At 69.4% G+C, this 111587-nt stretch carries 106 protein-coding genes and 1 pseudogene (2 of these 107 running past the window's edge); 57 read left to right on the forward strand and 50 right to left on the reverse strand.

Annotation, left to right across the window (positions count from 1 at the left end; genetic code table 11):
* On the forward strand, positions 1–153 hold the final stretch of the coding sequence (locus LCY71_RS03645; RefSeq protein WP_225335010.1) for a mechanosensitive ion channel family protein. 1071 nt of this gene lie to the left of the window's left edge; only the last 153 of its 1224 coding nucleotides appear in the window; its start codon lies off the left edge, out of view; the stop codon is at positions 151–153.
* On the opposite strand, the gene LCY71_RS03650 is transcribed toward LCY71_RS03645, so the two are convergent.
* Complete coding sequence (locus LCY71_RS03650) at positions 150–449, reverse strand: hypothetical protein (RefSeq protein WP_225335011.1); 300 nt, start codon at positions 447–449, stop codon at positions 150–152. The two genes, LCY71_RS03645 and LCY71_RS03650, sit on opposite strands and share 4 nt — an antisense overlap.
* Before the next feature lie 227 nt (positions 450–676).
* Entirely contained in the window at positions 677–1552 is an 876-nt protein-coding gene (locus tag LCY71_RS03655) for a homoserine kinase (protein ID WP_225335012.1), read from the reverse strand.
* A gap of 167 nt (positions 1553–1719) precedes the next feature.
* On the opposite strand from LCY71_RS03655, the gene LCY71_RS03660 reads away from it, so the two are divergent.
* The 3 genes from LCY71_RS03660 to LCY71_RS03670 all read left to right on the forward strand — a co-directional run bounded on the left by LCY71_RS03660 (position 1720) and on the right by LCY71_RS03670 (position 6313).
* The gene (locus LCY71_RS03660; RefSeq protein ID WP_225335013.1) at positions 1720–3894 is read left to right on the forward strand and encodes a sensor histidine kinase; all 2175 of its coding nucleotides are present in this window, start codon (positions 1720–1722) and stop codon (positions 3892–3894) included.
* Between the two features lie 12 nt (positions 3895–3906).
* Positions 3907–5265, forward strand: coding sequence for an NAD(P)/FAD-dependent oxidoreductase (locus LCY71_RS03665; protein ID WP_225335014.1), 1359 nt, complete (start codon positions 3907–3909; stop codon positions 5263–5265).
* A gap of 94 nt (positions 5266–5359) precedes the next feature.
* A complete protein-coding gene (locus LCY71_RS03670) occupies positions 5360–6313 on the forward strand; it encodes a TIGR03560 family F420-dependent LLM class oxidoreductase (protein ID WP_225335015.1) in 954 nt (317 codons plus the stop codon).
* Positions 6314–6365: 52 nt separating this feature from the next.
* Here the strand turns inward: LCY71_RS03670 and LCY71_RS03675 are convergent, their stop codons facing one another.
* Positions 6366–6938, reverse strand: coding sequence for a DUF6149 family protein (locus LCY71_RS03675; protein ID WP_225335016.1), 573 nt, complete (start codon positions 6936–6938; stop codon positions 6366–6368).
* Between the two features lie 166 nt (positions 6939–7104).
* Between LCY71_RS03675 and LCY71_RS03680 the strand changes: the two genes are divergently transcribed.
* The 4 genes from LCY71_RS03680 (at position 7105) to carB (ending at position 13111) form a co-directional block, all read left to right on the forward strand.
* Positions 7105–8382 carry an NAD(P)/FAD-dependent oxidoreductase gene (locus LCY71_RS03680; protein ID WP_225335017.1) on the forward strand — a complete coding sequence of 426 codons (1278 nt, stop codon included), beginning with the start codon at positions 7105–7107 and terminating at the stop codon, positions 8380–8382.
* A 71-nt stretch (positions 8383–8453) separates the two neighbouring features.
* Positions 8454–8867 carry a DUF7124 domain-containing protein gene (locus LCY71_RS03685; RefSeq protein WP_225335018.1) on the forward strand — a complete coding sequence of 138 codons (414 nt, stop codon included), beginning with the start codon at positions 8454–8456 and terminating at the stop codon, positions 8865–8867.
* A 232-nt stretch (positions 8868–9099) separates the two neighbouring features.
* A complete protein-coding gene (locus LCY71_RS03690; RefSeq protein ID WP_225335873.1) occupies positions 9100–9639 on the forward strand; it encodes a DUF5815 family protein in 540 nt (179 codons plus the stop codon).
* Between the two features lie 226 nt (positions 9640–9865).
* Positions 9866–13111: a carbamoyl-phosphate synthase large subunit gene (carB, locus tag LCY71_RS03695; protein WP_225335019.1), complete on the forward strand. Its 3246-nt coding sequence runs from the start codon at positions 9866–9868 to the stop codon at positions 13109–13111.
* A 77-nt stretch (positions 13112–13188) separates the two neighbouring features.
* Here carB and LCY71_RS03700 read toward each other — a convergent pair whose 3' ends face one another.
* The 3 genes from LCY71_RS03700 to carA form a co-directional block, all read right to left on the reverse strand.
* The gene (locus tag LCY71_RS03700) at positions 13189–13743 is read right to left on the reverse strand and encodes a hypothetical protein (protein WP_225335020.1); all 555 of its coding nucleotides are present in this window, start codon (positions 13741–13743) and stop codon (positions 13189–13191) included.
* Between the two features lie 63 nt (positions 13744–13806).
* Positions 13807–15564, reverse strand: coding sequence for a sensor histidine kinase (locus LCY71_RS03705; RefSeq protein ID WP_225335021.1), 1758 nt, complete (start codon positions 15562–15564; stop codon positions 13807–13809).
* A 138-nt stretch (positions 15565–15702) separates the two neighbouring features.
* On the reverse strand, positions 15703–16749 hold the full coding sequence (carA, locus tag LCY71_RS03710) for a glutamine-hydrolyzing carbamoyl-phosphate synthase small subunit (protein ID WP_225335022.1): 1047 nt from the start codon (positions 16747–16749) through the stop codon (positions 15703–15705).
* 102 nt (positions 16750–16851) lie between these two features.
* On the opposite strand from carA, the gene LCY71_RS03715 reads away from it, so the two are divergent.
* The gene (locus LCY71_RS03715) at positions 16852–17271 is read left to right on the forward strand and encodes an Lrp/AsnC family transcriptional regulator (protein WP_225335023.1); all 420 of its coding nucleotides are present in this window, start codon (positions 16852–16854) and stop codon (positions 17269–17271) included.
* A gap of 117 nt (positions 17272–17388) precedes the next feature.
* Positions 17389–18306: a mechanosensitive ion channel family protein gene (locus tag LCY71_RS03720; protein ID WP_225335024.1), complete on the forward strand. Its 918-nt coding sequence runs from the start codon at positions 17389–17391 to the stop codon at positions 18304–18306.
* A 30-nt stretch (positions 18307–18336) separates the two neighbouring features.
* Here the strand turns inward: LCY71_RS03720 and LCY71_RS03725 are convergent, their stop codons facing one another.
* Positions 18337–19053 carry a PHP domain-containing protein gene (locus tag LCY71_RS03725; RefSeq protein ID WP_225335025.1) on the reverse strand — a complete coding sequence of 239 codons (717 nt, stop codon included), beginning with the start codon at positions 19051–19053 and terminating at the stop codon, positions 18337–18339.
* A 53-nt stretch (positions 19054–19106) separates the two neighbouring features.
* Between LCY71_RS03725 and LCY71_RS03730 the strand changes: the two genes are divergently transcribed.
* On the forward strand, positions 19107–20024 hold the full coding sequence (locus LCY71_RS03730) for a diacylglycerol/lipid kinase family protein (RefSeq protein WP_225335026.1): 918 nt from the start codon (positions 19107–19109) through the stop codon (positions 20022–20024).
* A 72-nt stretch (positions 20025–20096) separates the two neighbouring features.
* A complete protein-coding gene (gene idi / locus LCY71_RS03735) occupies positions 20097–20663 on the forward strand; it encodes an isopentenyl-diphosphate Delta-isomerase (protein ID WP_225335027.1) in 567 nt (188 codons plus the stop codon).
* Between the two features lie 16 nt (positions 20664–20679).
* Here idi and LCY71_RS03740 read toward each other — a convergent pair whose 3' ends face one another.
* Positions 20680–21030, reverse strand: a complete 351-nt coding sequence (locus LCY71_RS03740) for a DUF7977 family protein (RefSeq protein ID WP_225335028.1) — start codon at positions 21028–21030, stop codon at positions 20680–20682.
* A gap of 225 nt (positions 21031–21255) precedes the next feature.
* Here LCY71_RS03740 and LCY71_RS03745 point away from each other — a divergent pair, with 225 nt between their 5' ends.
* The 3 genes from LCY71_RS03745 to LCY71_RS03755 all read left to right on the forward strand — a co-directional run bounded on the left by LCY71_RS03745 (position 21256) and on the right by LCY71_RS03755 (position 23436).
* Positions 21256–21885, forward strand: a complete 630-nt coding sequence (locus LCY71_RS03745; RefSeq protein WP_225335029.1) for a MogA/MoaB family molybdenum cofactor biosynthesis protein — start codon at positions 21256–21258, stop codon at positions 21883–21885.
* 185 nt (positions 21886–22070) lie between these two features.
* On the forward strand, positions 22071–23021 hold the full coding sequence (locus LCY71_RS03750) for a WD40/YVTN/BNR-like repeat-containing protein (RefSeq protein WP_225335030.1): 951 nt from the start codon (positions 22071–22073) through the stop codon (positions 23019–23021).
* Positions 23022–23163: 142 nt separating this feature from the next.
* Positions 23164–23436 (forward strand): hypothetical protein, encoded by a 273-nt coding sequence (locus LCY71_RS03755; protein ID WP_225335031.1) that lies wholly within the window; start codon positions 23164–23166, stop codon positions 23434–23436.
* 56 nt (positions 23437–23492) lie between these two features.
* Here LCY71_RS03755 and LCY71_RS03760 read toward each other — a convergent pair whose 3' ends face one another.
* The 10 genes and pseudogenes from LCY71_RS03760 to LCY71_RS03805 all read right to left on the reverse strand — a co-directional run bounded on the left by LCY71_RS03760 (position 23493) and on the right by LCY71_RS03805 (position 33683).
* Positions 23493–23672, reverse strand: a complete 180-nt coding sequence (locus LCY71_RS03760; RefSeq protein ID WP_225335874.1) for a sensor histidine kinase — start codon at positions 23670–23672, stop codon at positions 23493–23495.
* 317 nt (positions 23673–23989) lie between these two features.
* A pseudogene (locus LCY71_RS21580) lies at positions 23990–24880 on the reverse strand (histidine kinase dimerization/phospho-acceptor domain-containing protein); the annotation flags it as partial.
* A gap of 661 nt (positions 24881–25541) precedes the next feature.
* Complete coding sequence (locus LCY71_RS03770; protein ID WP_225335032.1) at positions 25542–25856, reverse strand: DUF7126 family protein; 315 nt, start codon at positions 25854–25856, stop codon at positions 25542–25544.
* A gap of 2 nt (positions 25857–25858) precedes the next feature.
* Positions 25859–26776: a glutamine-hydrolyzing GMP synthase gene (gene guaA, locus LCY71_RS03775; protein WP_225335033.1), complete on the reverse strand. Its 918-nt coding sequence runs from the start codon at positions 26774–26776 to the stop codon at positions 25859–25861.
* Positions 26777–26954: 178 nt separating this feature from the next.
* Positions 26955–27281, reverse strand: a complete 327-nt coding sequence (locus LCY71_RS03780) for a hypothetical protein (protein WP_225335034.1) — start codon at positions 27279–27281, stop codon at positions 26955–26957.
* Positions 27282–27314: 33 nt separating this feature from the next.
* Complete coding sequence (locus tag LCY71_RS03785) at positions 27315–28058, reverse strand: glycoside hydrolase family 16 protein (protein WP_225335035.1); 744 nt, start codon at positions 28056–28058, stop codon at positions 27315–27317.
* Positions 28059–28231: 173 nt separating this feature from the next.
* Positions 28232–29935 (reverse strand): endo-1,4-beta-xylanase, encoded by a 1704-nt coding sequence (locus tag LCY71_RS03790; RefSeq protein WP_225335036.1) that lies wholly within the window; start codon positions 29933–29935, stop codon positions 28232–28234.
* A 123-nt stretch (positions 29936–30058) separates the two neighbouring features.
* On the reverse strand, positions 30059–31120 hold the full coding sequence (locus tag LCY71_RS03795) for a hypothetical protein (protein ID WP_225335037.1): 1062 nt from the start codon (positions 31118–31120) through the stop codon (positions 30059–30061).
* Between the two features lie 159 nt (positions 31121–31279).
* The gene (gene pyrG / locus LCY71_RS03800; RefSeq protein ID WP_225335038.1) at positions 31280–32941 is read right to left on the reverse strand and encodes a glutamine hydrolyzing CTP synthase; all 1662 of its coding nucleotides are present in this window, start codon (positions 32939–32941) and stop codon (positions 31280–31282) included.
* Between the two features lie 145 nt (positions 32942–33086).
* Positions 33087–33683 (reverse strand): dienelactone hydrolase family protein, encoded by a 597-nt coding sequence (locus LCY71_RS03805; RefSeq protein WP_225335039.1) that lies wholly within the window; start codon positions 33681–33683, stop codon positions 33087–33089.
* Between the two features lie 61 nt (positions 33684–33744).
* Here LCY71_RS03805 and LCY71_RS03810 point away from each other — a divergent pair, with 61 nt between their 5' ends.
* Together LCY71_RS03810 and LCY71_RS03815 are read left to right on the forward strand one after the other, a co-directional pair.
* Positions 33745–34614 (forward strand): PspA/IM30 family protein, encoded by an 870-nt coding sequence (locus tag LCY71_RS03810; RefSeq protein ID WP_225335040.1) that lies wholly within the window; start codon positions 33745–33747, stop codon positions 34612–34614.
* Between the two features lie 123 nt (positions 34615–34737).
* Complete coding sequence (locus LCY71_RS03815) at positions 34738–35769, forward strand: DUF7972 family membrane protein (protein WP_225335041.1); 1032 nt, start codon at positions 34738–34740, stop codon at positions 35767–35769.
* Positions 35770–35784: 15 nt separating this feature from the next.
* On the opposite strand, the gene LCY71_RS03820 is transcribed toward LCY71_RS03815, so the two are convergent.
* The 5 genes from LCY71_RS03820 to LCY71_RS03840 all read right to left on the reverse strand — a co-directional run bounded on the left by LCY71_RS03820 (position 35785) and on the right by LCY71_RS03840 (position 42196).
* Positions 35785–37719 carry a COG1361 S-layer family protein gene (locus LCY71_RS03820; RefSeq protein ID WP_225335042.1) on the reverse strand — a complete coding sequence of 645 codons (1935 nt, stop codon included), beginning with the start codon at positions 37717–37719 and terminating at the stop codon, positions 35785–35787.
* Positions 37720–37792: 73 nt separating this feature from the next.
* Positions 37793–38581, reverse strand: coding sequence for an ABC transporter permease subunit (locus LCY71_RS03825; RefSeq protein ID WP_225335043.1), 789 nt, complete (start codon positions 38579–38581; stop codon positions 37793–37795).
* Entirely contained in the window at positions 38574–39557 is a 984-nt protein-coding gene (locus tag LCY71_RS03830; protein WP_225335044.1) for an ABC transporter ATP-binding protein, read from the reverse strand. The genes LCY71_RS03825 and LCY71_RS03830 overlap by 8 nt, the downstream gene beginning before the upstream one ends.
* Positions 39558–39642: 85 nt before the next feature.
* Positions 39643–41568, reverse strand: coding sequence for a threonine--tRNA ligase (gene thrS, locus LCY71_RS03835; RefSeq protein WP_225335045.1), 1926 nt, complete (start codon positions 41566–41568; stop codon positions 39643–39645).
* 106 nt (positions 41569–41674) lie between these two features.
* A complete protein-coding gene (locus LCY71_RS03840) occupies positions 41675–42196 on the reverse strand; it encodes an HTH domain-containing protein (protein ID WP_225335046.1) in 522 nt (173 codons plus the stop codon).
* Positions 42197–42418: 222 nt separating this feature from the next.
* On the opposite strand from LCY71_RS03840, the gene LCY71_RS03845 reads away from it, so the two are divergent.
* A complete protein-coding gene (locus LCY71_RS03845) occupies positions 42419–42856 on the forward strand; it encodes a universal stress protein (RefSeq protein WP_225335047.1) in 438 nt (145 codons plus the stop codon).
* An 11-nt stretch (positions 42857–42867) separates the two neighbouring features.
* On the opposite strand, the gene LCY71_RS03850 is transcribed toward LCY71_RS03845, so the two are convergent.
* Positions 42868–44568, reverse strand: a complete 1701-nt coding sequence (locus tag LCY71_RS03850; RefSeq protein WP_225335048.1) for a DUF5305 domain-containing protein — start codon at positions 44566–44568, stop codon at positions 42868–42870.
* 271 nt (positions 44569–44839) lie between these two features.
* Between LCY71_RS03850 and LCY71_RS03855 the strand changes: the two genes are divergently transcribed.
* The 4 genes from LCY71_RS03855 to LCY71_RS03870 all read left to right on the forward strand — a co-directional run bounded on the left by LCY71_RS03855 (position 44840) and on the right by LCY71_RS03870 (position 48698).
* The gene (locus LCY71_RS03855; RefSeq protein ID WP_225335049.1) at positions 44840–45322 is read left to right on the forward strand and encodes a hypothetical protein; all 483 of its coding nucleotides are present in this window, start codon (positions 44840–44842) and stop codon (positions 45320–45322) included.
* A gap of 109 nt (positions 45323–45431) precedes the next feature.
* Entirely contained in the window at positions 45432–46946 is a 1515-nt protein-coding gene (locus LCY71_RS03860) for a hypothetical protein (RefSeq protein ID WP_225335050.1), read from the forward strand.
* A 166-nt stretch (positions 46947–47112) separates the two neighbouring features.
* Positions 47113–48102: a S26 family signal peptidase gene (locus LCY71_RS03865; protein WP_225335051.1), complete on the forward strand. Its 990-nt coding sequence runs from the start codon at positions 47113–47115 to the stop codon at positions 48100–48102.
* 83 nt (positions 48103–48185) lie between these two features.
* On the forward strand, positions 48186–48698 hold the full coding sequence (locus tag LCY71_RS03870; protein WP_225335052.1) for a gamma carbonic anhydrase family protein: 513 nt from the start codon (positions 48186–48188) through the stop codon (positions 48696–48698).
* Between the two features lie 52 nt (positions 48699–48750).
* Here the strand turns inward: LCY71_RS03870 and LCY71_RS03875 are convergent, their stop codons facing one another.
* Positions 48751–50097: an RNA-guided endonuclease InsQ/TnpB family protein gene (locus tag LCY71_RS03875; RefSeq protein WP_225335053.1), complete on the reverse strand. Its 1347-nt coding sequence runs from the start codon at positions 50095–50097 to the stop codon at positions 48751–48753.
* Between the two features lie 711 nt (positions 50098–50808).
* Between LCY71_RS03875 and LCY71_RS03880 the strand changes: the two genes are divergently transcribed.
* Positions 50809–52368, forward strand: a complete 1560-nt coding sequence (locus LCY71_RS03880; protein WP_225335054.1) for a glutamate-cysteine ligase family protein — start codon at positions 50809–50811, stop codon at positions 52366–52368.
* A gap of 13 nt (positions 52369–52381) precedes the next feature.
* Here LCY71_RS03880 and LCY71_RS03885 read toward each other — a convergent pair whose 3' ends face one another.
* Genes LCY71_RS03885 through LCY71_RS03895 form a run of 3 tightly spaced genes read right to left on the reverse strand, consistent with a single transcriptional unit; the run spans position 52382 to position 55151 of the window.
* The gene (locus LCY71_RS03885) at positions 52382–53413 is read right to left on the reverse strand and encodes a dipeptide epimerase (RefSeq protein WP_225335055.1); all 1032 of its coding nucleotides are present in this window, start codon (positions 53411–53413) and stop codon (positions 52382–52384) included.
* The gene (locus tag LCY71_RS03890) at positions 53410–54417 is read right to left on the reverse strand and encodes an N-acetyltransferase DgcN family protein (RefSeq protein ID WP_225335056.1); all 1008 of its coding nucleotides are present in this window, start codon (positions 54415–54417) and stop codon (positions 53410–53412) included. Before LCY71_RS03890 ends, LCY71_RS03885 begins: the two co-directional genes overlap by 4 nt.
* 56 nt (positions 54418–54473) lie before the next feature.
* A complete protein-coding gene (locus LCY71_RS03895) occupies positions 54474–55151 on the reverse strand; it encodes a hypothetical protein (RefSeq protein ID WP_225335057.1) in 678 nt (225 codons plus the stop codon).
* A 145-nt stretch (positions 55152–55296) separates the two neighbouring features.
* Between LCY71_RS03895 and LCY71_RS03900 the strand changes: the two genes are divergently transcribed.
* Entirely contained in the window at positions 55297–55884 is a 588-nt protein-coding gene (locus LCY71_RS03900; protein ID WP_225335058.1) for a helix-turn-helix transcriptional regulator, read from the forward strand.
* 186 nt (positions 55885–56070) lie between these two features.
* On the forward strand, positions 56071–56664 hold the full coding sequence (locus LCY71_RS03905; protein ID WP_225335059.1) for a hypothetical protein: 594 nt from the start codon (positions 56071–56073) through the stop codon (positions 56662–56664).
* A gap of 93 nt (positions 56665–56757) precedes the next feature.
* Here LCY71_RS03905 and LCY71_RS03910 read toward each other — a convergent pair whose 3' ends face one another.
* Together LCY71_RS03910 and LCY71_RS03915 are read right to left on the reverse strand one after the other, a co-directional pair.
* Positions 56758–57651: a Vms1/Ankzf1 family peptidyl-tRNA hydrolase gene (locus tag LCY71_RS03910; RefSeq protein WP_225335060.1), complete on the reverse strand. Its 894-nt coding sequence runs from the start codon at positions 57649–57651 to the stop codon at positions 56758–56760.
* Positions 57652–57723: 72 nt separating this feature from the next.
* Complete coding sequence (locus LCY71_RS03915; protein WP_225335061.1) at positions 57724–58071, reverse strand: DUF5802 family protein; 348 nt, start codon at positions 58069–58071, stop codon at positions 57724–57726.
* Positions 58072–58338: 267 nt separating this feature from the next.
* Between LCY71_RS03915 and LCY71_RS03920 the strand changes: the two genes are divergently transcribed.
* A complete protein-coding gene (locus LCY71_RS03920; RefSeq protein WP_225335062.1) occupies positions 58339–59469 on the forward strand; it encodes an ICP22 family protein in 1131 nt (376 codons plus the stop codon).
* A gap of 51 nt (positions 59470–59520) precedes the next feature.
* Positions 59521–60177: an ArsR/SmtB family transcription factor gene (locus tag LCY71_RS03925; protein WP_225335063.1), complete on the forward strand. Its 657-nt coding sequence runs from the start codon at positions 59521–59523 to the stop codon at positions 60175–60177.
* A 136-nt stretch (positions 60178–60313) separates the two neighbouring features.
* Here LCY71_RS03925 and LCY71_RS03930 read toward each other — a convergent pair whose 3' ends face one another.
* Entirely contained in the window at positions 60314–60865 is a 552-nt protein-coding gene (locus LCY71_RS03930; protein WP_225335064.1) for a DUF8526 domain-containing protein, read from the reverse strand.
* A 199-nt stretch (positions 60866–61064) separates the two neighbouring features.
* Here LCY71_RS03930 and LCY71_RS03935 point away from each other — a divergent pair, with 199 nt between their 5' ends.
* Both LCY71_RS03935 and gatD read left to right on the forward strand, forming a co-directional pair.
* The gene (locus LCY71_RS03935; protein ID WP_225335065.1) at positions 61065–62408 is read left to right on the forward strand and encodes a S8 family serine peptidase; all 1344 of its coding nucleotides are present in this window, start codon (positions 61065–61067) and stop codon (positions 62406–62408) included.
* A 124-nt stretch (positions 62409–62532) separates the two neighbouring features.
* Entirely contained in the window at positions 62533–63780 is a 1248-nt protein-coding gene (gene gatD, locus LCY71_RS03940) for a Glu-tRNA(Gln) amidotransferase subunit GatD (RefSeq protein ID WP_225335066.1), read from the forward strand.
* Between the two features lie 143 nt (positions 63781–63923).
* Here gatD and LCY71_RS03945 read toward each other — a convergent pair whose 3' ends face one another.
* The 3 genes from LCY71_RS03945 to LCY71_RS03955 all read right to left on the reverse strand — a co-directional run bounded on the left by LCY71_RS03945 (position 63924) and on the right by LCY71_RS03955 (position 67505).
* The gene (locus tag LCY71_RS03945) at positions 63924–64196 is read right to left on the reverse strand and encodes a ubiquitin-like small modifier protein 1 (protein ID WP_225335067.1); all 273 of its coding nucleotides are present in this window, start codon (positions 64194–64196) and stop codon (positions 63924–63926) included.
* An 82-nt stretch (positions 64197–64278) separates the two neighbouring features.
* Positions 64279–66267, reverse strand: coding sequence for a DUF8167 domain-containing protein (locus LCY71_RS03950; RefSeq protein WP_225335068.1), 1989 nt, complete (start codon positions 66265–66267; stop codon positions 64279–64281).
* Positions 66267–67505 carry a potassium channel family protein gene (locus tag LCY71_RS03955; protein WP_225335069.1) on the reverse strand — a complete coding sequence of 413 codons (1239 nt, stop codon included), beginning with the start codon at positions 67503–67505 and terminating at the stop codon, positions 66267–66269. Before LCY71_RS03955 ends, LCY71_RS03950 begins: the two co-directional genes overlap by 1 nt.
* Before the next feature lie 353 nt (positions 67506–67858).
* Here LCY71_RS03955 and LCY71_RS03960 point away from each other — a divergent pair, with 353 nt between their 5' ends.
* The 4 genes from LCY71_RS03960 to LCY71_RS03975 all read left to right on the forward strand — a co-directional run bounded on the left by LCY71_RS03960 (position 67859) and on the right by LCY71_RS03975 (position 70780).
* A complete protein-coding gene (locus tag LCY71_RS03960) occupies positions 67859–68116 on the forward strand; it encodes a hypothetical protein (RefSeq protein ID WP_225335070.1) in 258 nt (85 codons plus the stop codon).
* Positions 68117–68203: 87 nt separating this feature from the next.
* Complete coding sequence (locus LCY71_RS03965; protein WP_225335071.1) at positions 68204–69304, forward strand: DUF4330 family protein; 1101 nt, start codon at positions 68204–68206, stop codon at positions 69302–69304.
* 775 nt (positions 69305–70079) lie between these two features.
* Positions 70080–70409: a MarR family transcriptional regulator gene (locus tag LCY71_RS03970; RefSeq protein WP_225335072.1), complete on the forward strand. Its 330-nt coding sequence runs from the start codon at positions 70080–70082 to the stop codon at positions 70407–70409.
* Positions 70406–70780, forward strand: coding sequence for a type II toxin-antitoxin system PemK/MazF family toxin (locus tag LCY71_RS03975; RefSeq protein ID WP_225335073.1), 375 nt, complete (start codon positions 70406–70408; stop codon positions 70778–70780). Before LCY71_RS03970 ends, LCY71_RS03975 begins: the two co-directional genes overlap by 4 nt.
* A gap of 49 nt (positions 70781–70829) precedes the next feature.
* On the opposite strand, the gene glmS is transcribed toward LCY71_RS03975, so the two are convergent.
* The 5 genes from glmS to LCY71_RS04000 form a co-directional block, all read right to left on the reverse strand.
* Positions 70830–72620 (reverse strand): glutamine--fructose-6-phosphate transaminase (isomerizing), encoded by a 1791-nt coding sequence (gene glmS / locus LCY71_RS03980; protein ID WP_225335074.1) that lies wholly within the window; start codon positions 72618–72620, stop codon positions 70830–70832.
* The gene (gene glmU / locus LCY71_RS03985) at positions 72620–73813 is read right to left on the reverse strand and encodes a bifunctional sugar-1-phosphate nucleotidylyltransferase/acetyltransferase (RefSeq protein ID WP_225335075.1); all 1194 of its coding nucleotides are present in this window, start codon (positions 73811–73813) and stop codon (positions 72620–72622) included. The genes glmS and glmU overlap by 1 nt, the downstream gene beginning before the upstream one ends.
* Positions 73814–74026: 213 nt before the next feature.
* Positions 74027–74887 carry a CheF family chemotaxis protein gene (locus LCY71_RS03990; protein ID WP_225335076.1) on the reverse strand — a complete coding sequence of 287 codons (861 nt, stop codon included), beginning with the start codon at positions 74885–74887 and terminating at the stop codon, positions 74027–74029.
* A gap of 401 nt (positions 74888–75288) precedes the next feature.
* Entirely contained in the window at positions 75289–76149 is an 861-nt protein-coding gene (locus LCY71_RS03995) for a CheF family chemotaxis protein (RefSeq protein WP_225335077.1), read from the reverse strand.
* Between the two features lie 68 nt (positions 76150–76217).
* Positions 76218–77030, reverse strand: coding sequence for an undecaprenyl-diphosphate phosphatase (locus tag LCY71_RS04000; protein ID WP_225335078.1), 813 nt, complete (start codon positions 77028–77030; stop codon positions 76218–76220).
* Positions 77031–77151: 121 nt separating this feature from the next.
* Here LCY71_RS04000 and LCY71_RS04005 point away from each other — a divergent pair, with 121 nt between their 5' ends.
* The gene (locus tag LCY71_RS04005; RefSeq protein ID WP_225335079.1) at positions 77152–78468 is read left to right on the forward strand and encodes a tRNA pseudouridine(54/55) synthase Pus10; all 1317 of its coding nucleotides are present in this window, start codon (positions 77152–77154) and stop codon (positions 78466–78468) included.
* A gap of 253 nt (positions 78469–78721) precedes the next feature.
* Here LCY71_RS04005 and LCY71_RS04010 read toward each other — a convergent pair whose 3' ends face one another.
* Positions 78722–79936: a BMP family lipoprotein gene (locus LCY71_RS04010; RefSeq protein ID WP_225335080.1), complete on the reverse strand. Its 1215-nt coding sequence runs from the start codon at positions 79934–79936 to the stop codon at positions 78722–78724.
* A 132-nt stretch (positions 79937–80068) separates the two neighbouring features.
* Here LCY71_RS04010 and LCY71_RS04015 point away from each other — a divergent pair, with 132 nt between their 5' ends.
* The 5 genes from LCY71_RS04015 to LCY71_RS04035 all read left to right on the forward strand — a co-directional run bounded on the left by LCY71_RS04015 (position 80069) and on the right by LCY71_RS04035 (position 86627).
* Positions 80069–80977, forward strand: coding sequence for an aldo/keto reductase (locus LCY71_RS04015; RefSeq protein ID WP_225335081.1), 909 nt, complete (start codon positions 80069–80071; stop codon positions 80975–80977).
* 208 nt (positions 80978–81185) lie between these two features.
* A complete protein-coding gene (locus tag LCY71_RS04020; protein WP_225335082.1) occupies positions 81186–82607 on the forward strand; it encodes a sulfatase in 1422 nt (473 codons plus the stop codon).
* A complete protein-coding gene (locus LCY71_RS04025) occupies positions 82608–83030 on the forward strand; it encodes a GtrA family protein (protein WP_225335083.1) in 423 nt (140 codons plus the stop codon).
* Between the two features lie 186 nt (positions 83031–83216).
* Positions 83217–84434 carry an RNA-guided endonuclease InsQ/TnpB family protein gene (locus tag LCY71_RS04030; RefSeq protein WP_225335084.1) on the forward strand — a complete coding sequence of 406 codons (1218 nt, stop codon included), beginning with the start codon at positions 83217–83219 and terminating at the stop codon, positions 84432–84434.
* 87 nt (positions 84435–84521) lie between these two features.
* Positions 84522–86627, forward strand: a complete 2106-nt coding sequence (locus tag LCY71_RS04035; RefSeq protein ID WP_225335085.1) for a PAS domain-containing sensor histidine kinase — start codon at positions 84522–84524, stop codon at positions 86625–86627.
* Between the two features lie 150 nt (positions 86628–86777).
* Here LCY71_RS04035 and LCY71_RS04040 read toward each other — a convergent pair whose 3' ends face one another.
* Positions 86778–88070 (reverse strand): MFS transporter, encoded by a 1293-nt coding sequence (locus tag LCY71_RS04040; RefSeq protein WP_225335086.1) that lies wholly within the window; start codon positions 88068–88070, stop codon positions 86778–86780.
* A gap of 170 nt (positions 88071–88240) precedes the next feature.
* Between LCY71_RS04040 and LCY71_RS04045 the strand changes: the two genes are divergently transcribed.
* The 3 genes from LCY71_RS04045 to LCY71_RS04055 all read left to right on the forward strand — a co-directional run bounded on the left by LCY71_RS04045 (position 88241) and on the right by LCY71_RS04055 (position 90262).
* Complete coding sequence (locus LCY71_RS04045; RefSeq protein WP_225335087.1) at positions 88241–89500, forward strand: MFS transporter; 1260 nt, start codon at positions 88241–88243, stop codon at positions 89498–89500.
* Between the two features lie 58 nt (positions 89501–89558).
* Positions 89559–89714, forward strand: coding sequence for a hypothetical protein (locus tag LCY71_RS04050; RefSeq protein ID WP_225335088.1), 156 nt, complete (start codon positions 89559–89561; stop codon positions 89712–89714).
* Between the two features lie 62 nt (positions 89715–89776).
* Positions 89777–90262: a hypothetical protein gene (locus LCY71_RS04055; protein ID WP_225335089.1), complete on the forward strand. Its 486-nt coding sequence runs from the start codon at positions 89777–89779 to the stop codon at positions 90260–90262.
* A gap of 18 nt (positions 90263–90280) precedes the next feature.
* On the opposite strand, the gene LCY71_RS04060 is transcribed toward LCY71_RS04055, so the two are convergent.
* Positions 90281–90685 carry a hypothetical protein gene (locus tag LCY71_RS04060; RefSeq protein WP_225335090.1) on the reverse strand — a complete coding sequence of 135 codons (405 nt, stop codon included), beginning with the start codon at positions 90683–90685 and terminating at the stop codon, positions 90281–90283.
* 125 nt (positions 90686–90810) lie between these two features.
* On the opposite strand from LCY71_RS04060, the gene LCY71_RS04065 reads away from it, so the two are divergent.
* Together LCY71_RS04065 and LCY71_RS04070 are read left to right on the forward strand one after the other, a co-directional pair.
* The gene (locus tag LCY71_RS04065; RefSeq protein WP_225335091.1) at positions 90811–91236 is read left to right on the forward strand and encodes a DUF488 domain-containing protein; all 426 of its coding nucleotides are present in this window, start codon (positions 90811–90813) and stop codon (positions 91234–91236) included.
* 92 nt (positions 91237–91328) lie between these two features.
* The gene (locus LCY71_RS04070) at positions 91329–92336 is read left to right on the forward strand and encodes an aldo/keto reductase (RefSeq protein WP_225335092.1); all 1008 of its coding nucleotides are present in this window, start codon (positions 91329–91331) and stop codon (positions 92334–92336) included.
* An 11-nt stretch (positions 92337–92347) separates the two neighbouring features.
* On the opposite strand, the gene LCY71_RS04075 is transcribed toward LCY71_RS04070, so the two are convergent.
* Entirely contained in the window at positions 92348–93679 is a 1332-nt protein-coding gene (locus tag LCY71_RS04075) for an RNA-guided endonuclease InsQ/TnpB family protein (protein ID WP_225335093.1), read from the reverse strand.
* Positions 93680–94067: 388 nt separating this feature from the next.
* On the opposite strand from LCY71_RS04075, the gene LCY71_RS04080 reads away from it, so the two are divergent.
* Together LCY71_RS04080 and LCY71_RS04085 are read left to right on the forward strand one after the other, a co-directional pair.
* The gene (locus LCY71_RS04080; protein ID WP_225335094.1) at positions 94068–95573 is read left to right on the forward strand and encodes a phosphoenolpyruvate carboxykinase (ATP); all 1506 of its coding nucleotides are present in this window, start codon (positions 94068–94070) and stop codon (positions 95571–95573) included.
* Positions 95574–95635: 62 nt separating this feature from the next.
* Positions 95636–96085, forward strand: coding sequence for a VanZ family protein (locus LCY71_RS04085; RefSeq protein WP_225335095.1), 450 nt, complete (start codon positions 95636–95638; stop codon positions 96083–96085).
* Here LCY71_RS04085 and LCY71_RS04090 read toward each other — a convergent pair whose 3' ends face one another.
* Both LCY71_RS04090 and LCY71_RS04095 read right to left on the reverse strand, forming a co-directional pair.
* Positions 96086–97096: an NAD-dependent epimerase/dehydratase family protein gene (locus LCY71_RS04090; RefSeq protein ID WP_225335096.1), complete on the reverse strand. Its 1011-nt coding sequence runs from the start codon at positions 97094–97096 to the stop codon at positions 96086–96088.
* 40 nt (positions 97097–97136) lie between these two features.
* Complete coding sequence (locus LCY71_RS04095; protein ID WP_225335097.1) at positions 97137–97670, reverse strand: hypothetical protein; 534 nt, start codon at positions 97668–97670, stop codon at positions 97137–97139.
* 134 nt (positions 97671–97804) lie between these two features.
* On the opposite strand from LCY71_RS04095, the gene LCY71_RS04100 reads away from it, so the two are divergent.
* Entirely contained in the window at positions 97805–98554 is a 750-nt protein-coding gene (locus LCY71_RS04100; protein ID WP_225335098.1) for a sugar phosphate isomerase/epimerase family protein, read from the forward strand.
* A 22-nt stretch (positions 98555–98576) separates the two neighbouring features.
* Here LCY71_RS04100 and LCY71_RS04105 read toward each other — a convergent pair whose 3' ends face one another.
* The 3 genes from LCY71_RS04105 to LCY71_RS04115 all read right to left on the reverse strand — a co-directional run bounded on the left by LCY71_RS04105 (position 98577) and on the right by LCY71_RS04115 (position 100540).
* A complete protein-coding gene (locus LCY71_RS04105; protein WP_225335099.1) occupies positions 98577–98789 on the reverse strand; it encodes a hypothetical protein in 213 nt (70 codons plus the stop codon).
* Positions 98790–98855: 66 nt separating this feature from the next.
* Positions 98856–99491 (reverse strand): metallophosphoesterase family protein, encoded by a 636-nt coding sequence (locus LCY71_RS04110; protein WP_225335100.1) that lies wholly within the window; start codon positions 99489–99491, stop codon positions 98856–98858.
* A 35-nt stretch (positions 99492–99526) separates the two neighbouring features.
* A complete protein-coding gene (locus tag LCY71_RS04115) occupies positions 99527–100540 on the reverse strand; it encodes an AI-2E family transporter (RefSeq protein WP_225335101.1) in 1014 nt (337 codons plus the stop codon).
* A gap of 153 nt (positions 100541–100693) precedes the next feature.
* Between LCY71_RS04115 and LCY71_RS04120 the strand changes: the two genes are divergently transcribed.
* Entirely contained in the window at positions 100694–101791 is a 1098-nt protein-coding gene (locus LCY71_RS04120) for an NAD(P)/FAD-dependent oxidoreductase (RefSeq protein WP_225335102.1), read from the forward strand.
* A gap of 24 nt (positions 101792–101815) precedes the next feature.
* On the opposite strand, the gene LCY71_RS04125 is transcribed toward LCY71_RS04120, so the two are convergent.
* Together LCY71_RS04125 and LCY71_RS04130 are read right to left on the reverse strand one after the other, a co-directional pair.
* Positions 101816–102643 (reverse strand): endonuclease/exonuclease/phosphatase family protein, encoded by an 828-nt coding sequence (locus LCY71_RS04125; protein ID WP_225335103.1) that lies wholly within the window; start codon positions 102641–102643, stop codon positions 101816–101818.
* A 3-nt stretch (positions 102644–102646) separates the two neighbouring features.
* A complete protein-coding gene (locus LCY71_RS04130; RefSeq protein WP_225335104.1) occupies positions 102647–102934 on the reverse strand; it encodes a hypothetical protein in 288 nt (95 codons plus the stop codon).
* Positions 102935–103233: 299 nt separating this feature from the next.
* Between LCY71_RS04130 and LCY71_RS04135 the strand changes: the two genes are divergently transcribed.
* From LCY71_RS04135 to LCY71_RS04175, 9 genes are all read left to right on the forward strand, one after another.
* Positions 103234–104235 (forward strand): CDP-glycerol glycerophosphotransferase family protein, encoded by a 1002-nt coding sequence (locus LCY71_RS04135; protein WP_225335105.1) that lies wholly within the window; start codon positions 103234–103236, stop codon positions 104233–104235.
* Complete coding sequence (locus LCY71_RS04140; RefSeq protein ID WP_225335106.1) at positions 104223–104927, forward strand: NTP transferase domain-containing protein; 705 nt, start codon at positions 104223–104225, stop codon at positions 104925–104927. Before LCY71_RS04135 ends, LCY71_RS04140 begins: the two co-directional genes overlap by 13 nt.
* A 202-nt stretch (positions 104928–105129) precedes the next feature.
* On the forward strand, positions 105130–105825 hold the full coding sequence (locus LCY71_RS04145) for a glycerophosphodiester phosphodiesterase (RefSeq protein ID WP_225335107.1): 696 nt from the start codon (positions 105130–105132) through the stop codon (positions 105823–105825).
* Positions 105826–105955: 130 nt separating this feature from the next.
* Positions 105956–106135, forward strand: coding sequence for a DUF7501 family protein (locus LCY71_RS04150; protein ID WP_225335108.1), 180 nt, complete (start codon positions 105956–105958; stop codon positions 106133–106135).
* 250 nt (positions 106136–106385) lie between these two features.
* A complete protein-coding gene (locus LCY71_RS04155) occupies positions 106386–109112 on the forward strand; it encodes an oligosaccharyl transferase, archaeosortase A system-associated (RefSeq protein WP_225335109.1) in 2727 nt (908 codons plus the stop codon).
* A gap of 94 nt (positions 109113–109206) precedes the next feature.
* The gene (locus LCY71_RS04160; RefSeq protein WP_225335110.1) at positions 109207–109986 is read left to right on the forward strand and encodes a basic amino acid ABC transporter substrate-binding protein; all 780 of its coding nucleotides are present in this window, start codon (positions 109207–109209) and stop codon (positions 109984–109986) included.
* Positions 109987–109989: 3 nt separating this feature from the next.
* Positions 109990–110706 carry an amino acid ABC transporter permease gene (locus LCY71_RS04165; protein WP_225335111.1) on the forward strand — a complete coding sequence of 239 codons (717 nt, stop codon included), beginning with the start codon at positions 109990–109992 and terminating at the stop codon, positions 110704–110706.
* Positions 110703–111437, forward strand: a complete 735-nt coding sequence (locus LCY71_RS04170; RefSeq protein WP_225335112.1) for an amino acid ABC transporter ATP-binding protein — start codon at positions 110703–110705, stop codon at positions 111435–111437. The genes LCY71_RS04165 and LCY71_RS04170 overlap by 4 nt, the downstream gene beginning before the upstream one ends.
* Positions 111434–111587, forward strand: the beginning of a protein-coding gene (locus LCY71_RS04175) for an amino acid ABC transporter permease (RefSeq protein ID WP_225335113.1). Its footprint extends 869 nt past the window's final position; 154 of the gene's 1023 nt are visible here — the first part of the coding sequence; the start codon lies at positions 111434–111436; its stop codon lies beyond the right edge, outside the window. The genes LCY71_RS04170 and LCY71_RS04175 overlap by 4 nt, the downstream gene beginning before the upstream one ends.

Genomic DNA, 111587 nt, shown 5'->3' on the forward strand with positions numbered 1-111587 from the left:
GGCGCCGTCTCCGCCGTCGTCCGCGAGGTCAAGGACGCCTTCGACCGGGAGGGCATCGCCATCCCCTTCCCGCAGCGGACCGTCGGCGCGCGCGAGGACGGTGCCGACGCGGACCTCGGCGTCGGTGGGGTCGAGGCGGACAGCCTCGACTAGTCGAGGCCGTCGATGATCAGGCCGAGTCCGAGCAGCCAGGAGCCGATCAGGACCCCGAGGACGCCGACGTGGAACAGCCACGTGACGCCGCTGCCCGAGAGCGGGCCCGTTCCGGCGGCGACGGCGGCGTCGATCCCGGCGGCCACCGTCGGGGCGCGGGCCAGGAGGACGCCGAACGTCACGGCGGCGAGCAGCAGCGCCGCCGTCACCGTGGCGTATCCCACCTGCACCGCGAGCGTCCCGACCTGCTCCGGTCGGACCCCGGACAGACGGCGCCCGCCAGTTCGCCGTGACATGACAACTCGTACCAATTGTAGCGACATAAACACCTGCAATACTGCGGGCGACCTGGCAACTATAGTAGAAATTGAAACTATTTACACATCGAAGGGCGCCCGAGGTGCCCCTCAAGTGTGTCATTGCGTTCGATTTCTACAGGCTGAGCAGGCCGAGTGCCGCGGGGTCGTCCGAGACGGCAGAGCCGTCTCGTGATGACGAGAGAGCTTCGCTCTCTCGAACGCGGTTACCGGACCGTCGCGCCGTCGCCGATGTGAGTCTGGTAGACGGTGGCGTCGACGCCGGCGTCCGCGAAGGCGTCGAGCATCGCGGATCCGATGGAGCGCTGGTCGGACTCGTGACAGGCGGCGATGACGGCCGGGCCGGCGCCGCTGATCGTGACGCCGGTCGCGCCCGCCTCGATGGCGGCCTCGCGGACGGCGTCGTAGCCGTCGATCAGCTTCGCGCGGGCCGGCGTCACGACGGAGTCGTACATGCCCCGCCCCACCAGTTCGGGGTCGGACCGGTGCATCCCGGTCGTCAGCGTGGCGGCGTTGCCGACGGTCTCGACGAGCTTCGAGACGTCGGTGCGCTCGGGGACCACCTCGCGCGCGTCGCGCGTCGAGACGACGATGTCGGGGAGGCAGGCAACCAGCGGGACGTCGGCCGACACCTTCGTGACGCCGTCGTCGGTGGCGATGGTAAAGCCGCCCATGATGGCCGGGGCGACGTTGTCGTCGTGCGCGTCGCCGGAGACCACCGCCTCGCCCTCGGCGGCGACGGGGACCAGTTCCTCCCGGGAGAGGCCGCGGTCGTACAGGCGGTTGAGCGCGACGGCGGCGGCCGCGGCGCTGGCGGCGGAGGAACCCAGCCCCGAAGCGGGTCGGATTCCCTTGTCGATGTGGATGTGCGCCGGGGCGTCCAGCGCCTCCGCGACGGCGCCGACCGTGTTCTTGTCGGGGTCCTCCGGGATGTACTGGCTGCCGGCGCCGGTCACCTCGATGGTGACCTCGTCGGCCTTCTCGACCCTGACGACGTCGGCCGGGCGTTCCAGGGCGACGCCGAAGACGTCGAAGCCGCTGCCGAGGTTGGCGCTGGTCGCCGGCGCCCGGACGGTCACCATGCGACCGAATTTCCGTAGTGCGGGCAAAAAGGTAGCGGACTGGTGCGGACTGTCGGCGTACTCGCCCGGTGGACCGCCCGCACTCGGGCGGTGGGACCGGTGCGGAACGAGGGCGATCCAAGCCACAAGCAATAAGCCAGCGACTGGTCATTCAGTGATACGCTTCGATGGGGACCTTCGCGTGGCCGGTGGCGGGAAGCCTGTTCGGCGGCCTCGTGGCCGTGGCCCTCGCTGCGGTCGCCTGGCGGCACCGCGAGGAGCCGGCCACAGTCCCGTTCGGGACGCTGATGGTCGCCCTCGGCGCCTGGGGGCTCTCGCAGGCGGCCCTGCTGTCGACTCGAAGCCTGGCCGCCGGCTACGCGCTGGAGGTGTTCACCGCCGTCGCGTCCGCGCAGGTCCCGCCGCTGCTGCTCGTGTTCGTGCTCGCGTACACCGGCCGCGACCAGTGGCTGCGGCCGCGATACCTCGCCGTCCTGTGGTCGGTCCCCGCCGGGTTCGCGATCGTCCGCTCGACGGCGCCGCTCCACGGGCTGGCGAGCGTGCCGGCCGACGCGACGCTCGTGACCGCCCACGGGACTACCGCCCCGTCCGTTCCGGCGGGACTGATCGCCGACGCGGAGCTGGTCTACGGCTACGTCGCGATCGGGCTGGCCTACGCGGTCCTGCTTCAGTTCGCGATGACCGCCAGAACGGTCCATCGCCGCCAGACGGCCGCCATCGCCGTCGCCGCGACCGTCGGCCTGTCGGCCGACGTGGCCACCCGGGTCGGCCATCACCTCCATCCGGAGGCCTCCCTGACTCCGCTATCGATCCCGGTCGTCGGCGTCGCCATCGGCTGGGCGCTGTTCCGCTACGACTTCCTGCGCGTCTCGCCGCTGGCGGGCGACCTGCTCGTCGACCAGCTCCCGGACCCGGTGCTCGTCGTCGACGACGGGGACCGCGTCGTCGACCACAACCGGACGGCCGAGGACCGGTTCGGACCCGCCGTCCGGGGTGACTCGCTGGGCGCGGTGGCTCCGGGCCTCTGTGACGCTCTCAGCGGCGACGAGGCGTACACCGTCCGCGGGGACGGCGGGATCACCTACTACGACCCGCAGGTGACCGCCATCGAGGACCAGCACGGGAACCAGCGCGGCCGCCTGATCGTCCTCCGGGACGTGACCGGCCAGCAGCGCCGCCAGGACCGGCTGGAGGCGCTCCAGTCCGCGACGCGGGAGTTCATCACCGCGGAGTCCGAGCGGGAGATCGCCCAGCTTGCCGTCTCCTTCGCGGACCGGGTGCTCGACGGGGACGCGGCCGCCATCTACCTGGCCGAGGGCGACGAGCTCCGCCCGGCCGCCGTCAGCGAGCGCCTCGAGCGGGAGTACGACGCGGCCGAGCTGGTCGTCGACGATCCGTCCGATCCCGTGTTCCGCGCGTACGAGACGGGGACGGCGACGACGGAGCGGCGCGCCGGCGACGCCGCGGCGAGACGCCAGCGGCTGGCGGTCCCCCTCGAGGGCCACGGCGCCCTGACGGTCGAGCGGCGCGAGGGGGCCGTCTTTCCCGCCGAAGACGAGCAGTTCGCCGAGATCCTCGCCCGGACGACGCAGGTGGCGCTCACTCAGATCGAGCGCGAGCAGGAGCTCCGCGAGAGCCGGGCGACCGTCGAGCGGCGCAGCGAGCAACTGGAGTTCTTCAACGGCGTGCTGCGCCACACGCTGCGCAACGCCCTGCTGGTGATCCGCGGGCGGGCCGAGCACCTCCGGGCGGACGTCGACGGCGGGTCCGAGGCCCACCTCGACCGCATCGTCGGGTGGTGCGACGAGCTGACCGAGCTGAGCGAGAAGATCCGGGCGATCAACGAGACCGTCACCGCGTCGGAGGCCGAGCGCCTGGAGACGATCGACCTGAGCGACCTCCTGCAGGAGCGGACCGCGACGGTGGCGGCCGGCCACGAGGGGGTGACCGTCGACTGCGACGTCGAGGACGACCTGCGGGTGCTGGCGAACGAGCTCGCCCGCGACGTGATCGAGAGCGTCGTCCGCAACGCCGTCCGCCACAACGACGCCGACCGGCCCCGCGTCTCGATCACGGCCCGCCGGGTCGCCGACCGCGTCCGGGTCGAGGTCGCCGACAACGGCCCGGGGATGACCGACGAGATGAAGGAGACGGTGTTCGAGCGCGACGTCGCCACCAGCCAGACCGCCCACGGCTTCGGGCTGTACTTCGTCTCCGTGATGATGAACCTCTACGGCGGGACGGTGTGGTTCGAGGACAATGAGCCCCGCGGCACCGTCGCGGTCGTGGAGTTCCGCTACGCCGACCGGATCGAGACGAAAGGAACATCCGGGCCGGCCTGAAACCTAGACGGCATGATAGGCGTCGTCGGCGGCGGGATCGCGGGACTGGCCGCGGCCTACCGCCTCCAGCAGCGCGGTCGCGATGTCCGGGTCTTCGAGGCCGGCGGCCAGGTCGGCGGCCTCGCGGCGACCTACGAGACGGCCGGCGACCCGATCGAGAAGTTCTACCACCACCTCTCGAAGTCCGAGCAGACCATCGTCGACCTCGCCGAGGATCTGGGCGTCGGAGACGCCGTCGAGTGGCGCGTCGGCGAGAACGCCTACTACGTCGACGGGACGGTCCACCCCATGGACACCCCCTGGGAGATACTGGCCTTCCCGCACCTCTCGATGTACGACAAGTTCCGGCTGGCGATGCTGACGCTGGACGTCGACGTCCGCGGCGGCGTCCCCTCCTTCGACACCTACGAGCGACTGGAGGACTTCGAGGACGTCCGGGCCGTCGACTTCATCCGCGAGCACACGACCGAGCGCGTCTACCGGAACTTCTTCGAGCCCCTGCTGGACGCCAAGTTCGGCGAGCGCAAGGACGAGGTCAGCGCCGCGTGGCTGCTCGGCCGGATCAAGTTCCGCGGCGAGCGGGACGTCCTCAGGGGGGAGATCCTCGGCTACTTCGAGGGCGGCTTCGGCCGCCTGCTGGACGCCCTCCTCGAAGCCGTGGGTCGGGAGACCGTCACCACCGGCGCGCGCGTGCAGGACCTCGACGTCTCCGGCGGGGCCGTCTCCTCGATGACCGTCGAGACGGCCGACGGCACCGAGACCCACGACGTGGACGGCGTCGTCGTCGCGACGATGCCCCACGTGCTGGAGGGACTGACGGGCTACGCCTGCGACATCGATTTCCAGGGGACCGTCTGCTCGGTGATCAGCATGGACGAGCCGCTGACCGACACCTACTGGCTCAACGTCGCCGACGACGCGCCGTTCGGCGCGCTCATCGAGCACACCAACTTCGTCCCGCCGGAGCGCTACGGCGGCGAGCACCTCCTGTACGCCGTCAGCTACGTCCAGGACACCGACGACCCGCTCTGGCAGCGGGACGACGACGCCGTCGAGGAGACGTGGCTGGCGGGCATCGAGGACCTCTTCCCCGGCTTCGACCGCGGGAGCGTCAACTGGATCGAGACGGCCCGAAACCCCCGGACAGCGCCCGTCTACGAGCGGGGCTACCTCGACATGGTCGTCCCCTACGACCTCTCGGCGGAGGTGGCCGACGGCGTCTACTACGCCGGGATGGCCTCCCGCGCCCAGTACCCCGAGCGCAGCCTCAACGGCGGCGTCGTCGCCGGCTTCGAGTGTGCGGATCGGATCGCCGGAGCCGGTGCGTTCGATCCCGAGGCGGACCGCGCGGCCAGCCCGTCGGACGACTGACGACGGCGAGTGCCCGTCACAGGGACTGTCGTCGCCGCGTTCTCAGCCGACCGCCGCGGCCGAACCTTTAGTCACCGCCGGTAGAATGGCCGCCATGAGGTTCGGCTACCACCACGCGAGCTTCCGCGACGACGGCGACACCGACGGGGACCTGTTCGAGGCGACCGTCGAGCGGGCACAGTGGATCGAGGACGAGGGATTCGACTTCCTCTCCCTGATGGATCACGTCTGGCAGCTGCCCGGCGTCGGCCGCCGCGACGAGCCGTTCTTCGACTGCTACACGGCGTTGCCGGCCATCGCGCGCGAGACCGACGAGGTCGAACTGAGCGCGCTGGTCACCTGTCCCCACTACCGGAACCCGGCGTACCTGGGGCGGGTACTGGCGTCCCTGGACGAACTCTCGGACGGACGGGCCGTCCTGGGTATCGGCGCCGGCTGGTACGAGGACGAGTACGAGGCGATGGACGTCGGGTACCCCGACGTCTCGACGCGCAACCGGCAGATGCGCGAGACGATCGAACTGTGCCGGACGATGTGGAACCAGGACCCGCCGGCGTCCTACCAGGGCGAGTTCTACGAACTGAACGACTTCTACTGCGTGCCCGCGCCGGACCGGGAGATTCCCGTCCTCGTCGGCGGCGGCGGCGAGCAGTTGACTCTCCGGGCGACCGCGGAGTACGCCGACCGCTGGAACATCCCGTCCGGGAATCCGGAGACGTACGCGGGGAAACTGGACGTCCTGCGAGAGCACTGCGTGGACCTCGGCCGCGACTACGAGGAAATTACCAAGACGATCGCCAACAGGACGGTCCTCCGGGAGTCGACCGAGGCGGCCCACGACGCCTACGAATCGCTGATCGCGGAGACCGAGGAGGGGGCGACGCCTCGCGACGAGTACCGCGGCGTCGTCGGGACGCCGGCCGAGGCCCGCGACCTGCTGGCCGAGTTCGCGGACGTCGGGCTGGACACCTTCGTCGCGATGCCGCCGCTGAACGATCGGCGGACCTGCGAGCTGTTCGTCGACGAGGTGATGCCGGCGTTCGAATGAGAACTGCCGCGGCCGCGGTCATCGGTCCCCAGTCGCGGCGGCTCAGTCGGCCTCAGACGCCCGGCGCGTCGCTCGCGTCCACGTCCTCGGGCTCCTCGCCGCCGCCGACGACCAGGTCGCCGTCGTCGGTCTCGACGTAGACGTCGTCGGCGAACCCGCCCTCCGCGTGGGGGTGTTCGGGGTCCGCCAGCTTTTCGGGGGTCGAAGGCGCCTCCGTGATGCCGGTCGGCGGGCGGAACTCGCCTAGCGGGTCGTCGATGGTGATGCCGTAGCGCTCGAAGAAGTCGCGGTGGCGATCGTAGTGGGGCTCGACCTCGTCGACCGGGAACTCCATCATCTCGGTCCAGCCGTGGTTGTAGAAGTCGAAGTTGGCCTGGACGTGGGTGATCTCCCGGGCCTCCGCCTCGCTCAGCCCCTCCTCCAGCGCCCGGACGTAGCTGTCCATGGTCACCTCGAAGAACTCGTGGAGGTGCTCGCGCCGTTCCTCGCGGTGGGCCTCGTCGGCCTTGTCCAGGAAGACGTTCGTGTGGAGGTCCACCAGTCGGTCGTTGACGCGCTCCCCGACCACCGGCATCGTCAGCGCCTGTTTCGCGGCCCAGTGGCGGACGTTCTGGCGGAGTTTCATGGCCGACGGTTAGCGACCGATCGCCTTCAACCTTCCCTAAGGGCGTTCCCCGTAATCGTTCACGCTCGTCAGTGAACGTCTCTGTCCGCCGCGTCCGCCCTGCAAGAATTGCCACGCGTTACGGAGATAGCAATCCACATTAGGCCCGGTCACCAAGCCTCCGTCCATGAGCACGTCGCACGTGATAATCGGGGACGGCATCGCGGGCTCCTCCGCGGCAGAGACGATTCGCGAAGCCGATCCGGACGCCGACGTCACGGTCATCACCGACGAGGGCGAGGCCCTCTACAACCGGATTCTCATCAAGGAGTTCGCGAAGGGCAAGCTGCCCGAGGCTCCTATCTCCATCCACGAGCCCGAGTGGTACGACGAGCGGGACATCGACCTCCAGCTGAACACCCACGTGACCGGCGTGGACACCGACGCTCACGAGGTCCACACGCACACGGGCGACGTCTACGAGTACGACAAGCTGCTCGTGGCAACGGGCGGAACGCCCGCCCAGCTCCCGGTCGACAACGCGGACGCCGACGGCGTCCACCACTTCTGGACGTTCCAGGACGCCCGGAACATCAAGGAACACGCCGAGCAGACCGACCAGGGCATCATCGTCGGCGCGGGCCTGCTCGGGCTGGACCTCGCGGCGATCTGCGGCGCGCAGGAGATCGACGCCCACTACCTGATGCGCGGCAACCGCTGGTGGCGCTACGCGCTCTCGCTGGACGGCGCCGAGATCCTCCACGACGCCATGCGCGAGAAGGGCGTCGAGCCCGTCTTCGAGTCCGGCGTCGACCGCTTCGAGGTCGACGACGAGGGCCACGTCGAGGCCGCCGTCGACCCCGACGGCAACCGCTACGAGGGCGACTGGGCCGGCGTCGCCATCGGCCTCGACTTCAACACCGAGTTCCTTGAGGACACCCCAGTCGAGACGGACGACGGTATCGTCGTCGACGAGTACATGCGGACCGGCGTCGAGGACGTCTACGCCGCGGGCGACATCACGCAGTTCTACGACGTCATCCTCGGCGAGCGCGCGCAGAACGGCGCCTGGGGCTCCGCCAAGGAGCAGGGCAGCGTCGCCGGCACCAACATGGTCGCCGACAGCGACGCCGAGGTCGACGGCAGCGTCGAGGAGGAGGAGGAGTTCCGCTGGGTCTCCACCTACTCGGTCACCCACTTCGACTTCCCTTTCCTCTCCTTCGGCCACCCCACCCTGGGCGACGAGGACGCCGAGCGCAAGTACGGCGAACGGGAGTGGCGTCGCCTCGCCTTCAAGGACGGCAAGCTCATCGGCGGCGTGCTCATCGGCGACCTCTCCCAGCAGTCGAAGTTCAAGAAGCTCATCCGCGAGGAGCGCCCCGTCGCGGACCAGAAGGAGATGCTGCTCGAGCAGGACGTCGACATGGACGAGCTGACCGAGGCCACGGCCGCGCAGGCCGAGTGAGCCTGATCGGACACCGGGACCGATAGCGACGGACCGACGCCCTTTTTTCCGCGCCTGACGGACGCTCTCGCATGGACGGCGGCAGCGGCGACATGACCCTCGCGTTCGAGCTGGCCGCGCTGAAGGAACTGGCGTACCCGGACGCCGTGTTCACGGACGCGCGCCAGTGGTCGGAGTACGTCGGCGTCATCTCCGAGAAGCCCACCTACGTGGTGACCAACTTCTGCCGGAAGCACCGCATCCGGCAGGACTTCTTCTCCGGCCCGCGCGGGCGCGAGGAGAGCCTGGAGAACGTCAAGGCACAGTTCGACACCGACCGGCACGTCTTCGTCGGCACGAGCGACGAGGACGCCGACCTCGCCGAGGCGGCCGGCTGGGAGTACCTCTCGGTCGAGGACGCGGCCGAGGCGGCCGACTGGGACCTGGGCGAGCCGGAACCGCCGGAGACGACTCAGGGCGGCGACCAGCGCGACGACTGGCCCTGACGGCCGGCGACGACCAGCGACGAGCGGCCCGGCCCCACGCGGGAGCGGCGCGGCAACGATCGCTCTTTTTAAACGGCACAGTCGCCTATGACCGGTAATGCCAGAACCGGGTGTCCCTGACGACGGCGACGGGGGACGCGCCTCTGAGGAAGCGCTCGGCGCGGAGGGCGAGCCAGCGGACGGCCGGGACGCCCACTCGCACGACCACGACCACGGTCACGACGACCCGGACGTGAGCGACGAGGAGCAGTCCGACGCGTCCGACTCCGACGGCGTGCTCGACCTGCCCTGCGGCGAGCGAAAGGACGTCCACGAGCTGGACATGGGCCAGCGCGAGTTCGAGTGCGCCTGCGGGGCGACCCACGCCGTGGTGATGGACGTCCACCCCCTCGCGCGGTTCGTCCCCGAATTTCTCGTCGAGATCCTCACAGAGACCATCGAGACGGACGACGACTTCGACGAGTTCACCACCGCGCACGCGATGGCCATCGTGATGGAGGAGTTCCCCGACCAGGTCGAAAGCGTCGACGTGGCCGAGGACGGCACCGTCGGCTACGCGCTGGCGTGGGCCGCCGACTTCGACTCCCGGCGACTCCACGAGGTCGTCGTCGAGCTGATCGTCGAGCTGATGGAACACGCCGTCAGCCACGCCGACGACGACGAGGTCGCCCGGCAGTTCGAGGCGGAGATGCTGGAGTTCGACGTCTCGGCGTTCGTCGAGCAGTACCGCCGCGAACGCGACCTGGAGAGCGAGCACGACACGCCGATCTGACGCCGTCCCGTACCGACACACCCCCGGACACCGAGGACACCGACCAGGGGTCTCTCAGCAATCGACGCGTGACGCGCTCTCGACCGTAGAAAGCGGGTAATCGATCGTCCGATAGGCGTGCCATCTCTCCCCGTGGTAGTGACGCACATTACGAAATCCGAAATCACTCTACGATCTTCGTACCTTTTCGCCGGGCTTATTACGATGTACGGACTCCGTTCGGATAATGACAGAGGGAGAGGACCGTACGATCCTGCTGATCGGGAGCGGCCCGATCAAGATCGGACAGGCCGCCGAGTTCGACTACTCCGGAGCGCAGGCGTGTCGCGCGCTCCAGGAGGAGGGCGCGCGGGTCGTCCTCGTGAACTCGAACCCGGCGACGATCATGACCGACCCGGAGATGGCCGACAAGGTGTACCTCGAACCCATCAACACCGAGGCCATCGCCGAGATCATCCGGAAGGAACAGCCCGACGGCGTCATCGCCGGGCTGGGCGGCCAGACCGGGCTGAACGTCACGGCCGAACTGGCCGAGGAGGGCGTCCTCGAGGAGCACGACGTGGAGATCATGGGGACGCCGCTTGACACCATCTACGCGACCGAGGACCGCGACCTCTTCCGCCAGCGGATGCGCGAACTGGGCGAGCCGGTCGCCAAGTCCACCTCCGTCACGATGGAGGAGGGCGAGGTCGTCTCCGAACTGGGCGAGGACGACCTCCGGGAGCGCGTCGACGCGGCCGTCGAGGAGGTCGGCGGCCTGCCGGTCATCGCCCGCACCACCTACACGCTGGGCGGCTCCGGCTCCGGCGTCGTCCACGAGATGGACGAGCTCCTCGAGCGCGTCCGCAAGGGCCTGCGCCTCTCCCGGAACGACGAGGTCCTCGTCACCGAGTCCATCGAGGGCTGGGTCGAGCTCGAGTACGAGGTCATGCGGGACGCCGACGACTCCTGTATCATCATCTGCAACATGGAGAACCTGGACCCGATGGGGATCCACACCGGGGAGTCGACGGTCGTCACGCCCTCCCAGGTCATCCCCGACGAGGGCCACCAGGACATGCGCGACGTCGCGCTGAAGGTCATCCGCGACCTGGGCATCCAGGGCGGCTGTAACATCCAGTTCGCCTGGCGCGACGACGGCACGCCCGGCGGCGAGTACCGCGTCGTCGAGGTCAACCCGCGCGTCTCCCGCTCCTCCGCGCTGGCCTCCAAGGCGACCGGGTACCCGATCGCCCGCGTGACCGCGAAGGTCGCGCTGGGCAAGCGCCTCCACGAGATCGACAACGAGATCACCGGCGAGACTACCGCCGCCTTCGAGCCGGCGATCGACTACGTGGTCACCAAGGTGCCGCGGTGGCCCAAGGACAAGTTCCCGGACACGGAGTTCGAGCTGACCACCGCGATGAAGTCGACGGGGGAGGCGATGGCCATCGGCCGGACCTTCCCCGAGTCGCTCCTGAAGGCGCTGCGGTCCTCCGAGTACGACCCCGCCGTCGACTGGGAGGACGTCGACGACGACGAACTCGAGTCGGAGTACCTCGAACGCCCCACGCCCGACCGCCCGTACGCCGTCTTCGAGGCGTTCGCCCGCGGCTACACCGTCGACGAGATCAACGAGCTGACCGACATCCGCGAGTGGTACCTCGAACGGTTCGAGCAGATCGCCGACGCCGCTGAGGCCGCTCAGGACGGCGACTTCCCGACCGCGGCCGAGGCCGGCTTCACCGATCAGGAGATCAGCGCCATCGGCGGCGGCGAGTTCGCGGACACCCACGCCTCCTGGCTGCCCGAGGAGGACCTCTCCGAGAAGGGCGAGGCCGAGACGCCCGCCGCCGACGGCGGGGCCGTGAGCGTCGAGGACGTCGAGACCGAGACCACCGACCGCGACTTCAAGCTGGTCGACACCTGCGCGGGCGAGTTCGAGGCGACGACGCCGTACTACTACTCCTCGCGCGACCCCCACTCGGAGCTGGACCGCGACGAGCTGCAGGTCGACCGCGACGTCGAGAGCGTCGTGGTGGTCGGCGGCGGCCCGATCCGCATCGGGCAGGGCGTCGAGTTCGACTACTGTTCCGTCCACGCGGTCCGCGCGCTGGAGGAGCAGGGCATCGAGGCCCACGTCGTCAACAACAACCCCGAGACCGTCTCGACCGACTACGACACCTCCGACGGGCTGTTCTTCGAGCCGATCACGGCCGAGGAGGTCGCCGACGTGATCGAGGCGACCGACGCCGACGGCGTGATGGTCCAGTTCGGCGGCCAGACCTCCGTCGACATCGGCCACCCGCTCGAGCAGGAACTGCAGCGCCGCGATCTCGACTGCGACATCCTGGGCACCTCCGTCGACGCGATGGACCTCGCCGAGGACCGCGACCGGTTCAACCGCCTGATGGACGACCTGGGCATCGCCCAGGCCGAGGGCGGCTCCGCGACCAGCGAGGAAGAGGCGCTCGAACTGGCCCACGACATCGGCTACCCCGTGCTGGTCCGCCCGAGCTACGTGCTCGGCGGCCGCGCGATGGACGTCGTCTACAACGACGACGACCTGAAGACCTACATCGAGGAGGCCATCCGGGTCTCGCCGGACAACCCCATCCTCGTCGACGAGTTCCTCGCCGACGCGGTGGAGCTGGACGTCGACGCCGTGGCCGACGAGGACGACGTCCTCATCGGCGGCGTGATGGAGCACGTCGAGACCGCCGGCGTCCACTCCGGTGACTCGGCCTGCATGATCCCGCCCCGCTCTCCGGAGATCAAGGAGGTCATGCCGCGCATCCGCGAAGTCGTCGAGGACATCGCCGACGCGCTGGACACGGTCGGCCTGCTGAACGTCCAGCTCGCCGTCCGCGACGGCGAGGTGTACGTGCTCGAGGCCAACCCGCGCTCCTCGCGCACGGTGCCGTTCATCGCGAAGACCACTGGCGTCCCGCTGGCCAAGATCGCCGCCAAAGTGATGGCCGGCGCCGACCTCGCCGACCTCGACTACGAGGAGCACATTCCCGAGCAGGTCTCCGTCAAGGAGGTCGTCCTGCCGTTCGACCGCCTGCCGAACTCGGACCCGCGCCTGGGCCCCGAGATGAAGTCCACCGGCGAGGTCATGGGCACCGCCGGCTCGTTCGGCAAGGCCTACCAGAAGGCCCAGCAGTCCGTCGGCAAGCCGATCCCCCTCGAGGGCACGGCCATCGTCGACCTGCCGGTGCTCGGCTTCGAGGAGCACCTCGACGTCAAGGACTTCGACGACTTCGAGGACGCCGACGCCATCGTCCAGGCCATCCAGGACGGCGAGATCGACCTGGTCGTCTCCCGCGACCGCGACGTCCTCGAGGCCTGCGTCGAGGAGGAGGTCACCTACTTCTCGACGCTGGAGTCCGCCGAGGCCGCGCTCGAGGCGATCAACTCCGCCGACGAGCCCCTGTCCGTTCAGGACATCGCCTCGCGCCCCAAGTCCCAGCGCGAGTGGGGCGACGAGTGACGCGGTAGTCCCGTAGCGCGTTCGGGTTCTCGATCCCTCGCTTCGATTTTCGTAATCCCGACCGACGAGAGGCGTCGCTACTCCGAGGGCTCGCTCTCGTCGTCTCGGACGGACTCGCTTTCGTCGTCAGAACCGCTCTCGTCGTCGACGGCGTTCTCCACGTTCGATCCGGCCTCGGAGAATTCCTCGGCGGCGTCCGTCCCCTGGTCCTCCGAGTCGAGCCCCGACGACACGTCCTCGACGTCCGGGCCCGTGCCGACGACCTCTTCGGCCGCGTCGCCGCCGGCGTGCTCGCGGTCCCCGGGATCGACGCCCGAGGAGACGTCCTCGACGTCCGGCGAGGTGTTCACGACGTCGCTCTCGTCGACGCCGCCGCTGCCGGAGCGCCGCCGCGCGACGGCGATCAGGGACCCGCCAACGGCGAGGCGGACGAGGCCCCGGAGGGGCGACCCGCTGCGGAGCCCGCGGAGGCCGCGGAGGACGAAGAGTCCTCCCACTCCCGCGGCCGCCCGCTTCGGTCCGATCCTGTCGAGGTACCGCTTCGCAGTCGCGGCGGCACCGCGACTGCCGGTCGATCCCTGTCGAGCGTCGCCGGCGACGGAGCCGCCGGAGGCGTCGTTCGTTTGACTCATTCGCGTGACTAGTTCGGTCGCGACACTCAAATCCGTGTGGGTCGCTGTGCCGGTCCGGTCGGGTCAGACCGGCTCCGCCCGGTCGGACGGGTCCGTGCCGGGGTCGTCCGGCCGGCGCTTGCGCTCGCGGCGATTCCGCCCCGACGCCGTCGGCAGGCAGAACTCGACCGTCGTCCCGTCGTCGCCGGTGTCGAAGGCGACGTCGCCGTCGGAGCACTCGACGACGGCGGTCATCAGCCAGAGCCCGACGCCGCTGGCGTGCGACAGCGGGGCCTCCTCGCGCCGCTCCAGGACTTCGAGTTCCTCGTGGGGGATGCCCGGCCCGTCGTCGGCGACCGTCACGACGACGCGCTCGCCCTCCCGGCGGCTGCGGATCCTGACGGTCGGGTCGGGGCCGGCGTTGTGCGCGACGGCGTTCTCGACGGCGTTCCTGAACGCCGCCTCTAGGTCGGTCGAGGCGCGCACCCACAGCTCCGACGGCAGGTCGACGTCGTAGGTCGCGTCGGGGTGGCACGTGCGGACCGACTCGACGCTGCTCTCCAGTAGCGAGGTCACCTCGAGGTCGATGGCCTCGGTCGGCCTCTCGAGCGTGCGCTCGATGCGGCGGGCCTTGTTGGCGGTCGTCGCCAGTTCGTCCGTCGTCTCGCTGATCGTCCGCGCCATGCGAGCCGTCTCGCCCGCCGTCCGCTCGGCGATCAGCTCGGCGTAGCCCCGGATGACCGTCAGGTCGTTGCGGATGTCGTGGCGGAACACGCGACTGAGCACCTGCTTGGCCGTCGCGAGCTCCTTCTCCCGGTGGATCAGCTCGGTCACGTCGCGGATGACGACGAGCCGACCGCGGGTGACCCCGCCGGCGGTGACGGGCGATACGGTCACCTGGAAGTGCCGTCTGTCGCCGTCGACGACGAGCGAGAGCGGGTTCTCGACCGGGCGGTCGTCGATCACGAGCTCGTCGAGCGGCTCGAACTCGGCGAACAGTCGGCGCGCCGGCCGGCCGACCGGGTCGCCGTCGGTGGGGAACAGCTCCGACGCGGCGCTGTTGACGTCGACGACCACGTCGTCGTTGTCGAGGGCCACGACGGCGTCGCACATCTCGTCGAGGGTGGCCTCCCGGAGGATGGGCGCCAGCTCCACCGTCCCGTACCGGAACAGAGCCGCCCCCCAGACGACGCTGCCGAGGAAGAACCCGACCGGACTCAGGTCGACGTGCGGCGCCGGCGGAAACGCGGCGAACGTGTCGTAGGCGAACGGGACGGTGACGAGGTGGCCGATCAGCAGCGCGATCCCCTGTCGCCGAGAGGCGCCCTCGGCCCGTAGCGCGTCCCGGGCGAGCCAGACCGCCGCTCCCTCGGAGACCAGAAACCAGTAGACGGCTGCGACGGTGAACGCGGGCCCGTGAGCGACGTCGATCGTCCCGTGGGGGGCCGTTCGAGTCGCCTCGCCCCAGATCAACGAGTGCGCGGGGTTGGTGAACGCCACGACCGAGAGCCCGACGGGGATCGCCAGCCAGACGACCAGGCGGCGCCAGGTCAGTTCGATCCACCGGCCCCGTACGTGCTCGGCGACGAGAAACGCCCATCCCAGGACCGTGACGCTGACGAAGACGACGGCGAAGCTGTTGAGCGCCCGCGCCAGGGCCGCGCTTTCGACGATCAGTCGGAGACCCACGACGATCGACCACCCGGTCCACCCGGCGACGGTGACGACGAACCCGCGCGCCCCGGGCCGCGTGAGGTTGTTCCGCGCCAGCACGAGCAGCGCGGCCGCTGGAACCGAGAGAGAGGCCAGCGCACCCCCGATGAGTTCCGGTGGTACTGCCATCCGGGCGTCCTGCTCCGTGAATACATATCGATCGACAAGTAAACACCGATAATTTCACGGAAGAAAACACAGAACGAACTCGGCTGACGGGGACGGGTGGCGAGTCGCCCGGTCGTCGGGACTGACCGCGGGCGCTCCTTACTCGTCCGCCATCGCCAGCACGTCGTCGAAGAAGCTCTTCGAGTCGTTGGGGCCGGGGTTGGCCTCGGGGTGGTACTGGCGGGTGATGACGTCCAGGTCGTCGTTCTCGAGGCCCTCCGGAGTGTCGTCGTTGACGTTGATCTGGGTGACCTCGAGCTTGTCGCCGGGGTCGGCGACGGTGTAGCCGTGGTTCTGCGTGGTCATGACCACCCGGTCGGTCCGGAGGTCGCGGACGGGCTGGTTGACGCCGCGGTGACCGAACTCCATCTTCTCGGTGTCGCCGCCGAGCGCGTTGGCGACGACCTGCTGGCCGAGACAGATGCCCGCCAGCGGCACGTCGCCGACCTTCTCCTCGACGAGTTCGCCGGTCTGCTCGAAGTTGACAGGGTCGCCGGGGCCGTTGGAGATGAACAGGACGTCGGGGTCGAGGTCCTCGACCTCCCCGGGCGTGGCGTCGTAGGGCAGGACGTGGACGATGGCGTCGCGCTCGACGAGGGACTCGACGATCGAGCCCTTGGCGCCGCAGTCGATCAGCGCGACGGACGGGCCGGTACCGTCCTCGTTGTGGACTTCGTGCTCGTCGACGCTGACCTGAGCGCCGATGTCGGTGTGGTCGGACATGTGCTTGCACTGGGCCAGCTGCTCCAGCGCGTCCTCCTCGGTCGCGTCGGGGCCGGCGGCGATGCCGCACTTCATCGCGCCCTCGTCGCGGATCTCGGTGACGATGTCGCGAGTGTCGACGTGGTCGACCGCGGGGACGTCCTCGCTCTCGAGCCACTCGGCGACGTCGTCGGTGAACTCGCGGGCGACGGACGCCCGCGGGTGGACGCGGTCAGACTCGAAGCGCTCCTCCCGGACGCCGTAGTTGCCGATCAGCGGGTACGAGAAGGTCAGGATCTGCTCCTCGTAGCTGGGGTCGGTGAGGCTCTCCTCGTAGCCTGTGTAGGCCGTCGTGAACACGATCTCGCCGCGAGCGGTGCCCGGGGCGCGAGAGCGGCCCTCGATCACGCGCTCGCCCTCCAGTGCGACGTATGCGTCCGTCATTACGAGATACGTATATTCTTCCCGCTGATAAGGATTGCTTTCGAAGTCGAGTTACGAATTTCGCAATCCTCAAGTGCGGACCGACAGAACTGTCTCACCTCCATGGACGACCTCGACCGAGAGATCCTGGGCATCCTCCGGCGGGACTCCCGAACTCCCTACACGGAGATCGCGGACAGGGTGGGCACCTCAGAGGGGACCGTCCGCAACCGGGTGGAACGGCTGATCGACGATGGCGTCATCGAGCGGTTCACTATCGCTACGCAGACGGGTAACGTCAAAGCGATGATCGAGGTCAGCGTCGACGTCGACGTCGACACCCACGCCGTCAGCGGACAGATCGCCGAGTGGCCGGAGGTCGACTTCGTCTGGCAGGTCTCCGGCGAGGAGGACATCGTCTTCGTCGCCGACTGCGCCGACACCCAGGGCGTCAACGACCTGATCACCCAGGCCCGGGAGCTCGAAGAGGTCGTGAGCACGAAGACGAGGCTGATCCTGAACGAGCAGCTGGGCGGGCAGTAGGGGCGCTACCTGTCGGTTCGCTGGCTCCGCATCTGACACTGTGTCTCTTCCGCACGCCTACCAGCTACCGTTTTCCACGAAGCCGCAACTCTTGATGTTCCAGCGACAATTTCGCCCATGCAGATTCTGCCCGACTTCCTCGCTCGGCTGCTCGGGACCTACGCGGACCTCATCTCGAACATCGGCGAGTTTCTCGTCATCGCCGTGACGCTGTACCTGACCGGGCGCCTGCTCGTCGAGACGTTCGGTCGGTGGGCGCTCGACCACTGGAACTTCGACGCCACGATGGCCGACGGGCTGATGAGCTTCTTCCGGCTGGCCGTCGTGCTACTGGCGGTGGTCGTCGGCGCCAGCGCGGCCGACTTCCGCGGGGCGCTGGCCGGGTCGGCGCTGATCGCCGGCGGCGTGACGCTCGCGATCGGTCTGGGCGCACAGGACGTGCTGTCGAACTTCGTTGCGGGCGCGTTCCTGGTGCAGGACCCCGACGTCAACATCGGCGACCGGATCCAGTGGGAGGACCAGGAGGGCATCATCGACGGAATCGACCTCCGGGTCACGCGGATCAAGACGCTCAACAACGAGGTCATCATCGTTCCGAACAGCGAGCTGTCGACGACCGTCCTGACCAACCTCACCGCGCACGACCCGGTGGGGTTCTCCTACGACTTCGCGATGCAGCACGACGAACTGCAGGAGTCGATGACGCTGATCCGCCGGGTCGCCGAGGAGCAGGAGGAACTGCTGGACACGCCGGGGCCGGTGGTCCGCGTCACGGACCTGCTGGAGTCGGAGGTGGTCGTGACCGTCCGCGCGTTCTTCCCGCAGGAGCTGCGCTCCCAGCGCGCCCGCATCCGGACGAAGTTCTTCCAGCGCGTCGTGGAGCGCTGTCACGAGGAAGGCATCGAACTGAACCAGTCGAGCATCCGGGAGCTGACCGGCGCCATCGCAGTCGGTCCGGCGGACGACGCCGACCGGATCGGCGTGGAGTCAGACGGGGGCCGGGCGGGAGCGGACGACCGGCGAGAGAGGGACTGACGGCGGGTCGGCGTCGCCGAAGCGGCGATCTCAGCGCTCGCGCTTCGCCTCGGCGGTCTCGACGTCGACGCGCGGGTCCTCCTCCAGTTCCCGCGGCGGCATGTACCCCTTCCAGCGGTGGATCGCCGCGTACAGCGGCCGCGTGACCCGATCGAGCGCCGTCTCCTTCACCACGGGTTCGACGCGGGACTCGCGGACAGCCTCGACGACGCTCTCAGGGGTCAGTTCGTCCGCGTACAGGCGGGTGAACGCCCGGCCGACCTCGACGGGGTAGTGGGCGTCGCTGCCGGCGACCATCGGGAGGTCCCGTTGCGCCGCGAGCGCGCGCACGTCGTCGTGGTTCTCCAGGTGCTTGCCGTTGATCTCGACGGCGTCGAAGTCGGCGTTGCTCCCCGGGAGCGTGCCGTTGCGATAGGGGTGAGCCATGATCGCAACGCAGTCCCGCTCGTGGGCCAGCGCGACGGTCTCCTCCGGCGTCAGCTGTCCCTGGGCCGTGGCGACCGGCGGGTCGGGCCCGACGATCAGGACGTGCCCCCGGGTCGTCGAGACCTCGATTCCCGGGATCGGCGTCACGTCGACCGTCTCGTCGTACCAGCAGTAGTCGTGGTTCGTCGTCGCGACGCCGTCGAGGCCGCGCCGGCGGGCGACCAGCGCGTGCAGGCGCGCGCCTACCGGGTCGTACGGCGTCGGCCGGCCCGGGAAGCCGTGGAAGAACCGCGTGTGGGTGTGGAGATCGACCTCGTACACGACACAACTATAGGCGCAGCTACACTTTTACCTTCGGCTCCCGTACCACGGCCATGGTAGCTCCGGCCGAGCCACCGCCCACAGACGGTTTTCGAGTCCTCGTCTACAACCCGACCTCCGGCAGCGGCGACCACGGCGACCGGGTGCAGTCGCTGGCCGCCGACCACGGGTTCGAGGTCCGCGAGACCGAGTCCGCCCAGGACATCGTCGACAAGGCCGCCGCAGCGGCCGAGGAGGCGGACGTCGTCGCGGCGGGCGGCGGCGACGGGACGCTCACCCGCGTCGTCCGCGGCATCGACCGCGCCGACGCCTTCGAGGACGTGTGCTTCGCCGTCGTTCCGCTGGGGACCGGGAACAACTTCGCAGGCAACGTCGGCGTCGGCGGCGTCGAGGCGGCCTTCGACCTCGTCGAGTCGGGGGAGCGCCGGCGCATCGACGTGGGCACCGTCGACGGGACCCCCTTCCTGAACTCCGTCGTCGCCGGGCTGACCGCCGAGTCCAGCGCAGCGACCGACTCCGATTCCAAGGAGCGGTGGGGCGTGCTCGCGTACGCGATGGAGACCGCGCGCACGGCCAGGGAGTTCGACGGCCTGACGCTGACGATCGAACCGGAGGGCGAGGATCCGCGGGAGGTGACGGCCTCGATCGTCCTCGTCGGGAACGGCCGACGCGTCCCGCAGGGCGGCCGGAGCCAGGCGGACATGGAGGACGGCGACCTCGACGTGACCATCTTCGAGGACGTCGGCGTCTTCGATCTGGTCGAGGACTCGGTCCACGAGGCCCTGGGCGACCAGCCCGAGGGCGTCGAGCAGTTCACGACCCACCGGCTGGACGTGGACATCGCCGGAGACCACGACACCGTCAGCGTCGACGGCGAGGTCCTGACCGCCGAGCACCTCTCGCTGGGCGTCCGCGAGCGCGTCCTCGAGTTGCCCGTCGGGGGGTCTTACGACCCGGATCCGGACGCGTGACCGATTACTTCGATCGGCCGTCCGGCGTCCGCAGTCGAAGGGAGTAAGACGGGGCTGTACGTCCGTGCCCGTATGGCCGACGACCAGGTCGAGCACGAGAACGCGCTGCAGGACGTCATCGCCGTCGACGAGGACGACGAGCCGCAGGGGACCGTCAACCGGCTGGACGCCCACACCGGGGACGGCATCCGCCACCGCGCCTTCACCGTGCTGCTGTTCGACGGGGAGGGGAACGTCCTGCTGGCCCAGCGCGCCCACGACAAGCGCCTCTGGGACACCCACTGGGACGGGACCGTCGCCTCCCACCCGGTCGAGGGACAGACCCAGGAGGAGGCCGCCCGCGAGCGCCTCGAGGAGGAACTGGGGATCACGTCCGACCAGTACACCGACCTGCGGGTGACCGACCGATTCGAGTACAAGCGCTACTACGAGAACAGCGGCGTCGAGTGGGAGGTCTGCGCCGTCCTCCAGGCGACCCTGCACGACACGGCGCTCGACCCCGACCCCGAGGAAGTCGCGGGCATCATGTGGGTCCCCTACGAGCGCCTCCACGAGAACCCGAAGTTCTACCGACAGCTCCGGCTGTGTCCCTGGTTCGAGATCGCGATGCGCCGGGACACCGACGCCGGCGGCGAGTAGTCGAGGCGGCGATCAATCACCCGCTCCGTGAGCGGACGGCCGACCAGACGGCCACGGCACCCAGGGCGAAGGCGGGAACCAGCGGGAGGACGAGGTAGGCGTCCCGCAGCGAGAGTCCGAGGGAGCCGACGAACTCCTGAGCGGTCGGCAGGGCCACCAGCGCCGTCGGGATCACGAGGAAGGCCACGACGACGGTGCCGACCAGCACCCAGCCCCGCCAGTCGAACTCGCGCTCGCCCGTGGTCGGCGGCTCGCCGCTCGGCCGGTGGACGTACCCGCCGTCGCCGTCGGTCGCCGCGTCCCCGTCGTCGGCCGCGGACCCGTCGCCGTCGGCCCGGGTCCGGCGGGCGCCGTCCGCGTCGGTCACGCTCCCCTCCGCTCGCGGTCGGGGGCGGCGTCGGTCCCGCCGTGATCGGTGCGCTCGACGCTCTCCATACGCACCCGTCGGGCGAGCGCGCGGTTAAGCGTTGGCGTCGGCGGCGAGCGTCTGCCGCGGCGTAGCGGTCCCCACGTCGCGACGGGCCGGTCACCCCGAATTCGGATGCCCGAAGGCTCCAGTAGCCTCTTTACCCGCGGGACCCCGAAAGGGAGTATGATCGACTTCCAGTCCCGGGGCAGCCGCGGTCGGGGCGCGGACGAGAACGAGGAAGCGGAGGACGACGACGGGTCCGGGGCCGACGACGAGCCCGCAGGTGACGAGAAGACGCCGCCGGCCACGGCGGACGCCGGTCAGGTGCCCGAGAGCCACGACGACCGCGTGGGCGTGGCCGTCGTCACCGTCGCCGTGGACGCGGACCAGTCGGTCGGCGACGCGGTCGTCGAGGAACTCGACGGGACGGGGCTGGGCGTCGCGACCCGGGAGCACCTTGCCGGGGACCACGACGGCGTCCAGCAGATCGTCAACCGGCTGGTCGGGCGCGACGACGTCGACGTGGTGGTCACCTGCGGCGGCGTCAGCGCCCTGCCCGACGCCCAGACCGTCGAGGCCGTCCACCCCCTGTTCGACAAGGCACTGCCCGGGTTCGGCGAGCTGTTCCGCCTGCTGTACCACGAGGAGGTCGGTACCGACGTCGTCGCGACGCGCGCGACGGCGGGCATCGCCGACAGCACGCCGGTCTTCTGCCTGCCCGGCGACGAGGCGGGCGCCCGGTTAGGGGTGCGAGAGATCGTCACCGAACAGGCGGCGTCGCTCCGCACGGCCGCTCGCGGGTCGCCCGAGTGATCGTCGGCCGACGAGACGGCCGCTCCGGCCGCGTTTCCGGCGAGTGAAATCGGCTAAATCGTCGTGAAACGAACGCCTTCGAGGTTCAAAGGCGCGTCCGAGTGCGTCGAACAGGGTTAAATCGCCCAAATGCAGTGAAACGACGACCCCAGTTGAAGTGGCATCCGTCGCAAGCGTCGGGTGCAATGTCCGACACTGCCCTGACGCGACGCAGCGTACTGCGAGCGACCGGTGCGGCCGTCGCGGCCGCGGCCGTCCCCGCGAGCGCACAGGCCGGCAGCGAGTGGACCGCCGTGGAGTCGCCCACCGGCAACGCCCTCCACGACGTCGAATACACGTCAGCGGGCGCGTACACCGTCGGCGGCGGCGGCGTCGTCCTCGAGCGGACCGAGACGGGCTGGCAGAAGGTCCTCGACGGCGGTCCGACCGGCAACGGCAACGACGTCTACGGCGCGGACGTGACCGACGACGGCCGGCGCCTGTGGTTCGTCGGCGCTTCGGGCGCGATCGGCGAGTACGACGTCGTGACGGGGAACCTGAACGACCACTCCGCGCCCATGGACGTGACGAACAACTTCAACGACGTCGCTGTCACCGGCGAGGCCGGCGAGGCCGACGTCTACGTGGCCGGCGACTCGGGCAAGCTGTACTACAGCTTCGAGAACGGCACCGAGGGGACCTGGGAGTACGTTACCCCGGCCTCTGGCTCGGCGATCAACGCCGTCGACTTCTACGACGACCGGAAGGGTCACGTCGTCGACGGCAACCAGACGGTCCTGCACACGCGGGACGGCGCGACCTGGGACGAGATCGGCCTCTCCGACGCGAACTACAACCTCTACGGCGTCGACTCCGACGGCGCGGACGACGTGTGGGTCTCCGGCGGCGGCGGGTCGATCTACCGCTGGGACGGCAGCCAGTGGCGTCGCGAGGACAACGGCGACCCCGGCCTCCGCGACGTCGAAGTCGAGGGCGGCGACGGCCTGACCGTCGGCAGCGGCGGGAGCGTCTTCGACCGCGACGCCGGCGATGGCTGGGCACGGGAGCAGACGCCGACCGGCGCGAACCTGAAGGCGGTCGTCCGCGGCGATACGGACGTCGCGGTCGGCGCGGGCGGTGCGATCATCGAGCGGTAGGCTCGCCGTAGCCTCCGAGCAGTAGGCCCGCTGTAGATTTCGGATTCGCCGGTGCTGGCCAATACGGAGAGCTCCCGAATGTCAACGCCTACCAAAGCACTTTGGTGTGACACTTACGATAGTGTGGTACATGGTGACAGCCATGCAGCACGACTCCGCGGCTCCCGACGGCTGGCGCCGGGGCACCGCCACGCACCTGGATCGGAAGTACACGCCCGCGACCCCGCTGGCCTTCGAGCAGGAGCGGACCGGCCGGCGCGTCGAGGTGATCCCGACGCTGATGTCCGCGCCCGGCGACGACGTGACCTGGCACGTCCGCGCGGTGGACGACCAGGTGCGCGTCGTCGAGGACGAGATCGAGGACAGAGAGACGGCGCTGGACAGGGCGCGGGACGCGATGGAAGAGCGGCCGTAGGCGGGCGGCTACCGGAGGGCCCGCAGTCGCGCTTCGACGGCCGTAGAGTCCGACGATTAGAGCTGCTGTACGTTCCGAAATTCGAACCGCGCGCCGCCCTCGGACGACTCCGTCACGTCGACGCTCCAGTCGTGGCCCCGAGCGATCGCACGGACGATGTCGAGGCCGAGACCAGTGCCAGTCGACTTCGAGGAGTACCCGGGCTCGAAGACGCTCTCGTGTTCGTCGGCGGGGATGCCCGGCCCATCGTCGGAAAGGAAAACCCGGCCTCGTCGTCGAGAGCGCCGACGGTGACCGTGGCGTCGTCACCGGCGTGTTCGTGGGCGTTCCGGAAGAGGTTCTCGAACAGCTGCTGGAGCCGGTCTCCGTCCGCCAGTACGGTCGCGTCGGTGTCCACTACGAGTTCCATGTCACCCTCGTCGACGGTGCTCCACGCCCGGTTGACAGCCGAAGCGAGGTCGACCGGGTAGAGGTCCCCGACGGACTTCCCCTCCTGGGCGAGCGTGAGAAGATCGCTGATCAGGTTCTCGATCCGATCGAGCGCGTTAGCGACTTTCTCCAGATGCTGTTCGTCGCCGGAGGCGTCCACGAGTTCGAGGTACCCGGTCGCGACGTTCAGCGGGTTTCGGAGGTCGTGACTGACGACGCTCGCGAACTGTTCGAGCCGGTCGTTCTTCTTCGAGAGTTCGGAGACGGTCTCTTGGAGTTCCTGCTCGGTCTTCTTCAGGCTGGTCCCGTCAGTGATGATCGCAAACGCGTGTTGCGCGCCGTCGTACCGGTACGGTATCAGCCGGAGCCGGTAGTACCTGGTGTCGTCGGGCAACGACATGGAGAACTCATTCGTGACTGCCGTCCCCGCCTCGACGGCGCTGTGAAGGTCCTCGTCGACGTCGTCGAGATCGATCACGGACTGGAACCGCTGTCCCTCGTACGTCCCATCGACTGGGAAGCTATCGCGGAACTCGTCGTTGACGGTAACGATGGAGAACTCGTTCTCGCGCACGGAGAGATCCGCGACCGCAATCGGTGCCTTCGCGAACAGCGACCGCCACCGGCGTCGATCGCGGTCACTGATCGCCTGTGTCCGTCTGGCCCGACTGATCTTCGTACCGGCGAACCCGCCTCCCACCGCACCGCCGATAGCCGCCTGTGCTACTGCGACGGACAGGTCAGTGCCGTCGCCTGCGATCCACAGCCCCAACGCGGCACCTCCGAGCGCCCCTCCAGCGCTCCACGCCGCCGCTGTGGCCCAGTCCACGCGATCGACGCGACGACGTAGATATCCAACCAACAACAGGGGAGAACCACCGAGCAGAACCACGATCAGCGCTCGCAATGGTGAAGCGGTCACGTCCCATCGAACTAGCCACTGGCTCACGATTTCGGCTTCAGTAAACAGGACTTTTACTGCTCCGATCATATATAGCGCGAGAGAAAGGCGCATTCCGTAGTCTGCCTGTGAGTATTCGGCAGCTATTGTTAGCGTTGTGCAGGCATCCTCTGTATTGTTGACATCCCCCTCCGCCTGAAGGCGGAGGAATCCCGAGCGGTGGGAGTGTCAGGTCTGCAACCACGGACGCCGCCACTTCACGGGAGTCCGCCGCTAACCCAGCCATCGTGATCGGTGGCTGTCTAGCCGTGCCAAGCGGCTGTTACTCCTATCCTCGGTGTCGTTGACTCTCACCTGTTGTTTTTGCCAACAGAGAGCCTCCGACACGTCGCCAGACTCGGAGTTATCGTCGGGCTTGCTCAGGCCGACGGGCACAAGGACGAACCCTTCGAGGATTCGCGTTCACCGCGTCGGCGTTTCGGATACTGCCTCGTTATGTGGGCGGGCTGGCCGCCTCCGAGGGTCGTTCGGAATCCGCTCCGTTCCGACCTGACCTTACTGCTGTATAGCAGTTCTTGGCACTTGACAGTATAGAATGGAAACTCAGCAATGCAATTGGCGGTGGAATGTATCACTAAGTCACCGCGCGTATCCACGGCGTGAACGCCGTGGTATTGCGCCTGTTCAGCGTATAACGACTCCGGTCTGCCCAGTCGAATCCACGGACGGCAGTGGGAAAGACACCTGCGGTCCGCGAGTCGCCGATCGAGCGCCGCTACTCCAGTTCCTCGGCCACCGCTTCGGGGCCGAGCAGATCCGGATCGACCCTGAGGTCGGCCTGTCGGCTGGCGAAGTCCGGCAGCGAGCCCTCGGCGTAGACGACGACCCGCAGGTCGCCGTTGATGTCCTTCGCGACGGCGATGGAGGTGGCCTGGTCCATGTCCGTCAGGACGTACACGTCGGCCTCGTGGATGCCGGCCTCCTCCAGTCCGGGGCGGTTCCCCAGCGGGGCCGTGGTGACCTCGTGGCCCTCGTCGGCGATGGCGTCGGCGATCCTGTCCGTGTCGGAGCCGGAGACGACGACCTTCATCGTCACTCGTACTCGATGGTCGCGGGCGGCTTGTGGGTCACGTCGTACAGCACCCGCGAGACGGTGTCGTTCTCGCCGGTGATGCGGCTCTGGATGCGCTGGAGGGTCTCCCAGTCGATTTCCTGGGCGCGGGCGGTCATGCCGTCCCGGCTCTCGACGGAGCGAACGGCGACGACCCAGCCGTGGACGCGGTTGTCGCCCTTGACGCCCGTGGCCTTGCCGATGACCGCCGCGAGCGCCTGCCAGGGGTCGTGTTCCTCGAGTTCCTCCTCGACGACGTGGTTGGCCTCGCGGGCGACCTCGAGCTTCTCCTCGGTGACCTCGCCGAGGATGCGGACGGCCAGCCCGGGGCCGGGGAACGGCATCCGCTCGGCGATGATCTCCTCCAGGTCGAGCGCGCGGGCGACCTCGCGGACCTCGTCCTTGTAGAGGTCCCGCATGGGTTCGACGATGCCGTCGAAGTCGACGACCTCGGGGAGTCCCCCGACGTTGTGGTGGGACTTGATCGTCCCCTCGCTCTCGATCCGGTCGGGATAGATGGTCCCCTGGACGAGGTAGTCCGCGTCGACCTCCGTCGCGACCGTCTCGAACTCCCGGATGAACTGCTCGCCGATGGCGTGACGCTTCTCCTCGGGGTCGGTGACGCCCTCGAGGACGTCGAGGAAGCGCTCCTTCGCGTCGACGATCCGCAGCGAGTCCATGTAGTCGAAGGTCTCGCGGATCTGCTCGGTCTCGCCCTTGCGCATCAGGCCGGTGTCGACGTAGACCGGGGTGAGCTGGTCGCCGACGGCCTCGTAGGCCAGCGCGGCGGCCGTCGAGGAGTCGACACCGCCGGAGAGCGCGATGACGGCGTTGGCGTCGCCGATCGCGTCGGCGATCTCCTCCTTGGCCTCCGGGATGAACGAGTCGACGTCGACCATCAGCGAGCCACCTCCCCGTGAGCGCCGGCTGTACCGGACGTGGGACCGTCGGGGCGTCGAGCGCGACTACACCGCAGAATAGCTGTCGGAGTCGGCATACGGAACCTCTGCGAGGGCGGGGCAAAACGGTTACGAATCGACCACTTGACCGCCCGGCGACCGGCCGCGGGGCGGCCGCCTACACCTGCTCGAACAGGTCGACGAGGTCCGCGAAGTCCGCCTCGCCGTTGCCGTTGTAGTCGTAGTAGTCGACGTGGTCGGTCATCGCCGGGTCGTCCATGTTGTCGAAGTAGGTGACGACGTCCTCGAAGTCGGTCTCGCCGTTGCCGTTGAGGTCCTCGTAGAGTCCGTCGCCGTCCGGGTCGGTCGGTGCCGGCCCGTCGCCGACCGCCGGTGGCCCGGATCCCTCGACGGCCTCGTAGTGGCGGACGTACTCGACGCGCATCTGCTGGGGGAACTCGGTCGTCTCGTCGGGGTAGCCCGGCCACTGGCCGCCCACCGCCACGTTCAGCAGGAGGAAGAAGCCGTGGTCGAAGACTCACTCGTCGCCGGCGTCCTCGACGGTCGCCTGGGTCACCTCGTGGTACTGGGTCCCGTCGACGAACCACCGGATCCGGTCGGGCCGCCAGACGATCGAGAAGGTGTGCGCGCTCTCGGAGAACGTCCCCGAGTCGAGCGCGTAGCTCCCGCTGATCCCGTCAGCACCGGAGTAGTCGGGCCCGTGGACGGTCCCGTGGACCGTGTCCCGCTCGTGGCCGAGGAACTCCATGACGTCGATCTCGCCGCAGTTCGGCCACCCGCGGGTCCCGATGTCGTCCCCGAGCAGCCAGATCGCCGGCCAGATGCCCTGGCCCTTGGGCAGCGTCGCCCGAACGTCGATCCGCCCGTGGCGGACCTCGCGTTTCCCCTGCGTCTTCAGCCGTGCGGAGGTGTACTCGTTGACGCCGTTGGGCGCCGCCTCCTCGCGCGCCTCGACGACGAGGCCGCCGTCCTCGACCCACGCGTTGTCGCCGTCCGTATAGTACTGGGCCTCCTCGTTGCCCCAGTTGCAGGTCGTTCCCAGCTCGCCGTTCTCCCCGCACCCGGGCCTGGTCTTGAACGTCCAGGTGCTCTCGTCGATCGAGTCCCCGTCGAACTCGTCGCTCCAGATCAGTTTCCAGGTCGCTCCCTCGGGCGCCGGCGGAGCGGACGCCTCGTCGCTCTGTCTGCTCGCGACCCCGGTCCCGACCGTCGTCGCTGCTCCCAGTGCGCCGACGCGGCACAGCAGTGTGCGTCTGTCCATAGTTCCCCCGTCGCCGCCAGCGTCGTCGCGCGCTCGCGCCCGACCGACGGCCACTCGAAAATTCAGTCGGATGTGGGCGACAAAAAATCACTGCCGGACTGCCACAGTCCCGCGCCTCGGGGTATCGGTCGAGTCGCCGACGCCGCGACACCGCCCGATATCGACCGTCCCGGTCAGACCTGCTCGAACAGCTCGACGAGGTCGGCGTAGTCGACCCCGCCGTTGCCGTTGTAGTCGAAGGCGTCGGCGTTGCCGGTCATCGCGTCGCTCTCCACGTTCTCGAAGTAGGTGACCACGTCGTCGTAGTCGACCTCGCCGTTGCCGTTGAGGTCCTCGTACAGGCCGTCGCCGTCGGGATCCGTCGGCCGATTCTCGTTGTCGCCGACGGCGGGCGGACGGTCGTCTCGCCCGTTCGGCGGCCCCTCTCCGCCCTCGACGGTCACGGTGACCCGCCGGCCGGCGTCCGAATCCGTCACCGACACCGTCCGCGTCACCGAGCCTTGGTCGGTCGAGACCGTCACCTCGTGCTCGCCGATGAAGGCGTCGACGCTGTAGGTGCCCGAGCCGTCGGTCGTTCCGGACTCGTCGGTCCACCACTCGTCGAAGACGAGGTCGCGATACACCTCCATGGCGGGCTTGGGCTCCCAGCCCTCGTAGTAGAACGGCCCGTCGTCGCGCCAGTGGTGCTCGTCGCTCCCGCCCGCCGTCAGGAAGGCGTCGGTGGCCGGGTGGCTGAAGACCGTCTTGAGGTACTCGCGGAACCAGTCGGCCTTGTCCTCGTCGGGCCAGTCACCGGTGACGTCGAACTCCGTCACGTGCAGGCGGACGTCGTGCTGGGCGTACCTGTCGAGGACGTCCATGGTCTCCTGCGACGAGACGGTCGAACTCCGATCCGTGAAGTGACTCTGCAGTCCGACGTAGTCCAGCGAACTGTTCTCGTCGAGGAACTCGATCTGGCGCTCGTAGTCGTCGCGGGCGTAGTCGTAGGAGCCTTCGATCGTGTTGTAGTCGTTGGTCGCCAGCCCCACGTCGTCTGGCGCCGCGTCGCGTGCGTGGTCGTAGTAGTCCGCGAGGAGGGGCGCGGTGACCGGGTCGAGGTCGTCGGCCTCCTCGTTCGCGGGCACCCCGTTGACGGCGCGGATGAAGCCCGGCTCGTGGACCACCTCGTTCATCACCTCCCACTCCTCGATGACCGAGCCGTAGGACGTCCCCTCGTACTCGAAGTCGGCGTAGTGGTCGATGATCGTCTGGACGTGCTCGAAGCTCCGGTCTTCGACGTACTGGGGGTCGAGGTCGGGTCCGTCCTGACCGCTATCGTGGTCGACGCCCATCGCGTCGACGACGTCTCCCGGGACCGCCCAGGCGTCGATGTTCGCCCACAGGCAGACGTGGCCGCGCACGTCCAGCCCGTTGTCCTTCGCCCAGGCCGTGGCCTCGTCGGCGTCGTCCTGGTTGTCCTCGAAGAAGCGCCACTTGTGGTAGTTCCCGAACCACACGACGTTGAAGTCCTCTTTCAGCGTCTCGCGGTACGGGTGTCCCGGCTCGGTCTGGTTCACGAGGAGGTCGGCCGAGAGCGCGTAGCCGAACCAGTAGTCGTGGGACTGCATCTCGACGGAGACGTCGGCGTCCGGAACCGGCTCCCCGTTCTCGTCGACCACTTCCACCTCCAGCGGCCCGGTGCGGTGCTCCTGGATGCGCTGGTCGGCGGCAGTCTCCCAGTCGTCGCTCTGGGCGGCCGCCGCGCCCGCGCCGGTCCCGCCGAGGACCCCAATCGCCGCGCCGACGCCGACCGTGCGAAGGTAGTCGCGACGCCCGATGCCACCGCGGCGCTTCTCGTCCGGTACGCCCCCCTGACGTGCGTTCGTGTCGTTCGTCATGGGCTTCGAACTCCCCGTCCGCCTGCGTCTGATCGCCGTCCCCCCTGGGATCGGCGTACACAGTGCGGAACGTTTCATCGGTCGGACGGCAATATATTAAGAATTTTGCATAGTGTACAAAGGTCACCGAACCTGCCCGAACAGGTCGACGAGGTCAGCGTAATCGACCTCGCCGTTGCCGTTGTAGTCGTAGGCGTCGACGTGGTCGGTCATCGCCGGGTCGTCCATGTTGTCGAAGTACCGGACCACGTCCGAGTAGTCGGTCTCGCCGTTGCCGTTGAGATCCTCGTACAGTCCGTCGCCGTCCGGATCCGTCGGCTGCGCGTCGCTGTCGCCGACGGCCGGCGGCCGGTCGTCCCCGTCGTCACCTTGCTCGGCGATGGCCGCGGCGAGGTCCTGGCCCACCTCCGAACTGCTCATGTACCCGCCGTGGCCCGAGACGGTGTCGGTGACGTCGACGTCCGCGTACCCATCGGGCGTCGCGGACGCGTCCGGTGCGCCCTGAGCGCCGAGCGCGGTGTCGCCCGAGCTGCCGAACCGCGAGTCGGGACCGAAGTCCCCCATGACGACGCCGTCGTTCCGGGAGTGGTAGTTCCGGACCGCCGCGGCGTGGTCCGCGATGGCGTCGTACCAGCGCCCGCCCTCGGTGACGGTCGAGCCGACGGCGGGGATGCCCATCGGCGCGACGGTGTCGACGACGTAGCCCGCCTCGAGAGCGTCGAGCGCGTCGAAGAGGACCCGGCCCCCCAGCGAGTGGCTGGCGAGCCGGATCGAACCGACGCCCTCGTCGAGGGCGCTCTGGACGAGCGGCGCGAGCCCGGCGGCGGCCTCGCTCGCCTGCTCCAGCGCGCCTTCGGGGTTCTGAGCGTCCGCCCGGTAGACGAAGGCGACGGTCCGGTCGGGCTCGTACCCGGCAGCCGCGAGGGTGTCCGCGAAGGTCGCAGCCTGACCGAGTCCGGCGCTGCTTCGGTGCCACCCGTGTGCGAAGACGAGTAGCTCGTCGACGGCTGGGAGCGACAGGTCCCCGGACTCGCGCAGGTCCAGCACTGTGACCTCGGATCCGCTGGACTGCGTGGCGGCCGTACCACTCGTGGCGATCCCCGAGGCGGCGAGGCCCGCACCGAGACGGCGGAGGACCCCTCGGCGCCGGACGGGAGCCCGTGACGACGCCCTGTGTCGAGACATATTTGCGGTATGGGGGCAATTAATATTATTGTTTGAGATCCGTTCGGTCCCGGCGCCGTCGCGGAGCTCCCGGGTCGCGATTCGATGTAGCCGATAGAGGCCGTCGACCGGATCGACCGACGACGGGCTGTCGCCCGGTGCCGACCGGCAAAAACAGTATCAGAGACGGGCGTCTGACGCGGTCGCCTCGGCGCCGCGGTCCGAGTCTTCGAGCACGGCCTCGACGAGACCGACGAACGGCGGGCTGGCCCGGGTCGGGCGCGAGCGGAACTCGGGGTGGAACTGCGTCCCGATGAAGTAGGGGTGGTCGGGCAGCTCCAGGATCTCCATGCGGTTGTTCTCGTAGCCGGAGAACACCATGCCGGCGTCCTCGAGGTCGTCGATGTACTCGGGGTTCACCTCGTACCGGTGACGGTGGCGCTCGGTGCAGGAGGTCCCGCCGTAGAGGTCCGCGGCGAGCGTGTCGGGTTCGATCTCCGTCTCGTGGGCGCCCAGCCGCATCGTTCCGCCCATGTCCTCGACCTCGTACTGCTCGGGGAGGATGTCGATGACGGGGTGGGGCGCGTCCTCGTCGAGCTCCGTGGAGTTGGCGCCCTCGAACCCGCAGACGTTGCGGGCGTACTCGACGATGGCCATCTGGAAGCCCAGGCAGAGCCCGAGGAAGGGCACGTCGTTCTCGCGGGCGTGGCGGATGGCCTCGACCTTGCCCTCCGTGCCGCGGGAGCCGAACCCACCGGGCACGACGATGGCGTCGGCCTCGCGCATCCGCTGGGCGTGGTGCTCGGGCATGTCGTCGGAGTTGACCCAGCGGACGTTGACGTCGACGTTGGTCTCCAGGCCGGCGTGTTTCAGCGCCTCGTTGACGGAGATGTAGGCGTCCTCGAGGTCGTACTTGCCCACGAGGGCCACGTCGACCTCGCCGGTGGTCTCCTGGGTGACGAGGTCGCGCCAGCGGTTCTCGCGCTCGTTCTCGGGCAGGGCCTCCTCCTTCAGGTTCAGCCGCTCCATGACGTACTCGTCGAGGCCCTCCTCTTCGACCATCAGCGGGACGTGGTAGATGTCCTCGACGTCGGGGTTCGAGAAGACCGCCTCCGTGGGCACGTCGCAGAACAGCGCGATCTTCTCCTTGGTCTCGATGTCGAGTTTGTCCTCGCAGCGGCCGACGAGGATGTCCGGCTGGAGGCCGATCGAACGCAGCTCCTTGACGCTGTGCTGGGTGGGCTTGGTCTTCTGCTCGCCGTTCTTCGAGTAGGGGACGAGCGTGACGTGGGTGAAGAGGATGTCCTCCTCGTCTTCCTCGTGGGCGAACTGGCGCAGGGCTTCGAGGAAGGGCATGCCCTCGATGTCGCCCACCGTGCCGCCCACCTCGATGATGCAGACGTCGTTGCCCTTGGCCGCCTCGCGGATGCGGCGCTTGATGTCGTCGGTGATGTGGGGGATGATCTGGACGGTCTTGCCCAGGTAGTCGCCGGCGCGCTCCTTCTCGATGACGTGCTGGTAGGTCTTGCCGGTCGTGACGTTGTGGTCGAAGGTCATGTCCTCGTCGAGGAACCGCTCGTAGTTCCCCAGGTCGAGGTCGACCTCGCCGCCGTCCTTCAGCACGTACACCTCGCCGTGCTGGAAGGGGTTCATCGTCCCCGCGTCGACGTTCAGGTAGGGATCGATCTTGACGGCGGTGACGTCGAACCCGGCGTTCTTGAGAAGGCGGCCCGTGCTCGCGGCGGTGATGCCCTTGCCCAGCCCCGACATCACGCCGCCGGTCACGAAGATGAATTTCCGACCCAGCTCCGGGTCGTAGTCTGTTTCGGGTTCCGTCGGCATACCGACGGTCGGGTTGGGTCGGTCAAAACCGTTTCGGGTACCGTAGCGTTCGCTACGGTGTGTCACGAGCAGGGCCGCGGAGCGCCCCACAGTCGGCGGTGAACCCGCCGATCTGGCGGGAGATTCCGAGGGACCTCTCCCGCCGTCACTCGTCGGCGAGTCGGCCCGCGAGGAAGGCCCCGACGGCCTCACCGACCCGCCCCGACTGACCGGCGAAGAAGTGGTCGGCGGGCATCGCCTCGACTGCGGCGCCCCGCTCGCGGGCCAGGTCGACGAGGGGCTCCCAGTCGGCGGTTTCGTCGCGCTCTCCGTAGACGACCTGGAGCGGTGCCGACAGGGCCGTCAGGGCCGCCTCGGCGTCGATACCGGCCGCGCGAGGTGCGGGCGCGAGGACGCTGACGGCGTCGGGCTCCGGGTCGGCCCTCTCCGCCGCGGCCAGCGCGACGGCGCCGCCGAAGCTGTAGCCGAACAGCCCGACGCGGTCGAACCGGTTTCGGGCCCACGCGAGAGCGTTCTCCGCGTCCGCCGCTTCGCCGCGACCCTCGTCCCAGGGCCCGTAGTCGAACCGCAGGCAGGCCACGGCCCGCCCGACGAGGGCGTCGCTCACCGCCCGTAGCCGCTCGTCGGAGCGGCTCCCGCCGTGCTGCGGGTGGGGCGGACAGGCCACGACGACGGCGTCGGCGTCCTCGTCGCCGTCGAGCGTCCCGCGCACGTCCCGACCGCCGGGAATAGCCACTGGCATAGCCGGAGTGACGTGTTCGGTCCATGTAAGGATTTTAAGTTAGCACGCCCCAAGGGCGGGTATGGGCATCCTCTCACGCGCGTCCTACGTCCTCCGATCGAAGTTCAACGCGGTGCTCAACCGCGCCGAGGACCCCAACGAGACGCTGGACTACTCCTACGAGCAATTGCGCGACGAACTCCAGGACGTCAAGCAAGGCATCGCCGACCTGACGACCCAGAAGAAGCGCCTGGAGATCCAGAAGCGGCGCCTCGAGGAGAACGTCGAGAAGCACAACCAGCAGGCCCGCGAGGCCGTCCAGCAGGACCGCGAGGACCTCGCCAAGCGCGCCCTGGAGAAGAAAAAACAGAAGATGCAACAGATCGAGGACCTGGAGGGCCAGATCAGCCAGCTCCAGTCTCAGCAGGACAGCCTCGTCGAGCAGAAAGACGAACTCCAGAGCCGCATCGAGCAGTTCCGGACCAAGAAGGAGACGATAAAGGCCCGCCACGAGGCCGCCGAGGCCTCCAAGCGCGTCTCCGAGGCCATGACCGGCGCCGGCGACGAGATGGCCGACGTGGGCCGCGCCATCGAGCGCGCCGAGGAGCGCACCGAGGAGATGGAGGCCCGCTCGCAGGCGATGGACGAGCTTCAGGATCAGGGCGTCTTCGAGGACGCCCTCAGCGATCAGGACCAGCTGGACCGCGAACTCGAGGAGATGCGCACGTCCGGCGAGGTCGACGCCGAACTGGAGACGCTGAAGGCGGAGATGGGGAAGTCGGACGCGTCCGAGGCCGAGAGCGCCGGCGACGAGGAGGCCACCGAGGAGGACCTGGAGGCCGAACTGACCGACGAGGCCGGCAACGGCGCCGGAGACGTCGAGACTCCCGACGTGTCAGACGAGGAAGTGGAGAGCGAACTCGAGGACCTGAAGGAAGACGAGCAGTCCTAGTGCGGCCGAGCGTCCGCCGCCGGCCGACGCGACCGTCGACTGGGGGCCGGCGCACCACACGCGACCGCCGACTGGGGGGTCGGCGCACAACCTTTCTTTGCCCGTCCGCGCGTACGCCGCCCCATGGACGACGGCGCGGCCGAGTCCGTCAGCGAGCGCGCGGACTGGAGCCGGTGGAAGCGATGGATACTGCTCGACGGGGACCGCCACGTCGTCGCTGGGCTCCTGGTCGGTCTCGTCTTCCTGTCGCTCGTGACGGTCGCCTGGTACCGGCCGGGGGCGCTCCCGTCGGCGATGGGCTCGGCCGATCCGGTCGAGACGACGTTCCAGGCGCTGACGACCGGCGTGATCACGGGCGTGACGCTCGTGGTCACGATCAGCCAGCTGGTGCTCTCCGAGGAGTTCGGACCCGTCGGCGACCAGCGCGAGCGCATGGACGAGTCCGTGTCGTTCTACGACCACGTCGGCGATCTGATCGAGGACCCCGTCGCGCCGGCGGATCCCGCCGGCCTCCTCGAGTCAATCGTCGTGGCCGCCGGCGACCGGGCCGACGACCTGGCGGCCGCCGCGGACGACGTGGACGACGACGGGTCGCGGGAGCAACTGCGCGAGTACGCCCGACAGGTGGAGGACGACGCGGCCGTCGCGGCCGCCGACCTCTCCGGGACCGAGTTCGGCACGTTCGAGACGATGCTCGCGGCGCTGGGCTTCGAGTACTCGACGAAGGTGTACGAGGGCCGACGCCTGCGCGAGAGCGAACCGCTACCGACTCCCGTGGCCGATGCGCTGGACGAACTGCTGGAGGCACTGAACGCCTACGCGCCGGCCAGAGAGCACGTCAAGACGCTGTACTTCCGGTCGGAGCTGGCGGCGCTGTCCCGGACCGTCGTCTACAGCGCGGTGCCCGCACTGGTGGTCTCGCTGGTGATGATCACCTACGGCTCCGATCCGTCGATCGTCGCCGGGCGGCCGCTGGGCGTCGACGCCATCGCGTGGGTCGTCGCCGCCGCGATGGCCGTCGCGGTCGTCCCCTTCGCGCTCCTGCTGTCGTACGTCCTCAGGGTCATCACGGTCGCGCGGCGGACGCTGGCGATCGGTCCGATAGTCCTCCGAGAGACCGCGCATCCGGGTCGCGGCGAGAGCGACGGGGAGTGACTGGCCGCCGCTCCGTCACTGGTTGAGCCATCGCCAGCCGATCGCCAGCGCGACGGCGACGATCACGGCGCCGACGGCGAGCACGGCGGTGTCGCCGCCGGTCGGTCCCGCGTCGCTCTCGACCACTGCCACGGCGACCCGCTCCCGGTCGGTGAGGGTCCGGCCGTCGGTCGTCTCGGCCGTCACGTTGACCGGCAGCGACTGCCGGCTCGGGACCGCGTCCTCCGAGACCGACAGCTGAACGCTCAGGTTGGCCGTCTCGTCGGGCGCGAGGGCGTCGGCGAACGCGGACGGCGACGCGCTCTCGAACGGTGGGCGGGCCGCGACCGTCGCCTCGACGTCCCGCAGCGGGCGGTCCCAGACGTTCTCGACGGCGATTCGGACGCGTCCGTCGGAGTCCGGTTCCAGGGCCGCGCCGGGCGACGACAGGCGGACGAACGGTTCGTCGGTGACGTTCACCACGACCGTCCGGGCGTCGCTGACCGCGCGCTCGCCGTCGCCCCCGGCGTCGTACTCGACACGGACGGACGCAGTGCGCGTCCCGGCCCGCACCGACGACGCGACGGTCGCCGGGAGCCGGAACTCGGTCGACTCGTTCGGGCCGAGGTCGCCGAGCGGGACCCGCGACGCGGCCGGTGTCACCCCCTCGGGCGCGGATTCCACGACCAGCACTGCGTCGCGCGCGGCGGTCTGCCCGCGGTTGGCGACGGTTCCGGCGACGGTCCCCTCGGCGCCGACCCGGAGCCGCTCGCCGGTCGACTCGACCGCGAACGCCGGCGCCGCGGCCGGGCGGAACGGCGCGGACAGCCCCGTCGCCGTCCGGGCGTCGCCGGCGGCGTCCTCGTACTCGACCGCGGCGCTCATCGCGTACTTCTGGGCCGCCGCGTCGACCGCGGCGACGTCGAACCGGATCGTCCGCTCCGCGCCGGCCGGCCACTGCCCGACGTAGCGCGAACTCGACTCGCCCCCGCCGACCGTCACCGCCCCGTCCGGCGACGAGAGGGCGACGTGCGCGTCCCCGACGGCCGCCGGACCGTCGTTGCGAACCGTGACCGCGTACGTCCCCCGCGAGCCGACGGTCACGTCCGTCTCGGTCGCGACGACGGAGAACTGCTGGCGGGGACCGACCGCGACCGGGACCGACAGCGGGCTGGCGTTGCGCCGGACGCCGTCGTCGTCGTACCGGGTCGACAGCGTCGCGGCGATCGTCCCCGGCTCGGCCCCCTCGCTCGCTGCGATCGGGAACCGGAGCGTCCGCGTCTCGTCCGGCCGCCAGTCGTCGACGTAGCGCGTGGCTGCACCGCTCTCCGCCACCGCGAGGTCGCCGCTGTCCGACGACAGCGTCAGGGCCGCGTCGCTGGCCGGCGCGGACCCGACGTTCTCGAGAGTGACGGCGACGGCCCCGCGCTCGCCCGCGCCGACCGTCGTCGTGACGTTCCGCACCTCGAATCGCGGCGCCGCCGCGACGGTCAGGGGGACGCGCGTCGTGGTCCGCACCGACTCCTCCTGCTGGGTGCCGTCGCCCTCCGAGACGTAACTGGTGTACTCGTAGCTGAGGGTCACCGGTACGTCGACGGTCCCCGGATCGGCGTCCTCGGCGACTGTGGCGGTGAACGGGAGCGGTTCGGTCCGGCCGACGCCGAGCGTGCCGACGGTCGCGGCGTCGGACCGCACGCTGATCGGAGCCCGGTCGCCGAGGCGAACGACCAGTCCGCGGGCCGTGGTCACCCGGTCGGCCAGCGCCGGGTTCGCGAGCGAGCCGGAATCGACCGTGCCCGAGTTGACCACGACGACCTCCAGCGTCGCCGTCTCGCCCGGCCGGACGGTGCCGTCGACGAATCGGACGTCGAGGTCGGGGCTCCCGAGGACGGCGGCGGTCCCCGCGCCCGACAGGCACAGGAGGGCGACCGCACCGAGAGCCAGCGCAAACCGCGGACGAGCGTCTCCCACGGGTAGGCGCGGAGAGACGCACGCCGATCAGATAAACGTTCGTCGCGGACGAGCGCGTCGGTCGCCGTCGCGGTCAGACGTCCCGCCGGAGAAACCGGGCGCGGCCGACGGCGAACAGGAGGAACGCGGCGGCGAACAGCACGATCGCGCCCCCGACGTCGAACGTCTCGCGGACCAGTATCTCGGTGGGGTCGTAGTACCGCGTCGGACTCACCGCGCCGAGCCACTCGACGTCTGTCTCGGTCGTGACCGAATCGACGACGAACAGGAGGAAGACGCCGGCCAGGGCGCCGCGCTCGGCGAGGTCGCCCCGGGAGACCAGCACCGACAGCAAGAGGCCGGCCGCGGCGCAGGCCAGAAGGTAGGGCACCGACAGGACGTGGACGGCGATCAACAGCCCGAAGTCGATCGACTCCTCCACCGCCAGGAGGCCGGCGTAGACGACCAGCGGCATCACGAGGTTCAGCGCGACAACGGGCGTGAGGACCGCGAGAAACTTCTCGACGAGCAGTCGCGACCGCGAGATCGGCGTCGCCAGGACCAGGTCGAGCCGACCGTCCTCGACGTCGCCCGCGACGCTCCCGCCCGCCTGGTAGGCGACGTAGAGACCGAGCAGCAGCACCCAGACGAACTGGTAGAACTCCGCGGCGAGAAAGCCCTCGACCGTGTTGAACGCCTCGACGCCGAACCCGCTCCGGAAGGCCTCGGGGAGGTTCTCGACGTACGCCTCGAAATCCACGCCGGAGGTCGCTATCGAGGGGTAGACGCCGACGATGAGCAGCGCGAAGGCGCTCAGCCCGACCGTCAGCGCGGCCGTCCCGCGGACCCGGCGGCGCGCGTCGTACCGGGTTACTTCAAACATCGCCGCCCTCCGCGGGGGGACCGCCGGCGCTTCGCTCGCCGTCGCGTCCCTCGGTCCGTTCGCGACCGACCGCGCCGTCCTCGGTCGCGCCGTCTGCCGCTCGCTCGCCGTAGAAGTGCATGAACACGTCCTCAAGCGGGGGCTCCTCGACGTCGAGGTCCACGACGTCGAACGCCGCGAGGTGGTCGAGCAGGTCATTGTAGTCCCCGGTAAAGGTGAACTGCGCCCGCTGACCGACGCGTTCGAGGTCGACCACGCCGGGCAGGTCGAGCGCCGCCGCGTCGAGCGAGTCGGCCGTCCGGACGCGGACGCGCTTGCCGCCCCGCCGCAGCAGGCTGTCGACGTCCTCGAGGGCGGCGAGGCTCCCGCCGCGGATGATCCCGACGCGGTCGCAGACCCGCCGAACCTCGCCCAGCACGTGCGAGGAGAAGAAGACGGTGACGCCGTCGTCGCGCTCCCGGCGGACGAACTCGTGGAACCGTTCCTGCTTCAGCGGGTCCAGGCCGGACGTGGGCTCGTCCAGTATCACGAGGTCCGGGTCGTGCATGAACGCCTGGACGATGGCGAGCATCTGTGCGTTCCCGCTCGAGTACCCCCGTATCGTCCGTTCCAGCGGGGGATCGAACAGTTCGAGGAGTTCGGAACGCCGCTGGTCGCCCTTGAGCGCGGTCTGGTAGTCGAGGAAGGCCTCGCCGGTGACGTCCTCGTCGAAACTGGGACGGGCGGGGAGGTAGCCCACGTCCGCCCGCGCCTGGCGGAGCGCTTCGGCGTCGCGGACGTCGGCCCCGAGCACCGTCGCGGTCCCGGCGGTCGGCGACTGGAACCCCAGTAGCGTCCTGATGCAGGTCGTCTTGCCGGCGCCGTTGGGCCCCAGGAAGCCGAACACCTCGCCCGCCTCGACGCTGAACGACAGCCCGTCGTTGGCGACGACGTCGCCGTACCGCTTCGTGAGGTCCCGCACCTCGATGGCGGCCATGCCGGCACGTCGCACCGGGAAACAATAGCGCTGTCCCCGCCCTGCTCCGGCCGCGGCGGGCGCCGCTCGGAACGGGCGGACGCTCTCAGACCAGGAAGGTGACGTCGGTGCGCTTCTGCTCGATCTCGGTCTCGAGGTGCTCGCGGAAGTCGGCGAGCTGGACGTCCTTCCGCTCGCGCTCCTTGCGGTCGCGGACGGAGACGACCTCCGCGTCCTCCTCGTCGTCGCCGATGATCAGCATGTAGGGGACGCGGTCGTCGTGGGCCTGCTGGATCTTCTTGCCGACCGTCCAGGAGCGCTCCTCGATCTCGACGCGGAAGTCGGACAGCTCCTCCCGCAGCTGCTCGCAGTAGGGGATGTTGTCGTCGGAGACGGGGAGGATGCGGACCTGCTCGGGCGCGAGCCACGGCGGGAAATTGCCGTTGAAGTGCTCGATGAGGACGCCCATGAACCGCTCGAACGAGCCCAGCAGGGCGCGGTGGACCATGACCGGGCGGTGCTCCTCGTTGTCCTCGCCGACGTAGGTCAGGTCCAGGCGCTCGGGGATGTTGAAGTCCAGCTGGACGGTGCCGATGGTCCACTCGCGGCCGAGCGCGTCCTTGGCGTTCAGGCCGATCTTCGGCCCGTAGAAGGCGGCCTCGCCCTCCTCGACCTCGTACTCCAGGCCCTCGGACTCCAGCGCCGACCGCAGCGCGTCGGTGGCCTCGTCCCAGATCTCGTCGCTCCCGACGGCGTCGTCGCCCTGGGTCTCCAGCTTGTAGATGACCTCGAGGCCGAAGTGGCCGTAGATGTCCTGGACGACCGAGAGGGTGTTCACGATCTCGTCCTCGATCTGGTCGGGGCGGACGAAGGCGTGGCCGTCGTCCTGAGTGAACCCGCGCACGCGCAGGAGGCCCGATAGCTCGCCGGACTGCTCGTTGCGGTAGACGGTGCCGAACTCGGAGAAGCGCACCGGCAGGTCCCGGTAGGAGCGGGTCTCGTCGCCGTAGATGTACGCGTGGTTGGCGCAGTTCATGGGCTTGAGCCCGTACTCGGTCTCGTCCTGCTCCCAGGCGAACATCTCGCCGTCCTCCTTGAACGCGTCGTAGTGGCCGGTGGGCTTCCACAGCTCGGCCTTGTTGAGTTCGGGCGTCCAGACCTCCTCGTAGCCGAGCTCGTCGTTCTTGGCGCGGACGTACTCCTCCAGTTCCCGGCGGATCCGCATCCCGTTGGGGTGGAAGTGCGCGCAGCCCGGCGAGTGGTCGGGAACGGAGAAGAGGTCCATCTCCCGGCCGATCTTCCGGTGGTCCCGTTCCTTGGCCTTCCGGCGGCGCTCGAGGTACTCTTCGAGGTCGTCCTCGCTGGGGAAGGCGGTGCCGTAGACGCGGGTCAGCGTGTCGTTGTCCTCGTCGCCGCGCCAGTAGGAGGCGGAGATCTCCAGCAGCGCGAACCCGCCGATCTCGCCGGTCGACTCGACGTGGGGCCCCTGACAGAGGTCGTAGAACTCGCCCTGCTCGTAGAAGGAGACGGGGTCCTCGCCGGCGGCCTCGGTGTCGAGGATCTCCTGCTTGTAGGGATTGTCCTCGTAGCGCTCGAAGGCCTCATCGCGGTCCAGCAGGACGCGCTCGATCTCCAGGTCCGCCTCGATGATGGACTCGGCCTCCTGCTCGATTGCCTCGAGGTCGTCCTCGTCGAGGTCGACGCCGGTCACGTCGTAGTAGAAGCCGTCGTCGGTCCACGGCCCCAGCGTCAGCTCCGCCTCGGGGTGGAGCCGCTGGAGGGCCTGCGCGAAGACGTGGGCCGCCGAGTGCCGGAGGACGTCGAGGTACTTGTCGGCGCTCGGTGTCACGATCTCGATCTCCACGTCCTCGCGGAGGGGCGTATGCTTGTCGACGAGTTCCCCGTCGACGACGCCGGCGACCGTGTCGCTCCCGAGGCCGGGACCGATCTCGTACGCGACGTCCTCGACGGTGGCTCCCGCCTCGACCTCGAGGGTGGAGCCGTCCGGCAGCGTGACCGTGACCGTGCTCATGGACGGCACAAGTCGGCACGACCGGATAAGTGTATTGAGACGAACTGCCCCCGTGTCGCGGCGGTGCCGTCCCCCGACGCGACGGGCCGCTATCGGGCGGTCGGCGTCACTCGCCCGCGCCGGGAACGGGTTCCCGGAGCGCGCCCGGTTCGGGGTACTCGACCGCGGCGTAGGATCCCCGGCGGCCGTCGCCGATGCGCTCGATCCGCTCGGGGACCGTCCGCACCGTCCCCCCGTCGGCGTGAGGCGTCACGCAGGTCAGGTCGCCGTCGTCGTACTCCGCCAGTAGGGCGGCGGGCAGTTCGACGGAGCGGGACCGGTCGCCGACCAGCGAATCCACCGCGCGCTCGTCGACGGCGGGCGCCAGCGAGAGGTCGTTGTCGTCTGCCCACTCGCGGAAGGCGGCCAGTCGCTCGTGGACGGCCGCTCCGGGCGTGGTCCGTGCGGCCTCGCGCGAGGCCGGCGCCCGCCGTCCCCACACGCGGACCTCGAACTCGTCGATCCGGCCCTCGGCCTCCAGGGCGCCGAGGCGCTTGACGAGGCCGCTGCGGCCGCCGCGCGGCCCAGTTGCTGACAGCGACCTGACGTACAGTTCGACCCGAGTCCCCGCGCCGTCGCTCCCGGACATGGACGGGTCGACACGACGCGTCGCCCGATATTAGTTATTTCGTTGACAATATGGCCCAACAGTGGTAGCGGCTGGGCGACGGTCCACTAACGCATCACGTCCGACGCCGGGTGTGATCAGGGTCCAGAAGGGTCTCGACGGGGACGGCCTTCCAGCGCTTCCGGGCCGGCGCGGCCGCCGTCGGGGTGACCCTATATAGGGGACGAATCCCAACGGGCCCCCATGGTAGAGTACGACGACGTCCTCCTCCCGACGGACGGCAGCACCGGCACCTACGAGACGATCGACCACGCCGTGACGCTGGCGGGGACCCACGACGCCACGCTGCACGCGCTGTACGTGATCGACCGCAGGCGCTACCGCGCCGCCGACAAGGACACGCAGGACGAGGTGATCCAGTCCCTCGAAGAGGAAGGCGAACGCGCGCTTGACGACGTGGCAGTCAGGGCCAGGGACGCCGGCGTCGACGTCGTCACCGAGCAGCGGGACGGCATCCCCTACCGCGAGATCCAGGAGTACGCGGCCGAGGCCGACATCGACGTCCTGACGATGGGCACCCACGGACAGACCGGGCGCGACCGCGTCGCCACGCTCGGGAGCGTGACCGAGCGCGTACTCAAGGGGGTCGAGGTTCCCGTGCTGGTCGTCAACATCGACTAGCGACGCCGCGGTCACTCGGCCGCGGGGTCGCCGCCGTCGCGCTCCGCGTCGGCGCTCCCGGCCTCGTCTCCGGTTTCTCCGTCAGTCCCATCGCCAGTCGCGTCGATGCCGTCACCCGCCGGATCGCTCTCGCTGGCGTCGCCTTCCTCGCGGGTCTCGCCGTTCACGCCGCTCGCGGCGTCGGCGTCGTCAGGGGCACCGTCCGCGCTCTCCTCGCCCGACGCGCCGTTCTCGCTCCCCGTCGGGGCGTCGTCAGCCCGCTTCGTCGTCGCCGCCAGGTCCGCCTCGAGCGCCCGGAGATCGGCCGCCAGGACGTCGAACTCCGGGTCACCGTCCTCGCCGCCCCCGTTCTGACCGCTGTCGGTCGACGCCACGACCGGCGAGGGGACGTCGCCCGCGGCCGCCGTCAGCCGCGGGTCCAGCGACGGGATCGGGTGGACGGCGGGGTCGACGGGGCTCCCGTCGAGGTCGGTGGCGGTCCCCGCGTCCGCTGGGTCGGTGGCCTCGTCTTGGTCGGCGTCCGCGTCGGCACGGTCGGCTTCGTCGGTGCCCAGCGACGCGCCCGAGGCCACGTCTGACGCCGAGACCGCGTCGGTCGCGTCCCCGTCGTCGGGTTCCGCCGCGGACTCCGGTTCCGCGGCGTGGTCCGGGTCCCCCGGGTCGTAGACGTACCGCGTGTCGCCGTCGAGGACGACGAACGGTCCGTCGTCGTCCTCGATCACGCGCCGATCCGAGTCGATGGCCACGTCGACCAGGTCCGCCAGCGAGTCCAGTTCGACCACCCGCTCGTCGGACGCGGGCGGCACGCGGCCGCGGGAGACCCACTCGTCGAACTCCGCGCGCTCCTCCCTGCGCTCGACGGCCGCCCGGACCGCCGGCGAGACGGTCAGCTGGTCACGGCGCTCCAGCGCCGCGAACCCGCCGGCGCCAGCCAGGCCGACCAGCGCCAGCAGGAGCCCGCCCCAGGCCCGCAGCGGGTCGGGATCGACGGGGACCGTCACCGCCTCCCGCGCCGTCTGCTCGAGGGGCGACTGGCGGTCGGTGGAGACCTCGTAGGTGTTGCGCCGGGGGCGGATCGACAGCCGGTCCGTTCGCTTGTCGACGACGGGCTCGTCCGCGAGGGTCGTCTCCGCCCGCGTCTCGGCGACGACGAGGACCTGCGTCCGCCCCACGGAGGCCTCCAGCTCCCGGTCGACGCGGGCCGTGCGGTTGGCGAGGTCCGTGACGTCGACCGAGAACGACACCGGGAGTGTCGCCCGGGAGGCGACGCGGCGCTCGGTGCTGGCCAGCGGCTCCTCAACGCGCCAGTACTCCGTGGTCTCCTCCTCCGTCGCGTCGACGGCGCGCAGTACCAGCCGCAGGTCGATCGTCACGTTCGCGGGCGGGACGTCCCCGGCGTGAGTGTAGTTGTACGTCCCGTTCAGAACGGGCGTGACGCTCGTGAAGTACAGCGACCGGTTCCGCAGGACTTCTCCCTCCTCGAAGGCCACGGCGTCTCGCTGCGCCGTCGCCCGGTGGTCGAACTCGCCTTCCGCGGTCCACTCGCCGACGACGCGCTCCTCCGTGGTCGTGTCCGGGCCCGCGTGCGCCTGATAGGCCGCGACGCCGCCGAGCGCCGCGACCACGAGACAGGCGGCGAGAACGACCCCGTAGTACGACGAGAGGCGGTAGCGAACGCGCGTCTCGGTCGGGAGGTCCTCACCGTCCGGCATCGTGCTCACTGTCCCGCCCCTGCTACGTAAATTATTGCACGGTAGTTGCTACGAACTAACAGGATAGTCGTACGAGGTCGTGCCGTCGCTGGGGCTACCACTGACAGGAGCGCAGTCATCCACTAAACAGTAGTACACATTATAATTATATTATTATAGTGTCGAAAACAACGGACTGACCCGACTCACGCTTCGAAACGACCCGGCAGTTAATATGTGCGTATTAGCATACGTTTCGGTAACCGCCTTGGTGGGTGGTTCAGGGATACGCATGCAGCGACACAACGTACTCGTACTCGTCGGTATCGTCGCGATCGGACTCGGGGCAATCGTCGGCAGCGGCGCGCTGACGCAGGTCAGTGCGGACCGTACGGCGACTGTCAGCGTCACCGGTGACGGCGCGGCGCTGGTCGGCTTCGGGGCGAACACCACGTCGGGAATCGTATCGAACACCAGCGACGCGAAGGCGATCAGGCTCGGCGTCGACGGTCTCAACGACGACGCGACGACGACGCTCCCGGTGCTGGACGTGAGTAACAACGCCGACACGTCGCTCCGGGTCAACGCCTCGACCGACGTCGATTACGTCGACGCCAGGATGTCGGGCGGGTCCGCCGTCGACCTCGCCAGCGGGGACACCGCCGTCGTGCACTTCGAGATCGACGCCACGCACTCGAACTTCACCGACGGCGGCGACATCGGCGTGACGATCCAGGCCGACTCGTCGCGGACCGGGACGTCGACCGCGCAGTGATCGCCCCGCCCGCAGTTCCGGCCGGGATCGAGTGCGGTGACGGACCACCCGTCTAGCGAGGCGCGAACACAGCCACAGACCCGATTCTACAGCCACCACTCGAACCAGAATGTACCGTCTCGCCGGACTCGCGGTCCTGGCCGTCGCGCTCGGAGCGGCCGCCGCGACCGGCGCGTTCGCCGGCGGCGACGAGGCGGTGCGGGGCGTCTCCGTCGCGCCGGCCGACGGCGGAGAGCGCTACGCCGAGATCGGTCCCGACGGCGAGGTGTCGATCGAGTTGCGGGACCTGAACCCGCGGGCGCGGACGGACGTCGGGGCCGTCCTCATCGTCGGTGCGGACGAGGGGCCGGCGCAGGTGTGGTTCGACGACGGACGGTCGTCGGTCACGTTCTACCGGACGGACGCGGGCGCGGCCGTCGAGTCCCGGGCGAGCGCGGCGAGGCTGGCGTCGGGAGAGGCGATCGACGTCGGCCTCCGCGTCGAGAGCGGCGCCGAGCGACTCCTCCTCGAAAGCGTGACCGTCCGGGCGCTGGTCCCCGAGCGTCGCGACGGCGGGGGCGGGAGCGGAGACGGGGACGGGGCCGCACCGACAGCGACGCCAGCGTCCACCGGACCGAACGACGGCGGTGGCGCGTCGGGACCGGATCGCCCCGGCGAGGCCGGTGGCGACGGTCCCCGCGGGACGCCCACTCCGACGCCGACCGTTGACGTCGGGGTCCCGCTGCCGGAGCCGTCGGTGTCCGTCTCGGCGGACGGGAACCTGATCGACGTGACCGTCGCGAACGCGCCGGCCTACTCCCCGGTGACGGCCGCGCTGAACGGGACGCCGGCGACGCGCGCTGCGGGCGTCGACCTGGCGTCGGTCGCGCTGACGTCGTCCTGCCGGGGCGACACCGGCCTGCGCGTGCGGACGTGGACCGCGCCGTCGAGCCCGACGCCGGCGGGAACGCGGGGGCTGTTCGCCTACGACCTGACCCCGGCGAACGGCTCCTGCGGGTTCGACGCCGTGACGACCCGAGTGAGGGTAGACAGGGCGCACCTCGACGACGGACCGGCGACGCCGGACGCGGTGAGGGCACTCCGCCGGGACGGAGGCGAGTGGGCGCAGGCGAACGCGACGCTCGTCGCGACGACGCCCGAACACTACGTCTACGAGGTCCGCACGGCGGGCACCGCGGACGTCGCCGTCGTCGTCGGGGAACCGGCCTTCGAGACGACGGCTCTGACGGCGACGCCGGTCGAGGCGCGCCCCGGAGAACCGATCACGGCGAACGGCACCGTCGCGAACGTCGGCGCCGGGCAGGGCGAAGTGACGGCCCGGATAACAGTCGACGGGGCGGTCGTCGCGGAACGGACGGCCGTCCTCGATCCGGGCGAGTCGCTGCGCGTCGCCGGGACCGCGGCGCTGTCCGAGCCCGGCACCCGCGAGGTGCGACTGGGGGACGCGACCCAGACGGTGACCGTCACCGAGGCCACGTCCGGGACGCCGTCAGACGACGGCACTCCCGGGGTCGGCGGCCTCTCGCTGCTGGGGTCGATCGCGCTACTCGTCGCGCTGGCGCTGCTCGCCGCACTGTACTGGTACCGTCGCCGTCGGTCTGAGAACGCACGGTGGTCGACGTGAACGCGATGGACGCGTCGCTACGGACCTGCGCCGCGGTCGCGCTACAGGTGCTGGGCGCGGTGGCCGTCGTCGCGCTCGCGCTGGGTGTGGTCCTCGGCCAGCCGGTCCTGCTCGGCTACGTGGAGACCGGGAGCATGGCGCCCGCGCTGTCCCGGGCGACGGGTTCGTGGCCGTCCCGGCGGCGGTGGCCGGACCGGCCGAACCGGGCGACGTCGTCGTCTTCCGCGCCGAGCGGCTCCACGGCGGCGGGCTCACGACCCACCGGATCGTCGCGGAGACCGACGCCGGCTACGTCACGAAGGGGGACGCGAACCCGTTCACCGACCAGGACGGCGGCGAGCCACCGGTGACGGACGGACAGATCGTCGCGCACGCGCTCCGGTCCGGGGGGTCGGTGGTCGCCGTCCCGCACCTCGGCACCGCAGCCGCGGCGATCCGGGAGACCCTGTACGCGCTCCAGTCGGGCCTCGCGGCGATGCTGGGGACGCGCGCCGTCCTCGGCACCAGAGGGATGGGCCTGCTGCTGTTCGGCGCCGGGGCCCTGCTGCTGGTCGGGACGCTCGCCACGGAGGCGCGCGGCGGCCGGCGCCGCGGCCGGACCCGGTCGCCGCGCCGCACCGGCGTCGTCGACACGCGAGCGGTGGCCGTCGTGCTGGTGGCGGCCGTCGTGGTCCCGGCCACGGCGGCCATGCTCGTCCCCGGCGGCGTCCACGAGACGACGCTCGACGGCGACGCCGTGGCCGCCAGCGACGCGGTCGGCGACGGCGGGACCGTCAGCTGGGAGTACGAACTGCGCAACCGCGGGTACGTGCCGCTCGCGTTCGTCCTCGAACCGACAGCGGAGGGCACCACCGTCGACCGGGAGGTGGTCGTGGTCCCGCCGGGGGGCGAACGGTCCGTGACTGTCGCGGTAGACGCGCCGCCGCCCGGCCAGCGACGGGTCGCAGGCGTCGTCGAGCACCGGTACCTGCTGGTCCTCCCGCGGTCTTCGCTGCTCTCGCTCCACGAGGTCCACCCGCTCGCCGCGGTGGCCGCCGTCGACGCCGTCCTCGGCGGGGCCGTCCTCGCCGTCCTCGCGCGGTTCGTCGGCCTGGGACTCGTGCGCGTCCGCGACGAGACGTCCATCGGAGCGCGCGTCCGCCAGTGGCTCTGGTGAACGGGCGTACCCGAACTGCACGATCCGCCGGACCGGAACGTCGCCGAGCCAACATATATCGGGGACGCGTGCGACGTACTCACATGGACAGCCGCGAGTACGCGTTCGAGGGGACGGAACCGGACCTGCACGGCTACGCCCACGTGAGCCGGGAGGCGACGCTCGTGGGCGACGTCAGCGTCGGCGCCAACGCGAACGTCTGGCCGGGCGTCGTCCTCCGCGGCGACGTCGGGCCGGTCGAGATCGGTCGCGAGAGCGCGATCGGCGACAACGCCGTCCTGCACGCCTCGACCGTCGGCGAGCGGGCGCTGGTCGGCCACGGCGCGATCCTCAACGACGCGACCGTCGAGGACGGCGCCCTGGTGGGCTTCAACTCGACGGTCAGCGACGCGACCATCGGTGCCGGCTCCATCGTCGCGATGGGAACCGTCGTCCCGCCCGGGTACGAGGTCCCGCCGGAGTCGTTCGTCCGGGGGACGCCGGCCGCGGTGACGCCGCTCGCCGAGACCGACATCGACGCCGAAGCCGTCTTCGAGGCGTTCTCGTCGGGCGACTACGCCAACCTGGCCGACCGCCACGAGGACCTGTTCGAATGACATCCTCCGCGCCCCGAAAGGCGCGGTTTCCTCCACGGGAGTCTTAGCTGGTCTACGACTCCCCAGAGGCAATATTCCCGTCGTGGTGAACGGTACTAAGGTCTGTGCGCTGTTCTTTGGGACAGTGAGAGCGTGGTGACGCCGACCAGGTGTGGTCGTCCCACTCGAACCGCACGGGCCGTGCCATCGGCCTGACTGGTTCGTCCGTCTGCCGATCTAGAAACGTCTCCGACGCCGTTAGGTCGGCGTGTCCTTCGAATCCGCACGGACAGGTGAGCGTCTCCTGATGCCGTGTCGTTCGCTCTGTCGAGCCACAATGCGGGCACTCCTGACTTGTCCACGCTTCTGACCGAACTTCGACAGAGATGCCGTATTCTTCGGCGGTACAGACCAGTCGCTCTGTGAACTGCTTGAACGCCCAGAAGTTGTGGGTCTTGGCGTTGGTCTCGACTGACCAGTGCCTCTCCAACACGTCGGTCAGACCACCAACGTACACGGTATCAACACCGACCTCGTGTAGTCGTTCTAGAATGTCACGACACAGTGCTTCTTGGGCGTGATCGCGGCGACGTGTCCGTTTCCGATATAGTCGTCGAATACGCTCGCTACTGCACCGAGCGTCTTCTAGCGCGGACTGTAAGTCGGCAATGTGGCGTGTCGTGTTGCGGAATCGCTCGAACAACTCGCGGCCTACGTACAGGTATTGCTGGCCGGTCGTGGTGGTACAGGCGACGATGTTGTTCGCACCGATGTCCAGAGCGGCTTTCTCGGAAGCCAGTGGAGTCTCCCGCGCATCATCAGAAACAGTCACGGGTTGTGAAGCTCTGAAGGTGCCGTCGACGTCGTCGTACCACAGGTCTAACCGGCCCTGATCCTCGTACTCGGGCCAGTTGGGATCGCCACAGATTTCTAGCCGTAGTCGTTCTCGACGGCCGAGTCCGTACTTCTCTTTCAGTTCTTTGCCGACCAGCATCTCAAGCCGAGAACGCTCACCCCAGTCGACGGTGTATGCATCGTTGCGAATGACGGTACGGAGTTGCCGGCCATCGTCCTGATTACCACGGAAGCCTGGCGGGTCCGGGTGCTCCGTGACAGACGTGTTCCCGGGGTCGTGGTATTGCTCTTTCAACCGGAAGAACCCACGCCACGCTTCGGTGTTTGTCCGAATCACCTGTTGAGCGGTGGAGGTACCGAGAACGGCCTTATATTTGCCTTCCAGACGGCCGGTATCAGCGTCCCACACGTCCTCACCCTCGTAGCCGTCTTCGCCGTTGTACCGCATGAGGCGCTCGTAGTTGACTTCGTTCCAGAGAGCGGCGGAAGCGTCCAACAAGTCCCCCAGCAGTTGCTTTCCGGACTCGGAGAGCGGTCGGACGACGAACGTGTTGGTACGCTTCATCAACCAGTTCATGATTCCTTCCATATATAAGTAAACTTCAGACATCCTGAGTGAAAGTGAAATAGATGTCGGGCCTTGAGACTCGCACTGAATACTACCGCGGTGGATTCTCGCCGGAGCGGGCGCAATTTATATGCGGAGCAGGCGCAATACCACGCCGTTCACGGGGTGGATACGCGCCGTCACTCCTCGAAAGAGACCACCGTTCGAACGCCTCCCCGAGTTTCCCACAGTGATGTTTAAGTGACAGGCCGCCTTCCAGTGCTGTAGGAATCGGTCGGAACGGAGCGGATTCTGAACCGTCCTTCGGAGGCGGCCTGTCCGTCCACGTAACGAGGTAGTATCCGAAAGAACAGTCGGTGAACGCCACATCCTCGACGGGTGTGCCAACGTGCCGACTGCTCAAAGCGAGCAAGACGATACCCCCAACTCTGCTGACGCTTGCTGGCATCCCGTGGCAAAAACAACACTGGGACGCCGTACACGGTCGAGGTGAGGGGTAACGGCCAGTTGGCATGGCCAGCAGTCCACCAGTCCGACGCTGTGGGACGACCCGCGCCCGAAAGGGCTGGTAGTCCGATGATTGGACTACAAACCTGAAACTCCCACCGCTCGGGATTCCTCCGCGTGAACGCGGAGGAGGATGTCAAGCTCTCCCTGTTGGCTCCCCGGTCCCAAAGTGTAAACCGCTCGCTCGCGCTACGGACGAGCATGGACGACCTCGTCGACCTGGTACACCGGTCGCTGAGCGAGGCGGCCGCCGAGGAGTTCGCCGCGCGGGTCGACGAACAGGCCGAGCGCCTCCGTCGGGACGTCGCCGCCGGCGAGTACGACACCGACGACTTCGCGATCGGGCTGGAGGTCGAGGTGTACGGCGTCGACCCGGGGGGCGAGGGCGGACGAAACGACGGCGGCGACGGACGGGCGGGCCGCCTGACCGCCCTCCCCGAGTCGGTCTTCGAGGGATCGCTCGCCGGGGAGCTGGGCGTTCACAACGCCGAGATCAACACCGATCCGGACGTTTTCGATGGGGCCGGACTGGAATCGCAGGCCGACGCCTTCCGGCGACGGTTCCGTGACGGGCGGGACGCCGCAGCGGCTGCGGGGCGGGGCCTCGTCCTCGACGCGATGTGGACCGTCCCTCCGGACGAGGGCAGCGAGGCGTACCTCTCGGCCGTGGAGGAGCGGTCGGACGTCGTCGTCGCGGCGAACATGCACCGGGACGCCCGGTACGTCGCGCTGGACAACGACACGCTCCGGCACGCCGGCGGCGAGATCGAGTTCTCGGTCCCCGGCGCCGACCACGGGTTCCCGACGATCCTCTTCGAGTCGCTGGCCACCTCGGTCCAGCCCCACCTCCAGATCCCGACGGCCGAGCGGTTCCCCGCCTACTACAACGCCGCGATCCGGACGCTCGGGCCGGTGCTCGCGCTGACGGCCAACTCCCCGTTCCTGCCGCCGGACCTGTACAACCGCGTGGATGACCCCCGGAACCTGCTGTCCGAGACGCACCGCGAACTGCGCATCGCCGCCTTCGAGCAGTCGGTCAACACCAGCGCGAACCCGAAGGTCCGGGTCCCGGACGACGTCGAGACCGCCGCCGACGTCGTCGACTACGTCGTCGCCGACGACACCTTCGCTCCCTTCCTGCGGGAGTGGGTCGACGACGACCCCGACGGCGTTCAGGGCGAACACTGGGAGTTCGACCACAAGCGCGGCACCTACTGGCGGTGGCTGCGCTGCGTCATCGGCGGCGACCCCGTCGACGGCGCCGGCGACGAGCGCTCGCTGCGCATCGAGTACCGCCCCGTCCCGACCCAGCCGACGGCCCGCGACGTCGCCGCCGTCCAGGCGCTCGTGGCCGGCCTGATCCGCGGCGTCGTCGCCCGGGACCACCCGCTCGCGGACCTCCCCTGGAGCGAGGCCGAACGGAGCTTCTACGCCGCCGCCCGCGACGGCCTCGACGCCGACCTCGCCTGGGTGACCGCCGACGGCGAGCGGACGGCCGATTCCGAAACCGTCTTCGACGAACTGTTCGACCTCGCCCGCGCGGGCCTCGACGAGGCCGGGGTGTCCGGGGACCGCACCGACGAACTCCTCCGCCCGCTGGAGCGCCGGTGGGAAGCGCGGACGACGCCCGCAGCCTGGAAGGTCGGGCGCGCTCGCGACTATCTCGACGACGGGCTGAACCTGGCGAACGCGATTCACGCGATGCAGCGCGACTACTTCGACCTGAGCCGCGAGCGCGAGACCTTCGCCGACTGGCTCTGAGAACGCCTCTCTCTCACGTTGTCTGTCGCGCTCCGCTGCCCCGGTCGACGGCGCGCAGGTCGATCCGGCCCTCGGACATCGGAACGCCGCGGTAGGGATCCTCGGCCAGCAGGAGGGCGCCGTCGAGGTCCGCGTACTCGGCCAGCGGCGCGAGGTGGCAGGCGGGCGCGATGGAGACGTTCGACTCCAGCATACACCCGACCATCACGTCCAGTTCGCAGGCGTGGGCGGCGGCGATGGCCTCGCGGGCGGCCCGCAGCCCGCCGGTCTTGATCAGCTTGACCGTCACGAGGTCGCAGGCGTCGGCGACGCGGGGAGCGTCCGCGGCGGTGACGAACGATTCGTCGGCGCAGATCGGGATGGGTGCGTCCTCGTGGACCCGCCGGAGCCCCTCTAGATCCTCTCTGGGGACGGGCTGTTCGAGGAACTGGACGCCTTCGTCGGCCAGCCAGCGGGCGTTCTCGACGGCCTCGGTGGCGTCCCAGGCGCCGTTGGCGTCCACCCGGAGGGTCGCGACGGGTGCGGCCTCGCGCACGGCGCGGACGCGCGCCCGGTCGTCGTCGGTCCCGACCTTGACCTTCAGGATCGGATACCCCTCGTCGACGGCCGCGGCGGCCTTCTCACGCATTCGGTCGGGGTCGTCGATGCCGACGGTGAAGGAGGTGGGCGGCGCGGCGTCGGGGTCGAGCCCCCACTGGCGGTAGCAGGGGACGCCCAGGTCACGGGCGGCGAGGTCCGCCAGCGCCGTCGAGACGGCCGAGCGGGCGACGGGGTCGCCGGGGGCTCGCTCGGCCAGTTCGACGGCGAGGCGCTGGTCGGCGTGGGGGTCGTCGCAGGCCTCGATGGTGGGGCGGAGGTCCTCGATGGTCGCTTCGACCGCGTCCCCGCTGCCGCCGTAGTAGCTCGTGGGCGCGACCCCGCCGACGCCGGTGGTGCCTTCGCGGCTCAGTTCGACCGCGACCACGTCGGCGGCGTCGGTGGTCCCGCGGGCGATGCCGAACGGGTCCGCCGCGGCGAGGGAGTGGCGCTCGACGGCGAGGTTCACGGCAGCGCCTCCAGAAGCGCGTCGGCGTCGAACCGGATCGGGTCGGTCGCCGGGAGGCCCAGCGCGTCGCCGTACTCCGCCACGGCCTCGCGAGCGCCGTCCTCGTCCAGCCGACGGGTGTTGAGCGCGCCGGCGACGACGTCGGCCCCGCTGACGGGCGCGGCCATCCGCTCGTAGAGGTCGGCGTACTCCTCGACCGCGGGCAGCGGGAACGACTCGTAGCCGTGGACGACCTCCCGGCCGGCGACGTGACACAGCACCAGCGCGTCGGGCTGGGCGCCGTGGAGGATGCTCGTCGTCACGCCGGAGTAGGCGGGGTGGACCAGCGCCCCCTGCCCCTCGACGATCAGCAGGTCGCGGTCGCCCTCCTCCAGGACGAGTCGCTCGACGGCGCCCGCCGCGAAGTCGGCGATCACCCGGTCGACGGCGATACCGCGGTCCGCGATGGCGATGCCGGTCTGACCGGTCGGGACGACGGCGGCGTCGACCCCCCGCTCCCGGGCCGCGTCCCGGAGCTCGAAGCTCGTGGTCATCTTCCCCGTCGAGCAGTCCGTCCCCACCGTCACCACCACGTCGGCGTCCACGGCACCGGCGGTGCCGTCGGCGACGCTCAGGTCCTCGGGCGGCCGGCGCAGGTCACGCAGCTTTGCGCCGTGGTCCGCCGCGAGCGCGGCGAGCTCCTCGTCCTCCGAGAGCATGTAGTGGAGTCCGGCGATCACGTCGCAGCCCCGCTCCAGCGCCGCCCGCACGTCCGGCCGCCAGTCATCCTCGAACCCCCCGCCGATGGGGGCGATGCCGATCAGCAGGGCGTCGACTTCGGGCACCTCGTCCATCGACGCGACGATTGGCGCGTCCTGCACGTCCGGCAGGTGGTCGCGCACGCGCTCGCCCGCGGTCGACCGGTCCAGCACCGCGCGCACGTCGTGGTCGCCGTAGCGCAACACGCCCACGGCCGTCTTCGCGTCGTCCGGGAACCTGTCGTGAGCGAGAATGGCGACGTCCATGCCGCTAGACTCGGCGCCACAGCGGTAAAAACCTCACCTCGGCCCTGTTTCGGGCATCAGTCCGTTCGCCGGCGGATCGCGTCCCAGTCCGTGACGTCCGCGACGGTTCCGTCGGCCAGATCGACCGTGACGGTGTATTTGAGGGCGGTCCGATCGTCCGTCTCTGGCTGGCGGACTCTCACCGACGCCAGGTCCTCGACGTATTCGGGATCCCGCTCGACGGCGACGGTGGCATCGCTCTCTCCCCCATCGCCCTCGTCGCCGTCGCCGTTCTCGAACCGGTATACGGTCCCGTTCGACGCCTCGACCGTCGTCGTATTTCCGCTGACGTTCGTCACGGACGTCGTCTCGAGCTTCCGGATCGGCTCGACGGTGAAACTATAGTCGCTCACGTCCCGGAGGTGCCGCCGGACCGTCTCGTTGCCCGTCGCGATATCGATCGCGCGCTCGCGCTCGGCGGCGGTCAGCGGCCGCTCGGTCTCGGTCCCGACGGCGAAGCGCCCGCGCCCTCGTTTCTCGATCTCGATCCGTCGGGCGTCCGACGCGTTCGCTACCACCGTCACGTCGCCGTCGGCGTCCGAGAACGTCACGTTCTCCCCGGACACGACGAACTCCGGGCCGCTCGCGCCGAGCGGTCCGGCGACTCCGAGAGCGGTCCCCGCACCGGCCAGAACTACGCCGAGCGCGGTCAGGCCGATCAGCGTCCGGAGCCGGGAGCGGATGTCGCGCGTCATGGTTCCCCCCTTGGGTGAAAGACCCGATCAACGCTGCGGTGCACCCGTTTGAAACCAGTTGGAAACAGGTTCCGAAGCCGCGAAACGGACGAAATCCGGGGAGAAACAGGTAACCGTTAAGACCGGCTGTTAGGTAGTCGAGCGCATGGATGTGCGGGCCCTCCAGGACGGACGCGTCGCGCCGGCGGTCGTGTTCCTCGCCGCCGTCCTCGTCCTCTCCGTTCAGTTGATCAACCCCTCTCCGGTCGTCGTCTCGCTCGGTGAGAACGGGGCCGAGACCACGCGCGTCGGACAGTACTTCACGTACACCGACGTCGCCGTCGCCGTCCTCGCGTCGATCGTCTGCGGTGCGAGCGGGACGTACCTCCTCTTCGACGGGTCGCGGAGTTCTCCGGATCCGAACCAGTCGCCCGCGCGCGGCAGCGACGAACGCCGACCGGGGCGGGAACCGGCCGGTGCAAACGGTCCGAGAACCGGTGGCGGGGAGGCGGTCGCGGACGGAATGTCCGGCCAGCGGGACGACCGGGAGTCGGCGCTGGATCGACTCGCGAACAACGAGGCGACGGTCTACTCGCTGCTCGTCGACGCCGACGGGACGCTCCCGCAGCGGCGGATCGTCGAGGAGACCGACCTCTCGAAGGCGACCGTCAGCCGGACGCTGGATAAACTCGAACGCAGGGGCCTCGTCGAGCGCAAGCGCAACGGGATGGGGAACACGGTGCACCTCCTGTAACTCGTCGAAACGGCTCTGAAACGCGTTTTCATCCGGTTTCGTACCGCTCTCCAATCAACTGTTATCAGGTCTTTCAGCCAAGGGGTTAGCGGGGCGACCTGGGACGGCGACGGGCCACACTGGGCGCGGCGTCCGGTGACCGGACCCTGCCGACCCGGAATCGCCTCGACACAGAGAGAGCAAACGATGCACGACAAAGCAGTTACACTGGCGGTCGTGGCGGTGCTCGCAGTCGGTGCGAGCGGCGTCGTGGCCGCGTCGACGATCAGTCCCGCAACGGCCGCCGCACAGCCGTCGGGAGACGAGGTACAGCCAGCGAACTACACGACGAACGTCGTCGATCCGGACGACCGACTGAGCGATGGGGACCTCGCGACCGTTCGGGGACTCGCGTGGGCGAACGAGAGCGTCAGGAGCGACATCGAGACCGGAAGTGCCGACGACGGCGCTCCGGTCCACTTCCACGTCGAGGCCCTCGACGGCGAGGTCCAGGTCTACGTCGCTCCCCACGAGGGCGCGCCCCCGACCGTCCGCGCCGACGTCGACCTCGCCTCCGAGACGATCACGGACGTCGAGCGGGTGAACGACGCTCGAACGGCCGACGACAGGGTGTCGATCGTCCTCCCGTCCGACGAGGTGGCCGCGGTCGAAGACGGCGAGACGGTTCGGGTCGCGACAGGCGGGGCGACGATCGTCCCGGACGACGCTGGGAACGGGTCCGTCAGCATGCATCCCTCGCCAACGAACCTGACTGTCGTCGAGAGCGAGCCTGCCGAGTAAGGCCCGGACGGGCACCGATCGCCGCGACGCACTGGGACTCCTTCTGGCAGTCGTCGACGCGGCGGCCCCCGCCGCGTCGAACGCCTTCCCCGTTCACGGCACTCGCAGTCGGACGGTCCAGAACTCGCGGACGGCGTCTTCCAGGGCGGCCTCCGGGTCGCCCGTGGCGTCGACGGACGCGGTGACGTCGGCCACCTCGGAGAACCGAGAGAGGACGCTGCGCTCGCCGAGGACGTAGAGGCGGTCGGCCGACCGCTCCTCGATGGCGGCGCGGCACCGCTCCAGGTGGGAGTCGATCTGTTCCTCGCGGAGGCGCTCGAAGCGGGCCTGGGAGAAGCCGCCCTTGGAGTGCTGGCTCTTGAGGTCGGAGTCGAAGCCGTGGAAGGCGACGCGCTCGTCGCCGTCGTACTCGGCGAGGGCGAACAGGTCCGAGCGGACGAGCGCGACGGCGTGCTCGCCAGTGGGGCGGAACCACCCCCGCTCGACGGCGACGCGGTCGTCCCAGCGGGCGAAGGGCTCGGGCGCGACGGGGACGGAGAGGCAGGCCGACAGCAGGCCGGCGTCGTCGGCGACGACGAGGCAGGGAGCAGCGCGGCCGACCAGCCCGGCCCGGTCGCCCAGCGCCGTCCGAACCGCGTCGGGCACCTCGTGGCCGTCGGCGACGTAGGCGGTCAGGACGCCCTCGGGTCCGGTCTCGACGGCGGCGAGGCGGTCGAGGACCTCGTCGAGGCGGCCGCCCCGCAGCGTCTCCTCGGCGCGGAACTCGCGGTCCGCGTCGCCGTCCTGGAGGCGCTCGACGCGGTCCTCCAGTTCGGTCACGCGGTCCTGCAGGCGGTTGACCCGCTCCTCGGCGTCCTGGCGCTCGCTGGCGGCGTCCGCACGGCGCTCCTCCTCAGCCTCGAGCTGGCGTTCGAGGTGGTGGTTCTCCTCCTCCAGTTCCTCGATGCGCTCCTTCAGCGATCCCCGCCCGAGCAGCTCGTCCAGCATCGAGTGATGGGGAGGTCTGCTGGGGTAAAAACGTTCAGCCCCGACGGTCGGAGTTCGGAACCCGGTCCGTCCTCAGACGGCCGCGCCCGAGGTGAGTGAGAGCAGTTGCTGGGCGCGGTCGGCCTTGGCCAGCAGGACCTCCTTCAGCGTCGGCGGGTTCCGGACGCGAGCGTCGTCGAGGAACGACTCGGGGACGGCCAGCGTGTCCGCCGGGACCTCCTCGTCGCCCCGGACGGGGAAGTGACGCTCTTCCAGCTTCATCACGAGGGGGAGGTCCGTCCGCTCGATGCCCTCGCCCGTCGCGTAGAGCTCCCGATTGACGCGCTCGTGTTGCTCGCGGCACATCGCCGCGGTCTCCGCGTCCCTCGGTTCGACGTAGAGGCGCCCCACGTAGTAGCCTCCCGAGAACCGTTCGAACATGTGATCGGATCGTGGTAAGAGATAGCATGGTATAAATCCTCGCCGGCACGCTTTTCACGACGAGCAAACAGAGCGGCTGCGAGCGCCGTCGGACGCGCACGCGACTTCTGTGAACCGACCGGCGGGAGAGTGCCCGTACGGTGCGTAGACGCCGTCTGGGACGGTTTCGTGCCCTGATAAACGATTCAAACGGACGTGGGCCGGGCGCTGAACGGTCAGAACGGTACGCGTCGTTTTTTAAGTATCCGGACGTACGAAGTGACGAGTATGACCACGCGGCAGGCGGCGGTCGTCGCACTGGCGGTGCTGTGTGCCCTGGGAGCGGCGCTCCCGGCGGCGACCGCTCAGGAGACGACGACGCCGAGCGAGGTGGGTGAGTCGGCGGGACTCGGGGACGAACTGACCGCCTTCATGCAGAGCAGCGCGGCGGAGGCGAACGACTCCGTCGAGTCGGGCATGTGGCGGTCGGCCTTCGAGTCGGCCGACGAGTCCGAGCGGGCGCGGCTGGCGACCAACCGGACCGAGCGGCTGGCGGACCGCCTCGAGCGGCTCCGCGAGCGCAACCGGACGCTGACCGCCCGCTACGAGAACGGATCGATCGATCGGTCGGCGTACCTGGCACAGGTGAGCCAGCTGTCGGGGCGCATGGCCGCGCTCCGGTCGAGCGTCAACGACACCGATCAGGCCGCAGAGGCTGCGGGCGTCGACCCGCCCGGCCTCGAACGGCTCCGGTCTGACGCGCGCAACGCGACCGGTCCCGAAGTGAACGGCGTCGCCCGCGGCCTGACGGCCGGCGGCGGCCCGCCGGCCGACGCGCCGGCCCGGGGCGGCCCGCCGAACGCGATCGACCGCCCGGAAACAGCGGGAAACGCGACGCCGGGAACGGGTCCGCCACGGAACGCCGGACCGAACGGGACGGGGGTTCCAGCGAGCGGATCGGTGGGTCCGGCGAACGGGACGGGCGGACCGCCGGATGACGTCCGCGGTGCCGGAAACGAGACGCGCGGCCCGTCGGACGGCGAGGCGTCCGACGGGGACAGCGGACCGGCGGGGGACGCGGCCGGCGAGGGAAAGCCCGCCTCCGACGGTGACAACCCGGGAAATGAACAGGGGGGATCGGCGTCCGGTGACGGCGCGAACGGTGCCAGCAGCGACGGACCCGGAGTCGACGACGGACCCGGTGAGGACGCCGGCGACGAGGGAGCTGGTACGGGAAACGGGCAGTCCGGTACCGGTAACGACGGTTCTGGCGGAGGTTCGGATCCCGCCGGGGACGGGGGTACCGGTCCGGCCGATCCGTCTGACGCCGCTGATGGCAGTGAGCGGGGCAACGACGGCGGCTCGGGAACCGGCGGTCCGGGGAACGGCCCCGGCGGCGCGTACGTCGTCCCTCGCTGAGGCACGGCGAGGAGACATGCTTATCTGGCGCGGTACACTACCGGGCGATGAATGGATTCCGCCGAGTTGCTCGATTTACTCGGGAACGCCAACCGCAGGCGCATTCTCCGGTTGCTGGCCCACAAGCCCTGTTACGTGACCGAGATCAGCGAGTACATCGGCGTCAGTCCCAAGGCTGTCATCGACCACCTCTCGAAGCTGGAAGAGGCCGGGCTGGTCGAGAGTCGGACTGACGATCAGCGGCGGAAGTACTTCTCGATCGCGCGGAACCTCCGGCTGGAGGTCCAGGTCTCGCCCTACCGGTTCGGTACCAAGAGCGCCTACCCGGCCAGCCGCGGCCTCGACATCAGCACCTGTCGCCACCTCACCATCGACGTCAGTCCAGACGAGGGCGACGATCTGACCGACGTCACGCGGGAGCTCAAGCGGCTGGAACAGCTGGAGAACGAGCTCTCGATGGCCCAGCGGTGGGTCCAGGGCCGGCTCACCGAGGTCCGGGAGCGACTCAGCGAGCGCGTTGAGGACGGCGACGGCGACGGTCGCCTGTACGCCGAGGTGATCAGCGCGCTGGCCAACGGGTCCCGCGACGTCGACGCCGTCAGCCGCGAGGTAGAGGCACCGCCGGAACTAGTCGAGGAGTCGCTGAGCTGGCTCGCCGAGCGCGGCGTCGCCGAGCAGGACGGCGACGAGTGGCGACTGGCGGAGTGAGCGGCGGGCGTCCTCGGGAATCGGGGAAGACGAGTCTGCCGGCGTCCTCGGGAGCGAAGCGACCGAGGGCTCGGGAGTCGAGCGAAGGCGAGTCTCCCGGTGGTCGACGGGTCGTCCTCGGTCGACAGCGGGGTTCTCAGTCGAGGTCCCTGGTCAGTCCGTCCCGCAGGTCCCGGCCGGCGTAGAAACTGACGAGCGCGACGGCCGCACCGACCGCGGCGCCGACTGCGACCGGCAGCCCGCCGGTCACGAACGTCAGCGTGATCGATCCGACGGCAAGCGCGAGGGCGCCGCTGGCCGCGCCGGCGACGCCCGCCTCCAGGTACCGCGGCGTCGAGGCGACCAGTCCCCCGCCGAACATCACCAGGAACAGCCCGACGAAGCCCGTGAACGGGACGACGGGGACCAGGTTCCCGAGGGCGAACACGCCGACCAGCGCCGCGCCCAGCGCCAGCAGGAAGGCCCGCGGCGAGAACAGCGACGTCGCGCGGGACTTCGCCCGTCCGGTGAGTCCGGCGTCCGTCCGGGCCTCGGCGTCCGCCGTCCGCTCGTCCGGACCGCCTGCGAGGCCGAAGTCGCCGTCACCGACCCCCTGATCGACCCCGAGGTCGCTGCCGTCCGCCCCGAGGTCGCCGACGTCCCCGAGGTCGGATTCCTCGACCTCGCGGTCCCTGGTCCGCTCTGACATGTCCGGAACTGCGCGACCCAGCCCTAAGGCCCTTTCTCTGCGCGGACCGTCCGACGGTGAACCGGTTGCGCCTCTCAGGCCCGCGACGGGGGGATCGCCTGCCGCCGGACGGGTCCCGCCTGGTAGGAGTTGTATTACAACCCCTTCCCGGACACCTCCCAGTACTATGCCGCGTCAGACACGGCGTTCCGTTCTCAGAGTGAGCGGAGTCCTCCTCGGTGGGATAGCTGTCGGGACGACGGTCACCGCCGCGGCCTCGGGCGACCGGTTCCTCGTGGACACGGCCGCTCTCGACCAGACGGCCGTCGACCGGCCGGACATCGAGGTCGTCCACGACCTCCCGGCGATCGACTTGATCGTCGTCCGCGGGTCCGAGTCCGATGTAGAGTCGCTCGGCGCCGACTACGCCCCGGACACCCGGTACTCGCTCGACCTGCCGCTGGACGACCGGATGCCCGTCGCCGACGCCGAAGCGACCGACGAACCGCTCTACGACCTCCAGTGGGACAAGCAGGTCCAGAACGTCCCCGCTGCCCACGAGCGCACCCGCGGCGAAGGCACGCGCGTCGCCGTCATCGACACGGGCGTCGCGGCCGACCACCCCGACCTCCGGCACGCCGTCGACGAGGACCTCTCCAGGAACTTTACGGACGACGACTACGGCGCGGGCGGCCCCTACGGCGGCTACCACGGCACACACGTCGCCGGAATCGTCGCGGCCAACGACGAGAACGACAGGGGGATCGTCGGAACCGCGCCCGCCACGGAGGTCGTCGACTGTCGCGTGTTCTCGCCGGAGGCGTTGGCCGCGTTCGCCGACATCGTCGCCGCGATCGTCTACAGCGCCGAGATCGGGGCCGACGCCGCGAACATGAGCCTCGGGGCGTATCCGGTCTCGCGCGAGGGGTACGGCGATTTCTACGGTCGGGTGCTCAACCGCGCGACGACCTACGCGAACAGCTGCGGCACGCTGCTGGTCGCTGCCGCGGGCAACGACGCGGCGGACCTGCAACACGACGGTCGCGTCTGCGGCGACTTCGACGACGACGGCTCCGGCGAATGCATCCCGGCCGTCAGCCTGCCGAACGAGGCCGCCAACACGATGTCCGTCGGCGCGACGGGTCCGATCGGATTCGAGTGGGGCGAGGAGAGTCTCGAGGAGTCGTTCGAGAGCCCCGCGTTCTACACCAACTACGGGACGAACGCGATCGACGTCGGTGCGCCCGGCGGGGACGCCGACCTCGGCGCTGTCGGGACTGGCGTTCCCTGGCACCGTGACCTCGTGTTGAGCACGGTCGCTGAACCGAGTTTCAGCGACGACGGGACCTACGAGAGCGCTGAGTACGGCTACGAGTGGGCAGCCGGCACGTCGATGGCCGCTCCGCAGGTCGCGGGCGCCGTCGCACTCGTCGCGAGTCTGGACGACGCGGACCCGAACCGGGTCCGGGCGACGCTGGAACAGACCGCCGACGACGTCGAGGAGTACGACGACGCTTACTACGGCGCCGGATTCCTGAATCCACTCGCGGCCGTCGACCAGTAGCGCTCCACGGACGGCATCGACCGAGCGCACCTCGGGTCCCATCGCCGGCGGGCTGGCGACTGTCGCCCACCGCCCGCCGCCTCGAACGAGTGGCTTCAAGTCCGCGCGGGCGGAACGGACGCGCATGAACGCAGGCGATCGGGTCCGCGTCGACCGCGCGGACCAGACCTTCGAGGGCGTCGTGTTGCCCTTCAGCTCGCCGGAGACGGTGGTCGTGAAGCTCGACAGCGGGTACAACGTCGGCGTCGACCGCGACGAGGCGTCGGTCGAAGTGCTCGAGTCGAACGCCTTCGAGGTCGAGGAGACCGAGGACGCCGAGGGCGAGTCGAAGGTGGAGTTCGACGAGGACCTGCCGACCGTCTCGCTGATCTCGACCGGCGGGACCATCGCGTCGACCGTCGACTACCGCACCGGCGCGGTCACGGCGCAGTTCGACGCCGAGGACGTCCTCCGCGCGGTGCCTGACCTGGCCGGTCTGGCCAACTACCGCGGCCGGGTCGTCGCCAACATCCTCTCGGAGAACATGACGCCGGACGTCTGGCAGCAACTGGCCCGCTGCGTCCGCGAGGAGATCGAGGCGGGCGCCGACGGCGTCGTCGTCATGCACGGCACGGACACGATGCAGTTCACCGCTAGCGCGCTGGCCTTCATGCTGGACACGCCGGTGCCCGTCGTCTTCACCGGCAGCCAGCGCTCCGCGGACCGACCCTCCTCGGACAACGTGATGAACGCCGTCTGCTCGGTCGAGGCCGCCAAGAGCGACTGCGCGGAGGTGCTGGTCTGCATGCACGCCACGGAGTCCGACGACGCCTGCGCGCTCCACCGGGGCACCCGCGTCCGGAAGAATCACACCTCCCGCCGGGACGCCTTCGAGACCGTCGGCCGGGAGCCGCTGGGCCGGATCGACTACGAGAGCCGCGAGATCGAGTGGCACCGGGACCACGCCGAGCGGGGAGACGCCGACCTCGCGCTCCACGACGACCTCGAGACCGACGTCGAACTCGTGAAGTTCACGCCGGGCACCCCCGCCGAGCGGCTGGAGCGCGTCGGCGAACGGGCCGAGGGCGTCGTCGTCGAGGGCACGGGACTCGGCCACGTCAACACCGACTGGATCGACGTCGTCGACGACCTCACGGATCAGGGGACGCCCGTCGTCATGACCAGCCAGTGCCTCGAAGGGCGGGTCTGCGACCGCGTGTACGACACCGGTCGCGACCTGCTCGACGCCGGGATCATCGAGGGCGAGGACATGCTCCCCGGCACGGCCAAGGTCAAGCTCATGTGGGCGCTGGCCAACGCCGAGGACGTCGCCGACGCGATGCAGGAGTCACTCGCCGGCGAGATCACCGATCGGTCGGTCCCCTGGCTGTAAGACGGCGTATCAGAACGTACACGCTCGTCGCTTTCTCGCAGTTGCCTCCGGACGGAGAGCTGCCAGTGAGCTACACGATTCGGCGCTGACTACAGGGGGGCGGGATGGCAGCGCCAGGTACCGCAGGCCCTGGTGCGATCCTCTTACCCGCCGCTGACGGGCGGCATCAGCGCGAGTTCGTCGTCCTCCTCGACCGCCGTCGCCAGCCCCTCCCTCTCGGCGAAGGGGTCCCGGCCCTCGTGGAGCAGGCGGAGGTGGTCCCGCAGGTCGCCGTCCTCGTCGAGCACTTCCGTCTCCAGGTCGGGGTGCTCGGCCAGCAGTGCGTCGAGCGCGTCGCCGACCGTCTCTTCCTCCCGGACGGTCACTTCGGAGTCGCCGGCGGCCTCGGCCAGCGTGGCGAACAGCTTCCACTTCATGTGTCAATCGCTGTCGCGGGACGGGAAAGACGTTGTGCACTCTCCCGGCGGGTGGGAATCGAGAGCCTGGCTCGCTCGCCGTTCACCCGCGCCGCTCGTCGCCGTCTCGGTCGTTCTCGTCGCCGTCAGCGATCTCGGAGTCAGCGCCGTCGGCCGGTGCGTCGTCGCCGTCCTCGCCGAGCAGACCGTCGAGGTCGTTCAGGTTCTCGCCCGCGCCGCCCTCGCCGACGAGCGGTTCCAGGTCGTCCCAGGCCTGGTCGATGACCGACGTCTCGTCGCGCTCGTGGCCGTCGGCGATCTCGGAGTCAGCGCCGTCGCCCGGCGCGTCGTCGCCGTCCGCCGGTTCCCGGTCGTCCGCGTCGGTCGACGGCGACGGGTCGTCAGCGCCGTCGGTCGTCTCGTCGCCGCCGTCCTCCGCCGGCGCATCTTCGCCGTTCTCCGGCGTCGCGCCGCCGTCACCGGGGAGCGTCGGCGTTTCGAGGTCGGATCCCGGCAGGTCGTCCGTATCCGGGAACGCGTCCCCCGTCAGGTCCGCGGCGTCGTCGGTCTCGGCGGCTGGCTCCGGGTCGGGGGCGGTCCCCTCCGCCGGTTCCCCGCCGTCGTCTGTCGCCTCGTCGGCCGCCGTTCCGTCGGCACCCGTCGGCGCTTCGCCCTCCGATCCTCCGCTCGGTGCTTCGGTCGCCGTCTCCCCGCCGTCGGACGTCTCTCCGTCGTCTCCCCTCGTGGCGTCCGCCGCCTCGCCGGCGCTCGCCCCGTCGCTGTCCGGCCCTGCTTCTGACTGCGCCGCCGCCCGCGTCCGGCCGCCTCCGTCGTCGGACTCGGCGTCGCCCACGGGCGTCGGGTCGCCGGGCGATTCGTCGTCCCCGGGCACTTCCGCGACGGCCGGTTCGTCGCCCGCGGATCTCTCTCCGACGGACGACGCTCCGGCGTCAGTGCCTCCGGACCACTCGGCGGCCTCCGAGAGCCGGCGCAGCAGGTCGGGCGTCGCGATGGCGTAGAGCACGTCGCCGGGTTCGAGCGTCCGGTCGGCCGCGGGCAGCGGCTCCGGCCGGACGTCCTCGCGGGTGATCGCGGCGACTGTCACCTCGACGTCGCCGACGCGGGCCCCGTCGAGGCGGCTCCCCGACTCGACCGTGACCGTGGCCATCGTCTCGTCGGCGGCCCGCAGCAGCGACGCGAACTCCCGGTCCGGGCGGTCCTGAACGGGCAGGGTCACCAGCCGGTACCGCTCGGTCGGGTCGAGCTTCGACGTGTCGGCGGCGTCGATTGCGACGGTCACCACGTCGCCGGCGACGCCGCGCAGTTCGCCCGTGAGGACGCGGCGTACGGGGTCGGTCTCCCACACCTGGACCAGATCGCCCGCGCTGGCGGCGTGGGCCGGATCGGCTCTGATCGCGACGGCGTTGGTCGCGGGCGGCAGCGTCGGCCCGATACCGGCGGCCCGGGAGCCGACCGCGAGGTACTCGACGGACCCGTCCTCGGCGAGCTCGACGTCGACGTGGCCGACGCCGTAGTCGGATTTGAGCCGCGAGACCAGCCGCTCGCGCAGCTCCACGCGGGTCAGCCGGCGCGGGAACAGGAAGCGGCGGCCGGACAGCGTCTCCGTCGTGGCCTCGGGAACGGGGTCGTAGCCGACGACGTCGTCGATCTCCTCGGGTAGCGCGACCGTCGTGACGCGCCCGACCGACTGGACGATTTCGCTGACGTCGGCGTCGACGTCGCGCCCGGTCGCGGCGAACAGGTCGGTCGCGAGGGCGTCGCCCAGCCGCGTCCCGGCGGTCGCGCCGAGGCCGCCGACGACGAAGAGGGTCACGTTCGTCAGCGCCGCGAGCACCTCGACGTCGCCGTCGACGTTGCCGATCTCCTGGGCCAGGAGCGGCGTCGTGTTCACGACGACGGCGACGCCGGCCAGCCCGACCAGCAGGGCCAGCCCCCGCGGGACCCGCTCGCGCACGTACCACCGGTACAGCAGCGCGACGACGCCGGCGAGCAGTCCGGCCAGCGCCGCCGTCCCGGCGATTTGGGCGACGGCGGTGACGACCCGCTCGGCCGTGAGCTGGAGGAGCTGCATCACGCGACCGCCTCCTCGAAGGCGTCGAGGGCGTCGCGCGCCCCGACGGCGTAGACCTCCTCGCCGGCCTCGACGACGTCGTCGTCGCCGGGCGCGACGACCCAGCCGCCGGACTTCCGGACGGCGAAGGCGCCGACGCCGTAGGTCTCCCGCAGGGACGCCTCGCCCAGTCGCTCGCCGGCGACGGGCGCGTTCGCTCCGACCGTCACCTTCCGGAAGCGAACGTCGGCGCGCCGCAGGAGGGAGACGAGCTCGTACTCGCGACGAGTGCCGCGCGACTCGACGACCACCTTCGCCTGCGCCGCCCGGACGAGCGGCTGGGCGTCGGTCCGGTGGACGGCGGCAGTCAGTCGCCCCTCGCCGCCGTCGGTCGTGGGCGCCCGCACCGGCGCCGGGGGCTTCTCGGCCCCGTCGACGTCGGGGCCGTCGAGCGTCTCGGCGGGCTCGGCGTCGACCGGCTTCGCGGAGCCGTCGCCCGACCGGGCGCTGACGACGGTCCCCCGGACCTGCGCGTCCGCCGTGATGAGCGTCACCTCGTCGCCGCGGGCCAGCCCCGTCGGGAGGACGGCGTCGACGGAGACGGCGTGGCGGTCGTCCTCGATGCGCTTCGAGAGCCCGGAAAAGGGCGGCGCGGCGACGACGGTCGCGCGGCCGCGCTCGTCGACGGTCACGGACGCGTCGCCGAGGTCGTACTCCGTCAGCAACCGGTCGGCCAGCCGCTCCTCCAGCTCGGCGATGCGCAGGTCCGCGGGGAAGGGCCACTCGCTGCCGCGGATCTCCGCCCGCAGGTCCTCGGGCAGCGGCGGGTACCCCTCCATGTCGGCCACCTCTCCGACGACGCGGACGGTCGCCTCGCGCCGGCCGCCGACGAGGTCGATCACGTCCGTCGAGAGCGTCCGCGAGCGGAGCTTCTCTAGGGAGAGCCGCCGCGGGAACTCGGCGCCCATCTGGTCGCCCTTGCTGTGGGCGTACATCGACGCCATCGTGACGACGATGATCGCGGTGACGACCCGCTCGGCGTTGGGCGCCTGCGTGATCGACTTGTCCGCCAGCGCTAGCAGGCCGCCGTTGACCCCCGCCAGCGCGATGGCGAGGACGGCCATACCGAACCCGGGCAGCGTGACGTCGGTGAAGTACTTGAAGGCGAACGCCAGCCCCCAGGAGACCAGCGCCGGGATGATCCCGACGAGGAGACCGAGATAGATACCGAGGAGAATCTCGACCGGAAGGGAAGCCATACACCACGCCTTATGCTCCGGTAGTAAATCGCTTCCGGCAGTTCACGGTGGACGGAGGTTGTCAGCTACCCACGAGTACACTCGTGGGCTTGTCGGTGGACTCCCACACTTCGCGCTCCCGCACGAAAGCCCCACGCTCCGTCCTTTCCAAGAAGGGGCTTTCTCAGGTGGCTTTCGGGCGGGAGTCGGAGCGGTGCGTTCATTATTCCCGACTTCGGGGCTGGCTGACGGACGGCCCGTCCCACCGACGGCTTCTGCGCCTGCGGGATATATAGATTATATTACACGAAGTCACTTCAAGTTTACGCGCTTCCTCCCACCCCTAAAGGGGTGGGCTTCCGCGCTGTCCCGCTGTGAGCGACGAGGCGCATCCGTTCGCAGGGGAACAGTACATTGCCGTTGGGATATCAACGAAGGAATACGACGAATCGATACCGCTCACTGGTGCGATCGTGGAAGGAGCACTCGACCGCGAGTCGGTCGTCGCTCCGTGGGCAGTCGTGTCGCTGCGCGAAGCCAACATCGAACGGGCAGTCGCTCGGGTCGAGGAGTCCGTCATCGACCTAGCGGTCCGTCGGATGACGAGCTTCGTTGGCGATAGAGACCAGTAGTACTCGCTGCCGACTGTAACGTGGCTCACCCGGCTGCCAACTGACGGAAGGAAAGAGCTATCCGAGAAGACGGACAGTCGCAACCCAATGCAACTGATCGACGATTCCGGGAACCTCTTCGGACTCGTCAACGTGGTGGACGCGCTCGTCGTCCTGCTGGCGCTGGCGGTGGGGGTCGCCGGCGTCGCACTGGTGACCGCGGACGACGGCGCCGACGACGAGCCCCCTGCACCGGAGCTGGCGACGACGAACGTGACGCTCGACCTGGGGGCCCAGCCCGAGGCCGTCGCCGCGGCGATCGAGGCGGGCGACACCTACTCGCCCGGCGGGAACGCCGAGCTGACGGTCACCGACGTCCAGGTCGCGCCGCAGGACGGGGGTGCCCGGGTCTATGTCCGCGCCCAACTGCGCGGCGAAGCCCGGAACGACACCATCGCCTACGGGAACGTACCGCCGCGGTTAGGACGCTCACTGGATATCAAGACCGACAGCTACGCCGTCTCCGGGTCGATCCAGTCGATCGGCGGGGGCGACGAACTACCGACCCGGACCACGCCTGTCCTCCTGCAGACGACGGTTTCCGAGACGACGGCTGCGGAGATCGAACCCGGCCAGTCGATGACCGTCGCCGGCCGCGAGGTGGCGACCGTCGAGTCGGTGACGGCCTACGGTAGCGACGGGAACGATCGGCGCCGACTCGCGGTCGGCGTCGAACTGGCGACGATCGGTGCCGACCGACCGCAGTTCGGCGGCCGCACGGTCCGCGAGGGCGTGACGATCCCGGTAGAGACGGCCGACTACCGTCTGGCCGGGACCGTCGACCGCGTCGGTGCGACCGAGCCCCGCGGCGAGGCGACCACCCGCGAGGTGACGCTGGTCGTCGACCGCGCGTCGCCAGAACTGGCGGCCGCAATCGAGGAGGGTGACACAGAGCAGGTCGGCGATCAGACCGTCGCCGAGATCACCGGCGTCGAGCGGACGAACGCGACGATGGTGCTCACAAGCGACGACGGGAACGTCTATCTCCGCGAGCACCCCGTCGACGAGGAGGTCACGATGACGGCGGAGCTGACTGTCCGGGAGACCGCGGACGGCGTGCGGTTCAAGGGCGCGGCGATCAGGCGCGGCAGCGTCGTCACGCTCAACCTGGGAGACCTGACGATCGAGGCGACGGTTCAGTCGCTATAGGGGCGGCAACAGCATTCATTACGGGAGTGCAAGGAGAAAGCCCCATGCTTCAGCGCGGGGATGAATCCGACAAACCCTCTATAACCGACATTATCAAGTAACCCGGCATCGTACCGTAGTCCAAGCCAATCGCGTAAAGTATCAATTGGAAGACTCGGGGTCGCTTCCCGCCGACACGGACGGTTCCACGCCCACCACTTCGGTTCACAACGAGGTGGGGAGTACGTGGTTGAGACTCGTTCGCCGTCCTCACAGAACCCGTAGCCCCGCTGGAATCGGGCGGTAACGCTCGTGTACGGGAGGGGGTGACGGCTTAACCAAAACACGCTCCATTCGCGGTTGCACTTCGCCACGATTCGGCGTGGCGGAGTACGGTCGATGGCACGGCCCGTGTCGCGCCCCTCGAAACGAGGGACGTGAATCCCCGCGTTCGCACAGTCCGCGTGGACTGGGCGTGGGGAGCGCCACAAGCAGGGCGACTCGCTACGAGTCGGTGTCACCACGCGCTCACCGTCCTGACGTGGAGTCGCACGAACCCGGTACTCCCTTCGTGGGAGGAAGTTGCCCTCGGGGGCTTGGGAACGGCCCGATGCCCCACGCGGGAATCCTCGCCCTTCAGGGCGGGGAGGATGTCAATGGAGGTAGCGGTCGCCTCGGCTCGCCCATTCGGCAGTAAATTCGACCCGACTACCGCAAAAGAAATACTGGTTCACTACGTACCGTTACAATAGTCATCTCGAAGGACGACTTCAAAAGGCTCCAGGACGCCGATGACGTGACCGTGTACGAAGAGGGAACGAACCCACATACGGTCATCCAGTTCCTCGCGGACAACCAGGACAAGGCCTTTCGACCGAAGGAAATCGCCGAGGCCACGGACATTCCACCGTCGAGCGTTCGCGTGACGCTCGCCCGACTGAAAGAGAAGGGATTCGTCGAACATACCGACGGGTACTGGGCAGTCGACGAGTACGAACTCGGGACGCAACGAGCCGCCCTCGTTAGCCGTCAGTCGATCGACTCGGACCGCTACGAGGGGTACGACCGCGACGAGGCGCTCGAACACGCCGAGTTCCCGCCGGACCGGCAGCCACGCGATCGATGAGCCGCGGACAGCTTCCAAACCGGATTCAGCGCGGTGATGTCGTCTGGGTCGAGGATCCGTTCGATTTCGAGAGGCGAGACGGCGATGAGGCAGAGGCCCACCCCTACGTCGTGATCAACACGGATCAGCACCCGTTTCACGGCGACGAGTACCTCGCGATGCTCATCACGACGACAGAGCGCAGCGAAGCGATCGCGATTCCCGAGCGGCGGTGGGAGTTCGGCAAGTTTCCGGGAGAGTCGTTCGTCAGTCCGTGGACCGTCGTCACCCTGAAAGACGACGATCTGGCCGACTACCAGGGCGTTCTGAAAAGCGAGGTCGTCGACGAGACCGTCGAGCAGTTCCCGGAGTACGTCGGTCTGAAGGTGTGAACTCGCCGGCGAAGGGCGACAGCGTAATACGGAATCGATCGAGTTTTGCTTACTCCACGGTGACGCTCTTCGCGAGGTTCCGCGGCTTGTCGATCGACCGGTCCAGCAGCTTGGCCGTGTAGTAGGACACCAGTTGCAGCTGGACGTTCGCCAGCACGGCGCCGGCCCGCGGGTGGGTCTCCGGGACTTCGAGGACGTGGTCGGCGTAGCGCTCCACGTCGCTCTGGCCGTCGGTGACGGCGACGACGGGGGCGTCGCGGGCCTCGACTTCCTTGACGTTGCCGACGGTCTTCTGGGCGCGCTCGCCGTCGCCGAGCACGACGGCGAAGACGGGCGTGTCCCCGGTGACCAGCGCCAGCGGGCCGTGCTTGAGTTCGCCGGCGGCGAAGCCCTCGGCGTGCTTGTAGGTGATCTCCTTCATCTTGAGGGCGCCCTCCAGGGCGACGGGGTACTGGAGGCCGCGGCCGATGAAGAAGTACGCGCCGGCGTCCTGGTAGGCCTCGGCGACGGCGCGTGCGTCGTTCTGGTCGAGCAGGGCCTGGACCTGCCCGGGGAGGTCCCGCAGCGCGGCGATGGCGTCGCGGGCGCCGTCGGTCTGGGTCGTGCCCAGCGCCAGGAGGTTCAGCGCGCCGAGCTGGGAGGCGAAGGTCTTGGAGGCGGCGACGCCGATCTCGGGGCCGGCGCGGATGTACAGGGCGTGGTCGCACTCGCGGGCGGCCGTCGAGCCGACGGTGTTCGTGACGGCGAGCGTGCGGGCGCCCCGAGCGCGGGCCTCGCGCAGGGCCGAGAGGGTGTCGGCCGTCTCACCGCTCTGGGTGACGCCCACCACGAGGGAGTCGCCGATGGGTGGCGGCGAGGTGGTGTACTCGCTGGCGAGGTAGGTCTCGGCGGGGACGCCCGCGCGCTGGAACAGCTGGGCGCCGTACATCGCGGCGTGGTAGGACGTCCCGCAGGCGACGAACTGGACGCGCCGCGGCGAGAGGTCGCCCAGGTCCTCGATGTCGACGGTGCCGGCCATCTCGTCGACGCGGCCGCGCAGGCACTGCCGCAGGGCGCGGGGCTGCTCGTGGATCTCCTTGAGCATGAAGTGGTCGTAGCCGCTCTTGCCCGTCTCCTCGGCGTCCCAGGTGACCGTGTCGACGGTCTTCTCGACGCGCTCGCCAGCGAGGTTCCGCACTTCCCAGCCGTCGGCGTCCAGCCGGGCGAATTCGCCGTCGTCGAGGTAGACGACCTCGTCCGTGTGGTCGCGGAAGGCGGGGACGTCGCTGGCGAGGTAGGTGGCGTCGTCGCCCAGCCCCAGCACGAGCGGCGAGTCGTTCCGCGCGACGAAGACGGCCTCGTGGCCGGCGACGACCGCCGCGATGGCGTAGCTGCCGTCGAGGCGCTCGACGACGTAGCGGATCGCGTCCTCCGGGGAGTCGCCGTCGGCCAGCGCGTTCTCGATGAGGTGCGGGACGACCTCCGTGTCCGTGTCCGACTTGAACTCGTGACCCTCGGCGACGAGCTCGTCGCGGATCTCCTGGTAGTTCTCGATGATGCCGTTGTGGACGACGGCGACGTCGCCGGTGCAGTCCTGGTGGGGGTGGGCGTTCTCGTCGGTCGGCGGGCCGTGCGTGCTCCAGCGGGTGTGGCCGATGCCGACCTTTCCGGAGATGGACGTCTCCTCCAGTTCGTCCCGGAGGTCGTCGATCTCGCCGGCGCGCTTGCAGACGCTCACGCCGCCGTTGGCCAGCGCGACGCCGGCGGAGTCGTAGCCGCGGTACTCCAGCTTGGCGAGGCCGTGGACGAGCACGTCGAGCGTGTCCTCGCCGCGGCCGACGCAGCCGATGATCCCGCACATCAGCGCACCACCTCCGCTCCCTCGGCGATCTGTCCGCTGGCGTGGACCCCCGCGTGCAGCGTGACGGACGGACCGACCAGCGTGCCCGGCGAGAAGGAGACGTTCCCGCGGGCGGTCGCGCGGTCGGCGAGGACCGCGCCCAGTCGGCGGTCCTCGAACACCTGCGTGTTGACCTGGACGTCGGCCGGACCGCCGGGGACGACGGTGCCGGCGCCCAGATCCACGTCCTGGCCGGTCACCGTGTCGATCAGCGTCGACCCGGCGTCGACGCGCGTGTCCGCGTCGAGGACGCTGTTCTCGACGGTCGCGTTCGGGCCGACGGTGACGTTCCCGCCCAGCGCGGCGTCCGGGCCGACGACGGCGCCGGCCGCGACCTCGCAGTCGGGGCCGACGACGACGGGCGCCTGGAGGGTGGCGTCGTCGTGGACCCGGGCCGACTCGTCGACCCAGACCCCGTCCTCGCGCTCGGACTGGACGACGCGCCCGCGGGCCAGTACCTCGCGCGCCACGGCCAGCAGGTCCCAGGGGTAGGTCGCGTCGACCCACATACCCTCCGTGGTCACGCCGCGGACCTCGTCGCGCTCGACCAGCCGCGAGATGGTGTCCGTCAGTGCGAGCTCGCCCTCGGTCCGGGGCGTCGCCTCGATGGCGCCGAAGACGTCCTCCGGGAAGGCGTAGATGCCGCCGTTGATCATGCGGTACTCGTCGGAGTCGGGCTTCTCCACGATGGAGACGAGGGTACCGTCCCGGAGGTCGACCGCGCCGTACTGGCTGGCGTCGGGCCGTTCCAGCACCGCCAGCGCCGGCGTGGTCGGATCGGCTTCGAACCGGTCGGCGACCGCCGCGACCGAGTTGCCGTCGATGACCCGGTCCCCGTTGACCACGAGGACGGGCCCGTCGACCGCAGAGCGGGCCTGGAGGAGGGCGTGCCCGCTGCCGAGCTGTTTCTCCTGGGTGACGTACGTCAGCGTCACGTCGCGGTAGGTCGGACCGAAGTGGTCCTGCACGCGGTCGCGCTTGTACCCGACCACGACGACGATGCGGGAGACGCCGGCGTCGATCAGGGCGTCGAAGACGTACTCGAGGATGGGGCGGTTTGCCGCTGGCAGCATGGGTTTGGGACGATTGCGCGTCAGCGGGCGCAACCGCGTCCCCTCGCCGGCCGCCAACACCACTGCCGTGCTGACGCTCATACCTCCAACTGACCCAGGAGTCGCTTCAACATTGTGTTCATAGGAACCGTCAGCCGCCGACTAACGCTGACGGAGGTTGAGAAATGCGGACCCTTATCGGATATCAGTGAACGATCGATCACCAGATTCCGGCTGCCGCCGTTCGTTGTACGCGGTCGCGACGTCGCGCTCCCGCTCGCTCTAACGAGGTCGCTCGTTTCACTCGCAACCTCGCTACCGCTCCCCGACGCTCTGTCCAGCGACGCTGCGGCCCTTCGAGGTCAACTGAACCTCGGTGCGCTCGCGGACCACGCTGATGGCGTCGAGTTCGATCAGCCGGTCGAAGATCTCCTCGGTCCGGTCGACGTCGATCCCGACGAACTCGGGGACGTCGAACGGCGAGACGCCCGAGTGCAGCGCCATGATCACGCGCTGCTCCGTGTTCGAGAGGTCCAGGTCCGCCCGGTTGCGCTCGGCGCTCTCGGCCAGCATCACCTCCAGGACGGTCGCGTGGAACCCCTCGCCGGCGAGGTGCGTCTCGACGCTGACGCCGTCCTCGCTGTGTTCGACCTCGACGACGGTCCGTTCCGCGCCGCTGACGGTCCGCTCCTCGACCGCCAGACTGCCGATGTCGGCCCGTTCGACGGTCACCGCCTGCCCGTCGGCCAGGGCCAGCCGCAGCGCCCTGTCGGTCACCTTCACCCGCCCTTTCGTCCACTCGGTGTCCTGCACGACGCCGCCCTCGATGGCCGGATGTCTGACGAAGATGACCGCCTCGTCCAGCGCCGCCCGGTAGAGGTCCGTCTCGAAACTGTCCTGATCCGCCGCGCTGACCAGCAGGACGTCCTCGCCGACGTGGAAAGCGAGGTAGTCGGCCACGCTGGCGCTCTCCTGGTTGACGTCGAAGCGGTCGGCGATGCGGTCGATCCCCGACAGCGGGATCTGGCGCTTCTCGTCGGCGATCAGCGCGATCCGCTGGTTCGTCAGGACGACCCTACAGTCCCGCCAGTCGGCATCGGTCAACCGCTGGCCGCCCTGCACCGCCAGCAGGTACTGGCCCCGCGTGTCCGCGATCTTCCGCTCGGTGTCGCTCATGCTGACCCCCGGAGTGTGGAGTGGTTTCCCGCTCCCCGGAATATACCTTCCGCCCCAGTTTTTGGGAGCGAGAATTGGCCCCACTTCCGACAGATGGCGGTGCCGTGTGACCGCGTAGGCACCTCTTAACGGACGCCGCTGCTGGATCCGGTCGCACGTTACGTTGGTAACTGGCTACTCGCGAGGTGTCGCCGCCCGCGTGTCGTTCGCTCCGCTCACGACCTCGCGCCTTTTCTGCGGTCGCTCATTTCATTCGCGGTCTCGCTACCTCACGGGTCGCTATGCTCCCCCGTTCGGTTTCTCCGAGGGCCCTCCCTTCGGTCGGCCTCCCTGCTCGCGTGTCGCCTCACTTCGTTCGGCTCCCGCTCGCTTCGAAGTCGCTCCCCGCAGTCGCGACTTCGCTATTCCTCGTTCATCGCTTCGCTCGCCATGTTCCGGCCCTGGGCGTTCAGCGTCACCTCGGTCCGGGTGCGAACTTCGTCGACGGCACCGACCTCGAGCAGTTTCCGATAGATCTCCTCGACCTCGTCGACGGGGATGCCGACGAAGTCGGACATCTCGAAGGGGGAGACGCCGGAGTACAGCGCCATCAACACCTGACTCTCCGTCTCGGAGAGCTCGTAGTCGCCCCCGCGGTCCTCGACGACGCGGTCCAGCAGCATCTCCAGCGCCGCGGTGTGGCGGTCCAGCCCGGAGAAGTGCGTCTCGACGCTGCGGTCGTCGGCGTCGGTGTGCTCGACCTCCAGGACGGTGCGGACCGCGTCCATCACCGATCGCTGCCCGGTCTCGACGGTCCCGACGTCGTCGACGGCGAACCGGGTCGACTCGCCGCCGGAGAACGCCAGCGCGACGTCGCCGTCGTCCAGTCGGAAGCGGGCCTTGCGCCACCCGGTCTCGTCCTGGACGACGCCGCCGACGACCGCCGGATGCCTGACGAGGATGACCTCGCCGTGCAGCGCCGCGCGGCAGTACTCACGCGCGAAGTCGTCGACGTCGGCGTCGACCGCGACGACGGCGTCGCCGACCCGCAGCGGCGTCGCGCCGGCGACGTCGACCCCGTTCGGCAGGTCCCCGTCGTCGACGAGCACGACGTTCGAGTGCGGGATGGCCTGCTTGCCGCCGTCGGTGGCGAGCACGAGACGTGCGTCGGTCACCACGACGCGACAGGAGCGCCAGCGCGGCTCGGCCACGGGCTCGCCGTCCCGCACGGCGTACCGGAAGTCGCCGGCGGCGTCCACCAGGGTCCGTTCGTCGCCGCTCATGGCGCGTGGTACGTCAGTGATTGGCGGTTCCCGGTAAATAAGTTCTCACCGGCCGCGGGTAGCGGCGTTCAAACGACGAGCAGCCCGCCGACCACGCCCAGCGCGCCGAAGCCGACGCAGACCGCCCAGAAGGGGACCCGGCGGACCAGCCTCACGAGCGCGTCGACGGTCAGGTAGCCGACGACGGCGCTGACCGCCAGCGCGAGGACGGCCGGAGCGGGGTCGATGGCGGGGACGCCGTCGTCGACGACCACGAGGACGTTGGCGGCCAGCGCGGCGGGGATCGACAGCAGGAAGGAGAGCCGCAGCGTCGACTCGCCCTCGTGGCCGCGCAGCAGCAGCGCGCTGACGGTGGTCCCCGAGCGGGAGACGCCCGGCAGGACGGCCAGCCCCTGGAGCGCGCCCACGAGAACGGCGTCGACCCAGTCCGGCGTGGCCCGCTGTTCGAGCGAGACGGCGGCGGCGAACCGCTGGAGCAGGCCCGTCAGGACCAGCAGGCCGCCGATGACGGCCAGGAAGGTGCCCGTCTCCAGTCCGGAGACGGCCTCCTCAAGCACGATCAGAGCGGGGATCCCCGTCGCGCCGGTCGCCAGCGTCGCCAGCGCGAGGAAGGAGAGGTCGGCGGTGTCGTCGGCGAAGGCCGTCCGCGGGCGCCACTCGGCGGCCGAGCGAAGCACCTCGGCGACGGACTCGCGGTAGTACGCCAGCGCCGAGAGGGCGGTCCCGGCGTGCAGGAACAGGCCGAACTGGGTGGCCACTGCGGGGGAGGCCCCCGACAGCGCGCTGACGGCCACGGCCGTGGCCCCCTCGCTGGAGACCGGCAGCCACTCGAGCGCCCCCTGAATCGCGCCAAGGATCACCGCGACGACGGCGTCGTCCATGGGATGGGAAGGCGGGAACTCCGACTTATGCGGTTCGGTCGCGGCCGGCCCCGCGGGGAAGCGATTGGGCGTCGCCCCCGCTCCGAAACTGAATTACGGGCCGCTCCCCTCGAGTCTCGCCATGACGGTACTCGAGGACGCCCGGGCGGCGCTGTCGACCGGGCCGCTCTGCGACTCCTGTCTGGGGCGGCTGTTCGCCGACCGGAGCTTCGGGCTGGCCAACGCCGAGCGGGGCCGATCGCTCAGGATCTCGGTCGCGCTCGAGGACGACGAGCCCTTCGAGCCCGACGAGGACTGCTGGGTCTGCGAGGGCGAGAGCGCCCGCTTCGAGGAGTGGGCCGACCGCGCCGCCGCGGCGGTGCGGGGCTACGAGTTCGACACCTACCAGCTCGGCACGAAGGTCCCGCCGCTGCTGGAGGAGAACGACCGCCTGCTGCGGGAGGACCTGGGCCTGCCCGTCGGCGACGGCGAGGACGACGACCGCACCGACTTCGCCGGCGAGCGCCTGAAGACGGAGTTCAACCGCGAGGTGGGCAAGCGCGTCGGCGGACGGGTCGACGCCGAGGTCGACTTCGAGCGTCCGGACGTCCAGCTGACGCTGGACCTGGCGACCGACGAGGTCGAGGTCCAGGTCAACTCCGCGTTCGTCTACGGCCGCTACCGGAAGCTGGAGCGTGACATCCCCCAGACGGAGTGGCCGTGCAAGGAGTGCCACGAGACGGGGATCAAGGCCGGCGAGGAGTGCCCCGGCTGCGGCGGCACGGGGTACCGCTACGACGAGAGCGTCGAGGAGCTGACCGCGCCCGTCGTGCTGGAGGCCATGGACGGCGCGGAGGCGGTCTTCCACGGCGCCGGCCGCGAGGACGTCGACGCCCTGATGCTGGGCACGGGCCGGCCGTTCGTGATCGAGGTCAAGGAGCCCCGCCGCCGGGACGTCGACGTCGAGTCGCTCGAGGCGGAGATCAACGAGTTTGCCGACGGCGAGGCCGAGGTCGAGGGGCTCCGGCAGGCCACCCACGACATGGTCGAGCGAGTCAAGGAACACGACGCCTCGAAGACCTACCGCATGGACGTCGAGTTCGGCGCGCCCGTCGACGAGGACGCCCTCGCGGACGCGCTCGACGCGCTGGAAGGGGCGACGATCGAGCAGGAGACGCCCCAGCGGGTCGACCACCGCCGGGCCAGCCTCGTGCGGACGCGCGAAGTGTACGCGATCGACGGGGAACTCGTCGACGACCGCCACGCCGACCTCGAGGTCCACGGCGCGGGCGGGCTCTACGTGAAGGAACTGGTCTCCGGCGACGAGGGACGGACGGAGCCGAGCCTCGCCGGGGAACTGGGCGTCGACGCCGAGGTGACCGCGCTGGACGTCCTCGCCGTCGAGGGCGAGGACGAGCCCTTCGAGCGGCCCGAGTTCTTCCGGGACGGCGACGAGTGACGCGTCCGAGCGCCGCGGAAACGCGGGTGTACCCGACCAGCGTCAAATCGCCAGCGTCGTCGCGAACCCGACGACGACGAACTGTCCCAGGACACCGACGCCGACCAGTGCGTGGACCTCGCCACGTTCCAGTGTGAAGTCGACGCCGTCGTCGGCGGCGACGTCCCCGAACCGTGATCCCGTCCAGTTCGACGGCTGGCGCGCCGGTGCCGCTCATGGCGGTGAACTCGCCGGTAGCATCTGGGGGAGCAGGTCAGTCCTGGCAGCCCGACGCCGAGCAGGGCACCGTCACGTCGCCGTCGACGATGGCCTGCTTGGCTTCGCTGAGGTTCTCCTCCACGGCGTCGGGGAGCTTCGGCCCGACCGCCTGGCCCAGCACCATGGCGACGGCGTCCTCCTCGAGGCCGAGCACGTTGCGGCCCTGGACGCTCTCCCAGTTGTCCTGGACCACGGCCTCGGCGACCTGGCGGGTGCCCTCGTTGATCCGCTTGACCGCCGAGCCCATGACGACGTCCTGGTAGTCCGGTAGCGTCTTCGACTGGTCGGCGTCGACGCCGATGGCGAACCGGTCGGCCTCCTGTGCGGCCTGGAAGACGCCCTGGCCCGCAGCGGCCGCGGCGTGATAGACGATGTCCGCGCCGGCGTCGTACTGCGAGGAGGCGATGTTCGCCGCGGTCTGGGTGTCGTTGTAGTTTCCGATGTAGCCGACCCGGACGTCCACGTCCTCGTCGACCCACTCGACGCCGGCCACGTAGGCGCGCTCGAAGGCGTTGATGAGCGCGCCGTCGACGCCGCCCACGAAGCCCACGACGCCGCTGTCCGGGTTGAGCGAGTTGCCCTCGTGGGACAGTTCGCGGGTCGTCATCGTGCCGGCGAGCACGCCCGCCTGGAACGACATCTCGTGGTTGGCCCAGATGTAGCCCGCCACGTTGTCCCGGTCGAGGGAGTCGTTGATCAGCATCCACCGCTGGTCGGGGTACTCATCGGCGTTGGTCTCCAGGGCCTGGGTGTGCTGGTAGCCGACCAGCACGATCAGGTCGTAATCGGGGTTCCCGCTCTCGGCGAGGCGGGACTGCACCGTCCCGTAGTTGGACTGGTTGGTCTCCTCGACCTGCTGGAGTTCGATGTCGTACTCGTCGGCCGCGTTCTGGAGGCCCTCCCACGCCAGGTCGTTGAACGCCTGGTCGCCGAAGCCGGCCGAACTGGAGACAATAGCGACGTTTGCCGTCTCGCCGTCGCCGCCGCTCTCGGTGCCCTCGGTCTGAGTGCCGTCGGTTTCGGTGTCGTCACCGTCGTCACCGCCGTCACCGCCGTCGCCACCGGGTTCGCCGAGACACCCGGCGAGGACGCCGCTGAGAGCGACCGCCGCTCCGGACCGGAGCACGTCGCGCCGGTCGACGTCGCGCGCCCTGAGCTGCCGCCCGGACGCTGGTTCCGATCCGTCGTCTGGTGTGGTATTATCTGCCATATTCGTTCACGTTGATTTGTACGGATATGCATAAAAATACTTGTACTGTAAATGCCAGCTACAAGTGTGGTTTCAGCCGGTCAGGTATCGCCGGTCGGGTGCATTTATTGACAGCGCCACCGATCTTGCGATATGGAAACCCGACCGCTCGGCGAGACCGGACACGACTCGAGCGTCCTCACCTTCGGCTCGGTCGCACTGAACTTCATCGACCAGGAGGCGGCCGACGAGATGGTCGAAGACGCCGTCCAGGCGGGCGTCAACCACTTCGACGTGGCGCCGACCTACGGCGACGCGGAGCTGAAGCTGGCCCCCAAGCTCGACGAGCACCGCGATGAGATCTTCCTCGGGTGCAAGACTCAGGAGCGGACGTACTACGGCGCCTGGGGCGAGCTCCAGAAGTCGCTCGACAGGCTGGGCGTCGACAAGATCGACCTCTACCAGTTCCACGCGGTGACGGAGTACCGGGAGCTGCGGGCGATCCAGGGCGAGTACGACCCCGAGCTCGCGCAGGGCGATCACGACCCCGGCGCGCTTCAGGCCTTCATCGAGGCGAAGGAGGAGGGGCTGATCGATCACATCGGCCTGACCAGCCACGGCGATCCGAGCCTGATCCGGCAGGCGATCCACGACGTCGACGAGCTGGAGACGGTGATGTTCCCGTTCAACTACATCCTCGAAGCGAAGGAGGGGCCGGAGTACGACTACCGCTCCGTGCTGGAACTGGCCGAGGAGGAGGGGCTCGGCACGCTCTGTATCAAGGGCTTCGCGAAGGGGCCCTGGCCCGACGACCTGCCCGAGGACGAGCGCCCGTATAACACGTGGTACGAGCCGTACGACACCGAAGAGGAGATCGTCGAGTGCCTCCGCTTCGCCCTCTCGCACGGCATGACCTCCATCCCGAACGCGGGCGACCCCGACCTCGTGCCGACGATTCTGGAGGCCGCGGAGAACTACGAGCCGATGAGCGAGGCCGAGCAGGCGGAACTCCGCGAGCGGGCCAGCGACGCCGAGTCGCCGGTGCCCGCGCGGCTGGACTGACGCTGGCGGATCTGACTCTCGGACGACGCGTCTCATCCGGGCGACCGAAACGCTGAAGGTCGAAACTGACTGTTCAGGAAGTATCGCTGCGGAACTGCCGGACGGACGGGCCCGAACGCCTTCGTCCACGCCCCGGTGACCGGACGCCGGGGCCACCGCGACCGCGGGGCACCGCGCCGGCAGCGAGCAACTGACGATACCGACGAACATGGGACCTGATACATCGAACGTCGTCCTCGTCACGGTCGACTCGCTGCGGGCAGACGCGATCGGCGCCTACGACGCGGACCGGCACACGCCCGTGATGGACTCGCTGGCCGCGGACGGCACCGTCTTCGAGCGGGCGTTCGCGACGGGCAACTGGACGCCGTTCTCGTTCCCGTCCATCCTCGCCTCGCGGCCGGTGTTCGCCGACTCCGGCGGGATCGGCGTCGAGGCGTCGCCGACGCTGGCCGAGACGCTGTCGGCCGCCGACGTCGCGACCGGCGGGTTCAACGCCGCCAACGGCTTTCTCACCTCGCACTGGGGCTACGACGACGGGTTCGACGAGTTCGAGCCGTTCGTCGCCAGCGTCGGCTCCAGCATCTACAGCCGCTACCTCGCGACGCACCCCACCGTCGAGGCGTGGGTCCAGCTGGCGACCTCGCCGCTCCGGCGCGCGAAGTCGTGGCTCCGCGGGGAGACCGACGATCGGCCGTTCCTCGACGCCTCTCGGATGTTCGACGTGGAACACGCCGCGACCGAGTTCGTCGAGGAGACCGACGAGCCGTTCTTCCTGTGGGTCCACTACATGGACGCCCACACCCCCTACGTCCCCGCGCCGCGGTACATCCGTGAAGTCTCCGACGACCTGGTCGGGACCCACCGGATGCTGCACGCGCACACGCGGACGGGGCTGGGCTGGGAGGTCGGCGAGCGGACGCTGGGGGACCTCCGGACGCTCTACCAGGCCGCGGTCCGACAGGTCGACGCCAGCGTCGGGCGCCTGCTGGACGCACTCGAAGCGAACGGCGTCGCCGACGAGACGGCCGTCGTCGTGGCCGGCGACCACGGCGAGGAGTTCCAGGAACACGGTCACCTCGCGCACTACCCCAAGCTGTACGACGAGCTGATCCGCGTGCCGTTGATCGTCGACCTCCCCGGCGCGGAGGGGCGGCGGGTCGACCGCCAGGTCGGCCTCGACGACGTCCCGCCGACCGTGACCGACCTCATGGACGTCGACCCCGCCGAGGAGTGGACCGGCCAGTCGCTCGCGCCGACCGTCGAGGCGGGTACGGCCCCGCCCGACGAGTCCGTCGTCTCGGTCACCGTCCGCGGCGAGGAGGTCACCGCCCAGCCCATCCCGCGGTCGCTTGACGACGGCGACCTCCTCGTGAGCGTCCGCGACCGCGACTGGACCTACGTGGAGAACGTCGATTCCGGCGAGGTAGAGCTGTACGACCGGTCCGACGATCCGACCGAGCAGACGGACCTGTCGCCCGATCCGGGCCCGGACCAGCGCGACGCGATCGAGCGGTTCGGACCGATCGTCGACGCCCACGCCGAGCGCCTCCGCGACGGATCGACGGCGGGCGAGGGCGACGTCGACGACGAGCTCGCGGCCCGCCTCGAGGCGCTGGGGTACCGCTAGATGTTCCGTGCCTTCCTCCGGAACGTCATCGACGGGCCCTTCGCGCCACAGCTTCGTCGGTTCGTCGCCGTCGGCACCTTCGCCGCGGGCGTCCAGATGATCCTGCTGTGGCTGTTCGTCGACGCGGCGAACCTGAACTACCTGCTCGGTGCCGCGATCGCCATCGAGTTCACCATCGTGCTCTCGTACGTCCTCAACAACGCCTGGACGTTCCGGGCCTCGCGCAACACCGGGACGATCGAGTACCTCGTCGGCCTCGCCAAGACGAACGTGGTCCGCGGGACGGCCATCCCGATCCAGCTGGCCGTCCTCTTCGTCCTCGTCGACTGGCGGAGCATCCCGTATCTGGCGGCCAACGCCGTCGCCATCGTCCTCAGCGGCCTCTACCGATACGTGCTGGACGCGCGCTGGACCTGGGGGTGACGGCGCTCCTCGCGAGCGGCGGGCGGGCCGGTCCTCCGACCGCGTCGATTTCACAGGCAGTACGAGGCGGATGCCCCGACCCTTGAGGTCGGGGAGGAAGCCGACACCAGATGACACAAACCATGTCACTACGGCAGGCCGACTCCCAAACGTATAAGTAACGCCGTCCGTATATGTGAAAACACGGTGGAATACCGTCGTACCGCCGTCATCAAACTCGACACTCCCGAAGGAGCCGACGATTCGCTTCGAGAGACTGTCGAGCAGTTCAAACACTGCGCCAACACCGCGAGCGAATGGTGCTGGCACGGCGACGATGGCTACCACGTCACCTCGAAAGCCAAAGCCGAACGCGCCCTCTACGACCGACTCCGCGACGAAACCGACCTTACCGCGAATCTCGTCCAGAAAGGGATTCGCAGGGCGGTCGAAGCCGTCAAAAGCGGAGTCTCGCGTCTCGAACGCGGTGAGAACACGTCACAACCGCACTTTTCTGCCGATAGCGCGGTCTACGACAAGCGGAGTGCGACGTTCCACCGCGACCACGTTTCCCTCTCGACCGTGGATGGGCGCGTCGAGTGCGACTACATTCTCCCCGACGACTCGGAGACACCGCCAACCAAGTACGTCTCCGACGAGGATTTCGAGTTTCGGATGGCGCACTTACAATACCGAGACGGTGACTGGTATCTCCACGCCTCAATGCGGAAAGTCGAAGCAGACGAGGACCCGCCTGAATCCGAGTCCAAGCACAGAACAGTCCTTGGTGTGGATTTGGGCGTGAACAACCTCGCCGTTGCTTCGACGGGACGATTCTGGTCGGCAGACGAGTTCAACCATTGGCGACGAGAGTACGAGAAACGCCGTGGCTCGCTTCAGCAGTGTGGCTCTCGCCACGCCCACGAAAACATCGAGTCAGTCGGGCAGAAAGAGTACGGACGCTTCGAGATACACCTGCACACGGTGGCGAACGAACTTATCGAGGAGGCCGTCGAGAACGACTGTTCGCACATCGTGTTCGAGGACTTGACCCACATTCGGGAGAATATCCCCGAGGCGACGTGGCAACACGTCTGGGCGTTCCGACGCCTCTACGAGTACGTCGAATACAAAGCCAAAGAACACGGTATCGAAGCCGTACAAGTTGACCCGCGCAATACGTCGAAACGTTGTTCGACGTGTGGGTTTACCCACGACGATAACCGTAACGGAGAGTCGTTCGAGTGTCAGCAGTGCGGATATGAGAACCACGCCGACTACAACGCCTCAAAAAACATCGGTTTGCAGTATCTCTGTCGTCGGCAAAACGCAGACGATGGAGGCGCACCCGTAGATGTGCGCTTGAATCGCGGGACGCTGAACGTGAGCGGGGAGTACGTGCCCCCTGCCTCGGTTGAGGCATAGAACGGGAGTCCACGCGAAAGCCTCGGGGCTTGACCCCGAGGCGATTTACCGTTAGCCGTATACGGATCGGCGGCGATACCTCTCGCAATGGGACCGTCCGACTCGGCGCCGGTGGGCCGGGACGACGTCCGGCACCTCTTCTCGCGGGTAGAGGAACCCGGCACGCCGTACACGACGACCGAAGTGGCGGAGCGGCTGCGATGTCGGCCGGAGGCGGCCGATCGGACCCTGTCGGCGCTCGCGGACCGCGGCGAGCTGCGGAGCAGAGAGACCGACGACGGCAACCGCCTCTGGTGGCAGCCGATCGAGGACCCGGACGTGGCCGAGGGGGAGCCCCGGCTTCGGGAGTTCGGCGCCTTCGTGAGCGCCGTCGAGGACTACGCCATCTTCATGCTCGATCCCGACGGCACCGTCGCCAGCTGGAACCAGGGCGCCAGGCGGATCAAGGGGTACGAAGAGGAGGACATCGTCGGCCAGCACTTCTCGACGTTCTACACCGAGGAGGACAGAGCCGAAGACGTGCCGGAGGCGAACATCAAAAAGGCCGCCGAGCGGGGCCGCGTCGAGGACGAGGGGTGGCGCGTCCGCGCCGACGGGTCGCGGTTCTGGGCGAACGTCGTCATCACCGCCATCTACGACGTCGACGGCACGCTCCAGGGGTTTACCAAGGTCACCCGCGACATGACCGAGCAGCGGGAGTACGAGCTCCAGCTCCGCAAGGAGCGGGATCTGACCGAGCAGATCTTCGAGACCGTCCCCGTCAGCGTCTGCGTGATCGACGCCGACGGAACCTTCCTGCGGGCCAACCAGCGGGCGCTCGACCTCCTCGACGTCGATCAGGCCGGCCTGGGGGAGCAGTCGATCGACGACTGGGGCCTGTACGACGGCGAGGGCGAGCGGGTGCCGGTCGAGCAGCGGCCGTGGTCGCGGGTCGCGGAGACGGGACGGCCCGTCTACGACGTCCAGTGTCGGTCCACCCGCGAGCCCGGCGGTCAGTGGTACTCGGTCAACGCGGCGCCGCTGGAGGGCGACCTCTCCGGGGACGCCGACATCGTGGTCGTCATCGAGGACATCACCGACCAGAAGGAGCGCGAACAGCAGCTCGAACAGCGGAAGACGGAACTGGAGACCGAACTGAGCGGCATCCTGGGGCGCATCTCCGACGCCTTCTTCGCGCTCGACGAGGAGTGGCAGTTCACCCACCTCAACGAACACGCGGCGGAGCTGTTCCGGCACTCCGAGGACGACCTCACCGGGCGGTCCTTCTGGGAGGTGTTTCCGGAGTGGTCCGACGGGCAGCTCTGGGAGCGGTTCCACGAGGCGATGGACACGCAGGAGCCCGCCAGCTTCGAGCTGTACGACGAGGAGCTGGACGTGTGGCTCGAGTACAACGTCTACCCCTCCGAGACGGGGCTGTCCATCTACGCCCACGACATCACCGACCGCCGGGAGTACCAGCGCCGGCTCGAGGAGTCCAACGAGCGACTCGAACAGTTCGCGTACGCCGCCTCCCACGACCTCCAGGAGCCCCTTCGAATGGTCTCCAGCTACCTCCAGCTGATCGAGCGCCGCTACGCGGCGGAACTGGGCGACGAGGGCCGGGAGTTCATCGAGTTCGCGGTCGACGGCGCCGACCGCATGCGCGACATGATCGACGGCCTCCTCGCGTACTCCCGGGTCGAGACGCGCGGCGAGCCGTTCGAGCCAGTGGACCTCGACGACGTCCTCGCGGACGTGCGCGAGGACCTTCAGATGAAGGTCGCCGAGAGCGACGCCGAGATCACCGTCGGGACGCTGCCGACCGTCGAGGGCGACCGCGGCCAGCTGCGGCAGGTGCTCCAGAACCTGATCGACAACGCCATCGAGTACAGCGGCGACGCGCCGCCACGCGTCCACGTCGACGCGGAGCGCGTGGCGCGAGGCGCCTCGAATCGGAGCGGCGACGCCGCGGAGAGCGGCGGTGAGTGGGTCGTCTCGATCAGCGACGAGGGGATCGGCATCGACTCCGACAACGCCAACCGCGTCTTCGAGGTGTTCCAGCGCCTCCACACCCACGAGGAGCACGACGGGACCGGCATCGGGCTGGCGCTGTGCGAGCGCATCGTCGAGCGCCACGGCGGCGAGATCTGGGTCGACTCCGAGCGCGGCGAGGGCTCGACGTTCTCGTTCACGCTGCCAGCCGTCGGCGAGTGACGGGGCCGGCTTCACGTCCCCGTCCGTCCCCTATTCGAGAGTACGACGACGGTCGCGCGCTGCAGCGTCTCTAGTAGAAAGTGAACGCACTGACACACTCGAAGGGTACTCGGGGTATCCTTCGAGGTGTCGGTAGTTTCGATTTCTGCTCTAGTCCCCGGGCGTCGGCGCGGTGTCGCCGCGGCGCTGGGCTCTGATCGTCGTGACGGCGAAGACGCTCGTCGCGAAGGCGATGAAGCCGGCGGCGGCGAGGAAGGAGGCCTCCGGGGAGACGAAGTCCTTGATCAGACCGATCAGCACCGGGCCCGTGACCTGCCCGACCTTCCACGAGATAGAGCGCAGCGACATGCTGGAGGCGACGGCGTCGTGCGCCTCGCCCTCGCCGACGAACAGGGCCATGCTCGCCGGGAGGCGGACGCTGTCGGCCAGCCCGAGGATCGAGAACGCGCCGAACAGGGCGAAGAAGGCGCCGCCCAGAGCCTGCGTGCGCCCGAACGCCTGGAACTCGATCGGCGTCACCGTCCCCTCGAAGTAGGCCGCCAGCGGGATCAGCGCCGTCCCGACGCCGTAGAGGCCGGCCCCGACGATCACGAACCAGTGGCGCCGGCCCACCCGGTCGGTCAGGTCGCCGACGTAGCCCTGCGTCAGCGCCTTCGTCAGCTTTCCGCCGGCCATGATCCACCCGATGGCGAAGGCGTTGATCCCGAACGTCGTCCGGGCGTAGATGGGCAGGAAGATGATCACCGCCATCTTGCCCACGCTGAAGGTCAGCCGGAAGGTCACCAGCGCGCGCAGCATCGGCCGGCCCAGCAGGGCCCGGAACGTCTCGACGCCCCCGGCGTCCTCGGGGTCCTTCTGCCCGCCGGGGTCGTCCCGGAGGAAGGCCCACACCAGCGCGAACGCGACGAGCGTCACCCCGCTCAGGACGGCGTAAGTGGTCGTGAACCCGTGGGCGTACAGCAGGTACCCGCCGACGACGTCGCCGGCGAGCGAGGAGATGGAGCCGAACTGGTTGTACGAGCCCAGCCACTGGCCGCGCCGGCCGTCCGGGCTGATCTCGCCGACGACGGTCGATCCGGTGACCCACAGGAGCGACGCGCCGAGGCCCTGGAGCATCCGCACGACGACGACGTGGACGGCGCTGTCGACGAGCAGGAAGCCGGCGAACACGCAGACGTTGACCAGGAAGCCCACCAGGAGGTACCGCTTCGAGTTGCCCACGTCGATCCGGCGGCCCAGCGGCAGGACCACGACGAGCTGGACGACGGCGAAGGCCGTCCCGAACAGCCCCTCGACGAAGCCGGTCGTGCCGAACAGGTCGGCGTACAGCGCCAGCGCGATGATGATAGTCGAGTACGCCTGGCTACGGGCGAAGGCAGTGCCGGCGAGGGCCGCGAACTCGCGGTCGCGCAGGAGGCCGATGGAGCCGCCGACGCGGGCCACTCAGCGCATCACCACGCCTAGAGAGGAGCGCAACGCCGCAAAAACCGCTCGGTCCCGGCATCCTTCGTTGGGGAACGGGGCGGCTACTTTTATTACTGGTAGCAATTCGGGCCCCCGAACTATCCGCCGGTACCCAAACCGACTGGTTGCCCCCACCCATGTACCCGACGATGCCCGGGACGAGAGCGTCGCTGGCCGCCGTCAGGGAGGCGCCGCGTTCGACAGTGGTGGTCGTCGGCGCGATCAGCGGCTCGCAGTTCGTCAACCACGCCTACCTCACGCTCTTCCCGCCGATCCTCGCCGTCCTCGAGGGGGACTTCGGCGTCGGTCTGGGTCTGCTCGGCGTGGCGCTGGGCGTCCAGGGGGCGACGAACACGCTCTTCCAGCTGCCCTTCGGCCACCTCGCCGACCGCTACGACCGGACGCTCGCGCTGGGACTGTCGTCGCTGCTCGGTGCCGTGGGCGTCCTCGCGACCGCCGTCGCTCCGGACTACGCCTGGTTCCTCGTCGGCCAGGCCGTCGTGGGAATCGGCGTCGCCGGCCACCACCCCGCCCACTACCCGCTCATCTCCGACGCGACCCCGGAGGACCTGCTCGGGCGCGCGTTCAGCGTCTACGGCTTCGGCGGGTCGCTGGGCTTCGCGGCCCCGCCCGTCATCCTGGGAAGCCTCGTCGCGACCGGCCGCTCCTGGCGACTCGGCGTCGGCGCCATCGGCGTCGTCGGCCTCCTGTACGCGGCGGGGATCACGCTGCTGTTCGCCCGCGGCGTGACCGACGACGTGACCGCGCCGAACGTCGATCCGGCCGCCAACGGCGGCGGTGAGGCCCCGTGGATCGAGCGCGCCCGGTCCTACGTCCGCGACCTCCTCGCGTCGCCGGGGATCCTCGCGCTCGCGCTGCTCGCGCTCGTGGGCTCGACGGCCAACTGGGGGTTCACCTCGTACGTCGTCGTCTTCCTCACCGACGGCTACGGCCTCTCGCTGTCGCTGGCGAACTACGCGCTGACGGGCGCGTTCGTCGCGGGCGCGCTCGCCGTCTTCCTCGGCGGCCACTTCACCGACCGGCGGGCGCCCGGTCCCGTCATCCTCTGGAGCTTCGGGCTCCTCACCGTTCTGTTCGCCCTGCTCGCGACGGGCCTGCTCCCGCCGCTGGCCGCGGCCGGTCTGGTCCTCGCCATCGGCGGCACGCGCGCCGTCGCCGGCCCCGCCCGGTCGAAGCTCACCGACGCCCTCTCCGAGAGCGGCGCGACGGGGACGAACTTCGCCGTCATCACCGTCGGGACGATGCTCGGCAACGCCGTCGCGCCCCCGGTCTTCGGGACCGTCATCGAGCGGTTCGGTCCCAGCGTCGCCTTCGCCGGCATCGCCGGGGTCTCCGTGCTGGCAGTCGCCGTCACGGTCTGGCTCGTCCGCCGGTTCGACGAGGCCTGAGGGCGGTCGCCGGGCCCCGCGCACGAACGCATTTGTGTTAGCGATTCAAAATGTTCGTATGGACTACGCCGACTACGTGGACGAGGTCAGCCCGACGGCGATGATCGTCTTCGGACTCATCCTGTTCCTGATCCCCGAACCCGCAAGCTCCGCGCTCGGTGCGGGTCTGATGGTGCTCGGCGGCGCGTGGCTGTTCTACGAGTGGAACAGGTAGCCGCTGACCGTCGGTCGCGCGTCTGACGTAGGCCTTTGTGGCCGTAGTTCCAGGGCAGGGGTATGAGCAGCGACGCGCGGACGGGCTCGCGGGAGGGGGACGCCCGAGGAGACGCGCCAGCGAACGGAGACGGCGACGGGGTGCCGGCACGGTCGTGTTCGTTCTGCGGAACCGCGACGCGGTCTCCGCTCGCGCTCCAGTGGTACGACCGCCCGGACGTCGACCGGCCCGCTGGCGTCCCAGACCACGGCGGGCTGGACCTCTGCCGGGACTGCGCCGACGAGGTGGTCGAACTGCTGTCGACCTGGACCGCGCTCGGGGCACCGCCCGTCAACGCCGACGCGCCCATCGCCGACGGCTACCGCCGCGTCGCCGACGCGTGTAGCTTCTGCGACGACCCGCTCGACGAGGGCGCGGCCGGCGTCGAGTGGTACGGGGTGGCCCGCGACGCCGACGCCGCGCCCGAGTACGCCAACTACGCGCTGTGCGAGGGATGCCGGACCGTCACCGGTCGGTTTCTGCAACACGTCCGCGACGACTGTCAGTGAGCGGCGACGGCCGCGTCGTCACCGGTCGGCGGTGACGTCGAGGTGCTCCTCGTACGCGTCCGCCACGGGTTCCGGGACCCGGTAGCTCTGCCACTCCGCCAGCGCCGTCGCCGCGAGGAAGCACAGGACGAACCCCGCCGCGACGGTCTTCGAATCGCCCGGGTCGAGCGTATCGAGCGTCCGGTGGAACCAGAACAGGTCCGTCAGGGGCGACGTCTGGTGGATGTCGCGTAATCGATCCGCGGCGACCGGGCTCACCCAGTGGAAGTCCGGCACCATCGCCCACCCGCCGCCAGCGAGGACCAGCGTCCGGGGAAACCGGACGTTCGGGATCAGGAAGGCGACCGCGAGGGTCGTCAGCCCCGCCCCGAGCGCGAAGTGCGCGATGGCCATCGACATGCTTCGATGCTCCGCCCACTGCATCTTAGTCGTACTCACTGCCCCGCCATCGAGACGCCGGAGCTCCCCGGGCTCCGTGCGGGATGCCGAGTGGTCTCCGAAGCGGATCGTCCGCAGTACTATGGTAGGGGCCCCCGTACCGTCGGGTAATGACGGGAGCGGTCCACGACACGTACGTCGCCGCCCTGCAGCACGGCAGCGCGGCCCTGCCGGAGGGGACGCGGAAGGTCGGCGTCGTCCGCAAGCCGACCTCGTGGTTCCACGGGGTCGTTGACGAGAACCGGCCGGAACTGGGGCCGCCGGCGGACCTGCTGGCGGAGTTCCAGAGTCGGGAGGAGGCGTTCAAGGCACAGGGAATGTGCGACGAGGGGGCGCACAACGCCACCTGGGAGGTGGTGGCCTTCGAGGAACGCTACCGGGAGCACCTGGAGAGCGAGGCGGCGCGGGCGGCGGTCGAGGACCTGCTGGACCTGCTGGAGGCGGGGACTGACGTGGCGCTGGTCTGCTACGAGAACACGGACCAGAAGCGGTGTCACCGGACGGCGTTGCGCGAGCATCTCGAAGCGCGCCTGTAGCGCGCGGTCACACGGTTTCCTCTCGCGCTCCGTCCCGAGCCTGTCCCTGACCCTGAAAAACCGTTATACACCTGCCGGGCGCAGTCGCCAGTATGGAGTACCGACGACTCGGCGAGACGGGACTGCAGGTCTCCCCGATCTGCTTCGGGACGTGGCGCTTCGGCAAGGAACAGGACGGCGTCGTCGAGACGGGCCGCGAGGAGGCCCACGAGCTACTGGACGCCTTCGCCGACCGGGGCGGCAACTTCATCGACACGGCCAACGGCTACGGTGGAGGCGACAGCGAGCGCTGGATCGGCGACTGGCTCGAGGACCAGGATCGCGAGGACTTCGTGATCGCCTCGAAGTGCTACTGGTCGCAGGTCTCGCGCTTCCAGGAGAACCTCTCGCGGAAGAACGTCCGCGCCGAGGTCGAGGGGTCGCTGGACCGCCTCGGCACGGACTACCTGGACGTTCTGTACCTGCATCGCTTCGACGACGAGACGCCGATCGAGCGGACGCTTCGGACGCTCGACGACCTCGTCAGCGAGGGGAAGGTCCACCACGTCGGCATCTCGACGTGCGACGCCTGGAAGCTCACCAAGGGCCTCTGGCAGGCCGACGTGAACAACTACGAGGCCTTCACCGTGACCCAGCCGCTGTTCCACGCGGCCTACTACGAGGACGTGAAGGAGTACCTCGACGTCTGCGCGGACCAGAACATCGCGGTCTGCCCGTACTCGCCGCTGGCCGGCGGCTTCCTCACGGGCAAGTACGAGCGCGCAGGCGACGGCACCTACGACCTCGACGCCCCGGAGGGCACGCGGGCCGAACTCGACGACCGCTTCCTAGACTTCTACGTCTCCGAGCGCGGCTGGCACGTCCTCGACGCCGTCCGCGAGGTGGCCGACGAGGTCGACGCCACGCCCGCTCAGGTCGCACTGCGCTGGCTGATGGACCAGCCCGACTTCGACTGCGTGCCGATCGTCGGCGCCCGCACCGTCGACCAGCTCGACGAGAACCTCGGTGCGCTGGACGTCGAGATCTCCGACGAGCAGTTCGACCGCATCTTCGAGGCGCGCTACGACGAGGACGGCTCGCTCTACCAGACGAACGCGTAAACTACCCCTCCCTACTCGCTCACAGCGTCGCCGTTCGCTTCGGTGCGGGTTCCGTCAGACGAGGTCTGACGACGTGCAGACTGTGAGTCTGCACTGGGGCTTTCGCGTGGACTCCCGTTCTGGCCGCCGTTGGCGGCAGGCTCGTAATTGCCATTCACGTTCACCGTCCCGCGATTCAAGCGCACGTTTACGGGTGCGCCTCCGCCCGACGACTTTTGCGCCGAGCGGAGATGCTTCAGACCAACGTTCTTCGCCGCGTTGTAGTCCGCATGGGGCGAGTAGCCGCACTTCAAACACTCAAACACGTCCTGTCCGTCCACAGTCGGGCGGTTGTCTTCGTGGGTGAATCCACACCTAGAGCATCGCTGGCTCGTGTATGCAGGACTCACCTGTTCGACTGAAATTCCGACCACCTCGGCTTTGTACTCGACGTACTCGAACAGGCGGCGGAACGCCCATGCGTGAAGCTTCTTGGCGCGAGGCATCCGCTCACGAGTCCCTGTCAGGTCTTCAAATGCAATCACATCACAGCCGGTTTCGGCGGCTTCCGCAACAAGTTCCTTTGAGACGGTGTGTAAGAAGTGATCGTAGCGTCCTGTCTCGGTGCGTCCAATCGACTGGATCGTTTCGTGGGCGGCTCGGGTCCCGCGCTGTTGGAGCGACCCGCGTCGCTTCTCGAACTCGCGGTGCCAGTGATTCAACTCCGATCCGTTCCAGAATGTGCCTGTCGAAGTGACGGCGACATTTTCGATGCCGAGGTCAACGCCGAGGACTGTCCTGTGCTCGTCGTTGCCTTTGTCGGCTGTCTCGAACTCCACATCCGCCTTTGTTCGGACGTGAAGGTAGAACTCGCCGTCGCGGTAGTGGAGTTCTGCGCCCGTCACTTCGTAGTCATCATCAAACAAGTACTCCGAGTGGGGAGTCTCGTGGTCCTCGTCAGGAAGGATGTACTCGGCGGTGATGCGTCCTTCGACGGTCGAGAGCGTGGCGTGGTCGTCGTTGAACGTCGCACACCGCTTGTCGTAGACCAGCGTCGGTGCGGAGAAGTGTGGTTTCCCCGCGTATTCGCCTTGTTTCCACCGAGTGACGACGCTCTGTACGGCGTCGGCAGCCTTGTTGCGGGCGTTCCGAACGAGATTTGCGTGGAGTCGCGTCTCGGCCCGCACGTCGTCGTAGGTTTCGCGCTGGAGATCGGCTTTGCTCGTCGTCTTGTACTTGCCTTGCCATGCGTAATCGACGACGTAGTTGGCGGCCCACAAGAATTCGGAGATGGTTTCGTGGAGGAGGTCGGTGTCGCTGTCGGCCACATCGAGTTTGACGGGCACGGTGCGACGTACCTCCATCCGTACTTTAGATGTGGAAATATGTTTTTATATTAATAACGATCCGATTGGGAACTGGCCAGCTAGTGGGGGTGGGTAGCGTCATGCCACGTCGGTTTCTTCTCCGGCCTACTCGCTTGCTTCGATCGTTCCTTAAGACCAGAGGCCTACCTTGGAGTACGCTGAGAGGCGCTCACTGCCGGCCGGCCTTGACAGTCGATTTCTCGCCGAAGGGCCATCAGAGCGCCGCGTATCGCGTCTCGTCTCGCAACGTCTCCCTGAGGAATGGTACCGATTGATATACGCCCGTTTACTCGCCTCAGAATAATATTTCAGATACGCCATCGATACGGGCAATAATTGAAAATTGTAAAGGTATAAGCGTGAGTGGGCCGCAGTGACTGATACGATGTCAGATCTCGGGATGACGGTCCAATCCCCGGCCGAGCGTCTGCCCGACCCCGCCGAGACGGATACCGTCGAGTACGATCCGTCGTTCGAGCGCCTGCGCGAGCACTCGCGCGACCTGGAGACCGAGACGGAGTTCGGCTCCCCCGCGTACGTGAGCGAGCACCGGTCGCGCAACGCCGACGCCACGAAGAACGCGGTCGACGACGAGTTCACCGCGAGCGACTACCAGTACGTCGAGACGGCCTACGACGCCGCCCACGAGCGGGAGATGGTCTGTCTCGACCGCCGGATCGGCCGCCACCCCGAGAACTCGTACGTCTGTCGCCTGTTCGTCCCGAAGCGGTACGCGCGCATCGCGCTGGCGTGGGGGAAGCTGCTGGAGCCCGTCGACGGGGACCCGGAGCCGGACTTCTACACCGTCCAGCTCCCCGACCACGACGAGGTCGCCGTCCGCGTGGTGCCCGACGCGGGCGTCACCGCCGTCCTCGGGAGCGACTACACCGGTGAGGCCAAGAAGTCGTTCCTGCGGCTGTTCATGTACTACGCGAAGCAGCAGGGCGGTCTGGGTCTCCACGCCGGGACCAAGCGCGTCGACCTGGAGACCGACGACGGGACGGAGACCGTCGGGCAGGTCTTCCTCGGCCTCTCCGGCACCGGCAAGTCGACGCTGACGGCCCACGGACTCGACCTCGAGGAACCGGAGGAGGCGACGATGCTACAGGACGACGTCTGCGCGCTCCGCCCCGACGGCTCCGTCGCCGGCAGCGAGGGGCAGGGCCTCTACGTCAAGACCGTCGGCCTCGACGCCGACGAACAGCCCGCTCTCTACGACGCGGTCACCCACGAGTCGGCCGTCCTGGAGAACGTCCACGCCGACGAGGACGGCGCCGTCGACTTCGACAGCGACGAGCACACGGCTAACGCGCGCGCCGTCATCGAACGCGACCACCTCGCCTCGGCCGACGACGAGATCGATCTGCCCGGGATCGACCAGGTGTTCTTCATCACCCGGAACCCCGCGATGCCGCCCATCGCGAAGCTCACGCCCGAGCAGGCCGCCGCCGCGTTCATGCTCGGCGAGTCGGTCCAGACGAGCGCCGGCGACCCGTCGAAGGCCGGCCAGTCCATCCGCGTCGTCGGCACGAACCCCTTCATCGTCGGCTCGAAGGGCGAGGAAGGCAACCGGTTCCGCGACCTCGTCGCCGACCTCGGCGCGGAGTGTTTCGTCCTCAACACCGGCAGCGTCGGCGACCGCGACGTCGGCGTCGACGACACGGTCGCCCTCCTTCGAGCAGTCTCCCGCGGCTCGATCGAGTGGCGCGACGACGACGCCACCGGCCTCACCGTGCCGGCGTCGGTGCCCGACATGGACGTGAGCCGCTTCGGCGTCGCGGACGCGCTCGACGATCACGAGGACTGCATCGAGCGCCTCCGGACCGAGCGCCGGTCGCACCTCGCGCGCTTCGACGACCTGGACGACGAGATCGAGGACGCCGTCTACTGACGGGCGGCGCTCCCGGCGCGCCGAGCGAACGATTTATTGACCGCCGTCCGACCACTGGAGCCATGCGCGAGGTTTGTCTCCCGCTGTTGCCGACGTGGGTCCGCTGGCTCGGCGTCGCCGTCGTCGCGGGCGTGATCTTCTACCTGTCGGTGCTGACCACGCCACCGGCGGAGCCCATCGCCAGACCGTTCTCGTTCATCCCGCTGGACAAGTGGCGTCACTTCCTCGCCTACGCCGCGTTCGGCGGGAGCCTCGGCTACGCGACGGCGGACTGGGACTGGTCGACGCGGCACCTCGCGGCGCTCGTGCTCGGTGCGACCGTGCTCTACGGCGTCGGGATCGAGGTCTGGCAGTCGTTCGTCCCGCGGCGGTACATGTCGCTCGGTGACGCCTACGCCAACGCGCTCGGAGCCGTCGTCGCCAGCCCGTGGTTCATCGTCCGGGAACGGGCCGAGTTCGTCGAACTCCGGGCGTGGCTCGGATCGCTGACCGGCGACGGAGAACCGGCCTGACTACTCCCTGACCGCGTCCAGAAAGTCGCCGGTGGCGTCGCGCCACGCAGCGATCAGTTCGTCGTCGTCCTCGCTGTCCCAGGGGTCGATCTCGTCCTCGTCCTCCAGCCACTCGATCGTGCGCTCGACGCCCTCGCGGAAGGAGATCGTGTACTCGAAGTCGAGGTCGCGGCGGGCCTTGCCGTTGTCGAATACCGTGGAGAACTGGAAGTGGTCGAGCAGCATTCCGGTCCGGTCGGGCACCGCCTCCGCGAGGACGTCCGTCGGGATGGAGACGAGTTCGGGTTCGGGCGCGCCCAGGGCGTCGGCGACCGCCTCGTGGTACTGTCGCCACGTGATCACCTCCTCGCTGGTGACGTGGTAGGCCTCGCCGTAGGCGACGTCGTTGCCGACGGCGTTCACGAAGGCGGCGGCCACGTCGTCGCGGTGACACGGGCCCCACAGGCCCTGGCCGTCGCCGTGGACGATTACGGGCTCGCCCTCGCGGAGGCGGTCCAGGTAGTACGTGCCGGTCCCCAGCGAGTGCAGGACGGGGCCGCCCTCGCCGTAGGTGCTCCACGGGCGGATCACGGTGGCGGCGAAGTCGCCGCGCTCGTGAGCGGCGAAGAACAGGTCCTCGCACTCGGCCTTGTCCGCGCCGTACTGGCTGACCGGTGGTTCCCGGGGAGCGTCCTCCTGCACGGGATTGGTCTCCAGCGGCCGGTGGTAGACGTCGACGGTCGAGCAGAAGACGTACTGCTCGATTTCGCCGGCGAACACCTCGATTGCCGCCTCGGCCTTGTCCGGCGAGAAGCACACCATGTCGATCACGCAGTCCGGGTCGACCTCGTCCCGGGCAGCGCGGAGGTCCTCGTCCTCGTCGCGGTCGCCGCGGGCGAAGTCGACCTCGTCGGGCACGTCCGCCTCGCTCTCGCCGCGGGTGAAGCAGGTCACGTCGTGGCCCGCCGCGACTGCCTGACGCGTGATGCCCGTGCTGATCAGGCCGGTGCCGCCGATGATGAGTACGTCCATGGCCGATGCGGGACCCGGAGGGTCTTAGCCTTCGGGGTGCCTACAGCAGGTACCAGGCCAGTAGCGCGACGATCAGCAGCTTCTTGAAGAGAACGACGGCGATGATCGTCTGCTGGAGCGACAGCGACCGGACCCGCTGGACGACGCCCCGGAGGAGCGCCGGCGACCGCGCGAGTTCGCGCGCGAGGAGTCGGAGTTCGGTACGGAACGTCTCGACCGGCGACCCCTGCCCCTCGACGTAGGACTCGTGGGCAGTGGGCACCCAGCGGTTCCCGGTGTAGACGACCTCGACCTGCGTCGATTCGAGGTGGCCGACCTGCTCGAAGTCGAATCCCTCGGACTCGGCCAGCGCCTCGAGCTGGCAGACGTCGCGGTCGTCGTCCAGGTCGTAGGTCAGCCGGACCGCCTCCGTCGTCCACTCGAAGCCCAGGCGCAGGACGACCTGGTCCTCGCCGACCCAGACGTCCCTGACGGTGGCGCGCTCGACGGTCCCCCGGCACTGCTTGCGCTTCCGGCGGAGGTGCTCGTAGTCAGAGGAGGGCGGACGCTCGGTCGTGGTGGTCGAGCGGGACATCTGACTGATTGACCTTCAGGACGCGATAGTTTAATACTCTGACGACCGGAAATATCTGGCAACCGGACTCGCCCCGCCGCCGGCGTCGCGCCGACCGGCGCAACCCTTTTCGAGGACTCCGCCGAGGTAGGGGTATGGCCACCTTCGACGTCGGCGTCCAGAGCGTCGTGTACAAGGAGTACTCGCTCTACGAACTGCTCGACGAACTCGGCGAGACGGGCATCGACCAACTGGAACTGTGGGGCCGCCACCTCGACGCCGAGGACGACGAGGAGACGGTCGCCGCGGCCGAGGACGCGATCGCCGACGCCGGCGTGTCCGTCTGCGGCCACGGCGTCGTCGACCTCGACGACACCGGGCAGGCCCGCGAGCACGTGGCCTTCGCCGACCGCATCGGCGCCGACTACGTCACCGTGAACTACCCGCCCGCGCGGGACGACGTCACGGAGGAGCTGATCGACCTGGCCGAGGAGTTCGATATCGACGTCGGGATTCACAACTACTCCTCGGTCCACCACGACGACCTCTCGAAAGTGTTCTCCTCCATCGACGACGCTCGCGACGTCCTCGACGAGTACGACCACCCCCGGCTCGGCCTCTGCGCCGACACCGGCCACTTCCTCGTCGAGGACGTCGACCCCGTGGAGGTGATCCGGGAGCTGGGCGACCGGATCAACAGCGTCCACCTGAAGGACACCTCCGAGGCGGAGGAGGAGGACGTCCCCGGCGCCGGACGGCTCGACCTCCCCTTCCTCGTCGACCTGCTCGACGAGCACGCGGACCTGGATGCGCCGCTGGTCATCGAGTACGAACTCCCCGCTGAGCGGGCGACGGAGGCGCTGATCGAGGCCGAGCGGAACGTCCGGGCGGCCCTGGACGACTGATCCTCCGCGCGGCGATCGACGGCTAGTCGTCTGCGACCCGGTACTCCGCCGGCGTCCCCCCGACGGCCTCGACGTCGCCGGCCTCGGCGAGGTCCTCGCAGGCGTCGCGGACGGCCGAGGTCGCGACGTCGCGGCTCCGCCGGGCGATGCGACGCTGGATCTGTCCGACGCGCAGCGGCTGGTCGGTGTCGGCCAGCAGCTCGCGCACGCGCCCGGCGGTCTCGTCGTCGGCCACGTGCGACCGTCGGGGCGTCGGCGACCGAAAGTGTGTCTCACTGGCCCGTCAGGCGCTCCGGCGCACTCAAGCGGGCGTCTCGCGAACCGTCAGCTCCAGGGTCTCGGGATCGAGCCGGTAGTAGCACTGCCAGACGGGCGCGAGGCTGACGGCACGCACGCCGTGAACGGTCGCCTCCGCGTGGCGCTCGTGGTGGCCGACGAGACAGAGGTCCGGCTCCAGCTCTTCGACCAGGCGCGTCACGTGCTCGCAGCCGGCGTCGTAGCCGTAGTAGATCAGTCCCTCCGGCGCCTCGTGGGTCATGAGGACGTCGACGTCCTCCAGGGCGGCGACCGCCTCGACGTCCTCGCGGACGAAGTGCCGCCGCCGGTCGCCCGAGAGTTCGCTACGGGGCTTGTCGTACTGCGTCGGCGCGTAGTTGCCGGAGAGGCCGGCGACGCGAAGGCCCTCGACCTCGGCCGCGGTGCCGGCCAGCAGGTGGGCGTTACTGACCTGCGCCGGCGATTCCCCCGCCCGGAGCGCGTCGATCACGTCGAAGTCCTCGTTGTTCCCCCCGACGAACCACGTTGGCACGGGGAGGTCGTAGCGCTGGAGGTCGCCGAGCTGGAGCGCGGCGTCGGCGTCCGCGTCGTCGTAGGCCGCCGCCAGGGCGTCGTCGTTGTCCGGATCCTCCGCCGCGTGCGCGTCGCCGAGGACGAGCATGGTCGAACGGTCGCGTTCCACCGGGGAAAGGCTGGCTACTGTCCGGCGAGCACGGGGTCCTCGTACTCCTCGCGGTAGACGTCCAGCGTCGCCTTCAGCGCGCCGATGATGATGGGGCCGACGAAGATGCCGATGAAACCCATCACCGTCAGCCCGCCGAGGATGCCGATGATGATGACCGCGGGGCTGACGCGGGCGTAACGGTCGACCACGACCGGGCGGAGGTAGTCGTCGGAGATGCCGACGATGATCGCGCCGTAGACCACGAGGAGGCCGGCCGCTATCGGCCGGCCGATCGTGAAGAGGTAGATCGCCGCCGGCCCCCACACGAGGAAGGAGCCGACCACGGGCAGCAGCGAGAGGACGATCATCACGGCCGTCCAGAAGAAGGCGTTGGGGACGCCCGCGACGAACAGACCGGCCCCGGCGAGGGAGCCCTGGATGATGGCGACGAGGACGTGCCCGGCCAGCACGGCGTTGGTGATGTGGTTAATCGACTCGAAGAGGTCGTCTTCGACGTGGTCCGGGAGCGGCAGCACCCACCGGAGCCACTCGAAGAAGGACTCGCCGTCGCGCAGGAAGTAAAAGAGGAGAAACAGCGTCAGACCGAGCCCGACGAGGACATGCGTCAGGGTACCGAAGACGTCGATGGCGCTGCCGAGCGCCTCCATCCCGCCGTTGCCGGCGGCCGACTGGATCGACCCGACGACGTCGACCTCGACGCCGAGGAGTTCCTCGAGGCCGGCCTCGAACTCCTCGAGCCCCTCCCCGCCGGAGCCCAGTTCCTCGACGAGCGCGGCGGCGTCGGCGGCGACGGCCCGAATCACAAACGCCAGCGGCAGGAGCACGGCGACCGTGACCGCCGCGGAGAGCACCGCCGCGGCCTTCGAGGGACCTGTGTGGCGTTCGAGCCGATGCTGGAGCGGGGCGAGCACCGACGCGAGGACCACGGCCAGCAGGAAGTACTCGAGGTACGGGAGCACCATCAGCGTCGACACCATCAGGAGCACGCCGGCGACGCCGAGGAGGAACACCTTGCTCGTGTCCATACCCGTCACAGGGCTCGAACGGAGAAAATGTCGGCGACTGTGGCGTTCGGTCCGAGCGGACTCGGCGGCGGGCGACAGCCTGCCGCCGACCGCGCGTCCGCGGTTGACCGTGCCGGCCGGGCCCTCAACTGTCACGGGGCCCTACCGGGCGGCATGCCCGATCCACCCGCCTACGAGGTCGCGGTCGTCGGCGGCGGCCCGGCCGGCCTGACGACGGCGCTGTACACGACGCGGCTCGGCCACCGGACCGCCGCTTTCGAGCGCGTCGGCGGCCGCCACGCCGCGGTCGACAACGTCCACAACGTGCTCGGCGTCTCCGAGGACGTCTCCGGGAGCGAACTCGCCGAGCGGGGCGTCCGCCAGCTGGAGGAGTACGGCGCCGACTACCACCCCGACTCCGTCGACGCCGTCGAGCGCGACGGCGACCGGTTCCGGATCGAGGGGGCCCACGGGACGGCCACCGCCGAGCGGGTCGTCCTCGCCACCGGCTTTTCCGACGAGGGACCGGGCGTCCCCGGGCTGGAGCGGTTCACCGGCCGGGGCCTGCACTACTGCCTGCACTGCGACGCCTACACGCTCGGCGACGGGGCGACGTTCGTCCTCGGGCACACGGAGCACGCCGCTCAGGTCGCCATGCTGCTCCTGCACTTCACCGACGACGTGACGCTGCTGACCGACGACGAGGCGCCCGAGTGGAGCGACGAGACGGCGGCCCAGCTCGAGGCTCACCCGGTCGAGCGCGTCGACGCGGAGGTGATCGGCGCGTTCGCGGAGGGCTCCGGCGGGTCGACGGTTCTCGAAGAGGGCGGCGTCCGCGGCGGCCCGGCCGGGGAGTGGCTCGGCGGACTCACCCTCGCCGACGGCACCGAGCGGGAGTTCCTCGGCGGCTTCGCCGTCTACGGGCTGGAGTACAACAACCGGCTGGCCGCGGACCTGGGCTGCGATCTGGCCGACGACGGCGCCGTCGCGGTCGACGAGGTCGGTCGGGCGAGCGAGGACGGCGTCTACGCCGTCGGCGACGTCACCCACGGCCAGAACCAGACGCCCGTCGCGCTGGGCGACGGCGCGCGGGCCGGCATCGCGCTCCACAGGGACCTCCGGGCGTTCCCCGTCGACGCCGACGCCCTCGACGCGGTCGACCCGACGGACCTGCGGGTGCCCGGCGCGGCGGCCGAGCTCAGGGCGCGGATGCGCCGCGACCGCGGCAGGGACCACCACGCGGGGCTGCGCGACCCCCGGTCAGACGAGTGAGCCGCCCGCCCCGGTGGGTGAGCCCTACCCCCGCCGGTCCGTAGTCCGTCGGGGGAGCGACAGCGTCGTCATCACCGGCAGATGGTCGGAGGGGTACTTGCCGTCGCCGTACGTGTCCGAACAGGCGCCGTGGATGTGGATCTCCACCTCCGGGGTGACGAACACGTAGTCGATGCGCTTCTCCGGCACGAGGCTGGTGAAGTCGGTCACCGTCGTCTCGGGGCCGTGGTGGTCGTGGTTGGCCGCGTAGTGGGCGTCGAGCAGCGTCCGCTCGCAGCCCACCGAGGTCGTCATCCGGTCGTAGGGCTCCTCCGACTCGCGCATGTTGAAGTCGCCCGTGACGATCACGGGGTCCCGCGGGGAGAGCTCGTCGATCCGGTCCCGGAGAAGGGCCGCGCTCTCGCAGCGCGCCTCGTCGCCGGCGTGATCGAAGTGCGTGTTGTAGTGGGTGAACTCGATCCCGGTGTCGATCTCACGGAGGTGGGCCCACTTGACGAGCCGCGGGAGCATGGCGTCCCAGCCGACGCTCCCCGGCTCGTCGGGCGTCTCGGAGAGCCAGAAGGTCCCCTCGTCCTCGAGGTTGAACCGCTCGCGGTCGTAGGCGATGGCGGCGTACTCTCCGGCGCTCTCGACGTCCCCGCCCCGCCCCGCGTACAGCCACTCGTACCGGGGCAGCCGCTCCCGGAGGTCGTCGACCTGGTCGTGCAGCGCCTCCTGGAGGCCGATCACCTCCGGGTCGTGGAACCGGATGACGCTGGCCACCGCGTCGCGGCGCTTGCGCCAGACGTACTCCGTGTCCTTCGGGTTGTCGTACCGGACGTTGTAGGTCATCACGTCGAGACGGGAGGGCATGGCCTACGAGTACAGCTCCGCGGTGATCTGGTCCTCGTTGTGCGTGATCACGTCGTGAACGGCCCGGAGGTCCTCGTCGCTGAGCCCCGAGTTGCCGGTCGTCGCGCCCCGGACCGTCGAGAGCCGCGAGGCGACGTAGCCTTTCGTCCAGGCGCGCGCGACGGGTGACAGTCTGTCGTCGTCCTCGTCGAGCAGCTCTTCGTCGGACAGCGACGACCGCATGTCCCTGGCCAGCCGCGCCGAGAAGTTGTTCAGGAAGAGGTCGAGGAACTTTCGCTCCGCGTCGTTCATGTCGCCTGAAAGGAGCTCCACGGCCAAAGGCGTTGGCTCGCCCCCGAACGACCGCCGCTGACGGCGTCGCCGAATCTCCACTGGTCCTCGGAACCGCTCGTAGAAGCAAGCCGTTACCGGCGAGTAATCGTACATTTTCAGGCGAACGCGGGGCTTACGATAACGAATGCCCCTCGTACAGCCGACACGGTTAAAGATTCCGGAGTTCTATATCGGCCACCCTCGTCGTATAGCGGCGACTTGACAGGACCCGATTCGACAGGGACCGATCGACGCGGCGTTCACGGAATTCGATCGCTATGGTCACGATACTCTACACCTTCGACAGGCGTTTCATGTGGAAAACGTTCGAGGCGATCGACGGGCACGTCGACCGGGCGTCGGCCGCGTTACCCCTGCGGCAGTCGGCGCGGGGATCCCAGTCCTCGATCCCCGAGGTCGACGCCCCGATAGAGTCCGCCGCCGACCTCGACGCCGCAGTCGCCGAGATAGACCCGGACGTCGTCGTCCAGAACCACCGGTTCGAGGCGGCGGTGCTGGACGAGCGGCCGTCCTACCACGACGACTACCCCGTCGTACACGTCCGCCACGGGGCCTCCGTCGGCCGGGGCGAGGTCCACAACACCACCCGGGACCTCGGCGACGTCGTCGACGTGGCCCTCGCGCCCGGCGAGCGGTGGGCCACGGCGTACCGCGAGTCGATGGCCGACGACGTGCGCGTCGCCGTCGTCGGCGTCCCCGAGGCCGACGACCTCGTCGCGGCCGACCCGCCCCGCGAGCGGCGGGTCCTCTACGCCCCGACCAACCACAACTACGGCGGCGGGAGCTACGTCGAGACCGCCGAGGACGTCCTCGACGTCTTCGAGGGCTCCGAATACGAACTCCGCTTCCGTCCCCACCCGATGGACCGCCAGGAGGAACCCGGCAAGTCCGTCACCGAGCGCTGCCGCGAGCGCATCGCCGACCTCCCCAACGTCGTCTTCGACGACGCCGACACCCCCCGCGAGAGCATGCTCGACGCCGACCTGCTGCTCTCCGACTACTCCGGCATCGTCACCGAGTGGCTCCACACGGGTCGCCCGCTCGCCCAGCTCACCGACGTCGCCGCCGACGCCGACGTCCCGCCGCTGGGCTATCGGACCGACGACCTCTCTATCGAGGCGATCGATCGGCTCTACGAGGACGGCTATCCGCCGGACGTCGAGCGGCGGGTCGACGAACGGATCGCCGAACTGGGGATTCCGATGGACGGCCGCGCCGGCGAGCGGGCCGCCGAGGAGGTGCTGGCATGCACGCAGTGATCCTGGCCGCCGGCGAGGGCAGCCGGATGGGCCCCCACACCGACGACGTTCCGAAGGCGTTCATGGACCTCGGCGGGGAGACGCTGTACCGGCGCCAGCGGGACGCCATCGACCCGTACGTCGACGACGTCACCGTCGTCCTGGGCTACGCCTACGAGAACGTCGTCGATCGGCTCGGCTCGGCGCGGCCCGTGATCTTCGAGGACTGGGCCGACTACGAGAACGCCGAGTCGCTGCGCCGCGGGACGGCCGGCGTCGACGACGACGTGCTCGTGCTGAACGGGGACGTCCTCGTCGCCGGGTCCGTCATCGAGCGGGTCGTCGACCGCTTCGAGGCGGCACCTGGCCGGAGCGTGGTGGCCGCCATTCCCGGCCACCAGGAGGGCTCGACAGCCGTCCGGTCCGACGACCGCGGCGTCGTCACCGACTACGGGATGATCCGCGGCCACCGGCACGCCGGTCTCGGCGTGGTCGATCGGTCCCACCTCGACGAGGCCCGCGCGCACCTCGCCGCGCACCGCGACGAGTGGTACCCGGGCATCTACACCCGGGTCGTGACGGAGATGGTCCCCATCCCGTCCGGCGGTCACGTCGAGATCAACTACCCTAGCGACAGGGCCGCCGCCCGCGACAAACTCCCGCTGGACGCCCCTGACGGACTCGACCTTCAGACGTCGGCGACCCACGAGTGAATTCGAGGCGGTTCGCACAGGAGCGTTCTCGGGCGACGTTCAGCGCGGACGTCTGCGAGACGCGTTCACCGTCCGCTGTGACGGAGACCGTGGCGTGGAAACGACTGCTTTCTCCGGGGATCCCGGTCGATTGACGATGGAGAATCGGCCGCCGGAAGCGTGAAGCGAAGCCGTTAATGGGAGGCTTCGCCTTGCGCGGGTAATGCGCCTCATCGCGCACCGTGGGTGCGCCGACCAGTATCCCGAGAATACCGTCGCCGCGGTCCGGCAGTCGGCCCGGTACGCCGACGCTATCGAGGTCGACGTCCGCCGCTGTGGCTCCGGCGAACTCGTCGCCTTCCACGACGAGCGCGTCGACAGGCTGACCGACGCCGAGGGCCGCGTCGCCGACCTCCCCTGGGACCGCCTGGGCGACCTGGAAGTGCTCGACTCCGGGGAGACCGTTCCCCGCCTCCGGGCCGTCCTCGACGCCGTCCCCGAGGGCGTCCGCGTCCAGGTCGAACTGAAGGAGACCGGACTGGCCGCCGACGTCCGCGACGCCGTCGCCGGCGTCGACCGCGAGGTGGCCGTCTCCTCGTTCGACGAGACGGCGCTGGCGGCGGTCCGCGACCTGGAGTGGGACGTGCCGACCGGCTTCCTCTTCGAGTCCGATCCCGAGGCCAACCTCGCGACCGCGCTGGAGCTGGGCTGCGACGCCGTCCATCCCCACTACGACTGCTGTCTGGAGACGGACGTGGTCGACGCCGCCCACGCCGCCGGACTGGACGTGATCGCCTGGAAGGCCCTCGAAACCCGCGAGGAGTTCGCCGCGCTCCGGGAGGTCGACGTCGACGGCGCCACCGCCGACCGGTGGGACATCGCGCCGACGAGCAAGGCCGCCCCGGCGGCCTCCGACTGACGCCGCCGGCCACTGCTCGCTACGCCGGGGTCATCCGGTCGTCGATATTAGGGGCATTATATCCCAACGTACAGTTTAGATAATATGCCGGATAGCCTTATGTGTCTGATCGGACAATCGACAGGTAGCCATGAGCGCAACCGCAACCGACTGGAGCGACCCGGAGACCTGCCCGTTCTGCGGCGACGACCTCGTCGACCCCGGCGCCGGCTTCGTCGACCACATCGGCGAGAACCCCGACTGCGAGGACAGCTGGAGCAACTGGCGCGACAACCTCGCCGGCGACGTCCGCGGCGAGTGGGCCGGCTAGCGCGCGACCGACAGTAATCCACTTCCCCTTCCCCCGCCTACCCCCGCACGGCCGATGACGAGCGTCGCCGGCGACGGCGACTCCGGTTCCGAGCGAGGATGACCACCTGGCGGTGACGAACCCTATGAGTGCCGAGGCCAGTCTTCCGCCGTTCGCGCCCGTCGCCGAGCCGCCGGCCAGCCCCGACTGATCGGGGCCCCTCAGCGTGTGCCGGCACCGAGCCCTTATTCCCGGCACTCGATGGTAGCGTATGGCCGAGCGAACGGAACGTGACGGATGGACCGTCGACGTGACGCCCCTCCTCGAATTCGTCCGGCGGTTACCGCACGTTCCCTCCTACCTCCTCCTCGCGATGGCGTTCATGTTCTGGGTCCGCGCGCAGTCCTACGGCAACTTCGTCCGCGACGACGGGAGCGTCCGGCTCACCGCGGTCGACTCGTGGTACCACTGGCGGACGACGATGTACACGGTCCGCAACTGGCCGCAGACGATGCCGTACGACCCGTGGACCGCGTTCCCGACGGGCACCTACGTGGGCCAGTTCGGCACGCTGTTCGACCAGATCGTCGCGACCGCCGCCATACTCGTCGGCGGGGGCGATCCGACGCCGGAGACGGTCCTCTCGGTCGCGCTGCTGGCCGTCCCCGCCATCGCCGCGCTGGTCGCGATCCCCACGTACTTCGTCTGCAAGCGCCTCGGCGGGCGGATCGGCGGACTGGCTGGCGTGGTCCTGCTCGCGCTGTTCCCCGGTCGGTTCATCGGGAAGAGCACGGTGGGGATGTACCAGCACCACGCGGCCGAGGTCCTGTTCATGTCCCTGGCGGTCCTGGCGACGATGGTCGCGCTGACCGTCGCCGAGCGCGAGCGGCCGAGCTACGGGCGCGTCGCCGATCGCGAGTGGGGGACGCTCCGTCGGCCGGCCGGCTACGCCGCCCTCGCGGGCGTCGCGGTCGCGCTCTACCTCTGGGTGTGGCCGCCAGGGGTCGTCCTCGTCGGGATCCTCGCGATCTTCTTCGCGATCGAACTGAGCGCGCGGTACGTCGGCGGCGGGAGCCCAGAACCGCTCGCGTTCGTCGGCGCGGTGGCGCTCGCGGTCACCGGGCTCCTCACCACGGCGACGATGGAGGTCACCGAGATCCACCCGGCGGCCGAGGGGCCGCTGCAACCGGCGCTCGCCTTCGCCGTCGCCGGCGGCTGCGTCTTCATGGCGTGGCTCGCCCGCGAGTGGGACCGTCGCGGGATCGACGAGCGGTACTACCCGGCCGCCGTCGCCGGCGGCGCCGCGGTCTCGATGGCCGTGATGGCGCTCGTCCTGCCCGAGGTCTGGGACCGGATCCTCCGGGGCGTGTACGGTCGACTGATCCCGGTCGGATACACGTCGACGGCGCTCACCGTCCCCGAAGCGGGGCCGCCGGACGACCCCCTCGGGTTCTTCTACGAGCAGTACGGTCCGGCGTTCCTCACGGGGTTGATCGGCCTGGCCGCGCTCGCCGCCCGGTCCGTCCTCGGGGACGACCACCGGGCCGAACACGTGCTGATCGTCGTCTGGGCGCTGGTCCTCACGTCGATGGCGGTCACCCAGCAGCGCTTCCACTACTACTACGTCGCGCCGGTCGCGGCGCTGAACGCCGCCCTCGTCGGGGAGATCGTCGGCGGGATCGACCGCAGCGACCTCCCGCAGGTGCGCGTGATCGACGTCGGTCGCGTGGCGGTGCTCCTGGGGGTGGCGGCTGTCGTGCTGCTCCCGCTGACGCCGCTGGCGGCGCCGGCGACGGTCCTCGACGCCGGGGGTGACCAGCGCCCCAGCCGGGACGCCATGCGCTGGCAGAGCACGAACCACTGGCTGGAACAGAACAGCCCCGCACCCGGCGCGTGGGGCGGCGCGGACAACGCGGACGAGTTCGGCTACTACGGCACCTACCCCGTTCCGGAGGACGACGACTTCGCGTACCCCGAGGGGGCCTACGGCGTGATGTCGTGGTGGGACTACGGCCACATCATCACGGTCCAGGCCGAGCGCATCCCGCACGCGAACCCCTTCCAGCAGAACGCCCGCTCGGCGGCCGCCTTCTTCACGGCGGACTCGGAGGAACGGGCGCAACGCGTCCTCGAAGCGATCCCCGCCGCCGAGCGGTCCGACGACCTCAACCAGTTCGACGAGGCCGAACTGGACGCGCTCGCCGACGAGCGAACCGCCCAGCAGCGGGGCGAGGAGACCCGGTACGTCATGATCGACGACGAGATGGTCGGCGGGAAGTTCGAGAGCATGCGGACCTACGCCGGCGAGGACACCGGCACGTACCGGGAGTCCCGGGAGGTCCGGGTGAACGAGGACGCGAGCACCGTCAGCGGGACCGTCACCGCGCCGGCGCGCAACGACGCCTACGACGACACCGTGCTCTCGCGGCTCTACTTCGACGACGCCGACGGGATGGAGCACTACCGGCTCGTCCACAACGACGACCAGCAGTCGCAGTTCGTCACCATCGCGGTCTCGCGCGACGGCGGCGAGAGCTGGGACCCCGAGTACGTCAACCGGCCGGTGACGCCGAGCCTCGCGGAGTCGCTCTCCGAACTGCAGGACGACCCCGACGTCGAGGTCGCCGTCTACGACGTGCGCATGCAGCCCGTGGTGAAGGTCTTCGAGCGCGTCGAGGGCGCGCACCTGAACGGCACCGTCGACGCGCCCGCTGGGACGACGGTGACCGCCGAACTCGAACTCACCACCGAACAGCGCGACCGGACGTTCACCTACACGCAGACCGCGACCGTCGGCGAGGACGGCGAGTTCTCGATGACGGTGCCGTACGCGACGCGCGAGGACGCGGACGTCGAGGACGGCTACACTGACAGCGGCGTGACTGCCGAGGGCACCTACGAGATCAGCGTCGACGGCGAGCCCGTCGGCACCGCCGATGTCGCCGAGAGCACGCTCTACGACGGTGGGACGGGCGAGGTCACGCTGGACGGTGGGTGATCAGTGTAACGGTTTCGTCCCAATCTGGTTTCCACCTAATAACGAATTAGCGCTTGTCGTAACGTTGAAAGCGGAATATCTCAAGGGAACGGGTATGGAGCGCAGATTTAGCATGGACCGCCGCGCGTATCTGAAGACCGTCGGCGCGGCGAGCGCGTCCGCGGCAGTCGCCGGCTGTCAGGGCGGCGGCAGCGGGAGCGACGACACTATCGTCCCGGGGACGGCCTCGGGCTTCCCGCCGTTCGAGTACACCGAGGGCGGCGAACTGGTCGGCTTCGACGTCGCGCTGGCCGAGGAGACCATCGACCGCGCCGGCTACGAGGTGGGCGACTGGGTCGACATCGAGTTCGACTCGCTGATCCCGTCGCTGACCGAGGGCGACATCGACCTCGTCGCCGCGGCGATGACCATCAACGACGAGCGCGACCAGACCATCGACTTCAGTAACCCCTACTGGGAGTCCAACCAGGCCGTGCTCGTCCGCGAGGGCGGCGACTTCCAGCCCGAGAGCACCGACGACCTGGAGGGGAAGCGCGTCGGCGCCCAGTCGGGTACCACGGGCGAGGAGCAGGTTCAGGGGCTGATCGACGACGGGACCATCAGCGGGGAGGACTACCGCCAGTACGACAACTACACGCTGGCCGTCGAGGACCTCGAGAACGGCAACGTCGACGCCGTCGTCATCGACGTCCCCGTCGCGGAGAACTTCACCGGCGACCGCTCGGTCGAGATCGCCTTCCAGATCGAGACCGGCGAGCAGTTCGGCTTCGGCATGCGCGAGGACGACGACCGCATCGAGGACATCAACTCGGCGCTGGCCGAGATCCGGGACGACGGCACCTACGACGACCTCGTCTCGGAGTACTTCGGATAGCGCATGACGTCCGTCCCGCTGCAGGCCGGCGACTGGCTGTTCGTCCTGCAAAACTGGGAGTTCCTTCTCCTCGGGACGATCGTGACCGTGCTACTGACGGCGACCAGCCTCGCGCTGGGCTTCGCTGCCGGCTTCCCGGCCGGTGCCGTCGAGGTGTACGGGTCGGGCCGCCTGCGCGAGTCCGTCAGCACCGCCGGCGTCGTCCTGCGCGGGACGCCCATCGTCGTGCTGATCGTCCTGTTCTACTTCGGCCTGCCGATCCCGCAACTGGGTACGGTGCCCGTGCTGGACGTCCAGCTGGACGCCTTCCTCGCGGCGACGCTAGCGCTCGGCCTCCGCAGCGCCGCCTACCAGAGCCAGGTGTTCCGCGGGGCCATCCAGTCCATCGGCGAGGGCCAGATGGAGGCCGCGCGGGCGGTCGGCATGTCCCGCCGCGGGGCGGTCCGCCACGTCATCTTCCCGCAGGCCGTCCGCCGGTCGATCCCGGGCTTCCAGAACGAGTTCACGATCGTCCTCAAGGACACCAGCGTCGCTTTCGCCATCGGACTGGCCGAACTGCTGACCCGGGCGGAGAACCTCTACCTCCAGCCCGGCCAGGGCACCGCCGTCATGGAGGTCATCCTCGCCATCACCGCCATCTACTTCGTCCTCACGTTCACGACGAACCGGACGCTCGACTACCTCGAATCCGTCTACGCGATCCCCGGAGGGAACGAATGAGCCTGCTACGCGTCGAGAACGTCGACAAGGCCTACGGCGACGAGGAGGTACTGCACGACGTCAGCTTCGAGATGGACCAGCGCGACGTCGAGGTGATCGTCGGCCCCAGCGGGTCGGGCAAGTCGACGCTACTGCGCTGCGTCAACCGCCTCACCGAGATCGACGACGGCGAGATCTACCTCGACGACGAGGAGATCCACGGGATCGACGAGAACGACCTGCGCCGCCGGGTGGGGATGGTGTTTCAGGACTTCAACCTGTTCGCCCACCGCACCGCGCGCGGCAACGTCACCCTCGGGCTGACCGAGGTACTGGACATGTCTGAGTCGGAGGCCCGCGCGACGGCCGACGACTACCTCGACCGCGTGGGGCTGGCCGATCAGGCCGACTCCTACCCCGCGGAGCTGTCGGGCGGCCAGAAGCAGCGCGTCGGCATCGCCCGCGCGCTGGCGATGGACCCCGAGCTCATCCTGTTCGACGAGCCGACCAGCGCGCTCGACCCCGAACTCATCGGCGAAGTGCTCGAAGTGATGAACGACCTCGCCGAGGAGGGGATGACCATGCTCTGTGTCACCCACGAGATGGGCTTCGCCCGGTCGGCGGCGTCGACGCTGACCGTCCTCGACGACGGCCGGATCGTCGAGCGCGGACCGCCCGAGCGGCTGTTCGAGGACCCCGAGCACGACCGGACCCGGTCGTTCCTCGGTCAACTGACGGACCTCGACCGATGAGCGCGCACGAGGAGACCCAGCTGGAGGCGATCGGCGAACTCCCCGGCCGGCGGCGGCTGGTCGTCGGCGCGGTCGGTGCGTTCTTCTGGGCGTGGCTGCTCGCCCGCTGGGCGTACCACAACACGGTCCTCGACCGCCTGTTCACGTCGG

The organism is Halomicrobium urmianum, from assembly GCF_020217425.1.
In the GTDB taxonomy this organism is placed as follows: domain Archaea; phylum Halobacteriota; class Halobacteria; order Halobacteriales; family Haloarculaceae; genus Halomicrobium; species Halomicrobium urmianum.

What these genes read in the sequence shown, in the direction of transcription:
- LCY71_RS03990 (WP_225335076.1), bottom strand. Translation starts at nt 74,887, where the DNA reads ATGAGCGACACCGAGCGGAAGATCGCGGACACGCGGGGCCAGTACCTG.
- thrS (WP_225335045.1), bottom strand. Translation starts at nt 41,568, where the DNA reads ATGAGCACGGTCACGGTCACGCTGCCGGACGGCTCCACCCTCGAGGTC.
- pyrG (WP_225335038.1), bottom strand. Translation starts at nt 32,941, where the DNA reads ATGCCGACGGAACCCGAAACAGACTACGACCCGGAGCTGGGTCGGAAA.
- LCY71_RS03930 (WP_225335064.1), bottom strand. Translation starts at nt 60,865, where the DNA reads ATGTCAGAGCGGACCAGGGACCGCGAGGTCGAGGAATCCGACCTCGGG.
- LCY71_RS04120 (WP_225335102.1), top strand. Translation starts at nt 100,694, where the DNA reads ATGCCCGATCCACCCGCCTACGAGGTCGCGGTCGTCGGCGGCGGCCCG.
- LCY71_RS04050 (WP_225335088.1), top strand. Translation starts at nt 89,559, where the DNA reads ATGGACTACGCCGACTACGTGGACGAGGTCAGCCCGACGGCGATGATC.
- LCY71_RS04035 (WP_225335085.1), top strand. Translation starts at nt 84,522, where the DNA reads ATGGGACCGTCCGACTCGGCGCCGGTGGGCCGGGACGACGTCCGGCAC.
- idi (WP_225335027.1), top strand. Translation starts at nt 20,097, where the DNA reads ATGGCCGACGACCAGGTCGAGCACGAGAACGCGCTGCAGGACGTCATC.
- LCY71_RS04065 (WP_225335091.1), top strand. Translation starts at nt 90,811, where the DNA reads ATGACGGGAGCGGTCCACGACACGTACGTCGCCGCCCTGCAGCACGGC.
- LCY71_RS04150 (WP_225335108.1), top strand. Translation starts at nt 105,956, where the DNA reads ATGAGCGCAACCGCAACCGACTGGAGCGACCCGGAGACCTGCCCGTTC.
- LCY71_RS04015 (WP_225335081.1), top strand. Translation starts at nt 80,069, where the DNA reads ATGGAAACCCGACCGCTCGGCGAGACCGGACACGACTCGAGCGTCCTC.
- LCY71_RS03830 (WP_225335044.1), bottom strand. Translation starts at nt 39,557, where the DNA reads ATGGCCGCCATCGAGGTGCGGGACCTCACGAAGCGGTACGGCGACGTC.
- LCY71_RS03655 (WP_225335012.1), bottom strand. Translation starts at nt 1,552, where the DNA reads ATGGTGACCGTCCGGGCGCCGGCGACCAGCGCCAACCTCGGCAGCGGC.
- LCY71_RS04055 (WP_225335089.1), top strand. Translation starts at nt 89,777, where the DNA reads ATGAGCAGCGACGCGCGGACGGGCTCGCGGGAGGGGGACGCCCGAGGA.
- LCY71_RS03845 (WP_225335047.1), top strand. Translation starts at nt 42,419, where the DNA reads ATGGTAGAGTACGACGACGTCCTCCTCCCGACGGACGGCAGCACCGGC.
- LCY71_RS03880 (WP_225335054.1), top strand. Translation starts at nt 50,809, where the DNA reads ATGGACGACCTCGTCGACCTGGTACACCGGTCGCTGAGCGAGGCGGCC.
- LCY71_RS04165 (WP_225335111.1), top strand. Translation starts at nt 109,990, where the DNA reads ATGACGTCCGTCCCGCTGCAGGCCGGCGACTGGCTGTTCGTCCTGCAA.
- LCY71_RS04080 (WP_225335094.1), top strand. Translation starts at nt 94,068, where the DNA reads ATGTCAGATCTCGGGATGACGGTCCAATCCCCGGCCGAGCGTCTGCCC.
- guaA (WP_225335033.1), bottom strand. Translation starts at nt 26,776, where the DNA reads ATGGTCGACGTCGACTCGTTCATCCCGGAGGCCAAGGAGGAGATCGCC.
- LCY71_RS03950 (WP_225335068.1), bottom strand. Translation starts at nt 66,267, where the DNA reads ATGCAGCTCCTCCAGCTCACGGCCGAGCGGGTCGTCACCGCCGTCGCC.
- LCY71_RS03895 (WP_225335057.1), bottom strand. Translation starts at nt 55,151, where the DNA reads ATGACGCGCGACATCCGCTCCCGGCTCCGGACGCTGATCGGCCTGACC.
- LCY71_RS04025 (WP_225335083.1), top strand. Translation starts at nt 82,608, where the DNA reads ATGTTCCGTGCCTTCCTCCGGAACGTCATCGACGGGCCCTTCGCGCCA.
- LCY71_RS03825 (WP_225335043.1), bottom strand. Translation starts at nt 38,581, where the DNA reads ATGTTTGAAGTAACCCGGTACGACGCGCGCCGCCGGGTCCGCGGGACG.
- LCY71_RS03855 (WP_225335049.1), top strand. Translation starts at nt 44,840, where the DNA reads ATGCAGCGACACAACGTACTCGTACTCGTCGGTATCGTCGCGATCGGA.
- LCY71_RS04085 (WP_225335095.1), top strand. Translation starts at nt 95,636, where the DNA reads ATGCGCGAGGTTTGTCTCCCGCTGTTGCCGACGTGGGTCCGCTGGCTC.
- LCY71_RS03890 (WP_225335056.1), bottom strand. Translation starts at nt 54,417, where the DNA reads ATGGACGTCGCCATTCTCGCTCACGACAGGTTCCCGGACGACGCGAAG.
- LCY71_RS03790 (WP_225335036.1), bottom strand. Translation starts at nt 29,935, where the DNA reads ATGACGAACGACACGAACGCACGTCAGGGGGGCGTACCGGACGAGAAG.
- LCY71_RS03705 (WP_225335021.1), bottom strand. Translation starts at nt 15,564, where the DNA reads ATGGCAGTACCACCGGAACTCATCGGGGGTGCGCTGGCCTCTCTCTCG.
- LCY71_RS04145 (WP_225335107.1), top strand. Translation starts at nt 105,130, where the DNA reads ATGCGCCTCATCGCGCACCGTGGGTGCGCCGACCAGTATCCCGAGAAT.
- LCY71_RS03975 (WP_225335073.1), top strand. Translation starts at nt 70,406, where the DNA reads ATGAGCCGCGGACAGCTTCCAAACCGGATTCAGCGCGGTGATGTCGTC.
- LCY71_RS04170 (WP_225335112.1), top strand. Translation starts at nt 110,703, where the DNA reads ATGAGCCTGCTACGCGTCGAGAACGTCGACAAGGCCTACGGCGACGAG.
- LCY71_RS03785 (WP_225335035.1), bottom strand. Translation starts at nt 28,058, where the DNA reads ATGGACAGACGCACACTGCTGTGCCGCGTCGGCGCACTGGGAGCAGCG.
- LCY71_RS04000 (WP_225335078.1), bottom strand. Translation starts at nt 77,030, where the DNA reads ATGGACGACGCCGTCGTCGCGGTGATCCTTGGCGCGATTCAGGGGGCG.
- glmS (WP_225335074.1), bottom strand. Translation starts at nt 72,620, where the DNA reads ATGTGCGGGATCATCGGCTGCGTCGGCCGCGGCGAGGACACGCTCGAC.
- LCY71_RS03945 (WP_225335067.1), bottom strand. Translation starts at nt 64,196, where the DNA reads ATGAAGTGGAAGCTGTTCGCCACGCTGGCCGAGGCCGCCGGCGACTCC.
- LCY71_RS03650 (WP_225335011.1), bottom strand. Translation starts at nt 449, where the DNA reads ATGTCACGGCGAACTGGCGGGCGCCGTCTGTCCGGGGTCCGACCGGAG.
- LCY71_RS03700 (WP_225335020.1), bottom strand. Translation starts at nt 13,743, where the DNA reads ATGAGTCAAACGAACGACGCCTCCGGCGGCTCCGTCGCCGGCGACGCT.
- LCY71_RS03745 (WP_225335029.1), top strand. Translation starts at nt 21,256, where the DNA reads ATGATCGACTTCCAGTCCCGGGGCAGCCGCGGTCGGGGCGCGGACGAG.
- LCY71_RS04075 (WP_225335093.1), bottom strand. Translation starts at nt 93,679, where the DNA reads ATGGAGGTACGTCGCACCGTGCCCGTCAAACTCGATGTGGCCGACAGC.
- LCY71_RS03680 (WP_225335017.1), top strand. Translation starts at nt 7,105, where the DNA reads ATGAGCACGTCGCACGTGATAATCGGGGACGGCATCGCGGGCTCCTCC.
- LCY71_RS03850 (WP_225335048.1), bottom strand. Translation starts at nt 44,568, where the DNA reads ATGCCGGACGGTGAGGACCTCCCGACCGAGACGCGCGTTCGCTACCGC.
- LCY71_RS03920 (WP_225335062.1), top strand. Translation starts at nt 58,339, where the DNA reads ATGACCACGCGGCAGGCGGCGGTCGTCGCACTGGCGGTGCTGTGTGCC.
- LCY71_RS04155 (WP_225335109.1), top strand. Translation starts at nt 106,386, where the DNA reads ATGGCCGAGCGAACGGAACGTGACGGATGGACCGTCGACGTGACGCCC.
- LCY71_RS04130 (WP_225335104.1), bottom strand. Translation starts at nt 102,934, where the DNA reads ATGAACGACGCGGAGCGAAAGTTCCTCGACCTCTTCCTGAACAACTTC.
- LCY71_RS03675 (WP_225335016.1), bottom strand. Translation starts at nt 6,938, where the DNA reads ATGAAACTCCGCCAGAACGTCCGCCACTGGGCCGCGAAACAGGCGCTG.
- LCY71_RS03770 (WP_225335032.1), bottom strand. Translation starts at nt 25,856, where the DNA reads ATGAAGGTCGTCGTCTCCGGCTCCGACACGGACAGGATCGCCGACGCC.
- LCY71_RS03795 (WP_225335037.1), bottom strand. Translation starts at nt 31,120, where the DNA reads ATGTCTCGACACAGGGCGTCGTCACGGGCTCCCGTCCGGCGCCGAGGG.
- LCY71_RS03715 (WP_225335023.1), top strand. Translation starts at nt 16,852, where the DNA reads ATGGACGACCTCGACCGAGAGATCCTGGGCATCCTCCGGCGGGACTCC.
- LCY71_RS03860 (WP_225335050.1), top strand. Translation starts at nt 45,432, where the DNA reads ATGTACCGTCTCGCCGGACTCGCGGTCCTGGCCGTCGCGCTCGGAGCG.
- LCY71_RS04045 (WP_225335087.1), top strand. Translation starts at nt 88,241, where the DNA reads ATGCCCGGGACGAGAGCGTCGCTGGCCGCCGTCAGGGAGGCGCCGCGT.
- LCY71_RS03665 (WP_225335014.1), top strand. Translation starts at nt 3,907, where the DNA reads ATGATAGGCGTCGTCGGCGGCGGGATCGCGGGACTGGCCGCGGCCTAC.
- LCY71_RS04060 (WP_225335090.1), bottom strand. Translation starts at nt 90,685, where the DNA reads ATGCAGTGGGCGGAGCATCGAAGCATGTCGATGGCCATCGCGCACTTC.
- gatD (WP_225335066.1), top strand. Translation starts at nt 62,533, where the DNA reads ATGAACGCAGGCGATCGGGTCCGCGTCGACCGCGCGGACCAGACCTTC.
- LCY71_RS04115 (WP_225335101.1), bottom strand. Translation starts at nt 100,540, where the DNA reads ATGGACACGAGCAAGGTGTTCCTCCTCGGCGTCGCCGGCGTGCTCCTG.
- LCY71_RS03805 (WP_225335039.1), bottom strand. Translation starts at nt 33,683, where the DNA reads ATGCCAGTGGCTATTCCCGGCGGTCGGGACGTGCGCGGGACGCTCGAC.
- LCY71_RS04140 (WP_225335106.1), top strand. Translation starts at nt 104,223, where the DNA reads ATGCACGCAGTGATCCTGGCCGCCGGCGAGGGCAGCCGGATGGGCCCC.
- LCY71_RS03915 (WP_225335061.1), bottom strand. Translation starts at nt 58,071, where the DNA reads ATGTTCGAACGGTTCTCGGGAGGCTACTACGTGGGGCGCCTCTACGTC.
- LCY71_RS03755 (WP_225335031.1), top strand. Translation starts at nt 23,164, where the DNA reads ATGCAGCACGACTCCGCGGCTCCCGACGGCTGGCGCCGGGGCACCGCC.
- LCY71_RS03900 (WP_225335058.1), top strand. Translation starts at nt 55,297, where the DNA reads ATGGATGTGCGGGCCCTCCAGGACGGACGCGTCGCGCCGGCGGTCGTG.
- LCY71_RS03875 (WP_225335053.1), bottom strand. Translation starts at nt 50,097, where the DNA reads ATGAAGCGTACCAACACGTTCGTCGTCCGACCGCTCTCCGAGTCCGGA.
- LCY71_RS03965 (WP_225335071.1), top strand. Translation starts at nt 68,204, where the DNA reads ATGCAACTGATCGACGATTCCGGGAACCTCTTCGGACTCGTCAACGTG.
- LCY71_RS03905 (WP_225335059.1), top strand. Translation starts at nt 56,071, where the DNA reads ATGCACGACAAAGCAGTTACACTGGCGGTCGTGGCGGTGCTCGCAGTC.
- LCY71_RS03750 (WP_225335030.1), top strand. Translation starts at nt 22,071, where the DNA reads ATGTCCGACACTGCCCTGACGCGACGCAGCGTACTGCGAGCGACCGGT.
- LCY71_RS03685 (WP_225335018.1), top strand. Translation starts at nt 8,454, where the DNA reads ATGGACGGCGGCAGCGGCGACATGACCCTCGCGTTCGAGCTGGCCGCG.
- LCY71_RS03995 (WP_225335077.1), bottom strand. Translation starts at nt 76,149, where the DNA reads ATGAGCGGCGACGAACGGACCCTGGTGGACGCCGCCGGCGACTTCCGG.
- LCY71_RS03910 (WP_225335060.1), bottom strand. Translation starts at nt 57,651, where the DNA reads ATGCTGGACGAGCTGCTCGGGCGGGGATCGCTGAAGGAGCGCATCGAG.
- LCY71_RS03660 (WP_225335013.1), top strand. Translation starts at nt 1,720, where the DNA reads ATGGGGACCTTCGCGTGGCCGGTGGCGGGAAGCCTGTTCGGCGGCCTC.
- LCY71_RS04070 (WP_225335092.1), top strand. Translation starts at nt 91,329, where the DNA reads ATGGAGTACCGACGACTCGGCGAGACGGGACTGCAGGTCTCCCCGATC.
- LCY71_RS03730 (WP_225335026.1), top strand. Translation starts at nt 19,107, where the DNA reads ATGGTAGCTCCGGCCGAGCCACCGCCCACAGACGGTTTTCGAGTCCTC.
- LCY71_RS04100 (WP_225335098.1), top strand. Translation starts at nt 97,805, where the DNA reads ATGGCCACCTTCGACGTCGGCGTCCAGAGCGTCGTGTACAAGGAGTAC.
- carA (WP_225335022.1), bottom strand. Translation starts at nt 16,749, where the DNA reads ATGACGGACGCATACGTCGCACTGGAGGGCGAGCGCGTGATCGAGGGC.
- LCY71_RS04110 (WP_225335100.1), bottom strand. Translation starts at nt 99,491, where the DNA reads ATGCTCGTCCTCGGCGACGCGCACGCGGCGGAGGATCCGGACAACGAC.
- LCY71_RS04125 (WP_225335103.1), bottom strand. Translation starts at nt 102,643, where the DNA reads ATGCCCTCCCGTCTCGACGTGATGACCTACAACGTCCGGTACGACAAC.
- LCY71_RS04160 (WP_225335110.1), top strand. Translation starts at nt 109,207, where the DNA reads ATGGAGCGCAGATTTAGCATGGACCGCCGCGCGTATCTGAAGACCGTC.
- LCY71_RS03870 (WP_225335052.1), top strand. Translation starts at nt 48,186, where the DNA reads ATGGACAGCCGCGAGTACGCGTTCGAGGGGACGGAACCGGACCTGCAC.
- LCY71_RS03955 (WP_225335069.1), bottom strand. Translation starts at nt 67,505, where the DNA reads ATGGCTTCCCTTCCGGTCGAGATTCTCCTCGGTATCTATCTCGGTCTC.
- LCY71_RS04010 (WP_225335080.1), bottom strand. Translation starts at nt 79,936, where the DNA reads ATGGCAGATAATACCACACCAGACGACGGATCGGAACCAGCGTCCGGG.
- LCY71_RS03840 (WP_225335046.1), bottom strand. Translation starts at nt 42,196, where the DNA reads ATGTCCGGGAGCGACGGCGCGGGGACTCGGGTCGAACTGTACGTCAGG.
- glmU (WP_225335075.1), bottom strand. Translation starts at nt 73,813, where the DNA reads ATGAGCGTCAGCACGGCAGTGGTGTTGGCGGCCGGCGAGGGGACGCGG.
- LCY71_RS04135 (WP_225335105.1), top strand. Translation starts at nt 103,234, where the DNA reads ATGGTCACGATACTCTACACCTTCGACAGGCGTTTCATGTGGAAAACG.
- carB (WP_225335019.1), top strand. Translation starts at nt 9,866, where the DNA reads ATGACAGAGGGAGAGGACCGTACGATCCTGCTGATCGGGAGCGGCCCG.
- LCY71_RS04020 (WP_225335082.1), top strand. Translation starts at nt 81,186, where the DNA reads ATGGGACCTGATACATCGAACGTCGTCCTCGTCACGGTCGACTCGCTG.
- LCY71_RS03810 (WP_225335040.1), top strand. Translation starts at nt 33,745, where the DNA reads ATGGGCATCCTCTCACGCGCGTCCTACGTCCTCCGATCGAAGTTCAAC.
- LCY71_RS03720 (WP_225335024.1), top strand. Translation starts at nt 17,389, where the DNA reads ATGCAGATTCTGCCCGACTTCCTCGCTCGGCTGCTCGGGACCTACGCG.
- LCY71_RS04090 (WP_225335096.1), bottom strand. Translation starts at nt 97,096, where the DNA reads ATGGACGTACTCATCATCGGCGGCACCGGCCTGATCAGCACGGGCATC.
- LCY71_RS04005 (WP_225335079.1), top strand. Translation starts at nt 77,152, where the DNA reads ATGACGGTACTCGAGGACGCCCGGGCGGCGCTGTCGACCGGGCCGCTC.
- LCY71_RS04095 (WP_225335097.1), bottom strand. Translation starts at nt 97,670, where the DNA reads ATGTCCCGCTCGACCACCACGACCGAGCGTCCGCCCTCCTCTGACTAC.
- LCY71_RS03670 (WP_225335015.1), top strand. Translation starts at nt 5,360, where the DNA reads ATGAGGTTCGGCTACCACCACGCGAGCTTCCGCGACGACGGCGACACC.
- LCY71_RS03925 (WP_225335063.1), top strand. Translation starts at nt 59,521, where the DNA reads ATGGATTCCGCCGAGTTGCTCGATTTACTCGGGAACGCCAACCGCAGG.
- LCY71_RS03815 (WP_225335041.1), top strand. Translation starts at nt 34,738, where the DNA reads ATGGACGACGGCGCGGCCGAGTCCGTCAGCGAGCGCGCGGACTGGAGC.